Raw genomic sequence first — 112,121 nt, forward strand, 5'->3', positions numbered from 1 at the left:
GCAAGTGCAGTTGGAAATGTGCCAGGTTCACTATCCGCTCTCGTGATTGGTGTCCCGCTTCTCATCTGGGATTCTCCTTGGGCACCCATGTTGTTTCTCATCCTTTTAAGACTCTGCTCTTTTTTGCTTCTTGATGCTGTCATACAGAAAGTATTTAGCCCGCCAGTTCAAGTGCTCTTTGCCATCGCCTATTGGCTGAACCCTTGGCTTTTGTACGACAGTCTGCTCTACAACCCATCCTATCTCTGCTTCTTCGCAGCCTTACACTTGTGGTCAGCGTTTAAGCTCAGAGAGCATACATCGTTCATCTACAGCTTCCTGCATATTCTCGCCATCGGTGGCGCGATGCAGCTCCACTACTCATGGCCCATTCTTGCGGTCATTTCTTGCTACTTGCTATATCGAAGAATGGCGTATCCTTCTTGGTCTGGCGTTATTGCTGCTGGCGTGGTCATTCTTGCTTCGCTCATTCCTTACTGCCTAGAATACATCAGTAATGACAGTCTCAGCCGAGAAAGCGACCGCTACTTCGGTTATGGTGCCGTGCATGTCTACCCCGTCCTTAAAGCGATATTCTATTGGCTAAGGTATGGCTCTACGCTTTTTTCCAACCGCCTCATTACTGACGTCAGTTTTGACTGGATAACATCCATCAGTTGGTTACAACTGATTTTCCAGTACTGTTGGCAAGCCTTGCTATTCCTCGTAGGGACGATCACGGTTGTTCTCTCCGTCAAAGTAAATTTGAGGGCATGGAAAACCATAAAACCCGCGATCAAACGAGGCTCCCCCATCGCAGATAGCCAACAATGGGTACTGCTTTATGCTGGCGCAGCAGTATTGGCGATCGTGATCAGCGCTATGCTCTCACCGATTACTTTTTCTTATTGGCATTTGATTCTTACGTTTCCCTTTGCGTTGTTTCCACTGCTCGTTGCTGCTGAAGCGTGGCAAGACAGATTGCCTAACCGTTTTATCAAAGGGGTAGGATTTCTTAGCGTATTCTTCATTGTGATCAACCTTGTCGTGTCACATGACAGTGAGAAATATTCCTACAAGGTTGATTACGTTGATCAAGTCACCCATTTCCTCCAGGAGAAAGGGCTACGAGATGAACAATAAGTCTCATGCTAAAAGGCTCAATTTAGGATGCTTTGCTGTAAACTAGCCCAAGGTTTTCCAAACAAGGTTTTCGTGTGCGCCTTCTTTATACGCTTTTACTTTTCATCGCTGCCCCTTTTCTTCTTTTGGGCCTCTATCGCGCCAAAGATGGAAAGCCCCGTATTGGTAAGCGCTGGGTTGAGCATTTTGGACGAACACCCTCACTTCAAGGCCAGCGCCCGATTTGGATTCATGCCGTTTCCGTCGGTGAAGTGATTGCCGCAAAACCGATTATTCTGGCGCTTCGTAAGGCACACCCGAACGCTTCAATACTCGTCACCACGACAACGACGACAGGGGCTGCGATTGCGAGCAAGCTTGGCGATGGCGTGGAACACAGGTACATGCCGATCGACTTTTCCTTCGCCGTGAATGGCTTTTTAAAGCACGTAAAACCTCAAGCCATGTTTATCATGGAAACCGAGCTTTGGCCGAATACGTTAACGTCGGTAAAAAAAGCCGGAATTCCGATCTTCGTCATGAATGCACGCTTATCGGAGAAATCGATGCGCGGCTATCAGCGCGTACAACCGCTGTTCAACCTACTATCAAAAAATATCGACCACATTCTTTGCCAATTCCAAGATGATGCTGATCGTTTCGTTCAACTTGGCGTCAATTCACTGCGCGTTTCCGTATCAGGCTCTGTGAAGTTTGATTTACCTGAATTTGATGATTCGAGCGATGCCGTCGTCACGCTGAAGCAAGCTATTCAACAACGTCCTGTGTGGGTAGCTGCCAGTACACACCCCGGCGAAGATGAGATTTTACTCGACGCTCATCAAGCACTATTGGCGAAACAACCCGACGCAATGATGGTGCTGGTGCCTCGCCACCCTGAACGTTTCGGCGATGTCGCTGCGCTCATTGAGCAAAAAGGATTCTCACTGTCTCGTCGCAGCCAATCACAACCGATTGATGATAATACGCAGGTGTATTTGGGTGACACCATGGGCGAAATGATGACCTTACTTGCCACATCAACCGTGACGTTTATGGGGGGGAGCTTGATGGGTGATAAGCTTGGTGGTCACAACTTGCTGGAGCCCGCTTCTCTTGGGAAGCCTCAAATCACTGGCCCTAGCTACTTTAACTTTCAGGTGATTGGTGATCAGTTGATTGAGGCGGGCGCTTGTGAGGTGCATGAATCTCCCTCAGACATTGCCAATGCACTATTGGGTTTCATGAGCAACCCAGAGAAATGCCAACAAGCAGGAGAAGCCGCGCTCAATGTGGTGGAAAGAAACCGTGGTGCGGTCGCTAAAACACTTGAAGCAATAGCACCTTGGATTGATGCCTAAGCGGCGTCACTTGCTGGTTAAGGGGCAGCCTTGCGTTTAGGTGCCTTACTCTTGATGACCTTGTTCTTGATAGCCAAGCAACAACGCATCCCAATCTGATTCCAGCCACTGGATGTGTCGCTTGTTCAGCTCTTTTCGAAATGAGCGAAGCAAGCGGCTGAGATTAGAGGCTTTCCAGCTCTCTCCCTCTTTTTTACCACATTTATCGAAATCGATTAGCCAACACTTGCCTGTGGTATCAAGCAAAATATTGTGGATATTTAAGTCTGTGTGGCACACCCCAGCATCATGCAGTTTTCTCACCATGACGCCAATCCGGTGGTAATGGGAAGCGTCGAGCGGGGCTTCCATCAAAATATCGACCAAATCTTTTGCGTCATCGATTTTTTCCACCAGCAAGTCTGCTTGGTAGGTCAACCCATCCCGAATCGCTCGAGCAGCTATCGGACGCGGCACTGATATGCCCTTTTCACGCAAGTAAGTGAGTAGCTGAAACTCTTGCGCCGAGCGGGTGTTCCCCCAACCTATAAACGCGTAACTGTCACGAACCAATTTTCCAAACAAACCACCACGGCGATAATGTCGAAGCGCCGCTGGCAGCACTTCAGTTTGCACAAACCACGTCGTACCTCGCCCCGTTGCAGAGCCGATGATCGCGTCTTTCTGCTGCCAGAATTCAACGTCAAAGCATTGCGCAGGATCTTCACGTAACAATGACGCGTCAAACCAAATACGGGTGTTGTTATCGACTAACTGGTCCACACGGGCTCCTCAGAGGTGTCTTATCTTCTCAGTATCTCAAGCTTTACTGACAGTTGCATTTTACATTGCTGATCGGCAACTGCATAATTTCAACCATCAAAACCCTATAAGCATTCTCATGGCCTTATTTTCTGCCCCACCACAGTCTCTCTGTATTTTGCGCCTTTCAGCGATTGGCGATGTTTGCAATGCCATCGCTGCCGTTCAAGCCATTCGCCAGCAATGGCCAGACACAAAGCTGACGTGGATAGCAGGCAAAGCCGAGGCTGCCCTTCTCACGCCGCTGTTACCGGACGTCACCGTCATCGCCTTTGATAAGAAACAAGGTTTCAAAGGGATGCAAGCGGTATGGAAAGCACTGAAAGGCCAACGCTTCGATGCGCTGCTTCATATGCAAAGCGCCATCAGAGCGAGCATGTTGTCTGTCGGGATCAAGGCTAAGTACACGCTGGGGTTTGATAAGACCCGAGCCAGTGATTTGCAGCTGTGGTTTACCAATGTGAAAGTGCCATCACCAGCATCTCCTCATGTGCTAGACGGCTTCATGGCATTCACCGAAACCTTGGGTTTAAAGCCGCAAGTGCCGACATGGACACTGCCACTATCTGAAAAAGACGTCGTCTGGGCAAGAGATCAGTTATCCACGAAGCCGACTTTGGTGGTTGCGCCTGCTGCGAGCAAAGCCTTTAAAAACTGGACCGCAGAAGGTTACGCGGGCGTGATTGAGCATGCTCTCGACAAAGGGTTCAATGTCATCTTAGCGGGCGGCCCTGGCAAGATTGAAGTGGCACTCGGCCAAGCCATAGAAAATCACCTTACCCGCCCTATCACCAATTTGATTGGCAAAACAACGCTTCTACAGTTGCTAGCACTTGAGCAGCAAGCCGATTTGGTTTTAGCGCCCGATAGCGGCCCAGCACACCTTGCCAATGCAGTGAACACACCCGTCATTGGTTTATATGCGCACCACAATCCGGCGCGAACTGGCCCTTACAACTGGCGGCACTATGTCGTGAGCGCATATGCGGAAGCAATTGAAGCAGAAACAGGCAAGTCTGCTGATGAGGTGTCTTGGCGTACGCGCGTGAAAGACGATACGGCCATGCAAAGAATAACCATTGATGAGGTGATCTCGCGTTTTGATGAAGTCATCCAAAAAGAGGAAATCGGCTCATGAGCCAGAATCAAACTCGCGCCTCGATCAGCGCAATCATCATTACCAAAAACGAAGAACAGATCCTGCCAGAGTGTTTAGCATCACTTGATTGGGTCGATGAAATCATCGTGGTGGATTCTGGCAGCACAGACAATACCGTCGCCATCGCCGAGCAAGCGGGTGCGAAAGTCTTCGTGAATGCTGAATGGCCAGGCTTTGGTAAACAAAAACAACTGGCGCAAAGCCATGCAACCAAAGATTGGGTGCTTGCGATTGATGCAGATGAAGTCATCACTGATGCGTTGAAAACCAGCATTCTGGCGGTATTAGAAAACCCGCCAGAGAAAACCCTGTTTGTGCTCCGTCGAACTACATGGGTATTTGGGCGCTTTCTTAAGCACTCAGGTTGGTACGATAAAATCATTCGCTTCTACCCTCGTGAATTCACCGGCTACAACGATGCCTTGGTTCACGAGAAAATCATCGAGCCAGAAGGAAGCCAGAAGCAAACCTTGAGCGGCGACATGCTCCACTACTCATACCGCGACTTGCACCAATACCTCGTGAAGTCCGCGTTCTATGCAAAGTCATGGGCAGATGGCCGTCAAGCCAGAGGGAAAAAAAGCAGTATCGGGCAAGGTGTCACTCACGCGATTGGCTGCTTTTTGAAAATGTATCTCTTAAAACGTGGCTTTCTCGATGGCAAACAAGGCTTCTTGATTGCCGTACTTTCGGCGCACTCGACGTTCGTGAAATACGCTGATCTTTGGATCAGAGAAAACGACAGCCGCGCACAATAATCCTCAAACTACACGCTGAAGAAACGCTAAGGCATCTGGCAAAATAGTATCAACATCGATTCTCGACATGTCCGCCGCCACATCTTTGTCTTCGTCTGTCTGCGGTGCAAAGGCAATGTGGCGCCCCGTACTGTTGATGGGTTGCCATCTCAACGGCGTCGCGCTGCGTTTTGCGGGGAAAAAACCGATCGTCGGCACATCGACTGTCGCCGCGATATGCAATGGCCCTGTTGACCCAGCAATGAAAGCATTCGCACAGGCAATTGAACGCGTAAAATCTTGCAAGCCGTCGTTCTTGTCATAAATCACCGACGGCACACCATTTTTCGCCAATAGTGCTTTCAGCTCTGCCGCTTTTTCCTCTTCGCCCGGCCCGGCCGTTAACACCACGTCCATTGCAATCTGCTTAACGATACCAGACACCAGCCCCGTATATTGCTGAAGCGACAAGTTATTCGCCGAACCACCGCTGCCTGCATGCACAAATAGCCAAGGTTTTTCTGAGTCGAGCAAAAGTGAGGTCGTCAGCTTTTGGCGCTGATTTTGAAGCGTATCAGTGTCAAAGACTAAATAGGGAGTGGTGGGTTCAACGACTTTAGTACCTTGTTTTTTCAAGAAAGCACGCACTAAGTCGAGGTTATATTCATACTCAGGTTTAGCTGATTGAGAGCGACGCTGCTTAATACGATGGTTATATAGCAGTTGAGAAATTTTCGTTGCTGGCGCTAAACGAAACGGAATACCTGCTTTCCAGACTAAACCCGCATTGTAACTGTCTGAAAATAAGCAAATTGACGCGTCAAACTGTTGCGCCTTAATCTCGGCAATCAGTGCTTTCTTGCTTAACTTATCCGCATTTTTCCCACAATCTACTAACACCTTATCAATCGATGGACACAACGCCGCAAGAGCTTTGGTGTATGGCGGCACCAACGCCGTAATTTCAGCATTGGGCTGAGATTGCTTCAACATGGCAAAAGCAGGCCACGCCAACATGAAATCACCGATTTTATCGTTGCGAATGACAAGGATTTTTTTCATTTTGTGTCCTAGTTTACGGTTCTTAGTCCCGATCATACCGAATAGTACTGATTAAGCCATAGCGAGGTAGTAGGCTAGAGGTCTGAACCTTACTTTCGATGCGCGTGCGTATTAAGTTCGCCAAAAAACCATGATATTTTGGTAGCATGTCGCCAGTTTAAAAGATGGCAGGAATAATCAGTGAGCAAGAAAGCCCTGACTCGGGTTATATACCCAGGCACTTTTGATCCAATCACCAACGGCCACACCGAAATCGTTAGCCGTGCCGCATCCATGTTTGATGAAGTCATCGTGGGTATTGCAGCCAGCCCAAGCAAAAAACCCTTGTTCGAGCTTGAAGCACGCGTCGCCTTCGCCAAAGAGGTAACAAAACACCTCGACAACGTTTCTGTTGTGGGCTTCTCTGGCCTGCTTGTCGACTTCGCAAAACAGTATCAAGCGAACATTTTGGTGCGTGGTCTGCGCGCAGTGTCAGATTTTGAATACGAATTCCAACTCGCCAACATGAACAGACGTTTAATGCCTGAGTTAGAAAGCGTTTTCCTCACGCCTTCGGAAGAGAATTCGTTTATCTCTTCCACATTGGTGAAAGAAGTTGCCTTACACGGTGGCGACACCAGCGGCTTTGTCCATCCATCGGTGCTAGAGGCCATGAAAACGGCGCTCAAGAAGCCAGAGTAAGCGATGAACACAAAAAAGCCCGCTCTCACTGCGGGCTTTTTCATATTCAATTCTCTGTGCTGTCAGGTTAACTCTGACAGTCTGGGCAAAATACCGTATTTCGTTGCCCTATCTTCACGCTCTCAAGCTCAGTGCCGCATGCAGGACAAGGTTTTCCTTGGTTACCATACACTTGAAGCTCTTGCGCAAAATAGCCTGGCTTACCATCAGCCTGCTTGAAGTCTTTTAGCGTGGTACCGCCTTGCTCAATCGCTGTCGCCAACACAGATTTAATGTCAGCCACAAAGCGATTCGCGTCCTCTAGGCTTAACTGGCCCGCTTGGCGCTTAGGGTGAATGCGGGACATAAACAGTGATTCATTGGCATAAATATTACCCACTCCCACCACTACCGCGTTATCCATGATGAACTGTTTGATTGGCGTGCGCTTGTTGCGGCTTCGCTCAAACAAATATTCGCCAGTAAAATCATCCGTTAACGGTTCAGGCCCCAACTTGCCCAATACAGGATGGTCTAAACCATCATTGGGTTGCCATAACCACGCACCAAAGCGACGTGGATCGTTATAGCGGATCATCTCGCCCGAACTTAAATGCAGATCAACATGATCGTGCTTAGCGGGTGGCGATCCTTCAGGAATCACACGTAAGCTGCCAGACATTCCCAAGTGCACCAAGGCATACCCAACATCGGTTTCAAGGATCAGGTATTTCGCGCGACGCTTCACCCCCCGAATCACCTGACCTTCCATATCGTGTAATTCTTCTGGTACTAGCCAGCGTAATTTGGGCTGTCGCACCTCGATTTTGGTAACGGTTTGACCTTTCGCATGGGGTTTAATGCCCATACGACTCACTTCGACTTCAGGTAATTCTGGCATGATCCATTGAACTAGTTGGAAAGTGGGAACAAGTAGTTTGGCTCAACCGACACCGCAAGCCAACGCTTTTCCCAATTTTGGATGAGCCAAAACTGAGGCAATTCATAATATGTCAGGCGATAAGGTTCAAGTTCATTGCCCAAATCCACCACCAAGGTCGATGGGGAAGTAAGACCGGGTTTAAGCTGCTCATACATCTCGGCGCTGATTTCAGTGCCAGAGAGGTTAAGCCAGCGATTCGCTAATTCTGTGGCTGACACGTCTAAAGGGCGATCTGTTTGCCACGGCAAACCTTGAGTAAGCGTAAATTGGGGAAATCGGAGCGCCTTAATGGCAGCACTTTCTGGCACCAAGGCAATCACACCATCAGGGAGCACTTGAGCGGCTTCTTGTGATGCGTTGTTTTCGGCGAGCTTTGCGCGGATGTAGTCCGGCAAATGCATCATCGCGATGAACACCAAGGTGCCAATGATAAGAATGTTGTTAAAGGTACGGCGGGAGACTCTTCCCATTTGCTTCATCCAAACTCATGCCATGAATCAATATTAGCAGTGTATAGCTGGAACTTACTGATTTACAGATATAAAAAAACCCAGCCTAAGCCGGGTTTTTATCGAAGTCGAAAATCAATTACTTGATTTTAGCTTCTTTGTACATAACGTGTTGACGAACAACTGGATCAAATTTCTTGATCTCGAACTTGCCCGGCATGTTACGTTTGTTTTTGTCAGTAGTGTAGAAGTGGCCTGTACCAGCAGATGATACTAGACGGATCTTCTCACGAATGCCTTTAGCCATTCTTTAAATCCTCTTAAACGTTCTCACCACGGGCGCGGATGTCTGTAAGAACAGCATCAATGCCTTTCTTGTCGATGATACGCATACCTTTAGGGGTAAGACGCAGTTTAACGAAGCGGTTTTCGCTTTCTACCCAGAAACGATGAGTTTGCAGGTTCGGCAGAAAACGACGCTTGGTGGCGTTACGTGCGTGAGAACGGTTGTTACCCGTTACAGGACGCTTGCCAGTTACTTGGCATACTCGTGACATGAATGTCTCTCCAAATCGTTTCAGCTCGATATCAACCTTGTCCACCAGTCCTGCAAAAACAAGGTCTAGCTCTAGGTCAAGGCTATCAAAGGTGGCGCATTATACTAACTGTATTTGCATTGCTCAAGTCCCGAGCAGATCCTTTTGTCATTTTTTGATCGTTTTTTAGCAGCTTTTCCGTGAAAAGCTTATATCCAGCCGCGTTCAGCGAAGGAGACAACTTCTCCATCGCCAATCACCATGTGATCGAGCAACCGAATATCGACTAACGACAACGCATCTGCAATCCGCGATGTGATATGACGGTCAGCAGGGCTTGGTTCAGCAATACCAGATGGGTGATTATGAGCCAAAATCACTGCGTTTGCATGCACTTCCAGCGCCCGTCTTACAACTTCTCTTGGATAGACCCCTGCAGCATTGATGGTGCCTTCAAAAAGAATCTCATCTTTGATGGGGCGATTTTGATTATCTAAGTACAAGACAAGAAAGGCTTCTCGCGGTCTATCACGTAGTTTTGCCGAGAGATATCTCGCCGTATGAGAGGGGCTAGCCAGCGCATCTTCGCGGGTCATAATTTCATGCAAATGCCGCTTACTCAGCTCTAAAACCGCCTGCAATTGTGCGTATTTTGCCGATCCCAATCCTTTTCTTTGACTAAATTGCGCTAAATTCGACTGCATTAAGCCGCGCAACGAACCAAAATCATCGAGAAGATAACCCGCAAGCTCGATGGCATTCATTCCAGAAACACCCGTACGTAGGAATATGGCTAAGAGCTCCGCATCGGATAAAGACTCAGGCCCCTTCGCCAACAATTTCTCTCGAGGACGACTTTCTTCAGGTAAACATTTCAGCGACAAAAGGACATTCCTCACAGGCAAAACCGCCAGAATCGACACTCCAGATAGGCGCATCAAGACCTGCACCACAAGAATGCGAACCACCTAGTTAAGCCTGTCACTGAGCGGCTTCGTGATTACATTTCCCTTAGGAATACCTCCCCTTTCACAATCATCACCGCCCAACAGGTGATTAATGCCCATTTATGATATCTTTCAAACCATTCACCCATTGGCTTACTTGGTTATGGCTCAAAAAATTACGCAATCTTTATCCGGAAAGCGCATTGTCTTGGGAATTGGCGGCGGGATTGCTGCTTATAAATGTGCAGATCTCACTCGTCGACTGATTGAACGTGGTGCTGATGTACGCGTTGTCATGACAAATGCAGCAAAAGAATTCATCACCCCGCTAACGATGCAAGCCGTCTCAGGGCACCCTGTTTCTGACAGTTTGCTCGACCCTGCAGCAGAAGCGTCGATGGGCCACATCGAAATCGCCAAATGGGCAGACTTGATATTGCTCGCCCCTGCTACCGCAGATTTGATTGCACGAGTGGCGGCCGGCATGGGGAATGACCTGCTTACCACCGTTTGCTTAGCCACGGATGCACCTGTTGCCATCGCGCCAGCGATGAACCAGCAAATGTACCGCGCCGTCGCCACGCAAGAAAACCTCACCACGCTAACGCGACGTAATCACCCTATCTGGGGGCCGGCGAGCGGCGAACAAGCCTGTGGTGATATCGGCATGGGAAGAATGCTTGAGCCTCTTCAGTTGGTCGCATTGATTGAAGACCACTTCGCAGAAGGTGACCTCGTGGGTTCATCATTTTTGATCACCGCAGGCCCAACACGCGAAGCCATTGACCCCGTTCGCTACCTGACGAATCACAGTTCAGGAAAAATGGGGTACGCCATCGCAGAAGCGGCGGCAAAGCGCGGCGCAAACGTCACGCTCGTGAGCGGCCCAGTGAACCTTCCAACGCCAGCCAACGTGACACGTGTTGATGTGCAAAGTGCAGAAGACATGCATGCCGCTGTCCAACATCACGCTGGCAAGCACCAAATTTTCATTGCATGCGCCGCAGTGGCGGATTTCAAACCCGCGAGCGCTGCAAACCAAAAGATGAAGAAGCAAGACGGTCACGACGAGATGACCCTCACTCTAGTCAAGAACCCCGATATTGTTGCCGCCGTCGCAGCCATGAAAGATAACCGACCATTCACCGTCGGTTTCGCAGCAGAAACACAAGATGTAGAGCAATATGCTCGCGGTAAGCTTGAGAAGAAGAACCTAGATCTGATTTGTGCAAACGATGTGTCACAACAAGGGCAAGGCTTCAACAGCGACCAAAATGCGCTGCACCTCTATTGGCCAAATGGCGACAAAGCGCTGCCGTTGGCAAACAAATCCGATATCGGCCATCAGTTAGTCAGTGAAATTGTGTCGCTGTTTAACAGCGACAAATAAAAAACCAGTGGAACCCCGTTATGAAAAAAATTGATCTAAAAATTCTCGACCCACGTGTAGGCAACGAATTCCCACTTCCCGCGTATGCGACAGAAGGGTCAGCAGGGTTGGATTTACGCGCTTGTCTGGACGCACCACTGACACTGGAACCGGGCCAAACACAACTGATCCCAACAGGCCTTGCGATTCATATTTCAGATCCAACCATTGCAGCAACCATCTTGCCGCGTTCAGGTCTTGGTCATAAGCACGGTGTGGTATTGGGTAACCTTGTTGGCTTGATCGATTCCGATTACCAAGGGCAATTAATGGTCTCTTGCTGGAACCGTGGACAAGACACTTTTATTATTGAACCAGGCGAGCGCATTGCACAGATGGTCTTCGTGCCGGTTATCCAAGCAGAATTCAACCTTGTTGAAGATTTTGATGCTACTGAACGTGGTGCCGGAGGTTTTGGGCACTCAGGTACGAAATAGTAGTGTTAACTTGGTGAAAAACCACAAAAACGCCACCGATCCGTGGCGTTTTTTATGCGTCATTCACGCTTTTGTTATTTGTGATAGGCAAGGCCTCGGCGAAGGTGCATTATTCTTTTAATACAGTGTGTACGTCGTTAAGATACCCGCTCCACAGCCGAGATTTGGGTCAAAGACCCTCATAACAACAAAGGAACCATCTATTCATGGCTGGCCAAAAAAAGCAGAACCGCCGCGAAGAAATTCTTCAGGCTCTGGCTCAAATGCTGGAGTCCAACCAAGGCAGTCAACGCATAACTACCGCCAAGCTTGCAGCACAGGTTGGTGTGTCAGAGGCGGCACTTTATCGCCATTTTCCAAGTAAAGCGCGCATGTTTGAGGGATTGATTGAGTTTATTGAAGAATCACTCATCACCCGAATCAACCGTATTTTAAACGAAGAAAAAGACACGCTTACACGTCTGCGTCTTATTCTTCAGCTGCTTTTGGTATTTGGTGAACGTAACCCTGGCCTGACACGCATCATGACAGGACATGCGTTGATGTTTGAACAAGACAGATTGCAAGGTCGTATCAACCAGTTGTTCGAAAAGATTGAAAGCCAACTTCGCCAAGTGTTAAGAGAGCGTCGTTTACGTGAAGGGAAAGGTTTCCCTGTTGATGAGTCCATTTTGGCGGCACAACTGCTAGGCCAAGTGGAAGGCAGCTTGAACCGTTTCGTGCGTTCAAGTTTCAAATATCCGCCAACCGCGGATTTTGACCAATACTGGCAACTCCTTAGCGCGCAGCTTGATTGATCTGTCGCGAAAAGCATTAAAAAAGGCTGCATCATGCAGCCTTTTTCGTTTTTTGGTATTAATAACCCTGACGGCTCAACGCCCGATAGAGACGTTAGATACCATATTCCGCACGGTATGCTTTCACGGCGTCTAAGTGTTCCGGGTTACCACCTTGCTCTTCAAGGTAGGTCACCAAATCACCCAAGCTCACAATCGACACCACTTTGCAGCCAAAGTCGCGTTCAACTTCTTGAATCGCTGACAGTTCACCTTTGCCGCGCTCTTGACGGTCAATCGCCACCAATACGCCAGCCAAATCTGCACCATTGGCCTGAATGATTTCCATGGATTCACGAATCGCCGTGCCCGCCGTGATCACATCGTCAACCAGCATCACACGCCCTTCTAGCGCGCTACCAACCAGGTTGCCGCCTTCACCGTGGGTTTTCGCTTCTTTACGGTTGAAGCAATATGGCGTATCGATTTCATGGTGTTCAGCCAAAGCCACTGCGGTGGTGGTGGCGATTGGAATACCTTTGTATGCAGGGCCAAACAACAGATCGTAGTCAATCTTCGCATCCACTAACGCTTCTGCGTAGAAACGGCCAAGACGCGCCAAATCCCGACCTGTATTAAATAGGCCAGCATTAAAGAAGTAAGGGCTCTTGCGGCCAGACTTCAAAGTGAACTCACCGAACTTCAAAACGTGTTTTTCCAATGCGAACTCGATGAATTGACGCTGATAGGCTTTCATTTTTTCTCCTGTCGATCTGAATGGGTGTTTAACCCGTCTTTCCATGAGGCGATCTGCCGCCTCCTCAAATTTTGCTTAAAAAAAAGCGGCTCCAATAGAAGCCGCTCTTTCATCAATCAATTAACGATGCTTTCTGAATCGCGATGATATCTTCAATGCCTTTATTGGCCAGAGACAACATGGCGTTCAATTCGTCAGCGGTGAATGGTTCACCTTCTGCGGTGCCTTGTACTTCAATCATGCGGCCATCTTCCAGCATGACAACATTCATATCAGTCTCAGCCGCAGAGTCTTCAACGTATTCAAGGTCGCAAATTGGCGTGCCTTCGAAGATACCGACAGAAACAGCAGCAACGTGACCCTTCATAGGGTTCGCTTTCAGTTTGCCTTCAGCAACCAGTTTGTTCAGCGCATCCGCCATTGCAACGCTTGCACCCGAAATAGAGGCTGTGCGTGTGCCACCGTCCGCTTGAATAACGTCACAGTCGACCGTGATGGTGAAATCGCCCAGTTGATCGAGGTTTACCGCTGCACGAAGGCTGCGCGCAATAAGACGTTGGATTTCCATGGTACGACCGCCTTGCTTACCGTTCGCCGCTTCACGACGGTTACGGGTGTGGGTCGCACGTGGCAGCATGCCGTATTCAGCAGTGATCCAGCCTTGGCCTTTCCCTTTAAGAAAACGTGGCACGCCTTCTTCAACGGTCGCGGTACAGATGACTTTCGTGTCGCCAAACTCCACCAAAACAGAGCCTTCCGCATGAGCGGTAAAATGACGTGTCATGGTTACTGGACGAATTTGACCAACTTCTCTTCCGCTAGGACGCATAGGGTTCCACCTGTATTAAACTGCTGAATTTCGTTAACCCGCGATTATAGCGATTTCAGTCAAGCCACGCTAACACAAACCACAGATGAATGGTTTTTTCTCATCTCATGCGCCATGTGGCTGACACCTTGCCAAGCAACTGCGTATAATCACATCAACATTGATAAAAGAGTGAACTTCGATGATCCACAGTATGACTGCCTACGCCCGTCGGGAAATTAAGGGCACATGGGGCTCCGCCGTTTGGGAAATCCGTTCGGTGAACCAACGCTACCTCGAAACCTATATCCGTATGCCAGAGCAGTTCCGTGGCCTAGAACCTATCGTTCGCGAACGCTTTCGTCAGCGCCTAGCGCGCGGCAAAGTCGAATGTAACCTGCGCTTTGAAGCCAACGCTTCCGCCAATACTGAGCTGAAGATTAATGAAGCGCTCGCAAAGCAGGTGATTCATGCGGCGAAGTGGATCAAAGAGATGTCTGGCGAAGGCAACATTGGTCCATTCCAAGTGCTGCAATGGCCGGGCGTGATGGAAGCACCAGAACAAGACATGGATCTGGTGAACAAAGCGTTGCTAGAAGGGTTTGACGAAACGGTTAACGATTTCATCGCCGCACGTGCAAGCGAAGGCGACAACATGAAAGCGCTTATCGAGCAGCGTCTTGACGCCATCGATGCGGAAGTCGTGAAAGTACGCGCCAAGATGCCAGAGATCCTCAATTGGCAGCGCGAGCGTCTGATCACCAAGCTGGAAGATGCGAAAGTCGAACTCGACGCAAACCGCGTAGAGCAAGAAATCATCCTATTGGCACAAAAATCAGATGTGGCAGAAGAACTTGATCGTTTGGATTCACACGTATCTGAAACGAAGAAAATCCTGAAAAAAGGCGGCGCATGTGGTCGTCGCTTGGATTTCATGATGCAAGAGTTCAACCGCGAATCGAACACCCTCGCGTCTAAATCAATCAGCACTGACATCACCGCATCAGGCGTTGAATTGAAAGTGCTTATCGAGCAAATGCGCGAACAGATCCAGAATATCGAGTAATTCTTACCATTATTCTCAGAGCCCAGCCACCGCGCTGGGCTTTTTTCTTTTAAGATCAGTCTTATCAATTTGCGTTATCCTAAGATCAATCACGGTTGAATTTCGCGCATCACCCATGTTGAAAAAGTCGCTTATTGGCAATTTGCCAAATGATAACGTCAGCAATGAAAAGCACCGACATTCATACCGCGATAGACATAAAAGGAAAATTCAAATTTTGCGCAGTCCGTGGTAATCTGCGCGCCCTTTAACCTCACAGTGATTTAAACCATGAGCCAAGGTACGCTTTATATCGTTTCAGCGCCCAGCGGAGCCGGCAAATCAAGCCTGATTTCGGCCCTGTTAAAAGACAACCCTCGTTACGACGTGAAAGTGTCTGTTTCTCACACCACCCGTGCAACACGCCCGGGCGAAGAGAACGGCATTCACTACCACTTCGTCTCTGTTGATGAATTTAAAGCGTTGATCGAGCAAGATGCGTTTTTGGAACATGCTGAAGTCTTCGGTAATTTCTACGGCACATCACGCCTGTGGATTGAAGAGATGCTGGCAAAAGGTGTCGACATTTTCTTGGATATTGACTGGCAAGGTGCACAGCAAATTCGCCAACAAATGCCGAAAGCGAAAAGTATCTTCATTTTGCCACCGAGCAAAGAAGAGCTTGAGCGCCGCCTGAATGCACGTGGCCAAGACGCTGATGAGGTCATCGCGAAACGCATGGAAGAAGCGCGTTCTGAAATCTCACACTATAACGAGTACGATTACGTGATTGTGAATGATGATTTCGACGTTGCTTTGATGGACATGAAGGCCATTCTCCGCGCTGAGCGAATGAAGCAAGACAAGCAAGCTAGCAAATATCACGACATGCTCGACAGATTGCTGGCACAATAAATACCAACGCTACCAAAGATGCTTGTTGTTTAGCACTAAGCGCTTTTGTATAATTTTCGGTCATCTTGATTTTTTTACTTATTGGAGTTCTTCATGGCACGCGTAACCGTTCAAGACGCTGTTGAAAAAATTGGCAACCGTTTCGACCTAGTATTGGTAGCAGCTCGCCGCGCACGCCAAATGCAAACTGGTGGTAAAGACGCACTGGTTCAGGAAGAGAACGATAAGCAAACCGTTATCGCTCTGCGCGAGATCGAGGAAGGCTTGATCACGAAAGACGTTCTAGATGCACGTGAGCGTCAAGAGCAGCAAGAGCAAGAAGCGGCTGAAATGGCTGCAGTAAGCACGATTTCAGGCTCACTTCGCTAATCTAACTTCAGGGAAACAGGCCGTTTGTATCTCTTTGATAGCCTGAAAGAAGTCGCCGCACAATACTTGCCGGAGTCGCACCTAGAGGCACTCCGGCAAGCGTATTTGGTGGCGCGTGATGCCCACGAAGGGCAAAGCCGCTCCAGTGGCGAACCTTACATTATTCACCCCATTGCCGTAGCACGTATTCTTGCGGAGATGCGTCTCGACCACGAAACCTTAATGGCAGCTTTGCTCCATGACGTGATCGAAGACACTGAAGTCACCAAAGAAGACCTACAGCAACGATTCGGTGATAACGTCGCCGACCTCGTCGATGGCGTGTCTAAACTCGACAAACTCAAGTTTCGCGATCGTAAAGAAGCGCAGGCGGAAAACTTCCGTAAAATGATCATGGCCATGGCCCGTGACATTCGCGTCATCTTGATCAAATTGGCAGACCGTACGCACAACATGCGCACGCTCGGGGCACTTCGTCCTGATAAACGTCGCCGTATTGCCCGTGAAACCCTAGAGATATTCTCTCCTTTGGCGCACCGCCTTGGTATCCACAACATCAAAGTTGAGCTTGAAGAGCTTGGCTTCGAAGCCTTGTACCCAACCCGCTATCGCGTGTTGAAGGAAGTGGTGATTCAAGCGCGCGGTAACCGCAAAGAGATGATCCAAAAAATCCATGCAGAAATCGAAGGCCGTCTTGAAGACGCAGGCATTCGCGCCTCTGTACTGGGCCGTGAGAAGAACCTCTACTCCATCTACAACAAGATGAAGAACAAAGAGCAGCGCTTCCACACCATCATGGATTTATACGCATTCCGCGTCATTGTTGATGATTTAGATACCTGCTACCGCGTGCTGGGACAGATGCACAATCTGTACAAGCCACGTCCGGGTCGCATGAAAGATTACATCGCCGTGCCGAAAGCCAACGGCTACCAATCGCTGCATACGTCAATGATTGGTCCGCACGGTGTCCCTGTCGAAGTACAAATTCGTACCGAAGACATGGATCAAATGGCAGACAAAGGTGTTGCTGCACACTGGGCTTATAAAGACGGTGCTGAACGCGTTCAAGGCGGCACAACAGCACAAGTGCGGGCACAACGTTGGATGCAAAGCCTGCTTGAGCTTCAGCAAAGTGCGGGCAGCTCATTCGAATTCATCGAAAACGTCAAATCTGACTTGTTCCCAGATGAACTCTTTGTCTTCACGCCAAAAGGTCGCATCGTTGAATTGCCTGTCGGCGCAACCGCCGTCGACTTCGCGTATGCCGTGCATACGGATGTCGGTAACTCGTGCGTCGGCGCGCGTGTTAACCGCAATTCCTACCCGCTCAGCCAACCGCTGAAAAACGGTCAAGCGATCGAGATCATTACCGCACCGGGCGCACGTCCAAACGCGGCATGGTTAAACTATGTCGTGACATCACGCGCACGCACCAAAATTCGCCAGGTGCTAAAAACCAAGCGTCGTGAAGAATCTGTCATTCTTGGCCGTCGATTGCTTAACCATGCGCTAGGCGATACCAACATTCAGGATGTCGATACCGCGAACATCGACAAAGTGCTCAAAGACCTCAAGCTAGACGAGTCAGAAGACTTGTTGGCAGCGATTGGTTTGGGCGAACTGATGAGTGTGGTGATCGCGAAACGCCTACTTGGTGACGCTGACAGCCTTGAGCAACAAGGTGGCTGTCTGCCGATTCGCGGTGCTGATGGCATATTGCTGACGTACGCGAATTGTTGTCGTCCAATTCCTGGGGATCCTGTCATTGCACACGTCAGTCCGGGTAAAGGTCTGGTTATTCACCGTGAAGAATGTGCCAACATCCGTGGTTACCGTCAGGAGCCGGATAAGTACATGGCGGTAGAATGGGGCGATGATATCGACCAAGAATTTGCGACCGGCCTGCGTGTTGACATGCTCAACCACCAAGGTGCGTTGGCAGACTTAACCAACACCATTGCTGCTACCGGCTCAAACATTCAAGGTTTGACCACGGAAGAGCGCGATGGCCGTTTGTATACCATCTACGTCAAGCTCACCACCAAAGACCGCATTCACCTTGCGAACATCATGCGTCGTATTCGTGTCATGCCAAATGTGGTGAAAGTCAGCCGTCAGAAAAACTGATTGCTGTCTCGACTGAAAACATTCAAACGCCCGCTTTTTGCGGGCGTTTTTTATCCTTTATATCGTGCGTCCATAAGGGCGAGAAAGAGAACAACCATGACTCCAGAACGTTTTGCGCGCATTCATGAAGTACTGGCAACACGTCAGCCAGATCTGACCGTGTGCATGGAAGAAGTCCATAAGCCGAATAACATTTCCGCCATTATCCGCACCGCCGACGCCGTTGGCGTACACCAAGTCCATGCGGTTTGGCCTCGTAACAGCAAAATGCGCACCTTAGGCGGCACCTCCGCAGGGGCACGCAACTGGGTAGATGTCGTCACCCATGACAACACGCCTGATGCCTTCGCACAGTTAAAAGCACAAGGCATGCAAATACTGGTGACCAACTTGTCTGAACGTGCTGTGGATTTCCGTGAGATTGATTACACCAAACCGACGGCCATCGTATTGGGGCAAGAGAAGACAGGCATCAGCCAGCAAGCGCTTGAAATGGCAGATCAAGACATCATCATTCCCATGGTAGGTATGGTACAGTCACTCAATGTATCCGTTGCCAGTGCCCTGATTTTGTACGAAGCGCAGCGTCAGCGCCAAAACGCAGGCATGTACCAGCGCACACGTACGTTGATCCCACAGGCAGAGGTTGACCGCATCTTGTTTGAGCGTGGTCATCCTGTGTTAGCGAAAGTCGCCAAGCGAAAAGGTTTACCTTATCCCGTGCTGGATGAAGAAGGGCAAATCGCCGCAGACGATGCGTGGTGGGCACAAATGCAGGCAGCTCGATAACCCTTATTCTGGAGAGATAAGCAAACATGCGCGCGTCAATGTTGGATGCCGTTCCCCTCACCTCACTAACCGGTGTGGGTGGCAAAATGGCAGAAAAGCTGGAGAAAATCGGTTTATTCACCGTGCAGGATTTGCTGTTCCATCTCCCCTATCGCTATGAAGATCGCACCCGCATTTGGCCAATCATGAGCCTGATGCCGGGGCAGCACGGCACGGTTGAAGGTGAAATCGTTAGTAATAACACCACCTTTGGCCGCCGTCGCATGCTGACAGTGAAACTCACTGACGGCAACGGTTCATTGACGCTTCGCTTCTTCAACTTCAACGCGGCAATGAAAAACAGCCTTGAGGTTGGCAAGCGCGTTAAAGCCTATGGCGAAATTAAACGTGGTCAAGGTGGGTTGGAAGTCATCCACCCCGAATACAAGGTTTTTTCAGAGCCGACAGAATTAAGCCTTGAAGAAACCCTCACGCCGGTTTATCCAACCACAGAAGGCCTTCGCCAGCTCACACTGAGAAATTTGACCGACCAAGCCCTTGAGTTACTCGAAAGCACCGCCGTGCAAGAGTTGCTGCCTGAAGGCCTTTATGACCGTCAAATCACACTCAAAGATGCACTCAAAGCACTGCACCGCCCGACACCCGATGTTTCTCTCGCGGATTTAGATGAGGGTAAACACCCTGCGCAGAAGCGCCTGATCCTCGAAGAGTTGCTGGCACAAAACCTCTCCATGCTGGCCGTTCGCAGCAAGCTGCAGCAAGACCCAACCTTTTCGCTACCACCTTCAACGGATTTAGTGCCAAAGCTGCTTGCCTCATTGCCCTTCACGCCCACCGGTGCGCAATCCCGAGTGGTTGCAGATATTGAACGCGACATGGGGCTCAGCAAGCCCATGATGCGTTTAGTGCAAGGGGATGTCGGTTCAGGGAAAACCTTAGTCGCCGCTCTCGCAGCACTCCAGGTGATTGAACAAGGTTACCAAGTGGCGCTCATGGCGCCGACGGAACTGCTTGCGGAACAACACGCCATCAACTTCGCCCAATGGCTAGAACCGCTAGGCATTTCTGTTGGTTGGCTTGCCGGCAAGCTGACCGGAAAAGCGAAAGAAGCAGAGCTTGAAAAAATCGCCAGCGGCGACGCAAAAATGGTGGTGGGTACCCATGCTCTGTTCCAAAAGCATGTCGAATTTGAAAACCTCGCACTGGTCATCATTGATGAGCAGCACCGCTTTGGTGTCCACCAGCGCCTAGAGCTTCGCGAGAAAGGGATGAAGCAAGGCATTCACCCGCATCAACTCATCATGACTGCAACGCCCATCCCACGCACACTTGCAATGACGGCTTATGCGGATCTTGATACCTCGGTGATCGATGAATTGCCACCGGGTCGAACACCGATCCAAACCGTCGCGGTGCCGGACACGCGCCGCATTGATATCGTCAACCGTGTGCACGCAGCTTGTATCGAAGAAGGGCGACAAGCCTACTGGGTGTGTACCTTGATTGATGAGTCTGAAGTGCTGGAAGCCCAAGCCGCGGCAGAAACTGCTGACGACCTTGCGCGCGCGCTGCCCGATTTAAAGATCGGTTTGGTGCATGGCCGAATGAAAGCGGCAGAAAAACAAGCCGTGATGAAAGCCTTTAAAGACGGTGAACTTCATCTTCTTGTCGCCACCACGGTGATTGAAGTGGGCGTTGATGTGCCCAATTCCAGCTTAATGATCATCGAAAACCCCGAGCGCTTAGGCTTGGCGCAATTGCACCAGCTTCGTGGTCGTGTTGGTCGAGGTTCCGTAGCAAGTCACTGTGTGCTGCTCTATCACGCGCCCCTTTCTAAAACGGCCACTCAACGTTTGGGCGTGCTTCGCGAAAGCAGCGATGGCTTTGTGATTGCACAGCGTGATTTAGAAATTCGCGGTCCAGGTGAGCTTTTAGGCACCAAGCAAACCGGCATGGCGGAGTTTAAAATTGCGGATTTGGTCAGAGACCAAGGGCTGATACCCGAAGTGCAAAAGCTCGCACTGTATTTGCATCAGAATTACCCAGAGAACAGCAAGGCAATCATCACGCGTTGGTTAGGGAACAAAGATAAGTACAGTAATGCGTAATGTCAGTCGGCGAGTTCACGAGATAAGAGAGAAAGCCTCTAGAATCTAGATATCTCGTCTCTCACGAACTGATCATTCCTCATCCCAATGCTGCATAACCAGCGCCATCACCTCTGATTTGCTGTACCCCACTTCGCGCGCATCGGTCATCAACGCGCGCAGTGCGGGTTCGATAAAACCAAAGCGATCTTCCATTCGCGCGTGCAAGCCATCGCGCTTCACAAGCATGCCAACACCGCGTTTTCTTTCTAGCCAGCCTTGCTTTTCCATCAACTGATAACAGCGAGAAATAGTCATGGGGTTAATGTTCAGTTCTGCCGCTAACTTCCTGACAGAGAGAAGCTTATCGCCCGGTTTCAGAACGCCACCCACGATCTGCCTCTGAATCTGAGTCATCAGTTGGCGGAACTTTGGAGAGGGGTCTTGAGGGTCGATAATTATCTTCATTTTTCATCCCTGCTGTATCGGCGATTTATTACAGTAATAGCAGATGACTCACAAATGAGACAGAAAACAGAGAAGAAATGTGTGACGAAGCAATAAAGAAAAATGGCGCAGGAAACCTCGTTTCTCTGCGCCATTTTCAGTGCGAATGTTTATGCCTGAAGCAATCAGCGTCTTCGATGATTCTTCCCAAGATGTTGCCCTTGATTGCGGGCGTGTTTACCCGCCACAGGCAAAACGATTTGCGCGCGTAAACCACCACCTGAGCGCGGGGTTAAATGCAACAAACCTTTGTGCTGTTCCACAATACGTTTCACGATGGCAAGGCCAAGCCCTGTCCCTTCGCTACCGCGCGCGGTATCACCACGGGTAAAAGGTTGCAGGACCGTTTCAATCTGATCAGGAGCAATACCGGGGCCATTGTCCTCCACCGCAATCCATTGATGACGACGATCTGCCGTGCTGCCGGTGCTGATTTTCACCCAGCCACCGCCGTAGCGCACTGCGTTCACCACCAAATTGGTCACTGCACGACGAATCGCCACTTCGTTGGCATCAAGGCGTCCAATTAGCTCACCTTTCTCGACATCCAGCTCATGCCCTGTCGCACCATCAGCCACTGAAACATCATCAGCCAGTGCATTCAGATCAATCGCAGCCATGTCTTGCAGTTGCACCGAACGCAGGTAATCCATGAACTGATTAATGATTTCATTACACTCTTCCGTGTCTTTAATCATGCTATCAGCAAGGTAACTGTCTTCGGGGGACATCATTTCTGTCGCCAGACGAATGCGCGTTAAAGGTGTACGCAAATCATGACTCACGCCCGCCATCAGCAACGCACGGTCTTCTTCCAGCTTGCGGATACCTTCGCTCATTTGGTTGAAAGCCCGCGTAACAGCACGAATATCGGACGCACCGCGTTCAGGTAATGGCGTGGGGAACTGCCCTTGGCCAACATCCTTTGCAGCTTTTTCCAACATGGCGAGTGGACGGTTTTGGACTTTGATGAATACCCAGCCGCCACCGATCATCATTAACGCGATGACCATGGAATAGAAAAACAGCGGTTGGAAATCATCTTGATGCAGTTCAGAAAGCGGGATCCGCATAACATAGCCGGGGAAGGCTTTGCTTGATAACCAAAGCACATAGCTCTTGTTGTCTAAGCTAATGCGCGCTTCTGTGGGCGCATTGAGCTTTTCTGACATGTCCTCACTGATGAGATCAACCGTTGCTGCTTCTTGGAATTCCAATAGCATCTCAGGTTCAGATTCATCATGCAGCGTCACACCAAGCTTCGCTAATAGCTGACGTCGCAGCAATTCATCCATGTGGTAGATTTCGCCGTCCGCAAGGGTCACGTCGTCTTCAAGCATCACTGAAATTTCGTGAGCGAGGATCTTATTGAACTGCTTAATGCTGGGCAGCAACGCATAGTTAAGAATGGTGAGATAAGAGAAGATCTGGCTGGCAATCAGAAGGCCAGCCAGTACCACGAGCGTACGGGCAAAGTTGCTACGTGGAGAGAAACGCATGGATTACGCTTCCCCGTCAGGCACAAACACATAACCCAGACCCCAAACGGTCTGAATGTAACGTGGTTTGCTTGGATCTTCTTCAATCATGCGGCGAAGACGCGAGATTTGAACGTCAATAGAACGCTCCATCGCAGAATATTCACGACCACGCGCCATGTTCATCAGTTTGTCGCGCGACATAGGTTCACGAGAGTTAGTGACCAAGGCTTTGAGCACCGCAAACTCACCAGACGTCAGGGTCAACGGTTCATCGTTACGGAACATTTCACGCGTACCCAAGTTCAGCTTAAATTGGCCAAACTCAACAATCTTTTCTTCGCTTGAAGGAGCACCCGGCGCTTCGATGGTTTGACGACGTAGCACGGCACGAATACGCGCAAGTAACTCACGAGGGTTAAACGGTTTCGGCAGATAATCATCCGCGCCCACTTCCAAACCCACGATACGATCGATTTCATCGCCTTTCGCCGTCAGCATCAAAATCGGCAGTTGGTTGTTCGCTTGACGCAAACGGCGGCAAATCGACAAGCCGTCTTCGCCTGGTAGCATTAAATCCAATACCATCAGATGGAAGTTCTCACGGGATAATAAGCGATCCATTTGCTCTGCATTGGCCACACTGCGAACCTGAAAACCTTGCTCGGACAAGTAACGCTCAAGCAAAGCGCGCAGACGCATATCATCATCAACAACTAGGATTTTATAATTCTCTTGCATGACGTACCTTTCTTATCTGACGGTAGTGTTATAGCCAAATGATGTTGTGGACTGAGTGCCACTCACAGTGGATATATCATCGATTGTAACGTCTGACACTTCTATGAAACATCAGTGCGACGCAGTGAGAGGATAAAAACTGTTACTAGGTGTAACTATTGAAGGCTTTTATACTCCGCACCTGTCGCTTTACCAACACTTTTAACCTTTATACCCAAGGAACCTGCATATTCAGGATTATTGGGCATCAGTCCGCCCCGTCAAATAGCCGAGATATTCAAGAAAATCAAAACCGAATGTCATTAGGGGGAGCACGAACCCAGTAAATGCCTCCAAGCCTTCAACTTCGCGGGGTTTGGGTATATAAAAGGCTCTCATCGGAAAGGCAAACAACGCGCTCGGACAACGTAATGAAAAAAACCGACCTGGTCACCCGAGAAGGTTATAACAAACTCAAACAAGAGCTGGATTATCTTTGGAAGGAACGCCGTCCAGAGATCACCAAAATCGTCTCGTGGGCAGCAAGCCTTGGGGACCGTTCAGAGAACGCAGATTACACCTACAATAAACGCATTCTGCGTGAAATTGACCGTCGCGTTCGCTACTTACGCAAACGCTTGGAAATCCTCCGCGTCGTCGATTACAACCCGCAGCAAGACGGAAAAGTCTTCTTTGGCGCATGGGTCGACATTGAAAATGACGACGGTGGCACCCTCACATTCCGTATTGTCGGCCCAGATGAAATCTATGGCCGCAAAGACTACATCTCCATTGATAGCCCCATGGCACGCGCATTGATTAAAAAAGAAGTCGATGACGAAGCCATTGTGACGACCCCTGAAGGACCGAAGGTCTGGTACGTCAACGCCATTCGCTATCAACAAGACGAACTCTAATACTGCCGTTCGCGGCGGTGACTCTCAAAGGAACACAATGACCACTCCAATTTATCAACAGATTGCCAGTGAGCTTAACGTACGTGATGCGCAAGTTATCGCAGCCGTCACCTTGCTTGATGATGGCAACACCGTGCCTTTCATCGCCCGTTACCGTAAAGAAGTCACCAATGGCCTTGATGACACCCAATTACGCAATCTGGAATCTCGCCTTGGGTATTTGCGCGAATTGGAAGATCGTCGCCAAGTCATCTTGAAATCCATTGATGAGCAAGGAAAGCTGACCGAGGGTCTGAAAAAAGACATCCTCGACGCTGACACCAAAAACCGCCTTGAAGACCTGTACTTACCGTACAAGCAAAAGCGTCGCACCAAAGGACAAATTGCCATTGAAGCGGGCATTGAGCCATTAGCACTTTCGCTCTGGCAACATCCTGAGCAAGACCCAGAATCAGAAGCGACGCGCTACTTGAATGCAGACGCTGGGTTTACGGATACCAAAGCCGTATTGGACGGCGCACGCGCCATCTTGATGGAGCAGTTCGCTGAAGATGCCGCCCTGCTAGATAAGATTCGCCGCCATTTAAACCAACATGCTGAAATTCAAGCGCGTGTCATCGCAGGCAAAGAAAACGAAGGCGCGAAGTTTAAAGATTACTTTGAACACGATGAGCTATTGACCAAAGTGCCGTCTCACCGCGCGCTGGCCATGTTCCGTGGTCGTAATGAAGGCATTCTCCAACTGTCATTAAATGCTGACCCACAGCAAGATGAGAAATCGACGGGCTCTTACTGCGAAAACATCATCAGCGACCACTTCGGCGTGACCTTAGGTTCTGCACCTGCCGATCGTTGGCGTAAACAAGTGGTGAGCTTTGCATGGCGCATAAAGATTTTGATGCACATGGAAACCGAACTGATGGGCAACCTGCGCGAACTAGCAGAGAATGACGCCATCAAGGTGTTCGCCGACAACCTAAAAGACTTGCTCATGGCAGCGCCTGCCGGCCCTCGCTGCACCTTGGGTATTGACCCGGGCTTACGCACCGGCTGTAAAGTGGCCGTGGTTGATAACACAGGTAAGTTACTCGACACCGCCACGATTTACCCCACTCCACCACAAAACAAGATTGCTGAATCTGCCCGTGTAGTGATGGCACTGGTGAAAAAGCACAACGTGGATTTGATTGCGATCGGCAACGGCACAGCTTCACGTGAAACCGATGCGTTTGTGGCAGGCATGTTGAAAGACGCGGGCGAGAAAATTCAAACCGTGATGGTGAGTGAAGCTGGCGCATCAGTGTACTCGGCATCTGAGCTTGCGGCAGCAGAATTCCCGGGGCTAGACGTTTCACTGCGCGGAGCGGTGTCGATTGCACGTCGTTTGCAAGATCCTCTGGCCGAGCTCGTCAAAATCGATCCGAAATCTATCGGTGTGGGCCAATACCAACACGACGTCAGCCAAAGCCAATTGGCAAAACGCTTGGATGCTGTGGTCGAAGACTGTGTGAACGCCGTCGGTGTCGACGTGAACAGCGCTTCTGCCGCCCTGCTCACCCGCGTTGCGGGCCTTTCAACCACCATGGCTGCCAACATCGTGGCATTCCGTGATGAAAATGGCCGCTTTGGTGAGCGTAAAACCCTCCTGAAAGTGCCACGTTTGGGGCCTAAAGCCTACGAACAGTGCGCAGGCTTCTTGCGCGTCATGAACGGGAAAAACCCGCTGGATAGCTCATCGGTGCACCCTGAAGCCTACCCTGTGGTAAAACGCATTGCGGACAACACAGGCAAAGCTGTCGATGCCATGATCGGTAATCACGATTTCTTGCGCAGCGTGAAAGCCTCCGATTACGCTGATGAGACTTTCGGTATTCCTACCGTGACGGACATCCTCGTAGAACTGGCGAAACCCGGACGCGACCCTCGCCCTGAGTTTAAAACCGCGACGTTTGCCGAAGGCGTCAACGAAGTCAAAGACCTTATCCCAGGCATGGTGCTGGAAGGCTCAATCACCAACGTGACCGCCTTTGGCGCGTTTGTCGATATCGGTGTTCACCAAGACGGCCTTGTTCATATTTCAGCGTTGTCAGACAAATTCATCTCCGACCCGCGTGAAGTCGTAAAAGCGGGCGACGTGGTGAAAGTGAAGGTCATGGAAGTGGATATCGCGCGCAAGCGCATTGCACTGTCCATGCGTTTAAACGACGAGCCAGGCGCAGACAACAAACCAGCGAGCCGCGGCAATGCAAACCGCGACACGCGCTCAGCAAGTCCTCAAGCGCGCAGCCAGCCGAATCGTTCGTCATCAAACAACAACCAAGGTGGGCACGCATCAGCCTTTGGTGGTGCGTTTGCAGATGCCTTTGCGAAAGCAAAACGCAAGTAAGCGAACATACAGAGTCATCACACACTAAAACAGCGCCTCTGGGCGCTGTTTTCTTTTGTTCATATGTTGAGTGCCGTTCTCGCGGGAGACAAGATGGTTAAATCACGATAAGCACTTCAGAAGGAATGTTCGCCACGGTGGCTTGTGAGTAACGCATGGCTACGACTGCGCCAGTCCGTTGTGAGGCCTTTAACTCATCGATTTTATCGAGAATTTCTTTCGGCAGTTTTATCTGCATGGAATAGCCGTTTTCATTCTTCGGCGTATAAGACTCGGGCGACAGCAGGGAGGACAGTTGGCTTAACGAATCGTGCGCACCAAAATGACCACCATTAAACTGACTGACATTTTGCTTTAAATCGGTGTAATCCGGGTGCTCAGATGGATCCCAAGAGGGTTTGCGGAGTTGTTTTTCTTCTTGATTGACGGGTTTTTCGTGTTCGGTCGCGTTGGGCTGCTTGGCTGGGGCAATTTTTTCACGCACACGATTGTCCCGCGCAACTTGCTCCGTTGGCGGGTTTACTGACGGTACGACAGCAGGGATGCTGACGTTAGCGGGCGAAATATTCATGCCAATGTTATCTCCCAACATCGACCGAAGGCAGTCGCCTTAAGGCATACCGCGGGAAATGACCCGCGAATGCTCGAGCTATATCTCTACAGCGAAATTACACCAATATCGCTAAGATGCCGCCTATCGTACCGATGGCAGATAAAACCTGCCCAGCGGTGTATGCGTCATCGTCGTTACTTTTCACTTCGTCAGGGTGGTCCATACCCAATGCCCCATAAGTGAAAGCCTCAACATCTGTCGATGTTGGTGTTTTGCCTTCGGCTTCCGTTGTTTTGTTGACAGTCTTCACGTCCGATACCTGATTGGCGACTTGCGCATAAGACTGTTTAGCACCCTCAGCTTGATTCTGCTCACCCGCCTTAACCTCTTGGTTAACTGGCGTTGGGCGTGCATACATCTGTTGAGAATAGCCAACGTTACCTACATTCATTATGGTCTCTCCTGATGCCATAGCAAGTGACACGAATAAAGTATCGGCAGATTCAGTTTAAAATTTAGCCGCAATTCACTTTATTTTGATCACTTTTTCTTATCTGGATGGCAAACACTGTCCGCAGAAAGAGAGTAATTCTTCAGAAAAGTGTTCAGGATCAGAGATAAACGGCGCATGTGACGCGTTGGCAAAAATTTGCCGCTGCGACTGCGGGGCTAAAACATCCAGCTCTTGTGCCACTCTTACTGGCACCAAGCCATCTAACCGACCGTACATCCGCAACCAAGGCACTGAAATATCATGCAATTGTGGCCTCAAATCTGCTTCAGCAAGAATATCGAGCCCAGCTTTTAGTGCCTCAGGTTGAGGCGACGGATGCGAAAGCACCGCCTTTTTTAGCCACTTGATATCTTGTCTAGCAGTGGGGCTCCCCATTGCCTGCAACGCCATAAATCGTTCAACCGTGGATGAAAAATCATCTTCCAGTTGCGCCGAAAACGCTGACAGTACCTGAGGTTTAATCCCTCTCCATCCATGTTCTGCAGCAAATCGAGGTGAACTAGCAACCGTCACCAAACCTTGCACTCGCTCTGGTGCGAGAAGCGCGGCTTGTGTGGCAACCATGCCCCCTAAAGACCAACCAACCCAAATCGCGTGCTGCGGTGAATTATTAAGCAAGCACTGTGCCATTTCCTTTAATGAAAACGCATCGGTGGGTTGACTATGTCCATAACCGGGAAGATCGACACAATGAACGCGGTAGCGATCAGTTAAACGAGGGAGCAGCTGCTGCCAAACAGCACTGTTCATTCCCCATCCATGAATGAGAATCAGGTCGGAACCCTGGCCTTCCGTGTGCCAGTAAAGCGAAGTTGTCATTTACACTGCCTAAACGTGTTGCTGGACCAAAACATCCTTTATGTTGCGCTCTATCTTACGCGCTCTGCCATTGAGGTGTCAGCTTTGTCATCACAGGTTGGAGCAGCGCCAATATCCGTGGTGTGAAACCTGTTCGCAGAGTTTCCCTACCTCGCCACGTTGCATGCAATGTGGCCTTTCAACGCCCTACACCATGGAAACCTGCGGTCGTTGCCTCAACACGCCACCCGCGTGGGACAACCTTGTGTGCCTCGGTGATTACACCTTTCCTTACGACACACTCCTGCACAAATTTAAGTACCAAGGCCATTATTGGCTGGCTCCCCCCTTGGCACGCCTGCTTGCAGAAAGTATCGATGAGCCCGCACCGTGTTTGATACCCGTGCCCATGCATTGGCGACGACGCTGGGTTCGCGGATTTAATCACAGCACCGTGCTCGCCAATGCGCTGGCATCACAGCTAGAGCGCCCATGTTTGGATAACGCGTTAGTGCGCACACGTGCCACGCAACAACAGCAAGGTCTCAGCCGAAAAGCGCGACTTTCTAACCTGAAAGATGCGTTTACCGTGCGCGGCAATGTGCCGTCTCACGTGGCATTGGTTGATGATGTTGTTACCACGGGGGCAACGTTGACGGAATTGTGCCGAGTGTTAAGAGCACATGGCGTGACAAAAATAGATATCTACGCCCTATGCCGCACACCAACAGATGGAAAACAGAAGAAATAATTACCCGCATCCATAGAGGGGTGATAGTCATGAAAAGAAAGAGTAAACTGTCTAAAACAAACTGGGCTATTCAGGTAAGAAGTCGTGTCTAATATTTTAATTTCAGAAAATGCACAAAGCCATTTCGTTAAGTTGCTAGAACAGCAACCGGAAGGCACCAATATCCGCGTATTCGTGGTTAATCCAGGCACACAAAACGCAGAGTGCGGCGTGTCTTACTGCCCACAAGACGCCATTGAAGAAAGCGACACAGAGCTAACCTTTAACGGTTTCCTTGCGTACGTTGACGAACTAAGCCTGCCTTTCTTGGAAGATGCAGAGATTGATTTCGTTACCGACAAAATGGGCTCTCAGCTAACGCTAAAAGCACCGAACGCGAAAATGCGTAAAGTGTCTGACGACGCGTCGCTTCTTGAGCGTGTTGAGTACGTGATTCAAACACAAGTGAACCCGCAGCTAGCAGGTCACGGCGGTCACATCAACCTTATCGAAATCACGGAAGACGGCGCGGCTGTTATTCAATTCGGTGGTGGTTGTAACGGCTGTTCAATGGTTGATGTCACGCTAAAAGATGGCATCGAAAAACAGCTTCTTGAAGAGTTTAGCGGTGAATTGACTGCGGTTCGCGATGTCACCGAACACTCTGCGGGCGATCATTCTTACTACTAAGTTCGTAAGAAATATCACCGTCAAAAAAAGCTCCCGAGGGAGCTTTTTTAATGTCTGCAGTTTCTGCTTATTGCGCATGGCTATCGCGCTGGAGCAATTGCGTTAACGCTAGTGCGCAGGAGAAAGAAACACATCGCGTCGCCATTGATAAACAAACACAACACCTAGAGTGATCCCGCGCAGCGCCATGAAGCCCAACATAGCCGCCCAAAGCGCATGGTTACCAAAACCACTAAGCAGCCACCAAATCACAAAAAAGCCCGCCATAGAAACAAACATGGTGTTGCGCATTTCTCGGCCTCGCGTCGCGCCAATGAACACGCCATCGAGCAAGAAACACCACATAGAGACAAGCGGCATAGCGATGAGCCATGGCAAGTAAATGTAGGCCTGCTCGCGCACCACAGGAATGTCTGAGATCACCCCGACAATGCCCTGTCCACCCATCAAAAACGCAAGTGTGATAAACAGAGAAATCACAAAACTCCACAGGGTCGTCGCGGACAGCGTGGCCAACAACTCCTCCCGGTCTTTCGCCCCAATGGCCTTCCCAACCATGGCTTCCATGGCGTAAGCAAACCCATCCATGGCAAATGACACTAGCATCAAGAAATTCATCAGCACCGCATTGGCGGCCACCACATCGTCACCCAGCGTTGCGCCCTGGAACGTCATAAAGGTGAACGCGAGCTGCAAACATAAGCTGCGGAGAAAGATATCGCGATTTAGCTTGAGCAAGCGCCCCATACCTACGGACGATTTTTTCCATTGAGCCCAGGGTGACGGCAAAGCCGCTGACACCCAGACTTTCGCGACAAAGAACAAACCCAGCGCCATGCCTGTGTAATCCGCTATCACGCTCGCAGCGGCAGCGCCTTGCACTTTCCAGTCAAGAACCACCACGAAGAGCAGATCGAGCAAGATATTGACCAGATTGACGATGATAACCAGCATCATTGGCTTTTTGGCATTTTGCGCGCCAAGTAGCCACCCCATGATCACCAAGTTGGTCAATGCCGCAGGCGCACTCCAAATACGAATCGAAAAGTACTCATCTGCATAGCGTTTAACCTGCTCGCTGGCATCACTGAAATGGAATACCATGTCGGACACCCAAGGATGAATCGCCACAATGACTGCCGCTAACAACCAGGCAAGAGTCACCCCTTGCAAAAACACATTGGCAAGGCCGGCATTGTCTTTGCCGCCCCATGCTTGCGCCGTTAACCCTGTGGTTGCCATGCGCAAAAAGCCCAGCAACCAGAAGGTCACGGCAATCATGGTACTGCCCACAGCAACACCGCCAAGGTACCAAGCATGATCGAGGTGCCCAATCACTGCCGCATCCACCAGCCCCAATAAAGGCACGGTGATATTGGACAGCACCATAGGCAGTGCTAAAGAGAAAACGCGCACGTGCAGCGCTTTTTGTTGGAGTGCTGAGAACATAATTCGCATGCAGGAAGAAATCGATGGGTCAGTGTAGCAAAGTTGCCTAAAACATAAGCGTCAAAAACACGGTATTCCCTTGATGAAATTCATCATTTCCCTCTCGGACGAAGCCGTTTTTCTCCAACGCCTTAATGGAGGGAAGATTATCCGCTTCCGCCCCGCCAGACAGAGAAGACACAACGCCCGAAGCACAACACCACGAGACCAAACCTGCAATCATTTCGCTCGCCATACCTTTGCCTTGGAAGGCTTCCGCCACTACATAACCTAAGCGCAATGCATAGCACGCTTGGCGCTCACGAAGTGCATCGACCTCGACATACAGCAAAAAGAACCCGACTAATGCATCGTCATCCGACGAACGTATCGCAATGAATTGGCTCTCTTCTAACGTTTGTTCAAGCCATTGCAACGCGCTTTCAGCATCAGACACAGCTTGAAGGTCAGGCGGCAGATGACGCTTAACATCCGAGGTGAGTATGGCGGCGAGTTGCGCAGACATCGCGGTTTTCGCATGTGGCAGCGCGTTGGAAGACAACGCCGCGGCTGTTAACCGCGGCGTTTGAAAAGACACGTTTGGAAAGGTCATGTGGCCTCAGCAAGCGGGAAAACTTACCCTCATGCTACCGCATACCACGCATGGTCAGCCAATAGCGCCACGAATAAACCAAAGATGTGCCAAATAGAATATTTGAAGGTTTGCCAAGCGAGGCCTTTTTTATCGGCGAACTTCAATCGCCACGCATACCATGCAAATCCAAGATTGAGTGCGAGGCTACCCACCAAGTAAATAACGCCATTCATGCCTGCGAGATACGGCAACAATCCAACCACCACCAGCAAAAGGGTGTAGAGCAAAATCATGGTTTTGGTGAATTCAACACCGTGCGTCACCGGCAACATGGGAACGCCTGCTTTCGCATAGTCTTTTTGGCGATGGATCGCGAGCGCCCAAAAGTGCGGTGGCGTCCAAGTAAAAATTAACATCACAAGCAGCAAGGCATGCGGGTCAAGCTGGCCTGTCACAGCGACCCAACCTAATAGCGGAGGCATGGCGCCTGCTAGTCCACCGATAACGATGTTTTGCGGCGTGGCGTGCTTTAGCCAAACCGTGTACACCAAGGCATAGCCGATTAAGCTGGCGAAGGTGAGCCAAGCCACCAAGGCATTCAATGCCCAAAGCGCCCCAAATCCGCCCCCCATCAAGATGCAGCCAAAGCCCAATGCTTGTCGAGTAGACACGCGACCTTTCGCGACAGGGCGATGGATGGTGCGCTGCATCTGCTGATCAATACGCTGGTCAATCACGTGATTGAACACTGCAGCGGCGGCAGATTGCATGCCTATCCCAAGCAGACCAAGGATCACAGCTTTGGCTGGCGGTAAACCCGGCACCGCCAAGCACATGCCCACCATGGCGGTGAGCAGCAACATGGCAACGACTTTAGGTTTGGTTAGTTCAAGATAATCTCGCCACAGAGCAGGCTCTGCTGCGACCGACACATTTCCCGCTAACGGTGACATCGACACTTTAGCCATGACTCAACCTCCCTGATTCTCTCAAAGACGTTCGCGCCGCCGAGGTTTGACGCGCGAAAACACCCAGCGTGGTTTTCACCACCACCAGTAAAAGCAGCAGCCCGCACACGTTGTGCGCAACCGCCACGGACAATGGCAACAACGCGACCACATTGGTCACACCCAAGGAAATTTGCAGTAACAGTGCCGCGACCAAGCTGATTGATGCCATTGCACCCAACGGGCGACGAACAGCGAATGCCAGAAGCAGCACAAGCACAGAGACCACCATCGCGCCGATGCGATGCGTGGCATGAATGGTGACGCGTTGATCGAAGTTCAACACGCCATATTGGTAAGTATCATTGGTCGGGCTGATAGGATGGAACGCCGATACGTCGTAGTTCCCAGCCCAATCGGCTTCACAGACAGGCAATTGCGTGCAGACGACAGCTGCATAATTGGCGGATGTCCACCCGCCCAAGGCGATTTGTAAACCCACAGCAACCAATGCGGACACCGCGAGCAGTTTCAGCTTCCCGCCAATACGATGCTGCGCTGGCGAAGCAGGTTCATCATCAATATTCACCTTAACGTCTTGCTGCTCCGCACCCACGATTGCTTCGTCGCCCGTTTCGGCACTTACGTTGGCAGCAGAATGAACGCGTCGACGCTCAAACAGACACAGTAGGAACAAGAGTGTCACCGTGGTAAAGCCACCCAATAGGTGTCCCATCACCACGATTGGCATCAGGTTCATGGTGACAGTCCACATACCCAGTGCAGCTTGAAAACAAATCACCGCCAACAAAATACTCGGCAGCGTTTTGTCTCTCGACGGTTTCCGCCACGCGAGAAACGCAATCAGCGCAACGAGCAGCCCAAGGGTGCCCGCCACATAACGGTGAATCATTTCATTCCATGCTTTTTGCACTTCGACGGGCGCATCGGGGAAAGCTTGTACCGCCTTTGCTATGTGCTCGGCAGACTGAGGGACAGTAAGAAAGCCATAGCACCCCGGCCAATCTGGGCAGCCGAGCCCAGCTTCTGTCAAACGCGTAAATGCGCCGAGCGCGACCACAATCAGCGCAAGAAACAGTGAGCCATAAAGCAGGAAGAGATACCCTTTGTCCTGATCCTGATGTGTCGATTTCACCATCATGCTCACCCCACTTTTGACATTTTCATCAGCTTGCGAAGATCAGAGAGCAAGCCTTTGCTTTGGGTGATTTGCGCATCTTTTCCTTCAGGAATGGGGTACGCCAGAATCAGGTTATTCAGAGGATCAACGAGATAAATTGCATCGTCACCGTAAGGCAACGCAGCCATGGTTTTCTGTTGCTGTGCGTCCATCGGTTGTTGGCGCAGCGCGATATTTTCATTGTCAGATGGCGTATCAGAAACCAACACAATGCTCGACACACGCTCACGTTCACGTCCAATCGCGACAGGGATTTGTGTTAATTGAAACAAGGCGGTTTCACACAAGGCATCGCAATCCGACGGCAAGGTATACACCAGTCGCCATTGTCCGTTTTCTTCCAACCAATCGGTTTTCACCGCTTCTGCCAACAATTCGCCCTTGTTGGTGACCCCACGGCTATACCAATCAAATTCCAGTACCAGCTTTGCTGCAACGACAGGCAGAATGAAGATAGCTGTTACCAGTATGAGTGCTTTTTTCCCTTTCATACGCGTCCCTTCCTCCACCAAATTAGAAAGCCAACCCACACCACCAGCGCCAACCCGAACCATTGCATCGCATACGCATAGTGCTTTTCCGGTTTCATGACGACAGGCTCCCAAACGGGGATAACGTTCCATGTTGTTTCTAATTGTTCGCCCGCGTCATTTACAACGGAAGCAGCGCGAACGACCCATGGATAAAAAGACTCTCCGGTTTTCGCGTTGATGGCGTTCATATCAACCGACTGCACCCGCCAAGGCCAAGAAACCAATTCTGATGCGTTACCTAACACCACGCGCTCGGACGGTAAATCAAGGATGCCGCGAACGTGAAATGCGCCTTGTACGTCCGGTAGCGTGGGCAACACATCGCGTGTAGCTGGCGCGGGAACCCAACCGAGTTCAACCAACAGCCATTTTTCGTCGTTATCTTGGGTTGCCTTAAAAGGCATCATCCAGCGATACCCGACGCGACCCAAATGTGTTTGGTTATCCAACAGCACGCTCTTTGATGCATCAAACTGCCCTAACACATCAATACGGTAGCCTTTTCCTTCTTTCGGTAAGTCGGACAAACGAAGAAGGGTATGTTGTTGGCGGACATCCAACTGGGTGAGCAATGCTTCTTTTTCCGTCGCACGTGACACTTGCCACATCCCCAGCTTGACCAATAAGACCGTCATCGCCAAAGTAAAGAGTAGGAATCCAAACCGCCGAAACGGTCGTAACCTTGCACTCGGCGCTAATTCACGTTCTGGGTCTTGGTCACTCAATGAGTCACCTTCTTGACCCGCTGGAGGCAATATGCTGCTCAAAGGGATCCTCGTCTGCCTGCTCATCTTTATCGTGTTCAACTTGTTCCGCGCGTTGCCCATTCTTATTAAAGGCAATTCAGATGTTCCGATGTCGCGCTACCTTGGCAGACGTGTTCTGTTTTCAGTCATTGCCTTCGTGATTCTGTTGATTGCCATGGCGACTGGCTTGATTGAACCGAACAGTCGCCCTTACTGAAATCACGATGAATCTTCGCTACAAGATGTAGACGAAGACAAACAGACATAGCCAAACCACGTCCACGAAGTGCCAATACCAAGCGCCTGCTTGAAACGCAAAATGTTGCTTCGGCGACATGTGCCCTTTCAGCACGCGCAGCCAAACAATAAACAGAATGACCGAGCCCAAGAACACATGCATGCCGTGGAAGCCCGTCAATAAGAAGAAGGTGTTGCCGTAGATACCGGAATCAAGGCGCAGGTTAAGCTCTTCATAGGCGTGAATATATTCCTCGCCTTGCAAGAACAAGAAAATCCACCCGAGTAAAACCGTCACACCCAGAAATTGCACAATGCGTTGACGCTTGCCCTCTTCCATCGCCACATGCGCAAAGTGAAGTGTTACAGAAGACGCAAGTAGGATAACGGTGTTAATTAGCGGCAACCCCCACGCACCCATGGCCGTGGTTTCCGTGCCGTCTGGCGTTTTCACCAAAGGCCAACCTGGAATGAAGTCGGGCCATAACACTTCCGCCGTCATGGCATTGTTGCTCGCCCCACCTAGCCAAGGCACAGCAATGAATCGGGCATAGAACAATGCGCCAAAGAAAGCCGCAAAGAACATCACTTCCGAGAAAATAAACCAGCTCATGCCTTGTCGAAATGAGCGATCCATTTGGCTCGAATACATGCCGCCCATGGATTCATGGATCACGTCTTTAAACCAACCAGTCAGCATGAACAAAATCAGCCCTGTCCCTGCTAACAATATCCAAGGTCCGTTACCACCAAACAAATCGGCTACGGTTGAACCGGCCCCCATGGCAATGAGGAACAACGCAACGGCACCGACAATGGGCCATTTGCTTTGGGCTGGAACATAGTAGCTTTCATACCCCTCAGGGGCATCCGTATCGGTATGCGATGTTGCCATAATGACCTCGCTGAAATTATTGGGTAACGGGCTCGGTTTTGGCGCTAAACAAGGTGTAAGCCAGCGTCAGTGTGTTGATGTCGTCTGGAATGGCCGGGTCGACATAAAACACCAGAGGCAGCTCAGCGTCTTTGCCCGCCGCCAATGGTTGGCGGTTAAAACAAAAGCATTCAATTTTATTCAGGTATTGCGCAGCCAAACCCGGTGAAACCGACGGCACTGCCTGCCCAATAGAATCTGTAAGCGTGTTGTTCGTGGCGCGATACGCAATGGTACGCGTCTCGCCAGGGTGCACCGAAATGCGCTTCATCTCAGGCACAAAATCCCAGCCAAGGCCGGGATTGATGTACGCCACAAACTCAACAGTCACCGTGCGCGAAAAATCCACTTGGTTACTTTCTTGTGCCGCGACATCGTCAGTTTTTCCGTTGATGCCTGTGATATCGCAAAACACGTCATAAAGCGGCACGAGCGCAAAAGCAAAACCGAACATCAGTACCGCCATGCCTGCCAACTTAATGGCAGAACGGCTGGTGTTTTTGTTATCTGGCTCGTTGCTCTCGCGCATTCAGTGCCCTCAATCGATTTTCGGTGGCGTTGAGAAGGTGTGATAAGGCGCTGGTGAAGGAATTTCCCACTCCAACCCTTCAGCACCTTCCCACGGTTTCGCCGGTGCTGGATCACCACCACGTGCACATTTCACAAGCACGGCGAGGAAAATCAGCTGCGATGCACCAAACAGGAAGGCACCAATACTCACGATGGCATTGATGTCTGCAAACTGCAGTGCGTAATCAGGAATCCGACGCGGCATACCTGCCAAGCCAAGGAAGTGCATTGGGAAGAACAAAATGTTCACCGAAATCAGCGAGCACCAGAAGTGCCATGACGCCAATTTGGTGTCATACATGTGTCCCGTCCATTTCGGTAGCCAGTAATACGCCGCCGCCATGATGGAGAAGATGGCACCTGTCACGAGGACGTAATGGAAGTGCGCCACCACGAAATAGGTATCGTGATACTGGAAGTCAGCCGGTGTTATCGCCAGCATTAGGCCGGAGAAACCACCAATCGTGAACAAGACAATAAAGGCGAGCGAGAAGAGCATAGGGGTCTCGAAGGTCAGCGATCCTCGCCACATTGTCGCCACCCAGTTAAACACCTTCACCCCCGTGGGCACGGAGATCAGCATGGTGCAGTACATAAAGAAGAGTTCGGCGAAGACCGGCATCCCCGTGGTGAACATGTGGTGAGCCCAAACCACAAAGCTCAAGCCTGCAATCGATGCCGTCGCGTAAACCATCGAAGAATATCCAAAGAGTTTCTTACGCGAAAAGGCAGGCACGATGGCAGAGATGATACCGAAGCTCGGCAAAATCATGATGTACACTTCAGGGTGACCAAAGAACCAGAAAATATGCTGGAACATCACGGGGTCGCCGCCGCCTGCCGCATCAAAGAAGGACGTGCCAAAGTACTTGTCCGTCAGCACCATGGTCACCGCTCCCGCCAACACGGGCATGACCGCAATCAGCAAGAACGCAGTGATGAACCAAGTCCACACGAACAAGGGCATTTTCATGTACGTCATGCCTGGTGCGCGCAAGTTCATGATGGTCACGATCACGTTAATCGCACCCATGATGGAGCTGATACCCATGATGTGAATAGCAAACACGAACAACGCCGTGCTATCAGGTGAGTAGGTCGTTGACAGCGGTGCGTAGAAGGTCCAGCCAAAGTTAGGGCCACCACCTTCCATGAACAAAGACATTAACAGCATGAAGAACGCAAAAGGGAGAATCCAAAAGCTCCAGTTATTCATGCGCGGCAACGCCATGTCTGGCGCACCTATCATCAATGGCACCATCCAGTTGGCGAGTCCGGTAAAGGCAGGCATTACTGCCCCAAATACCATGATCAGGCCATGCACGGTCGTCATCTGGTTAAAGAAGTTTGGTTCGACGAGTTGCAAGCCCGGCTGGAAAAGCTCAGCGCGGATGACCAAGGCCATCGCACCACCCACAAGGAACATGGTGAAACTAAACACCAAGTACATGGTGCCGATGTCTTTATGGTTGGTGGTTAACAGCCAACGCATCACCCCTTTGGGCTTATGATCATGGTCGTGGTCATCGTGGCCAACTTGATCGGGCGTCATATCTGTCATTGGAGTTTCTCCTTAAAGATCATCGCCATTGAGGACAGCGTTTACCTGAGCAGCCTGAATGGCATCACCCGTGTTATTACCCCACGCATTCCTTTCATATGTGACTACCGCAGCCAGTTCTTTCAAACCTAACTGAGGCCCAAACGCCTGCATCGCCGTGCCGTCTTGGCCGTGAATAACCACGCTGAGGTGATCAACGATACGGTCAGGATTGGTAGCAATGTCTGTTTGCGCCAAGGCAGGGAACACACCAGGCAGACCAAGGCCGTTGATTTGGTGGCACGCTGCGCATCGCGAGTTGTACACCTCTTCGCCGAGGGCCATCAGCTCATCCATGTTCATGTTCATGTCGAGAAGTTTTTTCTCCTCTTCACGCACTTTGGCTTGTGCGGCGGCCGTCTCAAGCACCCAAGCATCAAACTCTTCAACAGGCTTAGCGATGACCACAATCGGCATAAAGCCATGGTCTTTACCGCAAAGCTCAGCACATTGACCGCGATAGATACCGGGTTTGTCGATTTTGGTCCACGCCTCGTTGATGAAGCCTGGGTTCGCATCTTTCTTCACCGCGAAATCAGGCACCCACCACGAGTGGATAACGTCTTCTGACGTGATCAAGAAACGCACTTTCTTGCCAATCGGCAGAACCAGCGGTCGATCGACTTCAAGCAAGTAGTTATCACGTTTCGCTTGTTCGCCATTGATCTGCGCAGCAGAGGACGCCAGCAATGAGAAAAATTCAACGTCTTGATCGAAGTAGCGGTAATGCCACTTCCACTGAGAGCCTGTGACCTGCACCGTGATTTCAGGTTCGGACACATCTTCCATGGCTAGCAGTACGCGCGTCGCGGGCACGGCCATACCAATCAGGATGAGAAACGGGATTAAGGTCCAAAGGATTTCCACCTTGGTGCTCTCATGAAAATTAGCAGCAACAGCGCCTTTGGACTTTCGGTGATGGATGATAGACCAGAACATCACACCAAATACCACCACACCGATGGCAACACAGATGTAAAGGATGGTCATGTGCAAGTCATAGACCTGCGCACTGATGTCCGTCACACCCTTGGTGAGATTCAAAGAAGACGGTTCTTCTGACGCGAGAGCGGCAAAAGACGGGAAAAGTGCGAGCGTGGACAGAAGTTGGCGAGTCGTCACCTGATTCCTCCTCAAAATCACTACGCATTACAGTGAGTCAATGGAAGCAATAAATGGACAAATAAGAATTAACAGTTTGTTTACATCTAAAACTAGGAGAGGAATGCGGAAAGAACAAAAAATGCGCAACATTATGGGGCGAAACTTGATGCCAAGCACGAAATTACTAGATGAAGACATCTGTTTCATTCACGACTTTTTTTGCGTGTTTCTCCGGACAATGAACAGAAAGCGGGATCAGGTATGCCCGTCAATTTACGAAGGAATTTCGACGATGTTGCTGCTAAAACGCAGATAATAATTGTGTTATGAAACGTAAGAGAAGGCTTTTTAGCAACGCGCAAAGCGCGTTAACCGAATAAAAAAGAGGCGACTTCATGCAATTTGCACGAAGTCGCCTTTTTAAGACTTTTTAAGACACAGCGCGAGGCTTACATCCAGTCGCTATTGCGGATCACGCCAACAGCAATGCCTTCAATGGTGAGGTTTTGATGCGCGAGATCCACAACGATAGGCGCAAACTCTTCATTTTCAGCATGCAAAAGCACTTGATTGCCTTTGCGTTCCAAACGCTTAACCGTCACATCGTCTTCAACACGCGCGACAACCACTTGGCCATTACGCACATCTTGGGTTTTATGCACTGCGAGTAAATCGCCATCCATAATACCGATGTCTTTCATGCTCATGCCGTTAACGCGCAGCAAAAAATCTGCACTCGGTTTAAACAAACTTGGGTCAACGTGATAATGACTTTCAACGTGCTCTTGCGCCAAGATAGGCTCACCGGCTGCCACACGACCAATCAAAGGCAACCCTTCGTCGTCATTGGCGGGTTCATTGCCCACCAACAGGCGGATACCACGTGACGCACCAGGTACGATTTCCAGCACGCCTTTACGCGCCAGCGCTTTCAAATGTTCTTCAGCGGCATTCGCTGAACGGAATCCCAGCTCCTTCGCGATTTCAGCGCGAGTTGGTGGCATCCCAGTATCGTCGATTTTGCCTTTGATAAGATCAAAGACTTGCTGCTGTCTAGCGGTTAACGGCTTCATAATCAGACCTGTCTTTTTATACAGTTAACTGGAAGTATATCCAGTGTTTAGCCACTTGAAAAGGCGCATTTAGCACCAATCTCTATACAGAGGCCTTTTCAGATCACATTTTTTCTTTTTACATTTGCCATACATATTATTCCCAAGGCTGACAAATTCGTGCGAATTACTGCCATTTCGCTGCAAGTTCGTCGACGTTTTCTGCTATCCTTCGGGCGCACAACGACTAAGAGGCTGCGATCAGATGTCTGCTTGCCAATCCATGTATCAGAAAATACTGAATTTACCGCTGTCGGCGCTGGTGAAAACAATCAGCATTCCGTCAGACCCGATCAACCAACTGGGTATCGATCTCAATCGCCCAGTGGTTTACGTATTGCCGTTCCATTCACATACCGATTTGCTCACCCTACGCACCAGCTGTTTACAGCAAGGGTTGCCTGATCCACTGGAGCCTTTAGAGCTCGGCGGAAAAAGCCTGCAACGCTATGTGTTTGTGTCACAAGGCAAGCGTATGTTCGACTCTAGCGATCCGGTTCCTCAGGAATCCATCGCGCTGTTTACCGAGCTGCTTGAATTGCACAAACGCGATTCAGAGCTGGATATCCAATTGATTCCAGCGTCAGTGGTATGGGACCGCAACCCAGGTAACGAAAATCGCCCAGCAGCTGCACCGCTAAAAGCCATGAATGGTTTGCAGAAGTTTTATACCGTGTTGACGCTAGGACGTGACAGCATGGTGCGCTTAAGCAGCGCGGTTTCTCTGCGCTACATGGCAGACAAACACGGCACAGACACCAGCATCGCGAACAAACTTGCTCGCGTTGCGAAAATCCATTTCTCTCGTCAAAAAATGGCCGCGTCAGGCCCTGGCTTGCCCAATCGCCAAGCCCTGTTTAAACGCCTTCTTGCGTCTAAAGCCATTGCAAAAGTCGTTGAGGAAGAAGCAGAGACTCGTGACGTCGCGGTAGAAAAAGTGCGTAAAGAAGCCATCGACATGATGGAAGAGATTGCTGCAGACTTTTCACCCAGCATGATCCGCTACGCCGATAACCTGCTGACCTGGCTTTGGAACAAGCTGTATCAAGGCATTAATATCAATAATGCTGAGCGCGTTCGTAAGCTGGCACAAGACGGTCATGAGATTGTTTACGTGCCGTGTCACCGTTCTCACATGGACTACGTGCTGCTTTCCTACACCTTGTATAAAGAAGGCTTGGTGCCACCGCACATCGCGGCAGGCGTAAACCTTAACTTCTTCCCCGCAGGCCCGATTTTCCGCCGTGGTGGTGCCTTCTTCTTGCGCCGCACCTTCAAAGGCGATCGCCTGTACTCCACTGTATTCCGCGAATACTTGGCTGAGCTTTTCTCGAAAGGCTACTCCGTTGAGTACTTCTCTGAAGGTGGCCGTTCACGTACAGGTCGTTTGTTACCGGCGAAAACGGGCATGCTAGCCATGACCATTCAAGCCATGCTTCGTGGCCTGAAACGCCCAGTGACCCTTGTACCGGTTTACATCGGTTACGAACACGTCATGGAAGTGAGCACCTACGCGAAAGAGCTGCAAGGCAAGCGTAAGCAAAAAGAAAACTTCGGTCAGGTGCTGGGTATCGTGCGCAAACTGCGTAACTACGGTAAAGGCTACGTGAACTTTGGGGAGCCGATTCAGGTTAACCAATTCTTGAATGACAAAGTGCCGAGCTGGCATGACGCCATCAACCCGATAGAGCCGCAACGCCCACAATGGTTGAACCCTGTGGTGAACGAACTGGCCGATCGCATGATGACCAAAATCAACGATGCCGCAGCCGCCAACGCACTCACCCTGTGTGCGACCGCTCTGCTTTCTTCTCGCCAACGCGCATTAAGCCGTGAAGCGCTAGAAGAACAATTGACGATTTACCTCGATTTGCTTCGTCAAGTACCGTATTCACCAACCAGTACAGTGCCTGAAGAGAGCGCTGAAGAATTGGTTGAGCATGCCTTGAGCTTGAACAAGTTCGTGGTAGAGAAAGATTCACTCGGTGAAGTGATTTCTCTCGACCGTCAGCAAGCCATCTTGATGACCTACTACCGCAACAACATCGTGCATTTGTTAGCGATTCCATCATTGATTGCACAATTGTTGGTGTTCAAACCAAGCGTGAGTCGAGACGATCTGCATTCGTCCATTCGTCAGTTGTATCCGATGCTAAAAGCGGAACTCTTTATGAGCTTCGATGACGAATCACTTACGCAGTATGTCGATACCATGATTGAGGAAATGTCTCGCCAGCAACTGATCACGGTTGAAGGTGAGATGCTGCACCGCAAATCTGCCAAGCTGAACCAGTTGCAGTTGTTGGGTCGCACCATTGCAGAAACCCTGCAACGCTACGCAATCACTCTAACGCTGTTCAGCCACGAAGCGGACATGTCAAAGGACGACCTGGAAATGCAAAGCCAGATGATGGCACAGCGTCTAAGTCGCCTGCACGGTATCAACGCCCCTGAGTTCTTCGACAAAGGTGTGTTTGCAACCTTGATGGCAACACTGCGCGAGCAGGGTTACCTTAATGACGATTGCCATGCACTGACGAGCCGTGTTGAGTCGCTGCGAGAAAATGTGTTTGGCCTGATTTCGCCAGAAGTGCAGCTGACCATTCAAGCTATCTTGGATCAGCCTTCAGAAGACGCTTCTCAAGGCTAACGCCGACGGTCACTATTGCCGACACTCGGTTCGTGACCCAACAAAAAGCCCTCGTTTCTCAACGAGGGCTTTTTTGTCTGAGTCGATAGATATCCACTCGCGCACGGGTGTTGGAATCACACGGGCTTTGGGATAAACCGACCTGCGTATTATTTCATCAATACGCTAATGGCGATGCCAACAAAGACCAACATGCCGAAGTAATTGTTATTCAAGAATGCTTTGAAGCATGCATCCCTGTCGCGCGCTTTCGCTAGCCACTGCTGATAAACAAACAGCGCAGATGCACCCAGCAAGAAAGAGTAGTAAAGCGTCGAAAGCTCACTCAAGAAGCCTACCAGCACCAGCAACAGAACCGTCACTAACTGCAACACGCCAATCGCGGCTTTGTCATAGCGACCAAATAAAATGGCTGACGATTTAATGCCGATTTTTACGTCATCATCGCGATCGACCATGGCATATAAGGTGTCATAGGCAACCGTCCATGCCACATTGGCAAGAAACAGCATCCACGCAACAGGTGGCAGTTCGCCAGCTTGTGCGGCATAGGCCATAGGAATGGCCCAGCTAAACGCCATGCCCAACACCAACTGTGGCATGTGGGTATAACGCTTCATGAAAGGGTAAACGGAGGCAAGGAGCAAGGCCACAACCGATAACTGAATGGTTAGCGCATCAAGCGTAAGCACCAGCAAGAATGCGCCAAGGACAAGGAAGGCGAACAGCGCCAACGCTTCTTTCGCGGTCACAAGCCCTGAGGGGAGTGGACGGGCTTTGGTGCGTTTCACATGGCCATCGAGGTTGCGGTCAGCAAAATCGTTAATCACACACCCTGCGGCGCGCATCATGACGACGCCAAGGACGAACACCACCAACACTTTTGGGTCTGGCATGCCATCAGCGGCAAGAAACAATGCCCACATGGTTGGCCATAGCAACAACAAGCTGCCAATCGGCCTGTCCATGCGCGTGAGTTGCCAAAACGCCCGAGCTTTGGCTGCATCCATTTAGCCTTCCTCCTGATAAATCGGCGCGTGAGGGAGAAAGAGCTCTGAAACCAACATCGGCTTGTTGTTCACCCACAGGCGGGAACGACGTGCCAACAAGGCTTCTCCTTTCACGATCACCGTCGCGACTTCTATCGCATCTCGTCGCGCGTTTGCTTGCGTAAAAACACGTTGCCCCAAAGGCACCGCACCTAACTGCGCAATATCTTCTTCTTTTTCTGTCAGCGTGGACATGGGCACTAACGTGCGCGCACACAGCCACGGCGTATCATCACCGGAAAGGACAACTTCGCGAACCAAGCAGCCTTCATGGCCCAACAGTTCACGTTCACTGCTTGTCAGCGTCTCCACATCACATTGGTGCAAACCCAACACTTCAACGTCTAACGTTGCACAGCACGCCTTTAATCGCTCTGTCATTGAATGCGCTTCAAGCAGCCATTCACCCTTGCGTGTTGTTTCCAGTTGCTGCCAATCCGGGGCCTCCCAATTCGCACCCATCAGGGCTGACACGTGTAATTGTTTGAAATCTGACATGTTATCCTGAGCCAAAGAGCAAAAAAACCACAAAAATTTCGCCGAATCGGCCAATAATGTTTAGTATTAATAATGCGCTATTGTACACAGCTGTGCCCTGTCACGCGCAGCTAAACTACCATAAGAGATTCATTAAATCTGGGGTTTGGCAAAAACCATGAAAAAAAACATAACGGCTATTTTCACCTTATTGGTATCACTGTTCTTGTCCTCCCCTTCTATGGCTGAAGGCGAAGAGAATGCAGCTAAATTCAGCTACTTCACGCTCGAACCAGAAATCACCACTAACTTTATTACGGATGGACGCAAGCTTGGGTTTATCAATGTGCGCGTCGATCTGATGGTCGATGATCCAGCATTGATTCAAGAACTCGAATATCACCAGCCGCTGATCCGCGACACCATTATCGAGGTACTCAGCCAAGAGAGTGAAGTGCGCGTCAAATCGCTGTCTGGACGAGAAGCCATTCGAAAAAACTGCTTCGAGAAAGTGAACGCCATTCTCCTTGCGGAAACCAACCAAAAAATACTGGCTGACTTACTGTTTACTAAGTACCTCTACCAGTAAACAAGCAGACACAAAAAAGGCGTACTCAGTACGCCTTTTTCATTGGTTTTGAGAGTGTGCTAGCTAAGTCTGAACTCGCCCCCTCCCCACCTCATTCGCGCCAATTACGCATTGACCACCGCTTGAGTGTCCGCCGTTTTCGCTTGTGCGATATAGCGTGCTACCTGCGCTTGTTGCTCTTCGTTGAGATACAGCCCCAACTTGGTGCGACGCCACAGCAAATCTTCTGCTTCAACGACATATTCCGCCGTCATCAAGTAATCCACTTCGCGCTGCGTTAGGCCTTCACCAAACGCGGTACCCAACGCTTCTTGCGTGTCATCTTCAGACAACCACACCCAAACGCGGTTGCCGTAGGTCGTGGCTAAACGGTGACACGTGAAGCTGTCCATCCACAGAAAACGGTTCGCCAGTTTTTCTTCCACGTCGCTGAACGAGGTGATCTCTTCGCCGCCCGGTAGCACTTGTTCTGCCGTCCAGTCCGCCCCCATGTCAGGGAAGAAAGGTTTCATCATGTTCATCGCCGCTTGCGCCAGCTTACGATACGTCGTCAGCTTGCCACCAAACACAGAAAGAATTGGCGCTACGCCGCCGTTTTCGTCCAACTCTAACGTGTAATCACGAGTCACCGCCTGAGGCGAGTCTGACTCGTCTTCACACAGCGGGCGCACACCACTGTAGGTCCACACAACGTCTTCAGACGCCAGCTGCTTTTTGAAATGCTGGTTATACACGTCCAGCAGATAAGCGATTTCGCCGTCATCGATGGCAACCTCTCGCGGATCGCCCAAGTATTCCACGTCAGTGGTACCGATGATCGAGAAGCGGTCGAGATAAGGGAGCACAAACACAATGCGGCCATCTTCATTTTGAAGAATGTAAGATTGCGGTTCGTTGTGAACTCGTGGCACCACAATATGGCTGCCTTTCACCAATCGAATACCGCGCGGAGATGTTAATGACGTACTTTCATCATAAAACTGCTTCACCCAAGGGCCCGCGGCATTGACCAACACTTTAGCGGTGCGCGTGAAACGCTCATCCGTTGTGCTATCAACGACCTCTACATGCCATAAGCCATCTTTGCGCTCAACGCGCTCAACCTTACAACGGTTACGCACTTCTGCACCGCGCTCTTGCGCGTCCATGGCATTCAAAATGACTAAGCGAGCATCGTCCACCCAACAATCCGAGTATTCGAAGCCTTTGGTGATTTCAGGTTTCAACACAGACTGCTCTTTGAATGAAATGCCTTTGCTGGCAGGAAGGCTCGTGCGCTTGCCCAAGTTATCGTAAAGGAAAAGCCCGGCGCGGATCATCCATGCAGGGCGAAGGTGAGGACGATGGGGCAAACGAAAGCGCATTGGCCAAGCAAGGTAAGGGGCTTTTTTCAACAGCACTTCACGCTCAGCGAGTGCTTCACTCACTAAACGAAACTCGTAATGTTCGAGGTAGCGCAATCCGCCGTGGATCAGCTTAGAGCTTGCAGAAGACGTCGCAGACGCAAAATCTGCCGCTTCGTAAAGCCCAACACTCAACCCTCGGCCAGCGGCATCAGCCGCGATGCCTGCGCCATTGATACCACCGCCAACGACGATAATATCCAATACTTTGTCTGTCATGTTCCCTTCACCTTTCTTTTACATGCGCGATCGCTGTGCTTCAATCGCGCACGTTCATGCGCTTCATCCTCATGAACATGTCGAACCAAATGCTCATTCGAATATTCAATGTTCGTTTACGAGCATTTTAGCGCAGAGAATTCATCTGTCCAGTTAACATTCGATCAAAATGCACACAAAATTTGGACATAAAAAAACCGCCTGACGGCGGCGGCTTTTTTAAACAGAAGGGTTATCGAACAATTTCGACTTGCGTATCAGCATGTTGGAGATGTGTTCGAATTGAATCAGGCAGGTCTGCGTTAGTAAACAGCATGTCGATTTGACCGAGAGTGCCCACGTTCACCATGGCACTTCGACCGAACTTTGTGTGGTCGACAGCGAGCATGACTGAGCGGCTGTTTTCCATGATGGCTTGCTTCACACGCACTTCGTGATAATCGAAATCAAGCAAACCACCGTCTAAATCGATACCACTGATCCCCACGATGCCGAAATCGAGGCGGAACTGAGAAATGAAATCCAGCGTCGCTTCACCCATGATGCCGCCATCGCGATTACGCACTTCGCCTCCTGCCATGATGATACGAAAATCTTCTTTCGCCATCAGAATACTCGCGGCATTAAGGTTGTTGGTCACTATGCGGAGATCTTGGTGATTGAGCAACGCGCGCGCCACCGCTTCGGGCGTCGTGCCGATGTCGATAAACAAGGTCGCGCCATCTGGGATATGCGCAACCAACGCTTGAGCCAGCTTATCTTTGGCTTCTTGCTGCATCACTTTGCGTGCGTTGTACGCCGTGTTCACGGAACTGGAAGGTATGGTCGCACCGCCATGCTGGCGACGGATTTTATTCTCATCAGCCAGTTCGTTTAAATCACGACGAATGGTTTGTGGACTCACATCGAAATGGGCAACCAGATCATCGGTACTCACATAGCCTTGGCTACGCACGAGATCGAGAATTTCCTGATGTCGTTGGGTCTGTTTCACAGCATCCTCTGCGCTCAAAAGAAAAATGTCCCGCTAATCGGGACATTCAAGTTTACGTGCCTGCCGCATGAAAGCCAATCTGGCGGGCATCAACGGTGATCTTACATCACACTACAGCGGCATTTATGACGGATTCTTCGCAGATCGAGAGAGCTTGGCATCCAAGACCCCAATCAAACAGCCAGAGAGTAATCCGAACAAATGCGCCATGTTCGCTATCGCCATGCCGAACGGTTCAAAGAAACCGACCACCAGCCACAGCAGCATAAAGCCGACGTAGGCTGGTTCGATAGAGAGGCCACGTGACGGTGCAAAATGCCCCACCATCCATACGTAACCCAGCATGGCGTATACCACACCGGACATGCCGCCAAAGTTCGGACCATCAAAGGCATACTGCCCTAGCCCTGAGAACAAGGCGGTAAGCAAGAAAAGCTGCAACAGCTTGGCGCTGCCACTGTGTTTTTCAATACGACCACCCAGTACCCACCACCAAAGCAGGTTGAAAATGATATGGGTTGCGGAGAAATGCAGAAACGCATGGGTAAACAAACGCCACAACTGCCACTGCTCATCACCCGACGCAGGGAAATGCATGACCGAGAAAACGTCATCGCCAAACCCTAGAAACAACGCGGCATAAATGACGACACACGCAACCATGACAGACATGGTAACTGGGCCTGAGCTGTCTTTAAGGGTTTTGATGAAGCCTTGTCGCGGGTAATAAAAACGGGCGGTGCGGGTTTCTGCCATGTCCCATGACGCAGATTGGTACTTTCGCGCAGTCGGGTTGTGAAGAAAAGTCTGCAGTTCTGCCTCTACTTCAACTTGGTGCTCTGCTTCTTTGAGCCACAAGCCAAACGAACCTTCACCTTCGGGCATCATTTGGACTTCAATGCCCCGTGAAGACATGTAATCGATAAACGCCTGCCCTGCTCGAGGGTTTGATATCGCAATCAGACGGATCATAGCGCCTCTTTTTCTGAGTGATCACGGCGGTATGGCATCCAGCCATACACGTCGCTATTGATTGAAGCGACTGACACCTGACTCCACAGGGAGATCTTGTCGATGCCACGCTTCGAAGCCACCATCCACGCTGTAAACTTCTTCAAAGCCTTGATTAATCAGGTACTGAGCTGCACCTTGGCTGCTCACGCCGTGATAGCACATGACCAATACCGGTTGTTCATAGTCGACTTCTTGTGTGAATTGCACAATAGAATCGTTGGTAAGGTGAAAGGCGCCCTGTGGATGAGATAGCTGAAATGACTGAGGATCCCGAATATCAACAATCACTGCAGCCTGATCATTCTGCTGAACCTTCTCCCATGCATCCGTAACGGAGATATGCGCAAATTGTTCCATGAGTTATTCCATTCCTTTCATCATAATCGCTCTTTGCAACGACGGAAACACATCCGAATATTGCAGGTATTCCAACATTCTACCTGACTTTATATGAAATCATGCCATAGAGAAGTCAGGGTCTTTGTATACTTTTTGTTCACCTGTGGAAAAATCTGTGGATTGCGTTGATAAAGTAGGATCTCGCATTTGGATCCACAAGATGTAGTGTTGATCGTAACAAAGCTGTGGACAACTGATCTCGCGCCTGTGATACCAAGGGTTTATCAGGCACAAAAAAACCGGCATCAGCCGGTTTTTAACGATCTTCGCACTGCAAGTAAGCACGGCGATATACACGTAACGCCTTCAAGACAGGGACGATCAGAAGACGTCGCCCACTGCTTCTTTCAATTTACGCATCGCATTCTTTTCTAATTGGCGAATACGCTCAGCAGATACGTCATAGTGATCTGCCAATTCTTGCAAGGTCGCTTTGTTGTCGTCCAACCAGCGAGAACGAATGATATGCTGGCTTCGCTCGTCTAACCCTGACATCGCATTCGCGAGTCTGTGATTAGCGTGGCTTTCCCAGTTTTCTGATTCGAGATTGATGGCAACGTCTGAGCTTTTGTCTTCTAAATAGAAAACAGGGGCGGATGGCCCTTCGCGCTCGTCGTCATCATTACCTGCGTCAAAGCCAGGGTCCTGCGCAGCCAGACGGGATTCCATCTCGCGCACTTCCGCGGCATCAACACCAAGCTGCTCAGCGACCATGTTAACTTCATCTGCGTTAAACCAACCGAGGCGTTTTTTCGCCTTACGCAAGTTGAAGAACAGTTTACGCTGCGCTTTTGTGGTCGCGACTTTCACGATACGCCAGTTACGCAATACGTATTCGTGAATTTCAGCTTTGATCCAATGCACGGCGAAAGACACCAGACGAACACCCACTTCTGGGTTGAAGCGTTTTACCGCCTTCATCAATCCGATGTTACCTTCTTGCACGAGATCAGACACAGGTAGTCCGTAACCGGAATAACCACGGGCGATATGAACAACAAATCGCAGGTGAGACAGGATCAGGCTTTTCGCCGCATCCAGATCTTCCTCGTAGTGAAGACGTTCTGCAAGCGCGCGCTCTTCATCAGCAGACAGCATTGGATGGCTGTTTACCTGCTGCAGATAGCTGTCTAGGCTATCCCTTGAGATCGGGGCTATTGCATACGACTCTGTTGTCATTTTCACCTCTTTTCGAATGTATCGAACATATGTGAACCAATTCTGGCTCCTGCCATACTCTACTTAAGATCAAAAAAACTGCAACCCTAAGCATGGTTACCTAGATAATGTGACCATGATTGTTTACGGGGGTTCAGTTAATTATACAGGTTCGATCTCGCGTAAATGTTTACCTGCTGCAAGACGTGCAGCAAGCAGTCCTATTAAGCCCGTTATCATCAGTAGTATCAGACCTTCGTCAATCCGAAGCCCGGAAAGACGGAAACCGCTACTGTATAACGTCGCTAATTTCGCCACTGCCGTGTCTAAAAGTAGACCGTTAATTAAGGTCACGATCCACGCCACGATAGCGCCTGCCAACCCCAGCCATACGCCTGTATAAAGGTACGGTCTTTGGATATAGCTGTCGGTGGCACCCACCAACTTCAATACTTGTATTTCTGCCTTTTGGTTTAAGACCTGCAAACGCAAGGTGTTACCAATGATCAGAAACACAGCCATCAACATCAAACCGGAGAACACCACGGTAAGCGTCAGCACCAACGATTCAATCGCAGACAATCGTTGCAACCAATCACTGTCTAAACGCACTTCTTCAACCGCAGATTCTGCACGCAGTTTCGCGGCCAATGCAGTGGCCGACGCAGCATCATCATTGGCTGGTGTCACCACAATCACCGCAGGAAGCGGATTGTCATCCAACAAGCTAATGGCTTCATCAAACCCTTGGATTTGTCTCAGTTGAGTAAGACCTTGCTCGGGCGAAATAAATTCCGTCCCTCCAATCTCTTGCCACTGTGACAATTCATCGTAGAGCGTTTCAGCCACCGCATCTGACGCCCCCTGATTGACGTAAACCGTCAACTGGTTGGGTACTTGCCACTCTTCCGTTACAGCAACCACGTTCTTTGCCAACATAAACAAGGTTGCAGGCAAAGCTAACGAGAAAGCCAACGCCAGTACCGTGAGTGCATTACCTAGCGGCTTTGCTAATAAGTCACGTAACGCCTGACCACCTTGTTGTTTGTGCAAGGTCATGAAATTAGCCATGGCGCGGTACCTCCGACAGGTGGCCACGATTCAAATCAAAACGGCGCATGTCATAACTGTTCAGCAGTGAGGTGTCATGGGTTGCCATCAACACGGTGACACCTACCTGGTTAAATTGACGGAATAAATCCATGATCTGCGCTGATAACGCAGCATCAAGGTTACCCGTTGGTTCATCCGCAATCAGCACTTGCGGGCGATTGACCACCGCACGCGCAATCCCGACACGTTGTTGCTCTCCGCCCGAAAGCTGGATAGGCAAACACGCGGATTTATCCAGAAGACCCACTTTATCCAATGCCGCGGACACCCGTTTCTTGATGTCCGATTCATTGGCTTGTTCAATGCGCAGCGGCAATGCCACGTTGTCGAACACACTGCGGTCCATCAAGAGTTTATGGTCTTGAAAAATCACCCCAATGTGACGACGCAGAAAAGGAATCTCTTTGCGATCAATTCTGGAGATATCGTGACCATTGAACAGGATTTGCCCGTCGCTTGGTCGTTCAATCGCACAGAGCAACTTCAGCAAGGTGCTTTTACCGGCACCAGAGTGACCAGTCAAAAACGCCATGTCGCCTTTCGGCAAGTGAAAGCTCACTTTCTGTAACGCTTGCTGCCCACCACGGTAGGCCTTGCTTACCTGCTGAAACCGGATCACGCTGATCAATCCTCCTGACTGAATAGTGCTTCGATAAAGTCTTCTGCAACGAACGGTCGTAAATCATCAATCCCTTCACCCACACCGATGTATCGAAGTGGAATATTGAACTGATCGGCAACTGCGAAGATAACGCCACCTTTTGCTGTACCATCAAGCTTGGTCAGGGTGATACCTGAAAGCGGCGCAATGTCGTTGAACAAACGCGCTTGGCTGATGGCGTTCTGCCCTGTACCCGCATCAATGGTCAGCATGATTTCATGCGGCGCATTCGGGTCGAGCTTTTTCATCACGCGAACAATTTTGCGCAGTTCTTCCATCAAGTGTGACTTGTTCTGCAAGCGTCCTGCGGTATCTGCAATCACCACATCCACGTTACGCGCTTTTGCCGCCTCAATAGCATCATAGATAACAGATGCACTGTCTGCGCCAGTATGTTGAGCAATAACAGGAACGTTGTTGCGTTCACCCCAAACTTGAAGCTGTTCAACTGCCGCGGCACGGAATGTGTCACCCGCAGCCAACATCACAGATTTACCTTGCTGTTGGAATTGCTTCGCCAGTTTACCAATGGTGGTGGTTTTACCCACACCATTCACACCAACCATCAGAATAACAAACGGGCCATTCTCGCACTTGGCTTCAAGTGGCTTTTCAACTTTGCTTAAAATCTCGGCCATTTCCTGCTTGAGCAGGCCATAGAGTGCTTCACCGTCTTTCAATTCACGGCGGCTTGCTTTATCTGTCAGGCTATCGATGATTTTGGTGGTGGTATCCATGCCAACGTCTGCGATCAGAAGTTGTTCTTCTAACTCTTCAAACAGTTCATCATCAATTTTCTTGCCGCTGAATAAACCAAAGAACCCTGCACCGATATTCAGCTTGGTCTTCTGAAGACCACGCTTCAAACGTGCAAAAAAGCCTTCTTTCTTTGGCTTTTCTTGTTCTGCGTTCGCTTTCGCTTCTTCTTCAGCCAGCGCTTGCGCGTCAGCTTCTGCTTGCGCTTGGGCTTCCGCTTTCAAGCGTGCTTCTTCCGCCGCTTGCGCTTGGGCCTCTGCTTCCGCTTTCAAGCGTGCTTCTTCGGCGGCTTGCGCTTGCGCCTCTGCTTCCGCTTTCAGGCGAGCTTCTTCCGCTGCTTGCGCTTGAGCCTCTGCGTCCGCTTTCAAGCGTGCTTCTTCGGCTGCTTGCGCTTGGGCCTCGGCTTCCGCTTTCAGGCGTGCTTCTTCCGCCGCTTGGGCTTGCGCCTCTGCTTCCGCTTTCAGACGTGCTTCTTCGGCTGCTTGCGCTTGGGCCTCGGCTTCCGCTTTCAAGCGTGCTTCTTCCGCTGCTTGCGCTTGGGCCTCTGCTTCCGCTTTCAGGCGTGCTTCTTCGGCTGCTTGCGCTTGGGCCTCGGCTTCCGCTTTCAGGCGTGCTTCTTCCGCCGCTTGGGCTTGCGCCTCTGCTTCCGCTTTCAGACGTGCTTCTTCGGCGGCTTGCGCTTGGGCCTCGGCTTCCGCTTTCAGGCGTGCTTCTTCCGCCGCTTGGGCTTGCGCCTCTGCTTCCGCTTTCAGACGTGCTTCTTCGGCGGCTTGCGCTTGGGCCTCGGCTTCCGCCTTCAAACGCGCTTCTTCCGCCGCTTGTGCTTGGGCCTCTGCTTCCGCTTTCAGGCGCGCTTCTTCGGCCGCTTGGGCTTGAGCCTCTGCTTCCGCTTTCAAGCGTGCTTCTTCGGCTGCTTCAGCGTCAGCTTGTGCTTTTGCTTCTGCCTCGGCATGAAGACGTGCCTCTTCTTCAGCACGTGCTTGGGCTTCTGCCTGTTGCTGTTCTTCTTGGTCATCTTTCTTGCGGCCGAAACCCAGCCAGGACATAAATCCGCGTTTCTTTTTTTCTGCCATTGGCAAATCCTAAAGCATGATTGGTACAATCGGCGCGATAACAGCGAGCTGATCAAAAACTGTGAACACTGCGCCTATGAATGCAGTGTGGTAACGAAACACAAACCATTCCTTGCAGCGTAACAAACTCGGCGAAAGTGACCGAAGTCCTTACGTCGTTGACGCGCTAAATAAGGGGAATGCAGAATCGTTACCGAACCGACATATACTAACACCTTCTTGGCGGTCAAAAAATCTATGGTAAGACGTAACCCAAAAAACCCTGCGACACGCAACACGAGCAGGGGCAACAATCCATCTGCATCAACAGGTGGCGGATCCGGTTTTGTCCGTATCATCAGTGGCAAATGGCGTGGCCGTAAGCTTCCCGTGAAAAACGTCGAAGGCCTGCGCCCAACCACTGACCGCGTTAAAGAAACCGTCTTTAACTGGTTGGCGGCCGATCTCTATCAAGCAAAATGCTTAGATGTGTTTGCAGGCAGCGGTGGTTTGGGCCTTGAAGCCTTGTCTCGCCAAGCAGAGCATGTCACCCTGCTGGAACTTGATAAAGGTGCTGCTGATCAAATTAAAATGAATATCAATACGTTGAACGCCGACAATGCCACGGTAGTCAATACTGATGCCTTGAGCTATTTGTCACAGGCAGGGCAGGCTTTTGATGTGGTGTTTATCGATCCGCCGTTTCGCAAAGATTTGCTGTCAGACGTCATCACACGTTTGGAACAAAATGGCTGGCTCAGCCCTAACGCCATGATTTACATCGAGGCGGAAAAAGAATTGGGCGCGATTGATGTACCCCTGCATTGGGACATGATTAAGGAAAAACATGCCGGACAAGTCAGCTTCCGGTTGTATCAGAGAGAGGAAGTATGAACGCACTCATCTTATTAGCAAAAGCCGCCATCGGCTTTGTTTGGCTCGTATTGTTCACCAATATTGTCTACCCATTCCCCGGCGTTGCCGCGATGGCACTTTACATCATGACCGCATTCTTATTCTGTATGCACGGTCTTCAAATGCTGATTTTCATCGGTGCGTTTGGCGACAAAGTGAACATGACGCGTTGGGAAAAGTGGTCAATTCTCTTTTTCGGGATTTTCGCACTGCTCGGTATTCGCCAAAAATACATGATTGGTAAGTAAGTACTAACCTTCATTTTTCATCCGTATTTTCCTGATGTCAAAAAGGCCTCGTTCGAGGCCTTTTCTATTTCAGAAGTGTATTAATACATTCACTCAGTGCTGACAGACTCGCGCTGCGTTCACCAACAAGGTGCCAGACTGCTCAATGATTTTCTTGCGTCGATGGAGAAACACCAAAACTTCACTGAACAGCAAATCTTGCTGGCTACACGTATGAAATCTTGCTGTCGCACCCCACTGCTCTGTCACCCATTGGGTAAGGTCAAGCTCTGACATTGGTGCAGTGCTGAGGTGGTTTAGGATTTGGTGAACATGAACAGAAGATGACATTTTCGCTCCACACGTTGTCTGACGGTCTGGTCTCTACACGCATGGAATCACATTTATTCACTGAATAAGTTGATGTGGCACAAGCTCAATCAGGTTTCACCTCGAGGTGTATTACACTGCCAGCACACTTCAAAACTCCCGCCGTTCTCTTCTTGGCAATGTGAACAATGCCAGACCGTTTCACTTTGCTCCTCATAGGCTTCAAGTGCTTGGCGCGCTTTGTCTTCTTGCAGGGCATCCACCCACAGCGTCACCGCCACAATATCAGGTGGAAGCTCACCAGCAGCACTGGATAGCGACTCCCCTTTGAGCATCACTTCAATGCCTTGCGATCCCAACATGCCTTTTAAGCTGTGTGCTTCTAACGCGTTGGCGGCGCTATAAACCTGAACCCATGACATAAACACACTTCCTTACAGCGAAAGCACGGAGGCTGTGATCAGCCCTTGCGCACAAAAATAGGTCGTCATAACAAGAAGAACAGACGCTTTAAATGGCCCTTTGAATCGCTCAAATGCCAAGATGGTATCGGACATCATAAACAACAACGCACCGCCAAAGGCATAGGCCGCAGGCTGTGTACCCGCATTCATCCAAAACTCACCCGCTCCCCATGCCATTTGCGCGATAACGGCAATGTAAATACCCACAGGGATGAGCAATGCGCCAAGGTTTGGCAGCAGCAATAAGAAAACAATGACGCTGGCAGCCCCAATCAAAGAAGGTAACCACCACACCATCGACCCTTCAAAGCTTTGCCAGAACGCGACGCTGTAGATGATATGCGCCACGAGAAAGCTCAACAAACCGGGAATGAAGCGGTCTTTTGGCAGCATTAAAAACACATCGCCAAACAGTGAAAACAGCAAGCCTGCCAAGATCAGATAGGTATACCCGTTTGGCTCTCCGCCAAAAACGGCAATAAGCATCATCAACGCGATCGTTAATGGCTTAAAAAGATAAAATTGCCAGCGCGGTCCTTTATAGGCGGCATTGATATGCAGCACCCCTGAACAACAAACGGCCAACCAACTCAGCATGTTTTCATTCCCTTAAAATCAAGCCAACCAAGTCTAGAGATGACATAAAGAAAGTCCACCGTACACCTCTCAGAAAGCGAACAACACATCAAAAGCCAAAATCAGCCCCACATTGAGGGACAGCTCATACCCTTTAGGATCCGCGCCTTGCTCTACCCAAGTCCCCCCACGGGAAGCACGAGATTTCAACTCTATTAGGCATCAGACAATAAAAAAGCAGGCTCCTTTAACGGGCCTGCTTTCGTTTGTTTGTATTCATTAGGATGGAACGCGACTAACTGCCGACAATGTGTCGCCAGTTTTCGATATAGAACCATACCGCGCCCGCTGTGACGGCGAAAATGAGGAAAAAAGCCATTCGCCAAATCATTCGATTACTGCGAGGCTGCAATTCTTTTTCGCACTGCTTGCAGGCAGAAACAAACCCACGCATGTCATCCACTTCGTAGCCATCTTCATGCACAGCTTTATTTCGGACGGTTGCAACAAACCTAAGTTTCGCAATCACGTCATGGGGTAAGCGCTCTTGGCAGCTCGATACCAGCTCATGAAGCCCACGGCCTTGAGCGTGGTAATGCTCCTTGAGCAGCCGTTCTAAACGACGACTATTTCTCACTACGACAGCAATATCATCCATGCTGACCTCCTTGGGCGTCGGGTCTCATACCCTTTATACCTTCATTTCATTAGCTTACGTCAATTCGACGGAAATGAGAAAATCCTTTAACTTCGTTTACATTCACTGCAACGACTGACTATATGAGTGCGATTGATCACGAAACCAATTGCACTAAGGTTTGCACGGGTAGAGTCTGAAGTAGACTCATGCTCGACTTCTTCAGGCCGGAACAGGAGAACACCGTGCCAATTTCTTTGATTTTACTCTTAGTTGCGTTGGCCGTGATTTCGACAGTGTATTTTTTCCTGTCGTTTCAAAAACACTCTCTCGGCAAAGGCGCAGAAGAGCGCGCCATTGATATCCGCATCTTAGACAAACAGTCTGTTGCGCTGCCTTCTCCAGAGCAGCACGAAGATCCAGAAGAGTATTGGATCTACGTTCAGCCTTTGGCTGGCGGCCCTAAGCGCGAATTCCAAGTGGGCGTTCATTACTACCATGCACTTCAGCCGGGTGATTGCGGCACATTGACCTACAAAGGGTTACAGTTCCTGCATTTCGCAAAGCTACAACGCGTCGATTAATGCCACACGGCAACATCACCCTAAAACGCGGAGACGAAGGTTTCCGCGTTTTTATTTTAGCGCCGCCACAGGCCGTTTTGCCTTATGGCACCAGCCATGCCGTCCACCGCGATGACGAGAGCACGCGGCTTGTCCAATAGGACAACACAAACACCACTAACGTCACTAATGGAATGGTCAGCCATGCCATATCAAACGTGCCACCCCATTCACGAATAGGCCACAAGAAAATCGGATGAATGAGATAAATCCCCAAAGATTGACGGCTTAATGCGACGAGACGTTGCTGACGCTTTGGTGAAATCCGTTCAGCCCAATGTTTACAAAGGCCAAATACCATGGCTGCGATCAGCACGGTGTTGATGGTTTTATAAGAGAACCACCCCGCGCTGGTGTATCTACCTTGCAATGCACTCTGGCTAAGCGCCGTGTATTCCGTGGCGACGAGCGCGAGAAGCCCAGTAAAGAGCAGCCCTTTGATTGGAATATCATTTCGATGAAGCGCCAATCCCAGCAGCAAATACCCGCCATAAAGCAGTAAATCTTCCACTATCCCTAAATTCAAACCCGCTAAGCGAAACGTACAAAGCGCAATCCACACCCCAAGCAAGGTATTAAAGTAACGCGGGTCTTGGTGCTGAGCCGCAGGCCTAAGCAAGGGAATAACGACATACAGCGGCAGAAAATAGTAGAAAAAGCCGAGGTGATAATAGGTTTCTTGCTGCGGAAACGCCGTTAGTCGCGCGATCGTTTCAGTCCAATTGACACCGTCTAACGAAACCGCCGCCAGCAGCCCATAAAACAAGGACCAAATAAGAAAGGGCACAAACACCTTCATGACCCGACGACGGACAAAGTATGACGCTGAAAATGGCCGAGTGTCCGATAGCATTAATGCACCTGTGATCATGATAAATACAGGCACAGCCCATCGACTTGCGCCGTTGATCAACACCGCGGATACCCAATCAGAATCAGGGATCTGCCCTAACAAGTGACGATAGGGGCCAAGGACATGAATGGCGATCACAGCAACGGCAGCCACAACACGAAGTAGCTCAACATAGAAGATTTTTTTCTGCATCTCTCTACTCTACCGCGAGTCTCCTTTCGTTACCTCTTCCTCCCACAAAAATACTGTCATTTTTTAAGCAAATTACGCTTGCCCCAATCGCTTTTTGATAAGAAATCCATGCCGTGGCATTTTTCCTGTTTTATCGATAGATATGTCAGAAAGATACCGACCAGATACCGAGACCTAGCGAATAAACGTGGGCTGTGACTTCTACTCAACTGGTTGAGTAAATAAACGAGAAGCGGCATAAAAATAGTCAAACAGTCGGCCTATGCCGGCTGTTTTCTTTTATTGATTGCCAACTCTATGGCACAAACGCAGGGCAGAAATGACGACACATGATATGCTAAATAAAAACCCCGACGGGATTAGACATGGTAATTGAACACCCTTTTTTATTTACTCGCGAATCTGAGCTTACAGACGCCATGGAAGCGTCTATTGGGCCATTTTGGGCATCGCGTCAGCAGGGACAGTTCATAGGTAAAGACGGACTGCGCTTGCAGTGGTGCGCTTTTACATCGCCTGAGCACACCAAAGCCATTGTTGTGGTAAACGGCCGAATTGAGTGCACAGAAAAATACCAAGAAGTTTTCTACGACCTGTTTCAACAGGGGTATGACGTTTACAGCTACGATCACCGCGGCCAAGGTATCAGCCACCGTTTGGTGACAGGCAGCGATATCGGACATGTTGTTGAGTTCAACGACTACGTGGACGACCTCGAAGCCTTCATTGATAACGTGGTGACGCAAAAAGTCCACCAGCAGCGCATGATTTTGGCGCATTCCATGGGAGGCGCGATCGCCACCTTGTATGCAGCGCGTAAACCTGCGGCCATTGATGCCATGGCGCTGAGTGCCCCTATGCTTGGGATAAACCTTTCGCCCTTGCTACGTGCAACCGCAAAGCCTCTGTGCCGTGTGCTTTCTCAGTTGCAGCACCCTGCAGGGTTTGCACCCGGTCAGGTGCCGTACTGGGCAAAACCGTTCAAACATAACCTGCTCACGCAGTCTGAAGCGCGTTATCAGTGGTTCAGAGAGCTGTATGAAGAAAACGAGACAGTGCAAGTCGGCGGCCCAAGTGCGCAGTGGATTTGGCAAAGCATGACCTCTTGCGAGCATGCGGTGAGCCTTGCGAAAGACATCGACATGCCTATTTTGATGATGCAGGCCGCCCGCGATGAAATCGTGTGTAACGAGACCATGTTCCGTTTCTACCGCGACAGACAAGCGTCAGGTCAGCCGATTCAATTCCAAATCGTGCCAGAGTCACGTCACGAGCTGCTGTTTGAACGTGATGAGATCCGCGACAAAGCACTGACGTATGTACTGACCTTCTTCCGCGCGCAACAGCCCGATCAAGAAACCGCGCCTCTTGAGCAAACGGCCTAACAGTGTTGCCGCAAACCACCGCACGATATGACGGTTATTTCGACTAAACAGGAAAAAATAACCGTCACTTTGATCCCTTTTCTTTATCTCCACCTTGGATACACTGGTTAGGTTAAGAACATCTTCTCTCCTACCGAGGTTTCCATGTACAAAATCGTTGCGTCTGACCTTGACGGCACACTGCTGACACCCGACCACAAAATCGCCCCTTATACTCGCGACGTCCTTCAACGTCTTCACAACAAAGGCGAACACTTTGTTTTTGCGACTGGTCGTCACCACATTGATGTTGCCAGCATCCGCAAGAACGTGGGCATCCCAGCCTTCATGATCACCTCAAACGGCGCACGCGTGCATGACGCTGACGACAACCTCGTATTCAGCCGTAATGTAGACCCAGAGTTGGTTGCTGAACTGATCAAGATGGTGAAAGACGACGAAACCGTCACCATTCACATCTACCGTGAAAACGACTGGTTGCTAAACCGTGTTGATGAAGATCTGGCTAAATACCACAAAGAATCAGGCTTCAGCTTCACTGAGTTCGACCCAGAAAACCCGCCGTTAGAAGACATTGCGAAGGTTTTCTTTATTCGTCACGACCATGACTATCTAACGAATTACGAAAAAACCTTCACAGAGAAATTTGGCGACCAAGTTAGCGTCGCGTTCTCGACGCCATTCTGCTTAGAAGTTATGGCAGCGGGCGTATCGAAAGGTGAAGCATTGAAAGCTGTTGCAGAGCTGAAAGGCTTTAGCTTGGATGAATGCATCGCATTCGGTGACGGCATGAACGACGTTGAGATGCTCAGTGCGGCGAAGAAAGGTTTGATCATGGAAACCGCGCACCCACGCGTAAAAGCAACATTACCAGACAACGAAGTTATCGGCAGTCATGCAGATGAAGCCGTTGCACGCTACTTAGAGAAACACCTGCTGAACGTGGAATAAGGCCCGCGTAAGCGCCGCGCAATTTGACGATGGAACACGCGACGCAATCAGCAAACAAAAAGAGCGTGATTAAAAGGCAGCCATTCCCCCGCTGCCTTTTTCTTTGCCCGCCCATTTCTTGCGTCGATAGCGACAACCTCAGCGGAACAACTCAACGCCCTTTGCTTTCAGACATGGCGATGATTTCATGCCATTGCGATTCCGTCAGCGGCATAATACTCAGGCGGTTGCCGCGCTTTACCAAGGGCATCTCTTCCAACGCAGGGTTCGCTTTGATTCGCGCCAGCGACACATAATTGAGGTGTTGGCGGTAAGCGACATCTACCATGATCCAGCGCGGATTATCCGGTGCGCTTTTCGGGTCGAAGTAGTGGCTTTCAGGATCAAACTGAAAATGATCGGGATACGCCTCTTTCACCACTTCCGCAATACCAACGACGCCCACATCCTTACAGGAGGAGTGGTAAATAAACGCCTGATCGCCCACTTTCATGCCATCACGCATCATGTTTCGCGCCTGATAATTGCGCACACCTTCCCAGCAAGAGACCTTTTGCTGTTTTAAGGTGTCTATAGAAAAAGTGTCAGGCTCGGTTTTTAGTAGCCAGTACGCCATAATTTCCCCGTAAACGATCCATTGATTAATCGGTGACTCACGGTTTTAACCCGTAACGAAAACAAAGAGAAGAGGAATCTCCCTTGTTGACCCAATATCGACAACGTCTCCACCTGCTCGGCAGCCTATCTGTGATCAGCTTGCTGTCAGCCTGTAGTTTATCGCCTTCTGAACCTGTTGAACTGGGTAATTCCGACCAGCTCGAGCAAGCTGCACAAACCGCGCCTTCCCATGTCGCCGCCACGCCACAGCGCTTTATGTTGCGCGGCAATGTCACGCTAGGCCACGAAGTCAGCGCCATTTCCCCTTGTGGCAGCAAAAACCAATATTGGCTTGAACTGGACGCGAACCTCGCACAAAAAGGCACCATGATGACGCCAAGTCCTTACGCCAGTATTTATGGTGAAGTGATTGGTGAATTTGTTCAACCCGCCTCTGACGGCTTTGCTGCCGACTACCCTGCAGTATTTAAAGTCAGCCAGCTAAATCTAATTTCTGCTGAAATAGATGGCTGTAAGCAAACACGAAACAACACCGTCGCCGCTGGCAATGAGCCGTCATGGTCAGTGTCTATTGATGGCAATACACTCAATTTTAACCCACTTGGCGGCACGCCTGAGCGCTTCACCTTGTCAGATCGCACTATCACACCCACCTCGCGCACCTACACCGCAAATGGCGCGACCTTGACGCTGAACGCCAACATCTGTAACGACACCATGAGCGACAGCTTGTATGGCTGGACAGCCACCTTTGATAAAAACGGGAAAGTCTTCAAGGGCTGCGCAACCTTGTCTGCCGATGACCCAACACAAACGTGGGTCGGCGATTATCAAGGCATAACGCGTCTGGGTAGCATCGCGCTCAGCACCACCCTCACGTTAAACGCCGATCATTCAGCAAAAACCACCTACCAAGAAGCGGGCGAATCCCCCATTGAGGAAACCGGGGTTTGGCAGCAAGTGAATGATCGCGAAGTCCATGTCATGATGACACGTCATCAAGGACGTTTTTTGGTCAGCGAACGCGTATTTACCCGCAACGGTTTTTCACTGCACACCGACAGCGAAGTGGTAAGCGGCCGAAAATACAGCCTTGGCAAAGAAGGGCTGAGCCTTTCTCTGATGGTTGGCAATCATGCTGAAGCCCGCGATGCATCGGTTAAAAATGGAATTAACGGCTCAGCGACACCCAATTCGAAGGTAGATGCAGCGTTAAAAGCCTATTTGGGCGATGCACTCGATAAAATCGAACCCACAAGGTATCGCTGGCTGACACAAGATCTGAACCAAGATGGACAAGACGAATTGCTCGTGATGACCGATTGGTGTGGCAGTGGCGGGTGTACTTTACTGGTGTTCGCCAACAACAAGGGGGACTGGCAGTTCAACAGCCGTGTCACGCTGGTGCACTTGCCATTTCAAATGAGCAATGTCACCAGCCAAGGTTGGCACAACCTGATCATGCCGGTGGGCGGCGGTGGCGCGAAACCTGCAACCCATGTGCTCGAATTTAACGGTCAACGCTACCCTGGCAATCCATCGACCGCCCCCGAGGTCAGCAAGCCAGACAGCGCCGACACCTACTTGTTTGCCGACGGTATTTACCCTGCACGAGAAGGCGTAACATTACAATAAACGCGCAACGATGCCGCCAATAACCCAGTGTTGATGGCGGCATATTCACATGAAACATGAGCCTGACTGAGGAACACATGGCGCCATCAACACATTCACCACAAACAAAACCCGCACCGTGTTCTGGTTGTGGCTTTCACTACAACTGCCTGTGTGACGCAGTGCCAAGACTCGACAGCCAAGTGCGTATTGATCTATTAATGCACGAAACAGAAACCGAACGCGCCACCAACACAGGGCAATTGCTTGAAGCCTGCTTGCCCCATTGTCGCCGCCATGTTTGGCAACGGAAAGATCCCCCGATCGAATTGCTGACCTTGCTGGCCGATCCTGCCGCAGAACCTGTATTGGTTTTTTTAAGCGACGATGCCGTGCCACTCGAGCAGATCACAACGCGTCGCCGCTCTAAACCAGAAGCCAAGCCCATCCACTTCATCATTTTGGACGCGACATGGCAGCAGGCGAAGAAAATGCGCAATAAGAGCCCGTGGCTGCAAGACATTCCCACCGTGGTCCTACCCTCAGGTTTGGTGACGGAATACAGCTTACGACGCAACCAGCCCGAGGGTGCGCTATGTACCTGCGAAGTCGGTATTGTTTTGATGAAGGCGATGGGTGAAGAAGAAAATGCAGAGAAAGTAGACCAATACTTTCATCACTTTATGGACACGTTTGACGCCGACAGACAACACAAATCCGTGCGGTAGTCAGTGGTCTGACGCTTGCCTTTGTGCTGGTCTGACCTTAATGTTAGAAGATGGTGTCTGCAAAAGGGAAATGCACACATGGGCGTGGTATCAATGGCAAGTATGGTTCCTGTTGAACAGCAAATCTCGGCGTTAGAAACGCAGTTTGCAACCTTGTTTGAGCACAGTAACGTCAATCCTGATGTGGCGTATGAAGATCGTATTCATGATCTCAATAAGCTGCAAAAAGCACTCAAACAACACTACAAAGCACTCGTTGACGCCCTGTCTCAAGACTATGGCCACCGCAGCGACACAGACACGCTGATTGCAGATATCCTGCCGTGCTTTCAAATGCTGCGCTACACCAAGCGCAAGCTCAAACGCTGGATGCGCCCTTCTTCTCGCTCAACGGGCTTATTGCTCACACCAGCCTCCGTGAAAGTTCACTACCAACCGCTGGGGGTGGTGGGCATTGTTGTACCGTGGAATTTTCCGGTGACACTCAGCATTATTCCGCTGATGACAGCCATTGCCGCGGGTAACCGCGTGATGCTCAAACTCAGCGAATTCACACCCAACACCAATCTCGTCATCAAAGCCATGCTCGGCGATGCATTCCCGGCGGAACAAGTGAGCGTGATTGATGGAGAAGCGGCCGTTGCCAGTGCCTTCTGTAAACTGCCGTTCGATCACCTGCTCTTTACCGGCTCAACGGAAGTGGGCAAAAAAGTCATGGAGGCCGCGTCAGCAAACCTTACCCCTGTCACCCTAGAACTCGGCGGTAAATCGCCAGTGATTGTCGCACCAGACATCGACCCCGCCCTTGCTGCAGACCGCATGCTATTTGGTAAAAACCTCAATGCTGGGCAAATCTGCGTCGCACCAGACTTCGTGTTTGTTCCCGAAGACTCGCTCGAACCTTTTGTCGAAGCGTTGCGCGCAAAGTGGCAAGCGGCCTACCCCAAAGGCATTAACAGCAAAGACAGAACCGCCATCATTAACGACCGCCAGTTCTCTCGCCTTGAGTCTTTAATTGATACCTCAAGGGAAAGCGGCGCAACCGTCATCCATCTTGCGGAACCTGCCATCGACCGTGGCACGCGAAAAATGGCACTGCACCTTGTCATTAACCCACCAGCAGACAGTGCCGTGATGCAGCAAGAAATCTTCGGCCCAATTTTGCCGATCATCACCTACAAAGATGTGCACGACGTGGTTAGCACCTTGCACCGCCAACCGCGCCCGCTCGCGCTGTATGTAATGACGTTCGATAAAGATTTTCAGCAACACGTTATCAAACACACCCACTCAGGCTCACTGGCCATCAATGACACCGTGGTGCATGTGGCTGTGGACGATGCGCCCTTCGGTGGCGTTGGCGCATCAGGCATGGGCAGCTATTACGGCATCGAAGGGTTTCGTACGTTCAGCCATGCCAAAACCGTCTTCACGCGTGGGAAAATCAATCCGGGCAAACTGCTCACGCCACCGTATGGCAAGTGGTGGCAGAAACTGATGTTGAAGACTTTTTTACGCTAGTCAGACACGAAAAAGGCGCTATCCGCGCCTTTTTGCTCTCTCTTTATGGGTATCCCAAAAACGCGTTTACTTCACGCCATGCCCCACGGCGGCAGACCACACTTGATACCACTGTTCTCTTGTCAGTCTAATATCGCGTGCGTTAACCAAAGGACGAATGTTCTCAATCTTGCCAGAGCCGGTAATGATTTGCGGCTGACTTGGCAGGGTCAGTACCCATGCATAAATAAGCTCAGCCAGCGAAGACACGCCAACGTCTTCCATTAAACCGCTTAAGTCCTGCGTCAGCCTTTGGGTCACGACATCCGTCTTATCAAACAAACGTCCGCCGCCCAAGCAAGACCAAATCATAGGACGAATGCGGTGCTGATAGCATTGGTCGAGCAAGCCATTGTCCAGCGCGCTGGTTTCAAACGGCGAAAACTCAATTTGGTTCGTGACGAGCGGTACATCTAAGGTACTTTGTAGCAAAGAAAACTGCGCGGTATTGAAGTTCGACACACCAAACTGCTTCACTTTTCCCTGTGCTTTTAGCGTATTGAATGCATCGTTTACGGCATCAACATCCATCAAATAATCAGGGCGATGTAGCAACAAGGTATCAACGTAATCGGTGCCGAGCGCCTTCAATGAGTGATCGACTGACGCTAGGATAGTCGCTTTGCTCGAGTCATAGTGGTTCACTGACGTCGCATCAAGTGGGTTGTCACCCACGCCACGAATACCGCACTTGGTGATGATATTGATGTTCTCTCGAAGGTTTGGAGAGAGGGACAATGCTTGCCCAAATGCCGTTTCGCTGCGATACACATAGGCGTGGTCGAAATCTTTCACGTCGATCTCGACAAGCTGCTCGATAAATCGATTTAGCGCTTGGGTAGAATACCCCCACGCGTTAGTACGCCAAAAACCCGCAATAATCGATGCGTTATCATCTTTCGTGTTTGCACTCATTGAACCGTTCCCTAAACTTGCACAAGTCTCGAGAGATTAACGATTTCCTGACTATGCGCAACAAAAGCACAGCATTGCGTGCGTTACATCCCTCATAAACGCAAAAAGCCATGACATGTCATGGCTTTATAAAATGCTTCACTGGGTACGCCAAAGCGCTTAAACGTGCTGACCCGCCACCCAGCCAGAGCTCCACGCCCATTGGAAGTTATAGCCCCCTAACCAGCCCGATACATCCATCACTTCACCGACAAAATACAGGCCAGCAATATTTTTGACCTCCATGGTTTTCGATGATAGCTCGTCAGTGTCTACGCCGCCCAACGTCACTTCCGCGGTGCGGTAGCCTTCTGTGCCATTCGGTGCGATGTTCCAAGCATGGAAGTAGTCTGACAACGATTGAATGTCTTTCGGGTTGAGCTGTTTAAGTGGTTTGTCTTCAATATCTCCACGCGTAATCAAGGCTTCAATCAAACGCTTTGGCAGCAGGCGAGACAAACTGTTCTTCAAGCTTTGTGCCGGGTGTTTGTCACGCATGGCGTTGAGCGTGTCAGCCAAATCCAGATCAGGTAACAGGTTTACGGCGACTTTTTCGCCTGGGTTCCAATATGAGCTGATTTGCAATACCACAGGGCCAGACAAGCCTCGGTGAGTGAAAAGCAGGTTTTCTTTAAAGGTGACGCCACTGTCAGAGGTGATCACTACAGGAATCGCGATACCAGATAAATCAGAAAATGCCGCTTTATCTTTGTCGTGCAGCGTGAAAGGCACCAGACCTGCGGTGGTTGGGATACGTTTCAGGCCAAACTGCTCTGCGATGTGGTAACCAAACGGGGTCGCTCCGAGCTTAGGCATCGACAAGCCTCCCGTCGCCACCACCAGCGATTGGCATGCAATCGTGTCGGTATCTAACTTCAACGTGAAGCCATCGTCTGTTTTTTCGATGTCATGAACATCACAACGGTAGCGTTGCTCTACATTCGGAAGATCGCATTCTTTAAGCAGCATTTCGACGATGTCTTTCGCCGAATCGATGCAGAACAGCTGACCATGCTCGCGCTCTTCCCATGCGATGCCGTGTTCGTTCACCATGGAGAAGAAGTCCCATTGGCTGTATTGCGCCAATGCAGATTTTGCGAAGTGCGGATTGCGACAAACAAAGTTGGCCGAGGTGACATCATAGTTAGTGAAGTTACAGCGACCGCCCCCTGAGATCAGGATTTTGCGTCCCGGCTTTTTGCCGTTATCGACCACCAATACGGAGCGACCACGCTTTCCAGCCTGCGCAGCACACATAAGGCCCGCAGCACCTGCACCAATGATCACGACATCAACTTGCTTCATTTTTACGCTCTTCGCTTTGCATACCAAAGGTGGGGAATGCCACCGCTTGCTGCTTATAAATAGGGCGGCATTGTAGCCGCCCTGTTCGCATTGAGCCAGACCCAGATAAGCACCTTATGGTTGACTTGGTCTTGCCTACCTCTGGTCTACCCCTGGCCTAGTCTTGGTTTGGCGTCGCATTCAATTGCTCAGGCAATGGAATGTTTGCCTCTGCCATATCACCGTTGTCGAAGCTCAATGTGCGCGTCGGGAACGCGAAATCAGCGCCATGTCCATGAACAATCTCTACAATCTTGAGCATCACGTCTTGCTTCACTTCGTGGTATCTCGCCCAATTCACGGTTTTGGTGAAGGTATAGATAAAGAAGTTCAGCGACGAACCTGCAAAGGCATCGAAGTTCACCATCAGTGTTGTACGCTGTTCGATGTCCGGATGGGTTTCGAGCATTTTCTTCACGTCAGCAACCACCACCGCCATTTTGTCTGCGTCTTTGTAGCGCAGGCCAAACGTTTCATTGATGCGGCGATGCTGCATACGAGACGGATTTTGCACCACGATGCTGCTGAACACGGAGTTCGGTACATAGATAGGTCGGCTTTCAAAGGAGCGGATCATGGTCATGCGCATACCAATACGTTCCACCGTACCTTCAATGTTTCTGTCCGGCGAACTGATCCAATCACCCACGCTAAATGGGCGATCGAAGTAAATCATCAAACCACCGAAGAAGTTCGACAAGAGATCTTTGGCCGCCAAACCGACGATTAAGCCCCCTACGCCACCAAAGGTCAGTAAGCCTGTCAGGCTAATACCAAACTCTTGCAGCGCCGTCAGCACGCCGATAACGGCGAGCAATAAGCGGAAGATGTGCCCCATGGCAGACACTGTGGTTTGGTCACGGGTTTCGGACGTCATCAGGTAGGCTTCAACCTTGTTGACCAACCGCAGCAAAATCCAGAGCACTACGCCAAAGAGCATGACGCGACGAGAAACAGCAAACCAATTTGCGCTGGCTTTACTCGTCACTTCCAGCAGGCTATCGATGGCATAGCTCGACGGCCACAACCAAATCAGCACACTGATCGGCACACTCACCGATTGCAACACAATGGTGTCCCACTCCGTTTTCGTGGTTTTCGAAACCGACACCAATTTGCCAAACACCACCTTCCACACCAGCCAAGAAAATGCCGCCGCGGCGAGTAGAAGTGCAATATGTTCTAACCAGTTCCAGTTAAGGCCTTCAGAACTGGTTCGCCACCATGCCAAGAAGTGATCCACAGAAATCTCCATTACATCAGATAGGTATATCTAGGTTGCTCTTAGAATGGGAGGGTAACAAAAAAAACGCTAACCTCGGTCAGCGTTTTTTTAAGACATGCGTGAAGTAACCGTTATAAACCAGCGAACGCCACAAAAAAGAGTGAAATAACCAAAGCGAGTACAAGGGCGGTCGAAAGGATAAACAGGTGTCGGACTTTATTGCACTTGGCAATAAACGCGTCGTCGTGATGATGGAGGTATTCTTGGCTTCGAATGTAGTGATAAAGCCGCTTCTGCCGGCTAATGTCGCCTTGCGAAGAGAAGAAGTTATTGTTGCCGCGGTGCATTTGCTGGTAGAGCAACGGATTGGCTTCGCGCATCATGCCGAGCAGCGCGCGCAGTGAACTGAAATAGCGCAGAATGTTTGCCAGTGTCACGAAAAAAATCGCAATAATTAATGCGTCTCCGCTCATGGTGTCATCTCCCATCATAAACTTCAGCGGGAGCCCAAGGCGAAGACGCTAGCGATCAGGTCTTAAGCCGCTGGGCTATCCATCACAGAAGTGGATTCTTGTTTGGCCATTTCTGCCAAATCTTTATCAATGAAGAACAGGGCTTTTCCGTCTTCCCCTACGAGTTCAATCTTGTCCAAGATCCCTTTGAAGAGTTTCTCTTCTTCATGTTGCTCTGCGACATACCACTGCAGGAAATTGAATGTTGAGTAATCCTGCGATGTGAATGCCACATGCGCCAAATGATTAATCCTTTGTGTGATCAGTTGTTCGTGTTGGTAGGTTTCACGGAACACTTCACCTAACGACTCAAACTGATGGCGCGGCGCTTCAATCGTGCCCAAAATCGGCAATGCGCCCGTCTCGCTTACGTACGTAAATAGACGTTGCATATGCTCCATTTCTTCTACGGCATGCTTGCGCAAAAACTGAGCTGCACCTTCGAAACCTTTGTCTTCACACCAGGCGCTCATTTGTAAGTATAGATTTGATGAAAAAAACTCCAAATTAATCTGTGCATTGAGCTGGTCGATCATCGGTTTTGCTAACATGCTATGGTTCCCTGTTTTCAATCTAATATATCCAAACAACCTGAAGATGCTCGATGTTAGAAGTCTGAATATTCTCAATTCTTCGAGGCAAATTCTTGTAGTGATGATTATTCTCCCTGCCTGATGGTCACTTTTCAACCCCATTAATGTTGGAGGAGTATAAACTTCCGTTATGCGCTTCAGCAGTGAGATCTACACGACAGTCTTGCCGCCGAGACAGTGCTAATTTCTGATCAGGTTTCAATGTTTTCCCACCCCAAAAAGGGGCTGACTTTAGGAGTGAGGCCATGGGCTATAAACACATTTTGGTTGCCGTCGATCTCTCTGCCGACAGTGAAGTGTTGGTGCAAAAAGGTGCTGCATTGGCTGCACCGCTCGGGGCAAAGCTGTCCTTGATTCATATCGACGTAAACTACGCTCAGCTCTACACCGGCCTGATTGATATCAACATGGTTGAAGTGCGCCATCGCATGGCGGAAGAAGCGCAAGCACAGCTGAATGTGCTCGCCAAACAATCGGGTATTCCCGTCACCCACACGTTTGTGGGCAGTGGCGATTTGGCGGATGAGATCACCGAATCGATTTCTAACTTCGGCATCGATTTGGTGATTTGCGGACACCATCAAGATTTCTGGAGCACCTTGATTTCCTCCGCTAAGCAGCTCATTAATCGCACCCCTGTCGATATGCTCATGGTGCCGCTGCCAAGCTAAGTCTTCACCAAGACGCGGTTCACTCGCGCCTTCCTTGCTGCTCATCCGTCCAGACTGACGTTACCGACACGTTGCCGTGATATACAGTACAATAGCGGCAACTTTCACGGACATGAGCACATTATGGGATACCTTTCGTTCATCACCCTTCTCTGGGCATTTTCGTTTAGTCTAATTGGCGTTTACCTCGCCGGGCAGGTTGATGGTTACTTTTCAGTGGTCAGTCGCGTTGCGCTCGCCGCCTTAGTGTTTCTCCCTTTCTTGCGATTAAAGGGCATTCCAAAAACCTTGATGCTTAAACTGATGGTGATTGGTGCGATCCAACTGGGCTTGATGTACTGCTTCTACTACCAATCTTTCCTCTACCTCTCTGTGCCTGAGGTGCTGCTGTTCACCGTGTTCACACCGGTTTATGTCACCCTGACTTACGACATCATGCATCGCCGTTTTTCACCGTGGTACTTGATGACCGCCCTACTGGCGGTGATCGGGGCAATTGTGATTAAGTTTGCCTCAGTGAACCCGAACTTTATGCTGGGCTTCTTGGTCGTTCAGGGCGCAAACCTCTGCTTCGCGATCGGTCAGGTGAGTTACAAAGTCGTGATGGAAAGATCGCAGGTCGATGTACCGCAACACACAATTTTCGGCCTGTTTTATCTCGGCGCTCTCTGCATCGCGGTGCCAGCATTTTTGCTGTTGGGCAACCCAGAGAAATTACCGACAGAAACCCACCAGTGGCTCATTCTGGCGTACCTCGGCACGGTGGCTTCAGGGTTGGGGTATTTCCTTTGGAACAAAGGCGCAACCATGGTGAACGCTGGCGCGCTCGCGGTGATGAACAATGTGCTCGTGCCTGCTGGCATCGTGGTGAACGTGTTGATTTGGAACCGCGATGCGGATTTAGTGACCTTATCAATTGGTGGCGCGGTGATTTTGCTTTCGCTGTGGATCAATGAAACCTGGGTGAAGAAAAAGATCATGGCAACCTCTGCGGCGTAACGCCCGCAGATCACCGATCTGAAGACATAAAAAAACACCGCCAATTGGCGGTGTTTTTCAATTCAAAGAGGGACGCGAATCAAAGAAACGCAAACGCATCTGCAAACAAATGGTCACGTTCTGCGCCGCGTTCATTACAGAACATTTCACGCGCTGCACCAGCCATTTCAAAACGCCCTGCAATGTAAACGTCGTAAGCTGACAATGACACGAAATCCGTCATCACGGCTTCCAACACATTGCCGACCTTGCCGTTCCACCCTTCCGGTGCGTTCTCAACGACAGGAATGTAGTTCAGTTGACTGTTTTTCAACGCCAGTGCTTCCATTTCATCATTGGAGTAAAGCTGGCTTAGGTCACGACCGCCCCAGTAAAGGAAAATGGGCTGCGAGAAGTTTTGGCTCAGACAGTGATCAACCATGCTGCGCACGTAAGAAAAGCCTGTGCCGCCCGCAATCAAAATCAGCGGACGTTGGCGCTCTTCACGCAACCATGCATCACCATGCGGCGCTTCAATCAAAAAAGAATCGTCGCCTTTCTCTAGCGTGGCTTTCGCCGCGGTGACCACGTCGAGCGCGTAAGCATTTTCTTCTGCTGCACCGATGTGCAATTCAAGCTCATGGCCGTTTTGACGGCATGGGCTGCTCGCAATCGAGAATGGGCGCTTGTCTTTTTCACCCAGCACTGCCAACAGGTATTGTCCGGCTTTGTAGCTCACCGGCGCTGCTGGCTTCAATAAAATTCGATACGTGTTATTGGTCAGTGACGACACTGACGTAACTTCACATTTAATAGTCATCGCTTTCCTCAAAACTAACCACCAGATCACTGCATGGTATGGCTTGGCAGGCAAATATCCAGCCTTGTTGTTTCTCTTGCTCTGTGAGCATGGGCTCAAGGTGATAATTCACTTCACCTTCTTGCAAACGGCATAAGCAACTTGCACAAGCACCGATCTGACAACGGTTAGGAAATGGTACACCAGCGTCGAGCGCACCTTGTAATAATGTCTTGTTTTCAGGCACCTCAAAGTGGGTACCAGCGGGCAACAGGTGTACCACAAACATGCCTTAAATACCCAACTTGCCCCAGATTTCATCAACCTTTGCGACGATTTCCGGATCTTTTGAAATTGGTGTCCCCCACTCTCGCGTGGATTCTCCCGGCCATTTATTGGTGGCATCTAATCCCATTTTAGACCCGACCTTGCTAGGCAGCGACGAATTCTCAAGGACGTCATCAGGCGTGTTGTCGACCATCAGGGTATCACGGGATGGATCCATTCGGGTGGTAATCGCCCAAATCACATCGTTCCAATCACGAATATCCACATCATCATGATCAAACACCATCACGAAATGAATGTCTGCAACCTGTTCAAATTCAGACCAAATCCCTTTCATAATGCGTGGCCCATCGCCGAGTGCGGATTTGTTGATGGTCACCAGCGCCATGCGATTTGCCGCCGCTTCCGCGGGTAGATGAAAATCAACAATCTCAGGGAATGCCGCTTTCAGAGCGCGAACACTGGCTTCAACATCTTCCGCATCAGGCTCGATGTCAGACACGTGTGCAGAATTGGCCAACTCAGCATCCCATTTGATGGTGGCATCTAGCCCCATTTTGGAGCCAAGCCCCACCACCGGAGACGCAAAATCGAGGGAATCGATGGGCGTATTCTCAATCATCACGGTATCGCGCTTTGGATCCATACGGGTCGTCATCGCGTTGACCACACTGCCCCAATCACGGGTGTTCACGTCTTCATCCACCACAATCACGTACTTGGTGTACATAAACTGACGAAGGAAAGACCACACACCCATCATCACGCGCTTGGCATGCCCTGGGTATTGCTTCTTCATGCTCACGACCGCCATGCGGTATGAGCACCCTTCAGGGGGCAGATAAAAATCCACAATCTCGGGGAACTGCTTTTGAAGAATCGGCACAAACACTTCATTAAGCGCGACGCCCAATACCGCTGGCTCATCCGGTGGGCGGCCTGTATAGGTACTGTGATAGATAGGTTTCTCACGCATGGTGATGTGCGTGATGGTGAACACGTGGTGGCTTTCCACTTCGTTGTAGTAGCCCGTGTGATCGCCATAAGGGCCTTCATCTGCGTACTCGGTTGGGTCAATGTACCCTTCCATCACGATTTCCGCACTTGCTGGCACGTCGAGTGAATTGCTGATGCTTTTCACCACTTCGGTCTTACTACCGCGCAGTAAGCCCGCAAAGGCGTATTCAGACAAGGTATCCGGCACAGGTGTGACCGCGCCAAGAATGGTGGCAGGGTCTGCACCAAACGCGACTGAAACAGGGAAAGGTTCGCCCGGGTGGGTTTCCATCCAATCACGTAAATCTAGCGCACCGCCGCGGTGAGCCAGCCATCGCATGATGACTTTGTTCTTGGCGATCTTTTGTTGGCGATAAATACCGAGGTTTTGGCGTTTCTTGTTCGGCCCTTTGGTGACGGTTAACCCCCACGTCAGCAGCGGTGCGACATCATCCGGCCAGCAACTCATCACGGGGATTTTGTCGAGATCAACGTCATCGCCGGTCCACACAATGTCCTGACACGCGGCTTTACGCAGCTTTTTGGCCGGCATGTTCAGCACTTGTCGAAACACGGGCAATTTATCGAGCGCGTCTTTGAAGCCTTTCGGTGGTTCAGGCTCTTTCAGGTAAGCCAAGAGCTTTCCGACTTCACGAAGCTCTTTCACTTCGTCCCGTCCCATGCCCATTGCAACGCGCTTCGGCGTCCCAAACAAATTGGCAAGAACAGGTATGTCGTACCCAATGGGATTTTCAAACAGCAATGCAGGGCCACCAGCGCGCAGCACGCGGTCGGCAATTTCTGTCATTTCCTGATCAGGACTCACAGGCTGTGCAATGCGTTTTAGCTCACCGACAGATTCCAAATAGTCGATGAACTTACGTAAGTCAGTAAATTTCATAACCTTCCCGGGCGGGGTGTGATGGATTGATTATAACGAGATGACCAAGGCGTATCAGTGTCCAATATACTGAAATACGCACATTTTGGATTACTCCTTGGCGAGGTCGATGCCTTTTTCAATGTTTCTGTGCGTGACACCCGACGTTGTTTCTAACGCCTCCTCAAGCCACGGTGTATGCCCTTTTTTGGCCACCATTAACGCGACAGCTTTGCCTCGCTGTCTGTCACTTATCTGTTTCAGCAAGAAGGCTTTCACCTCATCCGGCAAGGGCTTTAAGCCAGCCAATTGACGGGTAGCGACATTACGAAGCAACGGGTTCACACTGGCCGCTATCATCTGGGTAATCTTGGCTTGGGTCATGGGCGGCATATTCAGGTGCTGAAGCTCGGTCAAGCTATGTGCATCCGTCCGGCGTCGCCATAACAATTCATACAATGCCGGATTGCCGCTTTTGCGCGCCAATGCGCCAAGCACAGCATTGTCAGGGATCCACACGATGTTTTTGTCGTTGAGATAGAGCGCGACAAGCTTGTCGACATTTTCTGACGTCATCCGCGCAATCATGTCCACCAAGGCATCGCGTCGCAATGGGTAATCGGACGAGGTGAATGATAGCCACTTCGACAGCATCAATTGGTTGTAGCCAAGCAACCGACGCACTTCGTCTTGCAGCAATTTTACTTCCCAGTGGTTCAGTACCCAGCGCGCTTCACCCGCATAGTTAAATGCAGGAATAGTGACCCAATAGCCATCACCCTGGCTTTTTAACAAATACTGCGGCTGTTGATGACTGATTTTGACAAGAAACTTCTCCCGTTCAGGTGTCATGCTGTCAAAGCTGGCTGCGCGTCGAGCCAGAACCATCAAGGCTTCTTCTCGGATAAGTAGAGGGACAGTGGCGAGGTAGGTGTCGAGCTTATCAAATTCATTCGCATCAAAGATGCGCGTTGCTTCCATCACTGACTGAACGGCTTTGGGGCTTGCCATGGAATCAGACACATCGCAGGGAGAAACCACGATCGCGCGCGTTGCACTTGAAAGTAAGCACAAAGCGAAGGCGAACAGTATTGCGAAGAAACGTTTCATCCCAGAATCCTGTATCAACACATCCCAATATGTTGATTATCTCGTTGCTTAGCTCAATTCTGAGGATGAATCTCACTTTTGGCAACTGATAAGGTTGTTAGCAAATATGTTTAAGATGCAAAAAAGCACCGCTAAGCGGTGCTTTTCTTCTTAAAACAAGGCGTCGTTATGATTTTTGACGGCGCATTGCTTCAAAGAATTCATCGTTGGTTTTGGTCATGGCCAACTTATCAATGAGGAATTCCATGCCTTCGATTTCGCCCATAGGGTGAACAATCTTACGCAGGATCCACATTTTCTGTAGCTCGTCTGCTTTAGTAAGCAGTTCTTCACGACGCGTACCAGAGCGAGTGAAGTCGATAGCTGGGAAGACACGCTTCTCTGCAATCTTACGAGATAGGTGCAGTTCCATGTTACCTGTACCTTTAAATTCTTCGTAGATTACTTCATCCATCTTCGAGCCAGTATCAACCAACGCCGTTGCGATGATGGTCAAGCTACCACCTTCTTCAACGTTACGTGCAGCACCGAAGAAACGCTTAGGACGGTGCAGTGCGTTCGCATCCACACCACCGGTCAGTACTTTGCCTGAGCTTGGTACCACGGTGTTGTATGCACGTGCCAGACGCGTAATGGAATCCAGAAGGATAACCACATCTTTCTTGTGTTCAACAAGGCGTTTTGCTTTTTCGATAACCATTTCCGCAACTTGTACGTGACGGCTTGCTGGTTCATCGAACGTTGATGCAATCACTTCACCTTTAACAAGGCGCTGCATCTCGGTCACTTCTTCTGGACGTTCGTCGATAAGAAGTACCATCAGCTCACACTCAGGGTGGTTGTAAGCAATGCTCTGCGCGATGTTTTGCAGCAACATGGTTTTACCGGCTTTCGGTGGGGCAACGATCAGACCACGTTGACCCTTACCGATTGGCGATGCCAAATCCAGCACACGTGCTGTGATATCTTCGGTAGAACCGTTACCACGCTCCATCACCATACGCTCGTTGGCGTGCAGTGGCGTCAGGTTTTCAAACAGGATCTTGTTACGGGCATTGTCAGGTTTGTCGTGGTTAACTTCGTTCACTTTCAAAAGTGCGAAGTAACGCTCGCCGTCTTTAGGCGGACGGATTTTACCTGAAATGGTGTCACCGGTACGTAGGTTGAAACGGCGAATTTGGCTTGGCGATACGTAAATATCGTCAGGACCCGCAAGGTAAGAGCTGTCTGCGCTACGCAGGAAGCCAAAACCGTCCTGAAGAATTTCCAGCACGCCGTTTCCAAAAATATCTTCGCCGCCTTTCGCATGTTGCTTCAAAATCGCAAAGATAATGTCTTGTTTACGGAGGCGGGCGAGATTCTCAAGGCCCATAGTCTTTTCGCCTAAGGCGACCAGCTCAGATACGGCCTGATTCTTCAGTTCGGTAAGATTCATAGTGGTAGGTGTCTTGTCAGTCAAAGTTGAGGTCTGATTTAATTAGAGTGTATGTGATCACGGGTGTGAACGAGAAATGAACAGATGAACAATTTACGTGCAATAAATTAGCACCAGAATAGTAAACTGTCTAGCAGATGGAAGAATTAAGCCGCGTCCAGGGTGGTACACGGCTTCTATGTCACATTACAGGTTTGCGTCTAGGAACTCTTTCAATTGAGTTTTAGACAGAGCGCCAACCTTAGTTGCTGCAACGCCGCCGTCTTTAAACAGCAGCAAAGTCGGGATACCACGGATACCGAATTTAGGTGGTGTACCCGCATTCTGATCGATATTCAGTTTACCGATAGTGACTTTCCCTTCGTATTCTTCTGAGATCTCATCAAGAATCGGGGCGATCATTTTACAAGGACCACACCATTCAGCCCAGAAATCTACTAGCACAGGGCCAGCTGCTTTAATAACGTCAGCCTCGAAGCTGTCGTCAGTCAGCTGCAAAATCTTGTCGCTCATCTTCCACTCCAATGATTGCTTTTTGTCACTGGCGATATACCAACCAGTAAATCATCACACTATTTGAATGTATTCACTATCGTATTGCAAGCCTAAGCTGATATTCTATGCGGATGAAAATGACGCATCTCACAGAGCAGAAATTTGCCGACTTCGGTCTACACGCCGATGTTATCAAAGGTTTGGAAGAAAAAGGGTTTCATAATTGTACCCCTATCCAAGCCTTGGCATTGCCGGTCCTGCTCACCGGCCAAGACATTGCAGGACAGGCCCAAACGGGTACAGGTAAGACACTGGCATTCCTGACTGCTACTTTCCATCACTTGCTAACGACTGAGGCACCTGCCGATCGTAAGAAGAATTGCCCACGCGCTATTATCATGGCACCTACGCGTGAACTTGCGATTCAGATCTACAACGACGCTGCCCCACTGCTAGCCTCAACCTCGCTAACCGCAGGCCTTGCCTACGGCGGCGAAGCGTACGACAAACAAAAAGAAGTGCTGGAAAACGGCGTTGATATCCTTATCGGCACCTGTGGTCGCATCATCGACTTCTACAAACAGCGCGTTTTTGACCTAAGTGCCATCCAAGCCGTTGTGCTTGATGAAGCCGACCGCATGTTCGACCTTGGCTTTATTAAAGACATCCGCTTCTTGTTCCGTCGCATGCCTGCACCTGCAGATCGTCTGAACATGCTGTTCTCTGCAACGCTGTCTTACCGCGTTCAAGAGCTGGCGTTTGAACACATGACAAACCCAGAACACGTTGAAGTGGAACCTGACCAAAAAACGGGTCACCGCATCAAAGAAGAACTGTTCTACCCGTCAAACAACGACAAAATGCGTCTGCTTCAAACCCTCATCGAAGAAGAGTGGCCAGAGCGTGCGATCATTTTCGCAAACACCAAACACCGTTGTGAAGACATCTGGGGTCACTTGGCAGCTGATGAACACCGTGTAGGTCTGTTGACGGGTGATGTGCCTCAGAAAAAACGCGTCAAAATTCTGGAAGAGTTCACCAAAGGCAACGTTGATATTCTTGTGGCAACCGATGTTGCGGCCCGTGGCCTTCACATCCCTCAAGTAACACACGTCTTCAACTACGACCTACCTGACGACTGTGAAGATTACGTGCACCGCATCGGCCGTACTGGTCGCGCGGGCGCAAGTGGCTCGTCAATTAGCTTTGCGTGTGAAGAGTACGCCATCAATCTGCCTGCAATCGAAGAATACATCGATCACGCGATCCCTGTATCCGAATACGATGAAAGCGCATTGATGACCGAACTGCCTGCAGCGATTAAGGTGCATCGCCCACGTCAGGTGAACGGCCGTCGCAACACCAATGGCAAGTCTGGCTCACAGCCACGCAGCCGTGGTCGTCGTCGCCCGCAACAAGCTAACAAAGCGTAATTCGCTCAGGGGTAACACAGCATGGAAAACGCGCGTTCGCCCCTGTACGCTGCTATCGACCTTGGCTCCAACAGTTTCCATATGTTGGTGGTTCGAGAAGTTGAAGGCAGCGTACAAACGCTGGCAAAAATAAAACGCAAAGTCCGCCTCGCGGCAGGGTTAGATAGCCAACTTCATCTTAGCGAAGAAGCCATGCAGCGCGGCTGGGATTGCTTGTCCCTGTTTGCCGAACGCCTGCAGGACATCGACACCAACAATATTCGCATCGTCGCGACCGCGGCCCTTCGCAGTGCCAAAAACGCCGACACCTTCATTGCAAAAGCCAATCGCATTCTAGGTCACCCGATCACCGTCATTAAAGGTGAAGAGGAAGCTCGCACCATTTATCACGGCGTCGCGCATACCTCTGGCGGCAAAGGAAAACGTCTGGTTGTCGATATCGGCGGTGCAAGCACCGAACTGATCATTGGTGAAGGCTTTGATGCCGCTGCGCTCACCAGCCTCGATATGGGCTGTGTGACTTGGCTTGAGCAGCACTTCAAAGACCGCTCTCTTACAGATTCGAGCTTCAAACACGCCATTGAAGGGGCAAAGCAAGTACTTCAACCGATCGTCGCGCGTTATCGTGAATTGGGATGGGATGTCTGTGTTGGCGCAAGCGGCACGGTACAAGCCTTACAAGAAATCATGATTGCGCAAGGCATGGATGAGGTGATCACCCTCGCCAAACTGCACAGGTTGCGTCAACAAGCCATTGGCTGCCACCAGCTTGAAGAACTGGATATTGATGGCCTCACGCTTGAACGCGCGTTGGTTTTCCCAAGTGGTTTGTCGATACTTATTGCCATTTTTGAAGCGCTAGACATTGAGTCAATGACGCTGGCTGGCGGCGCACTGCGCGAAGGCTTGGTCTACGGCATGATGGACAGCATGCGCAAGCAAGACATTCGAAAGCGTACCATTGAAAGCATACAGTCGCGTTACCAACTCGACACCGAGCACGCTCAACACGTTGCCGAGACCGCAGAAAAGCTGCTCGCACAGTGCGGGGAAGAATGGGTGTCCGAGCCTATCGCCAGAGACATGCTGATCACCGCCGCCCAGCTTCATGAGCTCGGGATGAGCATTGGCTTTAAGCAAGACGGCGAACACGCGGCGTATCTCATCAAGCATTTGGATTTGCCCGGTTTCACCCGCGCACAAAAACAATTGCTGGCTGAAACGCTGCGTCATTATCGCGAACAACTGCATGGCGTAAGTGCTCAAAACGCACTGTCCACCATCAGCGCAAATCGCCTCCTTCGTCTCCTTCGCTTGGCCGTTATTCTCTGCCATCGTCGAGACCAATCTGCGATTCCAGACTTCACGCTGACCGCGTCTGCAAAAGTATTAGCCCTTTCTCTGCCAGCCAATTGGCTTGAAGAAAACCCGTTAATGTCCGCAGAGCTTGCACTGGAAGCGCAGCGCCAATGCGATCATAACTGGCCGCTCACCGTGTCTTAAGAGCTTAATTCACAAAATGCGCAGACAAAAAAGCACGGCCATAGCCGTGCTTTTTCTTACATATTGCGAACCATTAAAGCGTAATCACGAACTGCGCGGAAACACCAACTTGGTTTTCTTCTTCACCATAGTAAGCGCCTAAATCAAAACCAAATGCACCGAATGGTTTAAAGCCGATACCTGCCGTGATGGTATCACTCGCATAGTCGGTCATACTTGCGCTATAGCCTGCACGCAATTGTGCCCAATCCCAAGCATTCAGCTCTACACCTACACGAGCAAATTGTGTTTCATGTTCTACTTCGCGGAAAAAGCGAGTTTTCGAAATATCGTAGTCCGCCGCAATGGTAACAACACCATTACTGTAAGCCGCACCGACTGTGTATTTTGGCTCAACCAAAAACGTCGCTTTTGAGCCGTAGCTTTGATTGGTTTCTAACTCTTGTGCAAAGATGTTTTTAGCCGTGAAGCCCAAAGTAATAGCGTCAGTCGGCAAATAGCTCACACCGAAGTCAGCATTGAATACCGTTTTCTTTTGATATTCAGAACCCAAGTCAAACTCGTCTTCTTCAAACCCACTGACGGTATTTTTATAATTCACCGCAACAACGTGTTGTGCCTTTGGCGTGACACCAACAGACAAGCGTTGACCATCAAACGGTAACTCAACCGCACGAGCCAACGTGATACCCGCATCAACCGTGCCACCAATCATCCCTTGAACAGTCGATGACATGTTGTCTGGGTTTGGTTGGCCTTCTAGATCACTTTCTACAACGTCAGAAAGCGCGATTGTCGCAACATTTGCCTGAACAAAAACATTCATGCTCAGGTGCTTATTTGGAATAGCAGCAGCTAAACCAATGCTGGTATCGACATTGAGCTTTCCGTTATCAATGGCTCTCAACGCCTGTTTCCATTCATCCTGAAGAGCAAGGTCATCAGGCATGCTTTCTAGCGCTTCATCAACCTCCTGAAAATGGTCGATTTTATTGTATAAGTCATCCCCATCATGGACCCCCGCGCCCAAGGATAGCAAAAGTCCAAAATCATCAGACCCAGAGTAATTCACCGCCTGCGCAGGGTTATGGAATGGCGCCATCAAATAAGACGACGAAGCGACTCCCGTGCCCCCCATCGCCAAAGAACGAGAATCAGACACACCGAATGCAACTGCAGGTAATGAGGTGATAGTCAGGCCAATCGCCAAAGTTAAACGCGTTTTCTTCATTTTCTTATCTTGAAACCATAATCAAATACAACATTTTATTCTTTAAACAAGAACAAGGGGAGATTATATGAATTTTTATACACAGCAATTTTCACCACACTACTAACGAGCGCTAATTGGCCAAAATCGGGCTGAGTTTTATTCACAAGCCACGGGAATATATGCATTTAGTGAACGAATATCACTAAATTTCGTCATTCATTAATTTTCCTCACCATCTCTATTATCCATAAAAATATGCATTTACTTATAATTTAATCAAAACGATAATCCGCCACATAAAACACAAATAACAACATTTTATAAAAGAGGCGTTATGGTAACTATTCCAAAAAAGCAGGCTGCACTTGCGCTTGCTATCTCTTCCGCACTTGCTTTATCAGCGTGTGGTGGTGATGATGACAGTGGCACATCAGGCGGCGGTAACATTGGTGGCGGCAGCGGTGGCGGTACCGTTCAGCCTGGTGGTGTGATAATTACTGCAATGGATGGTTACCTAAAAAATGCGCTTCTGTGTGCGGATGACAACGGCAACGGCATTTGTGAAGCCAGTGAAATAATTAAAGATACTGACGGTAAAGTTCTGCTAACCGATGAAGACGGCCACATTGATGCCAAAATCAGCCAAGCAGATGAAAAACGTCTTGAAACTTCAGCTCGCCTGATTGCAACAGTCCAGTCTCTAGATGCCGATTCAGAAGTCATTACTGAAGACATGGACTTACCCGGTCAGGCAATGAAAGCCGTCACTCTTCGTGCGCCTGCAGGTTCTGAAATTGCCAGCCCAATTACAGACTTGGTTGTATCTAAGATGCAATCAACAGAGACGACTGAAGGCCTTTCAAAAGAGGACGCAGAGAAAGCTGTCGCTAAATCACTTGGTGGTTTAAACGTAGATGGCGAAGTGTCCACAGAGATTCTGTACAGCAACTACATCGAAGATAAAAAATCAGATGATGTGGCTAGCAAAGCGCTTGCAGAAAAAATCCACAAAACTGCGCAAATCTTGACTGAAACCAAAGCGACCGCTTCATCGGAAGAAGCATTCGACAAACACTTAGATGCTGTTGTTTCAGCAACTGTGGAGACCGTTGATAACATCGCAAAAGATCCTGCCGTTGATATCAACGATCCAACCCTAAAACCGTCATTACCAGTGACCGATGAGTCTGTTGGTGAAATGGTTACCAACTACGCGGTTCAGTTCAACGCAGCCAAAGTTGAAGAACTGGCAGGCCAAGTTGAGACTCTAAAAGATGTTTACGGCGACGTGGACATGTGGGGAGACGACAAGACTATTGTTGTTGAAACTGCAGCACTAGTGACTGACAAAGACGCAACTGCAGATAAAGCCAACACAATTTCTATCGCTAACAAAACAGCCCTTCGTGACGCGAACCTTGCTGTAACACTAGCTAGCGACACGCTGACTATTTCTCGTGTGAATCCTGAAGCACATGTTGCAAAAGGCACCTACAAGATTCAACTGGCTACCAACGACCTGAACAGCAATGGCGATGTGGCTTCAGAGCAAGTGATCGCAACGACCACGCTTGATCTGACTGTGGATAGCTTCAACTACGCGCCGACACTGAACCAAGACATTGCCGATGCTGTAGCGAAAGACGTTAAAGCAGTAGAGCTTGAACAACATGCCGCTGTAAATGCATCGTTTGACGTTGCTGAACTGTTTTCTGACAAGAACGGGGACGTACTGAAGTTCAGCGCTAAATCTACTATTCCTGGTATTGAGGCCTCTGTTAACGGGACGACCGTTTTCCTTTCTGGTGCACCAGCTATTGCGTCGGCAGATGGCAAACTTGTCGTATCAGCGAGCGACGGTGTGAACAAGCCAATTGAGTACTCATTCCCTTTCTCACCAGTAACACCTGTAATCGCCAATGAACTGCGCGACCTGTTGGTTGGGGAAAACAAAACTTGGTACCGTTGGAATGGTGAAAGTGAGGAAATCACAACACCTGAAGGCAATGCCACTTGGCGTAACTACGCAAACTGCATGGCAATAAAGTTTGTCGAAGGTGAAAACAAGAACTCAGGTATTACTCTGCTTGCTGAAGGTGAACAATGCCCTTCAGAGTCAAGCACCTTCAAGCAAGATGGCACATGGGAAGCCAATGCAGAAGGTTACCTAATTTGGACAATCCCAGGCGAAGGTGACGCTACTCTAATTGGCTTTGTGAAACCTCACGGAAATGATGAACGTCAACCACGTATCACCGTATTTGAACGAGAAAAACTCGTTGAAGTTACAAAAGCGAGTAACGGCAAAGCAGCACTGACAGCTTCAACCTTGGAAAGCGGTTTTACTCTGTTTAAAGGTCAAGTGTCTGCAAATAACTACTGGAATGACAGTGATGGTTCAGTTTGGCTAGGCAAGGACGTTTCTATTTCTGCCACTTCTCGCCACGGTCAATTCACCACAAACGAAACACAAGACCACATTGATGTTGATCTATTCTTCGACAACATGAGTTGTGAAGAGCTAGGTTTCAAAGCCGACCCAAACAACACTCAATTCAATGGCTATGTTCCTGCAGACCTGCGTGCAGACTACTTCCGCTTAATCGGTGAAGGTACGAACGGCCAATGGTTTGACTATGGCGTTGAAGAAGGTATGAAACAACCGTACGCTTTCCAAAGCACTGACAGTGACGGCACCAAATACTGTGCAGTAAATCTAGATGTAAGCAAAGACTACGAACATTCAACTAGCTTCAAATCAGGTCAAGCGCTGACTATCTATGTCTCAGATAAAGCTAACACGGGTGATGAAGAGTTCATCATTAACACCTTTATCGACCGCGATTTTTCTATCCAACCTAAAGAAGACCTGATTATTTCTGAAACGGGTATCTTCTTTGTTGATGGCAATTCAGTGAGCAATGTTTACCGTGCTGAGAAAGGTGGTAAAACCGTATTCCTAGAACAAGGAATGGAATTGCAAAACGGTAAATGGAGTGACTGGTCTCCGTTTGGTGACTCTCAACTAATTACTCAATACGTAGCAGCAAATGGCCACCACGCTTACCAGCTGTTTAATGAGGGTGGTGATAACAACTCTGATGAGTCTTTCACCATCTGGTCTGATGCAGTGAATACTATGCACGGCAAAGACACTGGCAGTGACGACGTTTGGGATCAAAAGATCTTCTTCTCACTAGAAGAAGCACAAGCTGCTGTAGAAGCGGTACTGAACTCAGAAATCAGCTTTATTGGCTCGGTTTGGAAAGAAACCTTTATCACTGAGGACTCTGAAAGCTCGGATTACGCTGTATTCACTTACCAAAATAATGGCGTGTCTGTTACCGAGTACAAGAATAACGTAGCTGGTAAAGCAAAACTGTACCCTTATAATCCTGCTGATACCGACCTACCATGTCGCGATGATGTGTCGCATACCTGTACATTTGAACAATTAAACAAGAGCTACGAGTTCTTTGATGGCGAATCGTTCACTACTTGGGTGAAATGGGAGTGGGATCCTATTACCAACCCAAACAAAATGTGGCGTCACAAAGGCGAACACGAATCTGAGTGGGTACGTCTGAAGTAACTTCAGTATCCAGCGAGTAAAAAAGGCGACCAATCGGTCGCCTTTCTTCTTTCTAAACACTTAGCTTTAAAAGCTCCAAAGCAACTGAACACCGGCACTGTAGTGCATGGTGTCGCCTTCAGGGACAACCGCGCTGTAGCGTTTATCGTCAACCGTGATCACGACACTGTCGCTCTCGTTACGGTTTTCATAGGTTGCGGTGACAAAGCCACCGATGCTGACACCCGGATAAATACGGTATGACACACCTGCTTCCATCGAGCCACGGTAGCCTGTTTCATAGAATGTTTGGTCTTCCAAACCCGCGGCCGTGTTGGTGGTGTAGCTCCACACCGGCACACCGACAATCGCACGGAACTGATATTGCCAAGGGCTAGCGTTGTGCAGTGTGCCCGTGTCGTAAACAATGCCCATGTCTAAGAAAATATCTGTTGAGGTCTCTTCCCACGTATTGGTGAAGAACTCATGTTGACCTTCAGGTAACTCACGAAAACTTTCTTTGCCATAGCGTTTGTGGGTTTGGTAGCTAAATGCTGGACCTGCAACAACACGCCATTCTGGTGTCATCTTGTAGTGCAGTAGCGCATTGGTAGACGCGCGAAGGTATTGATATTTGTTGGTTTGCATCAGCCCAGCAGCATCGTGCCACTCTTCTTCTGCACTACCCGGTGAAAACGTTGCGAGGGCTTCTAACGAGAAATCGAATTTCTCATTCACATAGTACAAACCGCCCGTATTAATCACTGGGCTCATGACAGTGACTGAGGATTCGATGTTTGGGTACTTTTCATCATAAGTAACGTGCTCGAAGCCACCACGAAAATACGAATACCCACCTTTTGCTTCTTTCTCTGCAGCAAGTACCTGCGGAGCAAAACCACTCACCATTGCGAACGCCACTGCTGACGCTAAAACCGCCTTTTTCATTGTTGTATATTCCAACTATCTTATTGTTTATAAACACATTTAACTCGAGTTTCATTATACAAATTCAGACAGTCTTTAGTTTTGCAGGCATAAAAAAAGCACGCAAATTGCGTGCTTTTCCTGCCAAACGCTCAATTAGCCAGCAATGCCACTATGACGCAGCAATGCATCAGGTGATGGCTCGCGGCCTCGGAAACGTTTGAACAGCTCCATTGGCTCTTCACTGCCGCCACGCTCTAGGATGTTTTCGAGGAAAGACGCGCCCGTTTCGGTGTTGAAGATGCCCTCTTCTTCGAAGCGACTAAACGCGTCAGAAGATAACACCTCGGCCCACAAGTAGCTGTAGTAGCCCGCACTATACCCCCCAGCGAAGATATGGCTGAAAGCATGAGGGAAACGGCTCCACTCTGGCGATTTCATCACGGCCACTCGGCGCTTAATGTCCGCCAATGTTTCCAGCACTTTCGCCCCTTCTTCTGGGTCGTAAGTGGTGTATAGCGTGAAATCAAACAGCGCAAACTCTAGCTGACGCAACAAGCCCATGGCTGATTGGAAGTTTTTCGCGGCCAACATTTTATCGAGCATGTCTTTTGGCAGCGGTTCGCCAGTCTCGTAATGACCTGAAATGAACGCCAGCGCGTCTTCTTCCCAACACCAGTTCTCAAGGAACTGACTTGGTAGCTCAACCGCATCCCACGGTACGCCGTTGATGCCAGACACGGAGGATTCATCCACTTGCGTCAGCATGTGGTGAATGCCGTGGCCAAACTCGTGGAACAAGGTCACCACTTCATCATGGGTGAACAAGGCTGGCTTATCGCCAATCGGTTTGTTGAAATTGCAGGTCAGGTAAGCCACTGGGGTTTGTAGCTCGCCCGATTGCGTAACACGACGAACGCGACATTCATCCATCCATGCGCCACCGCGTTTGTGTTCACGGGCGTACAAATCCAGATAGAAGCTGCCGCGCAAAGTGCCTTTGGCATCGAAGATGTCGCAGAAAGAGACGGATTCATGCCAAACATCCACACCCTCACGACGCTTCACGTCCATGCCAAACACGCGTTTCAGCACTTCAAAAAGGCCTGCAACGACTTTTTGTTCTGGGAAGTAAGGGCGAAGCTCTTCGTCTGAAATGCTGTATTGGTGCTGCTTCAGTTTTTCTGAGTAGTACGCCACATCCCAAGGTTCAAGGGCTTCAACACCGAAGTTGTCTTTCGCGAATTGCGTTAATGCTTGGAAATCTTGCTCACCTTGCGGGCGCGCTTTGTCGACCAATTCATTCAGGAAGGTTAAGACCTGATCCGTTGAGCTCGCCATTTTGGTCGCCAGCGACAATTCGCTATAGCTTGCAAAACCCAGTAGGCGGGCAATCTCGTGAGAAAGCAGCAATGTTTCGCTGATAAGGTCAGTGTTATCCCACTTGCCTGCATTGGGGCCGCGATCTGATGCTCGAGTGCCATACGCTTGGAACAACTCAGCACGCAATTCGCGGTTATCGCAGTAAGTCATTACTGGCAGATAAGAAGGAATATCGAGGGTGAGTAAGTAACCGTCGAGTTCTTTCGCTTCAGCCTGCGCTTTTGCAGCCGCAATGGCAGAATCGGGCATGCCCGCAAGCTCATTTTCATCGGTAATGTGCTTATTCCACCCCATGGTGGCATCCAAGACATTGTTGGAGAAATTTGAAGAAAGCTCTGAAAGGCGCTTGCTGATCTCACCGAATCGGTGCTGCTCTTTTTGGCCTAACGCGATGCCTGAAAGCTCAAAGTCGCGCAACGCATCGGTAATGGTTTTCTGTTGAGCAAGGGTCAGAGAAGCAAAGTCGTCGCGCCCTTTGATCGCTTTGTAAGCATCATAAAGGGGTTTATGTTGACCTACCCATGTCGAGTAGTCAGACAGCAATGGTAAGCAGGCTTCATACGCTTCGCGCAGCGCTTTGCTATTGGCGACCGCGTTCAGGTGGCCAATCGGCGACCACACGCGGCTCAAACGATCGTCACTCTCTGCGAGCGGCACGCAAATGTTATCCCAACTTGGATCGGTGTTGTTTTCCAGCACCGCTTCAACAGCAGCACGGCAATCGGCAAGTACCTGCTCAACCGCAGGTTGCACATGCTCTGGTTTGATATCAGAAAATGGCGGTAAATCTGTAAACGACAATAGCGGGTTGGTCATTGCGGGTTCCTTTCTCTCTCAGATATGTCTTATTTATGGCGGTAAATAGGTGGGTTTTCAATGCTCATGCTGCATCCAATCACGCAATAAGCGATAATACTGGCTACTTTTTTCGTTTTCATCGGGTCATACCATGCTCAGTTATCGCCACAGCTTCCATGCTGGCAACCACGCTGATGTTGTTAAACACATCGTTCAAAGCCTGATCATTGAATCACTTAAGCAAAAAGATAAGGCTTTTGTTTACCACGATACGCACAGTGGTGCGGGACGTTATGATCTGTCAGATGACCACGCTGAGAAAACCGGCGAATACAAACAAGGCATTGGCCAGATATGGCAATGCGACGACGCACCGAGCGCATTAGCACCCTATTTAGATACCATTCGCAGCCTGAATGATGGCGATGAACTTCGCTACTACCCAGGCTCGCCGAAGGTAGGCAGAACATTGCTACGCGACCAAGACCGCGCAATGTTCACAGAACTTCACCCAACGGATTTCCCACTGCTTCTTCAAGAATTTCGTGGCGACCGCCAGGTGAAAATGTTCAAAGAAGATGGCTACGCACGTCTGAAAGCCAGCCTTCCTCCCAAAGAGCGTCGCGGCGTGGTGTTGATTGACCCGCCTTATGAGCTCAAACACGAATACCAAGATGTCGTTGATGCCATTGGTGAGAGTGTTGAGCGTTGGGCGACTGGCACTTATGCGATTTGGTATCCAGTGGTGTATCGTAAAAATATTGACCTGATCACTCGCGGTCTAGAAAGACTAGGCATTCGCAAGATTCTTCAAATTGAATTGGGGGTTGCACCCGATTCCGAAGAGCGCGGCATGACGGCATCCGGCATGATTGTGATTAACCCGCCTTGGACGCTTGAAACGCAGATGAAAGAAATTCTACCGTGGTTGCAAAGTAAAATTGCGCCCACGACAGGCCATCACTTTGTAGAATGGGTGGTACCTGAGTAATAAACAGCCCCTTTCGGGTCTGATAGTATTGGGAAATATTGGATTACCGCTTTCAATGCGGAAATAAGAAAAATCACATGGAGAATAAAATGGCCAAGCATTTTGATTACATCTGTATCGGTGGTGGTAGTGGTGGTATTGCATCGGCTAACCGAGCAGCAATGTATGGTGCAAAGGTAGCAATTGTTGAAGCGCGCCACTTGGGCGGAACCTGCGTAAACGTGGGTTGTGTACCAAAGAAAGTGATGTGGCACGGCGCTCAAGTTGCTGAAGCGATCAAACTGTATGGCCCTGACTATGGTTTCGATACCACGGTCAACAAGTTCGACTGGGCAAAACTGGTCGAGAACCGTGAAGCCTACATTGGCCGCATTCATACCTCTTACGAAAACGTATTGGGTAAAAACAACATCGAAGTCATCAATGGCTTTGCCAAATTTGTTGATGCGAAAACCGTCGAAGTGAACGGCGAGCACTACACTGCCGACAACATTTTGATTGCAGTCGGCGGCGAGCCAACCATTCCGAACGTACCAGGCGCTGAGCATGGTATCGATTCAAACGGTTTCTTTGAACTCACTGAGCAGCCAAAACGCGTTGCCGTTGTCGGTGCGGGTTACATCGCGGTTGAAATCGCCGGTGTTCTGAATGCGTTAGGCACTGAAACGCACCTGTTCGTGCGTAAAGAATCGCCGCTTCGTACCTTTGATCCAATGATTATCGATACCTTGGTGGAAGTGATGGAAGCAGAAGGCCCTCGCCTTCACACACATTCAACGCCAAAAGAAGTCGTGAAAGAGACGGATGGCTCTGTGACACTGCATTTTGAAAACGGCACGTCACATAACACTGATGTGTTGATCTGGGCGATTGGTCGTAACCCAACCACCAGCAAAATCAACTTGGAAGCGACTGGCGTTGAAACCAATGATCGCGGCTACATCAAAGTCGATGAATTCCAGAACACGAACGTGGCTGGCATCTACTGTGTGGGCGACATCATGGAAGGTGGCGTTGAGCTAACCCCAGTAGCAGTCAAAGCGGGTCGTCAGCTTTCTGAGCGTCTGTTTAATGGCAAAACCAACGCCAAAATGGATTACACGCTGATCCCAACCGTGGTCTTCAGCCACCCACCTATCGGCACCATTGGTTTGACTGAGCAAGAAGCGAAAGCGCAATACGGCGAAGAGAACGTCAAAGTGTACGGCTCTGGCTTCACAGCCATGTACACCGCGGTGACACAACACCGTCAACCTTGCCGCATGAAACTTATCTGCGCCGGTGAAGAAGAAACGGTTGTTGGCCTTCACGGCATCGGCTTTGCGGTTGATGAGATGATCCAAGGCTTTGGCGTTGCCATGAAGATGGGCGCAACCAAAGCGGATTTCGACAGCGTTGTGGCTATCCACCCAACAGGCTCCGAAGAATTTGTCACGATGCGCTAAGCATTGATTTAAGAATTAAAAAGCGGCCAATAGGCCGCTTTTTTGTTTATCGCCACACCGTTATCGTTACTCGCAAAGCACATTCACTTCTGAAGATTGAGATAGCGGCATGGGCACCATGATGACAAGATCATAGGCCTCGCCACTTGCAACCCAATAAGGCAGCCGATTCGGCACTGCACTTCGCGCTTCGGGGTCGGCAATCAGCTTTTTTAACGAAGCAGCAGAAACCACTCTAAAGCCGTTTTCTGTGCAGGTTGCTTGTGCCTCAGCAAAGGACGCGCGTAACCACATTTCTTCATTACGGGAATAATGCCGTTCACCGTTTTTCGGTTTGGGCACTTGCACACCCGCAACCGCTCTGAATTTACGATTACGTTTTACTTTCTTGGGTTTGGCGGTGGTTTTGGCTGGCGCAGCTGTCATTGCATCAAGTTCAGGCATCACGTCATTACGCTGAGCGTTCATCATTGGCTCTGAGACCGCGTCTGCCGAGGCAACTAATGCGACTGGAGCAGCAAGGGGAGTTGCTTCAACCATGGCTGTCTCAGCCACAGCGACGTCAACAACGGGTGATGATGTAGAAGGCGCTTGCGCAATCATTTCTATCACAGGCGCAGGGGTCAGTCGCTCTTCGCCGCTTGTAGACACTTCACGAACAAAGGCAGCCTTCATGGTTGGTTGCTTTCGCATGCCGTCTCGCACTTTCATTGCGGTACTGAATTGCTCAAATGGCCCAGCAAGACAGCGGTAGGTTTCCCCTTCCTTACGAAGCATGACCTGATTGGCGAGCACTGATTTGGCGAGTTGACCTGAAAACCAGGCATCTGGCAGGTCGTTTACGATCCCACACTGAACCCAAAACTGACCTTGTTCGGACACTGGGTCTTTTCCCCATAAGCCATCACCAATGGGGCATGTTTCATCAACCACATTCCACGTACCTATGCGCTCAGGCGAACACGCACTCTCCGCCGAAGAAGCAGGTACATTGAGAACTACCGATAAAATCAAAGCGCTAACAATACGAATGCTCGAAGCGATCATGATCCCTCACAGACTGGAAATAGATGATTAAACTTTTATGAGCGGAGATCGTTAGCTTAGTTCGGATTTACGCGAACCGATAAATTTGATGCTTAAAACGATAAAAAAAGGTAACTAACGTTACCTTTTTTATGCAGATTTGGCGGAGGTTAACCTTTGTATATTTTTGGGTTAAACACATCCCGTAACCAGTCACCCAATAGGTTGATAACCAGAACGAGAACAACCAACACGATGCCCGGGAACGCAGTGATCCACCATGAACCGGAGAAAATATACGTAAAGCCAATACTGATCAGTGAACCCAAGGAAGGTTTATCCACCGGCATACCTAGCCCAAGGAAAGACAACGCAGCCTCAGACATGATGGCATTCGCAACTTGTACCGTCGAGATCACCAAAATTGGCGACAAGCAATTTGGCAGAATGTGTCTGAACATAATGCGCGGCGCTTTAAAGCCCATCACCTGCGCCGCTTCAACATATTCCTTTTTCTTTTCAGCCAGCACAGAGGCGCGAATTGTTCGCGCGTACTGAGGCCATTCAGCAACACCGATGATCACCACCAGCATCAAAATGGCATACTCGCTATAAAAGTCACTGCCAAAGCTCGCTTTAAAGATCGCTGACACAATGATGGCGACCATCATGGTAGAGAACGACAATTGTACGTCAGCGATACGCATTAGTAGGCTGTCGATACGTCCGCCGAAATACCCTGCACTCAAGCCAATCACAATGCCCAGAAGCAACTGTAAGGCGACAGCACCAAGGCCAATGACTAATGAGATACGCAGGCCATACAAAATGGTTGAGAGGATATCTCGCCCTTGGTTGTCCGTCCCCAATAGGAAGCGCTCATCCCCCCACTCCATCCACTGAGGAGGAAGCTCAGAGTCCATGATATCAATCACAGACAAATCGTACGGGTCCGACGGTGACAAAAGCGGCGCTAGCACAGCGGCCAGAACAAAAGATACAAAGACCGCAAAGCTGAACATGGCGACTTTGTCGCGCTTAAAGTAGTAGAAAAAATCCGATGCTAAAAACTGCTGCCAGCGAGAAGGCGCTTTTGATGTCATCTGTTCCATGATTATGCCCCCTTGCCTGTCAGATTAACCGTTGGGTTAATCAAGCCGTAAATCAAATCAACAATCGTATTGGTGACCACAAACAGCAAGCCCACAAAAATGACGTAAGCCGTGATAAGCGGTGTATCCACTCGGTTGATTGCCTCTAAGAACAAAAAGCCGGTGCCCGGCCACTGGAAGACCGTTTCCGTCAAAATGGTGTAGGCCACCATGGTACCTATCTGAACGCCCCCCACAGTGACTAAGGGAAGCATGGTGTTCTTCAGTGCATGACGATACTGCACGGTTTTTTCAGGCATGCCTTTAGCACGAGCAAACTTCACGTATTCCGTGCTCAATGCTTCTAGCATTTCAGAACGCACGAGACGGATGAACAACGGCAGCATGATAGAGGACAGTGCAATACTAGGCAGTACAAGGTGTGACAAGCCGTCGAGCGTAAAGAAGCCAGATTCCCAACCTAGAATGTTGACGGTATCTCCCCGTCCAAACGACGGAAACCACCCGAGCTCTATGGAGAAAACATACATCAGCATAATGGCGGTCAAGAACACCGGGACAGAGATGCCAATACTGCTGCCCGCCATGATAATTTTGGTAAACACACTGTTGGGGTGAATGGCGGAGTACACACCCAAAGGAATAGAACACACGATAATGATGATGGTCGCGCCAATCACGAGCTCAAGTGTCGCCACCAGCTTATCCAGAATCACATCAACGGCTGGACGTTTGAAGAAGTAGGACGTCCCCAAGTCACCTTGCAATGCATTACCCACAAATCGCGCGTATTTCTGATGGAATGGGTCGTTTAACCCAAGCTCATCACGCAGTGCTTGTCTTTCAGACTCAGAAACCGATTGCCCAACCATTTCACGCAACGGATCGCCAAGATTATCCTGAATGGCAAACGCCACTAGGCTGATCACAAACATCACTATCACGGCCTGAAACAGACGCTTGACGAGAAACGTAAACACTTCTTGCCCCTTACCTTTCCTTGAAGACTTTTACTTTTTACTTCTTTCAATTGGCTTCATTTCCAAGTGAAAGAAAACGGCCCTTTCTATCCATTGGTTCTACAAGATAGAAAGAATGGCCGTTTAGTGTTTAAACACGCCAGTTAAAGAGACGTCCTCAACTGACGTAATACGTGGTTACTTCACCACTAGGTCGCCGAAGTAAGGGAAGTTCATTCCGTTTACAATTGGACCGATTTCTACGTTGTTCTTGGCTGCCCATGAAGGATCTTGCCAATGCAGAGGAAGGAACGCCGCTTCGTTATAAAGCGTTTCTTCAACTTGCTTAAGCATCGCATTTCGCTTGGTCAAGTCCGTTTCTTTGTTCGCCGCATTGACCAGCTTATCCACTTCGCCATTGCTGTAATGACCACAGTTGTACTGACCTTTACCAGTGTCAGCGTTGCGGGTCATGGCAAGGAACTCAGTGAAGTTTGCAGAATCTTCTGTGTCTGGGTGCCAACCGATCATCAGCATGTCAGCCGCACACTTATCAAACTCAGGCCAGTATTGCGCTTTTGGCATGGTTTTCAGATCGACTTTGATACCGATTTTCGACAGCATCGCCGCCGTTGCTTGCGCGATTTTGTCATCATTCACGTAACGGTTGTTCGGCGCCATCATGGTCAGCTTGAAGCCATCCTCGTAGCCTGCATCTTTCATCAGTTGCTTGGCTTTGTTGAGGTCGTAACGTGGCTTGAGGCTCTCGTTGTAGCCCGCGTAGCCTGGAGGACTTTGCTGTGCTGATGCAGTCGCTGCGCCCTTCATAACCTTCTTCGCGATGCCTTCGTTATTGACCGCGTAAACAATCGCCTGACGAACTCGCACATCTTTCAAAGCAGGGTTGCTGTTTTGGTTCATTTGGAACGTGATGATGCGCGTACCCGGCATGGTGTAAAGATCAACGTCTTTCGCTTTCTGAATACGCTTGTAATCGTTTGGAGAAACCGGCGCGATCATATCGACATCGCCCGACAGCAACGCAGCAACACGGGTTGCATCTTCTTTAATTGGCACCAGCGTTAACTTATCAACGTTACCACCAGACGCGTTATCCCAGTAATCAGCAAAGCGCTCAAACTCTACTTTTACGCCTTGCTCACGCTCTTTGACAATGAAAGGTCCAGTACCTGAAAGGTTGGCTGATGCAAAAGAGTTACCGTGCTTAACAAGCTCTGCTTTGTCTTTCCCTTCTGCGGTTTTGCCAGAGTAGAACTTGCTGTCCATAGGGAAGATGTACGTCGCCACGTTTTCAATCAGTGGGTACGTGCCGTCTGTTTTGATTTCAACCGTGTAATCATCAACTTTCGTCAAGGACACGAGCGGCTCAAAAATGCCTTTAAAGTCAGGAGATGACTTTAGGCGATTGAACGTCCACACCACATCATCTGCGGTCAGTGCGTTTCCTGAGTGGAATTTCACACCCTTGCGAAGGTTGAAACGCATGGTTTCGTTATCAACACGCTCCCATGATTCAGCGAGACGAGGTTCAAATTCCATTGATTGGTTAAAACGAACCAACGGATCAAAAACCATGTGAGACAACTGAAGGGTACCGCCAGAGAGTTGCTCATGCGGGTCAAGTGAGACCGGATCGGCATCGTAAGCAACCGTAATGTCTGCGGCTGATGCAGCAAAGCTTAAACCTGCTGCCATCATCGCAAGGGCGATTTTACTCTTGAAGGTTTTCATTGCATGACTCCTTATGCAGGGAAGCGAGTTCCCTTTCTGTTGTGTAGTGCTCATTCATATGGCCAGTGGGCACAACGAATCCTTTCCACTGGCGATTAAGGTGTGTTTCTTAACTTACAGCAGCACTCATGCCTTTGAACTCTGGCATTAGCGATATCAACTGCTTGCTATATTCGTGCTGTGGCGACTCAAACAAGGCTTCGGTTTGTGCCACTTCCAACAAGGTGCCCTTCTTCATCACCCCAATGCGATCGCACATCTGACGGATCACGGGCAAGTCATGGCTAATAAACAGCATGGTGAGATTGAGCTCTTGTTGCAGATCTTTTAGTAGGTTGAGTATTTGCGCTTGAACGGACACATCCAGTGCAGAGGTAGGCTCATCGCAGATCAGCAGTCGCGGCCTTGTAGCAAGTGCGCGCGCAATGGAAATACGTTGGCGCTGCCCACCTGAGAATTCATGAGGGTACTTAATGCCACTGGCACGGCCCAAACCTACGTGATCCAAGAGATCGCCCACGATTTGCTTCACTTGCCTGTCGTTCTCAGCCAATTTGTGGAAACGAATCGGCTCAGCAATGATGTCTTGCACTTTCATGCGAGGGTTCATCGATGAGTACGGATTTTGAAAAACCATCTGCATCTGGCGTCGCATCGGGCGACGTTGGGCTTCACTTTTCAGCCCAGTGAGGTCGATGCCTTCAAACCAGACTTTTCCCGAGTTCGGCGGATAAAGCCCGGCGATAACTCGCGCAATGGTTGATTTGCCTGAGCCGGATTCTCCCACCAAGCCAAACGTTTCACCTTCTTGGATATCAAAGCTGACATCGTTCGACGCTTGGACATATTCCCGTCGATTTTCGAAGAAAGAATCTTTGGTGATGAAGCGCAGGTTGACGTTCTCTACACGCAGCAGTGAGCCCGTGTAATCGCGCTCGTCTTGGCTTTGACCAAGCCAATGGGTTTTCACATCAAGCGGCTTCATTTCCACGGCTTCTTCGATGTAGCTCACCAGTGGAAATCTATCGAGCTTGATATCCGATCGCGGTACAGCAGAAATCAAACTTCTGCTGTAAGGGTGCTCGGGCGTGTTTAGCACTTTGGATGTTTCGCCAAACTCCACCAAGTCACCACGGTACATTACTGCAATTTTGTCTGTGACGTTAGAAACCACGCCCATGTCATGCGTAACGAGCATGCAGCCGACGTTTTTCTCAATGCACAGGGTGCGAATAAGGTTGAGGATCTGATCTTGAATGGACACATCCAGCGCCGTTGTCGGCTCATCGGCAATGATAAGCTCCGGCTCACCCGCCAACGCAATAGCAATGACGACACGCTGGCGCATACCGCCAGAAAACTGATGAGGATATTGCTTAACACGCACATGTGGTTCAGGAATGCCCACTTGATCCAGCAAAGATACTGCACGTTCCTTGGCTTCTTGTTCAGAAACACCCAGGTTGACGGTAATGGTCTCAACAAGCTGTTGTTCCACCGTAAACAAGGGGTTCAACGAGGTCATCGGATCTTGAAAGATAAATCCAATGCGAGACCCACGATAATGCCGCATTTTTTCGGGTGAAAGCCCGGAGATCTTTTCTCCATCTAAAAACACCTCGCCACTTGCCACATGCCCCGGAGGGCTCAGCAGGTCAATCACAGCGTTTCCAACGGTAGATTTACCCGCCCCAGATTCACCCACGACACCCACAATCTCCCCACGCTCAATAGAGAAAGAAAGGTTTTTAACCGCGGCAAAGACGCCGTGACGAGATGGATACTCAATTCGAAGGTTTTTTACTTCAAGCAATGCCATTGACCAGACCCTTGATACTGCACAAACCCGTGCCTGTCTGAACACAATCCCTGTTTACATCAATAAAACAAGACCAAATTAACGACCTACAATCTGTCAAATGTTTCACGAAAAAGCAACAAACCAACACTTATTGCCATAGCAACCGTTCATTATCGAATAAATATTCATCAACAATACATTTAACAGCATCGAAAAATATGAGAAGCCCCTCCTATCCCGCGATAAGAATGCACAAATTGATGCACATGGCTGACGGGTACATAACAAGAAAGGCTGTCTAATTATTCAAAGTAAATTAGAAGATAAGTAAGAAAAAGGTAGGGAAACACCGTCAATCAAGGTGCTTATTTGATGAGAACTGTGAGGATACGCAGTCAAACAAGGGACGAATTCAGCAATAAAGCCCATCCCACAATGCGATTTTAAACAGAACGGCCAAGATAAAGAGGCGCACTTTCGAGGAAAACACAGCGTCGAACCGACTCAAACGCTTTTCTAAACCGCAGATACGAAAAAGCCCGCTCTATTGAGCGGGCTTAATCTGAATGTGGTCGGTGAAGAGGGATTCGAACCCCCGACCCTCTGGTCCCAAACCAGATGCGCTACCAAACTGCGCTATTCACCGAGTGGGGTGGCTAACGGGACTTGAACCCGCGACAACTGGAATCACAATCCAGGACTCTACCAACTGAGCTATAGCCACCACATTATTTTTTTGCCAATTTCTTGCTGTATCCGGATTGGCGCACCCGACAGGATTCGAACCTGCGACCTTTGGCTCCGGAGGCCAACGCTCTATCCAGCTGAGCTACGGGCGCTTGTCCCTGTCGGCGGAGTCGCATATTACGGATATCGCTACTTGCCGTCTAGCACTTTTTTTAATTTTTTTTCTGAATGCTCTCTTTTTGTTCAAACAGAATAAAAACCGTGCGAGTGGGCATAATCATAACGGTTTAACGCAACAATCTAAAGCGCTATAATCACTTAATGTTTACACGGAGTTAACCTAATCACGGTATCACTTCGTAGTTAGACAAAGTCACATATACTCAAAATGTCGACCTTGGTATCCGAATATTGCCCTTTCAGTGTGATATAACGAACCAACAGCATAAAAAACGCTCGGATTTATCGGAGCCACAATGAAATTGGGAGTGAAACAGTGAGCGCAAAGGGAATTTTTTTACGTCGTTTAGCAGTGTCTGCTGTCACCGCATTGTCTCTTGTTAGTGCAGTTCACGCTGCTGACATGTCTGAAGAAGCCATTGCAGAACGTATCGCACCTGTTGGTTCTGTCTATCTCGAAGGCGAAGCCCCTGTAGAAACAGCCGCTGTACCTTCTGGCCCACGTGCAGGTGACGCCGTGTACAACACCTATTGTATGGCATGTCACTCTACCGGAGCCGCTGGCGCACCAAAAGCAGGTGATGCAGCAGCTTGGGAGCCGCGTATTGCTCAAGGCAAAGACACGTTAGTGAGCCATGCAATTAATGGCTTTAACGGCATGCCTGCAAAAGGCACATGTATGGATTGTTCTGACGACGAAATCGTCGCGGCGATTGACCACATGCTGTCTCTATAAATCAGGCAACGCCAAGAGAAAAGCGGCCTACAAGGCCGTTTTTTGTTTTCAAGCTATCGAGTCTGGAAGCAACCGCACTGACAGCACACCGTTAATCAAACACAATATTGGGGTGTTCTATTTTGAAACCTCAACATGACTGAATTTGAAAAAATGTCCCAAGGGCTCGCTTTTAATGGCGATGACGACGGGATCAGTGCCATTCGTGCCAATGCCTTTGTTCACCTCCAAGCCCTCAATGCCCAGCGCAGTGATAACATAGCCGATATCGCCCAAAAACTCTTTGGCCACTTTGATCCAGAATCCATGGTCATGACGCCCTTTCAGTGCGAGTTTGGCAAAAATATCCACATCGGCCACCAAACGTTTCTCAATATGGGGGTAGTGATGCTGGATGGTGCGCCTATTACCCTCGGCAATAACGTATTAGTGGGACCAAACTGCCAGTTTTATACAGCAGGACATCCACTCGATTACCGCCGCCGACGCCAATGGGAAACCTTCTGCAAGCCTATTGTGGTTGAAAACGATGTATGGATTGGTGGGAATGTCGTGGTCTGCCAAGGTGTCACCATTGGCGCTCGCTCGGTGATTGCCGCGAATTCCGTCGTCACACAGGATGTGCCGCCCGATAGCTTAGTGGGTGGCACTCCCGCGAAGGTGATTCGGAAAATCCATGAGAATGGCGATACAGACGCACTGGAGACAGCCTAACCCACCTTGGTTTGAGACTCACAGTGTCAAACATGGCCTCATTAAAGAAAAAGCCAGCATTCGCTGGCTTTTCGTTAATCCTTTTTAAGCATGGCTCGGAGGTTGGCAATGGCCGCTGACCCTTTGGCCATTCGCTCTTCTTGTGTTTGAGGCTTTTTCTTTTCTTCCCATTCAACATCATCGTAAGGAAGTTCCTCAAGGAAACGACTCGGCATCGGTTTAATCAACTCGCCATATTGGCGACGTTCTTTACACAAGGTGAAGGTCATTTCTTTCTGGGCGCGTGTGATGCCCACATAAGCAAGGCGACGCTCTTCCTCAACGTTATCTTCATCAATGCTCGATTGGTGCGGCAACAAGCCCTCTTCCATGCCAATCAAAAACACGTAAGGAAACTCGAGGCCTTTCGAAGCGTGTAAGGTCATCAACTGCACCTGATCGGCATCATCGTTGTCTTCACCGCGCTCCATCATGTCACGCAAGGTGAGTCGCTGTACCACTTCACGCAGCGTTTTCGGCTCGTTGTCGTAGTTGTCCCCTTCCAGATCGGCAACAATCCAGCTGTAGAGGTCTGAGACGTTTTTCATCTGCATTTCAGCGGCTTTCGGGCTGGATGCGGTCTCATAAAGCCAATCTTCATAATGTGAATCACGCACCAGCGAGCGAACCGCTTCAACGGCGTTACCACGCTCAAACTCGTCAGACATTTCGACAATCCAGCGCGTGAAGCGTTGAAGCGACTCCAATCCACGCCCAGTAAGGTGCTGTTGAAGCCCCATTTCAAAACTGGCCGCAAACAGGCTCTTTCCTCGCATGTTCGCGTACGTTCCCAGCTTTTCAAGCGTGACAGGGCCAATTTCACGACGCGGTGTGTTTACGATACGCAGGAAGGCATTGTCGTCATCTTGGTTCGTTAACAAACGCAGGTACGCCATGATGTCTTTGATTTCTGCGCGCGCAAAGAACGAGGTTCCCCCTGAGATTTTGTAAGGAATGCGGTTTTGCATCAGGGCTTTTTCAAACAAGCGAGACTGATGATTTCCGCGATACAAAATCGCATAGTCTTTGTAATCAGAACGATGCATATAGCGGTGTGCAATGATTTCCCCCACCACACGCTCGGCTTCGTGATCTTCGTTGTTGGCTTTAAGTACCTTCAACATTTCGCCGTCAGGCAGCGCTGAGAACAGGGTTTTCTCAAACACGTGTGGGTTGTTGGCAATCAGGATATTGGCCGATCGCAAAATACGGCTGGTTGAGCGATAGTTTTGCTCAAGCTTGATGACTTTGAGGCTCGGGAAATCCTGATTCAGCATCAAGAGGTTTTTCGGCTGTGCGCCACGCCAGCTATAAATAGACTGGTCATCATCCCCTACCACGGTAAAGCGGGCGCGCTCACCCACCAGCATTTTCACCAGCTGATATTGGCTGGTGTTGGTATCTTGATACTCATCCACCAGTAAGTAGCGAATTTTGCTTTGCCAGCGCTCGCGCACATCCTGATTGGTTTTCAGCAAGATTACAGGCATCAAGATAAGGTCATCAAAATCCAGTGCGTTGTAAGCCTTCATTTGCTTTTGATACAGGGTATAGCAATGAGCAAAAAGCGTATCTTGCTCACCCATAGCAGATGCTGCCGCCTGAGTCGGCGTCAGCATGTCATTCTTCCAATTGGAGATCTTGTGCAGAAGCTGCTTGAGTAGATCTTTATCGCCTTCTAACTCATCTTCTGTTAGCTCTTTGAGCAGCGCCATTTGGTCTTGATCATCAAACAGCGAAAAGCCCGCTTTTAGCCCTAGCGTTTTATATTCACGACGGATGATGTTGAGACCAAGGGTATGAAACGTTGAAACGGTTAAGCCGCGCGATTCTTGTTTGCCAAGGGTTTGGCCAACACGTTCTTTCATCTCACGTGCTGCTTTATTGGTGAAGGTCACCGCAGCGACATGACGCGCCTTGTAACCACACTCCTGAACCAAGTAGGCGATTTTATTGGTAATAACGCGGGTTTTACCCGAGCCAGCGCCCGCCAAGACTAGGCACGGTCCAGACACATGGTGGACGGCGTCATTTTGGGCTGGGTTCAGTTTCATGTGGTTCCTCTGTTTATCGTCAGCGATGAGTCGCACTCACATTGTAAAAGGAATGCTGGCTTACTTCATCATTCTGTCAGGTTTCATTCATATTCATGGGCATTCATTGCTCACTTAACCTTGCAGAGTGTTTTAAATCTAATACAATGAATGAACGTTCATTCATTGAGAGCGTACATCATGTCCGACAAAAAAACGCAGATCCTAGAAGCCACCGAGCGTTTACTGGCAAAACACGGCTTTGACCGCCTCTCTATGCAGATGGTCGCCAAAGAAGCTGGCGTTGCGGCAGGCACGATTTATCGGTACTTCTCGGATAAGAACGATTTGTTGAGCCAACTTCGCAATCATGTCATTGGAAAATGCGCCGAAAATATATTGCACGGTTTTACCAACGACATGTCTATGAAACAGCAGTTTGTCACCCTTTGGCGTAATGCCTGGCAAATCACCATTGATCGTGACGACAATGCAATCAACCGTGAGCAGTTTGATAGCTTGCCCTATCAAAACGGTACAGAACAAAAAATGGCGGAAAGGGAGGTTTTTGCTCCCATACATCAGTTTTTCGAAACCGGTATCGCCAATGGAATATTCAAACCACTCTCAACTGACGTGCTTTCTGGCATAGGCCTTGAACCGGCCATCTGTTTAGCTCGCAAACAGGAAAGGGGTGTTATAAACCTTGACGCTTCAGCGCTCGATGATGCTATCAACGCGTGCTGGGATGCTATATGCCTTCATAAAGAATCGGAGAAATCTAAATGAAGAAATCGTTTGTTGTCATGTTGGTCGTGGCACTTGTACTTTTCGGTACAGTTATCGGCTTTAACATGTTTAAACAACAAAAAATTGCCGAATACATGGCAAACATGCCCGAGCCCGAATTCCCTGTGACAGTGACAGAAATGTCATCGATTGAGTGGATCCCTACCATTGAAGCCATCGGCTTTATCGAACCAAACCAAGGTGTCACGCTAACCACCCAAGTTAACGGCGTGATCGACCACATTAACTTCGTTTCTGGTCAAGCCGTGAAGCAAGGTGACGTGCTGTTGGCGTTGGATTCAAAAGTTGAAGCGGCAAACCTGAAGAGTACTCAAGCGCGTCTGCCTGCCGCGAAAGCCAAGTACAAGCGCTACCAAGGCCTGTTCCGTAAGGGTTCTATTTCGAAAGAGGCATTGGATGAAGCTGAAGCGAACTACCGCTCTTTACAAGCTGACGTAGAAAGCCTGAATGCTTCGATTGAGCGCCGCACCATTGATGCGCCGTTTGATGGCGTGGTGGGTCTTCGTAATGTGTTCTTAGGTGAATACCTGCAGCCAGGCACAGAAATTGTGCGCTTAGAAGACACCTCTATCATGCGTCTTCGCTTCACTGTGCCACAAACAGACATTGCGAAAATCAAGCTAGGCCAAAAGATTAACATTGCTGTCGATGCATACCCTGATACGCCTTTCACCGGCAAAATCAGTGCCATAGAACCTGCTGTTAACTTCCAAAGTGGTTTGATCCAAGTGCAGGCTGATATCCCTAACAACCACGGTCAACTGCGTTCAGGTATGTTTGCGCGCGCAAATATCATTCTGCCAACGATTGAAGATCAAATTGTTGTCGACCAAACCGCTATCAACTTCACGCTGTATGGCGAAAACGTGTATGTCCTTCGTGAAGAAGACGGCGTGACACGTGCGTACCAACAAGTGGTAAAAGTCGGTGAGCGTAAAGGCCATATCGCACACGTGCTTGATGGTCTAAACGCGGGCGACAAGGTGGTGACATCGGGTCAAGTTCGCTTGAGTAATGGTGCGAAAGTACGTGTTGTTGAAAACGATGCGCTGACACCACCTGAACAGCTACCACAACTGTAATGAGGTCCTGATGAAATTTACGGATATTTTCATAAGGCGTCCGGTTCTGGCCATCTCGATCAGCTTTTTGATCGCACTGCTTGGCCTGCAATCGATGTTCAAGATGCAGGTTCGGGAATACCCGGACATGACCAATACCGTTGTTACCATCGCCACCAGTTATTACGGTGCAAGTGCTGACTTGATCCAAGGCTTCATTACGACGCCACTGGAACAAGCCGTTGCACAGGCTGACAACATTGACTTTATGACGTCTGAATCGGTGCTGGGTACCTCCACCGTGACGGTTTACATGAAGCTGAACACCGACCCAAATGCTGCATTGGCAGACATTTTGGCGAAGGTGAACTCTGTTCGCGCACAGTTACCCGGTGAATCTGAAGACCCTTCTGTCACCATGTCGACGGGCTCAACAACCGCGGTAATGTACATCGGCTTTACGTCTGACACTCTCGATTCAAGTCAAATCACCGACTACCTTGAGCGTGTAACTAAGCCTCAGCTGTTCACCGTAAACGGTGTAGCGAAAATCGACCTTTACGGCGGTTTGAAATACGCGCTACGCGTATGGCTAGATCCGGCGAAAATGGCGGCGTTCAACCTGACCGCGACGGAAGTGATGGGCGTACTTAACGCCAACAACTACCAGTCTGCTACCGGCCAGTCGATCGGTACTTACATGGTGTATAACGGCTCTGCCGATACCCAAGTATCCAACACCGACGAGCTTAGCCGTTTGGTTGTCGCCACGCAGGAAGGTCAGGTCATTCGTCTTGGCGATATCGCGAAGGTCTCGCTAGAGAAGAGTCACGATATCTACCGTGCTACCGCGAATGGCTCAGAAGCTGTTGTCGCCGCGATCAACGCCGCACCAACGGCAAACCCAATCAACATCGCTGCGGATGTCACTGCCAAGCTGCCAGAGCTTGAACGTAACATGCCTAGCACCATCAAGATGAATGTCTTGTATGACTCCACCGTTGCGATCAACGAATCGATTCATGAGGTTGTGAAAACCATCATTGAAGCGGCACTGATCGTATTGGTGGTGATCACCTTGTTCTTAGGTTCATTCCGCGCGGTGCTTATCCCTATCATCACTATCCCACTGTCTTTGATTGGTGTGGCGATGATGATGGAGCTGTTTGGCTTCTCGTTAAACTTGATGACACTGCTTGCCATGGTATTGGCCATCGGTCTGGTGGTGGATGACGCCATCGTTGTCCTAGAGAACGTCGACCGTCATATCAAACTCGGTGAGTCGCCGTTCCGTGCTGCCATCATTGGTACCCGTGAAATCGCCGTGCCTGTTATCTCGATGACACTGACACTGGCGGCGGTATACGCACCTATCGCATTGATGGGGGGGATCACAGGCTCGTTGTTCAAAGAGTTTGCACTGACGCTTGCTGGTGCCGTCTTTGTCTCGGGCATCATTGCACTGACCTTGTCGCCAATGATGTGTTCGAAAATGCTTAAGGCCAACGAAAAGCCGAGCAAATTCGAAGCCAAGGTACATAGCTTCCTTGATCGTATGACAGAAGGCTATGCACGCATGTTGGGCGGCATCATGAAGATTCGTCCTGTCATCATCTCTTTCGCGGTGATCGTGTTTGTCAGTCTGCCAATCATGTTCTCCTTTATCCCGAGTGAGCTTGCGCCACCGGAAGATAAAGGGGTGATGGTAATGATGGGTACTGCACCATCAACGGCAAACTTGGATTACATCGAAAACACCATGGCTGAAGTGAATGCAAAATTGGCTGCACAGCCAGAAGTTGCGTTTGCACAGGTGTTCTCAGGTGTGCCTAAGTCAAACCAAGCCTTCGGTATTGCCTCTTTGGTACCGTGGAGTGAGCGTGAAGCCAGCCAAGCTGACGTGGTTAAACGCATGACTGACGAAGTGAAGGATGTACCAGGTATGGCAGTAACAGCATTCCAGATGCCAGAACTACCGGGTGCATCTTCAGGTCTTCCGATTCAATTCGTTATCACCACGCCAAGTAACTTCGAAAGCTTATTCCAAGTTGCGGCAGATGTGCTTGCTGACGTGAAAAGTAACTCTATGTTTGTGTACTCAGACATGGACCTGAACTTCGATTCTGCGACGATGAAAATCAACATCGACAAAGACAAAGCAGGCGCTTATGGCATCACAATGCAAGACATCGGCATCACGCTAGGCACCATGATGGCGGACGGTTATGTTAACCGTATCGACTTAGATGGCCGCTCCTACGAGGTGATCCCACAAGTTGAGCGTAAGTACCGTTTGAACCCTGAATCTATTAAGGGTTACTACGTACGTTCAGCCAGTGGTGAAGCCGTGCCTCTGGGCTCACTGGTAACCATTGACGTTGTTGCAGAGCCTCGTGCATTGCCACACTTCAACCAGCTAAACTCTGCGACCATCGGTGCAGTTGCTGCGCCTGGCGTTGCAATGGGTGATGCGATCAACTGGTTTGAAGGCATTGCTGCCGAGAAACTGCCACGCGGCTACCAACATGACTACCTCGGTGAAGCACGTCAGTTCGTCACAGAAGGCAGTGCGCTATTTGGCACCTTCTTGCTGGCATTGGCTGTTATCTACCTTGTACTCGCGATTCAGTTCGAATCATTGCGCGACCCGCTCGTTATTCTGGTCTCCGTACCGTTGGCGATCTGTGGTGCCTTGATTGCTCTGGCGTGGGGTGCCGCGTCAATGAACATCTACTCTCAGGTCGGTTTGATTACTCTGATTGGTTTGATCACCAAACACGGTATTCTTATCTGTGAAGTGGCAAAAGAAGAGCAACTTCATAACGGCATGAGCAAGATGGAAGCGGTGATGGAAGCGGCAAAAGTGCGTCTTCGCCCAATCCTGATGACTACAGCTGCGATGATCGCGGGTCTTATCCCGTTGATGTACGCAACCGGTGCAGGTGCTGCTCAGCGCTTTAGTATTGGTATTGTTATCGTTGCGGGTCTGGCAATCGGTACGCTATTTACCTTGTTCGTTCTTCCCGTTATTTATACTTACCTTGCAAGCCGCCACGAGCCGCTGCCTGTGTTCGTAGAAGATGACGAATTAGAAGCAATGAGATTGGCAGAAGAAGCTGAAAAAGCCGCTTCGCACTAAGTCTCTATTTGCACGAGAAGGCCTCCATTGTGAGGCCTTTTTTATTTTGCTCCGTAGTGGAGAAGAGAAAAGAGTTTTTCGACAACAATCCGAGGATTGCTTAGAATAGCGTCATCATAATAAGGAGTAGCGCATGTTCGACCCTAAGAAACTAGAGCAAGTCGTTAAGCAGATTCAGGAGTCTATGCCAAAGCCTGTGAAAGATCTGGGCAATGACGTAGAGCAGAAGGTTCGTGAAGTGATCCAATCACAACTAGCAAAATTGGATGTTGTTAGTCGTGAAGAGTTTGATGTTCAAACGCAAGTTCTGCTTCGTACTCGCCAAAAGCTGAGTGAAATGGAACAAAAGCTTGCAGAGTTCGAACAGAAGCTGAACGAAAAATCTGACGCTTAATCATCGCGAGCCTACACAAAGGCTGCATGCAAAAAAACAGCATTAAAAAACCCGGCTTTCGCCGGGTTTTTCATCGTCAGTACGGAATTAGTCACCAACAGCAATGCGCTTCATGTCAGTCATGTAGCCACGTAGCTCTTGACCAATCCACTCTACTGGGTGATTGCGCAGTGCATCATTCACCGCAATCAAGGTTGCGTTGTCAGCATCGTTGCCTACGTCGCCAAGACCTTTACCGATAACGTCAGTACCTACACCTGGCATGAACTTCTCACGCAATAGTGGTGTCGCAACGTTCGCGAACAGGTAGTTACCGTATTCAGCGGTGTCAGAGATAACCACGTTCATTTCATACAGACGCTTACGCGCAACGGTATTTGCAATCAATGGAAGCTCATGCAGTGACTCGTAGTATGCAGACTCTTCAATGATGCCAGATGCAGTCATTGCTTCAAAAGCAAGCTCAACACCCGCACGAACCATTGCAACCATCAAGATACCGTTGTCGAAGTACTCTTGCTCAGAAATCTTAACGTCTGAATCTGGGTATTGTTCGAATGCAGTTTGTGCTGTCTCTTCACGCCAACCCAGTAGGTTTGCGTCGTCATTCGCCCAGTCTGCCATCATGGTTGATGAGAAGTGGCCAGAGATAATGTCGTCCATGTGCTTGTTGTAAAGTGGACGCATCAGATCTTTCAGATCTTCTGACAATTCAAACGCTTTGATCTTCGCAGGGTTAGACAGACGATCCATCATGTGCGTGATGCCACCGAACTTCAGTGCTTCGGTGATCGTTTCCCAACCGAACTGAAGCAGTTTACCTGCGTAGCTTGGGTCAATGCCGTCAGCAACCATCTTCTCGTAACATACGATAGAGCCCGCTTGAAGCATGCCACATAGAATGGTTTGCTCGCCCATCAGGTCAGATTTAACTTCAGCAACAAAAGACGACTCAAGAACACCTGCGCGGTGACCACCAGTTGCAGCAGCCCACGCTTTCGCGATTTCGTGACCTTCACCTTGTGGATCGTTCTCTGGGTGAACGGCCATTAGCGTTGGAACACCGAACCCACGCTTGTACTCTTCGCGTACTTCAGTACCTGGGCACTTAGGTGCAACCATCACGACAGTGATGTCTTTACGAATTTCCATGCCTTCTTCAACGATGTTGAAGCCGTGTGAGTAACCTAGCGCAGCACCTTCTTTCATCAAAGGCATGACTGCGCTAACAACGCTGGTGTGTTGCTTGTCAGGTGTTAGGTTTACCACCAAGTCCGCTTGTGGGATCAGGTTTTCGTAGTTATCAACGTTAAAGCCGTTTTCTTTGGCATTCTTGTAAGATTGACGCTGTTCGTCGATAGCCGCTTGGCGAAGTGCATAAGACACGTCTAGGCCAGAGTCACGCATGTTTAGGCCTTGGTTTAGACCTTGCGCACCACAACCAACGATAACCACTTTCTTACCTTTTAGGTAATCCGCTTCATTGGCAAACTCCGCTTTGTCCATAAAACGGCAAACACCCAGCTGAGCAAGTTGCTCGCGTAGGTTCAAGGTATTGAAATAGTTAGACATGTCGAATACTCCGTAAGAAAAATCTGTCCTTGAGCGATGTGGGTGCGACACGCAGGCACATCGAATTGGATTCATAATAGATCAGGCAGTAAATTGCTTAAAGTGATATATTCACAACATGTAATTGCAATTTATGCAACATAAGAGAACGACAATGGACGTCAAGCATCTCCAATTCTTTATTCACCTATGCGATAGCAAAAACTTCTCAAAAACCGCCGCAGCGATGCACATCAGCCCGTCTGCGTTAAGTCGCCAAATACAAAAGCTCGAGCAAGAAGCTAATCAGCAACTTTTCCTTAGGGACAACCGCAGCGTAGTGCTGACCCCTGCAGGGAAAAAGCTATTGCCAATTGCGATGAGAATATTATCTGAATGGCAACAATACCAAAGCCAAGCGGATGCATCTGAGAACGAACTACGCGGTGAACTTCGCCTGTTTTGCTCTGTAACAGCAAGTTATAGCCACCTGCCCGAACTGCTCTCAGAGTTTCGAATTCGTCACCCATTCATCGAACTCAAGCTCTCTACGGGCGATCCTGCACAAGCGATAGACAAAGTACTCGTTGACGAAGCTGATATCGCCATTTCCGCAAGACCAGAGCAGCTGCCCGCTAAAGTTGCATTTAAAGCCATCAGTGATGTACCTCTGTCAGTGATTGCCCCCGCAGGCGTGAGCAGCTTTGCCGAGGCATTGCAGAAGGAAACACCGGACTGGCACGCTATACCATTCATCGTTCCAGAAGCCGGTACAGCGAGAGAGAGAGCCAACACCTGGTTCAGGCAAATGAAGATAAAGCCAAATATCTACGCACAAGTCTCAGGCCATGAGGCCATCGTAAGCATGGTTGCACTAGGATGCGGAGTCGGTATTGCACCAGATGTCGTGATCAACAACAGTCCAGTACGAGAGAAAATTGAAAAGCTGCGCCTAGTGCCGATCAAACCCTTTGAGCTTGGCGTATGTAGCCTTCACTCCCAGCTTGATAATGCGTTAGTAAGGGCGTTATGGGATATCGCTGAAGAGAAAAACATTGCGAATTAAACGAAAATCAGATTCGTCTCATGCTTGATTCAGAAAGATTTTGTCAGTAACAAGATACGGCGTCTATCCTCCACTCATCTTTACTAACAGGCAGAGTCAGCATGTCTTTTATTGAAAGAGTTGGAAAAGCGCTTGAACCGCTAATGCTCGCTATGGGCTTAATAAGCCCTCTGGCAACACTCCCGCAAATATATAAACTCTATTTCTCTCACAGTGAAAGTGCCGAAGGTTTATCGCTAGTAACATGGCTGCTTTACACATTCATTGCGTCGCTCTGGACCATATATGGTTTGTATCACAAGAACCCGACGATTTGGGTTGGCAATGGGCTGGGGTTCATCATGTATGTTGCGATGGTCATAGGGATTATCGCTCATGCAGGCATGACGTTTTAACCTGCATACCTCTACATCTCTTATGAAGCGAAAACCCACAGACGATAAAAAGCCCCGCTATTGCTAGCGAGGCTTCTTAATAAATGGCGGAGCGGACGGGACTCGAACCCGCGACCCCCGGCGTGACAGGCCGGTATTCTAACCAACTGAACTACCGCTCCACACGGTGATAAACAGTCTCCTGTTCATCCGATACATGTCGTTCAATACACATATCTAAATTGGAAGCCTGGCGATGTCCTACTCTCACATGGGGAAGCCCCACACTACCATCGGCGCTGTTACGTTTCACTACTGAGTTCGGCATGGAGTCAGGT

General features: G+C 49.7%; 107 protein-coding genes, 4 tRNA genes and 1 rRNA gene (1 of these 112 cut by a window edge). 44 read left to right on the forward strand and 68 right to left on the reverse strand.

Annotation, left to right across the window (positions count from 1 at the left end):
* Both EQP46_RS14060 and waaA read left to right on the forward strand, forming a co-directional pair.
* A protein-coding gene (locus tag EQP46_RS14060; protein WP_129494264.1) for a 3-deoxy-D-manno-octulosonic acid transferase crosses the window boundary here: on the forward strand, positions 1-1,122 show its 3' portion. 174 nt of this gene lie to the left of the window's left edge; only the last 1,122 of its 1,296 coding nucleotides appear in the window; the start codon falls outside the window, past its left edge; the stop codon is at positions 1,120-1,122.
* 74 nt (positions 1,123-1,196) lie between these two features.
* Positions 1,197-2,462: a lipid IV(A) 3-deoxy-D-manno-octulosonic acid transferase gene (gene waaA / locus EQP46_RS14065; RefSeq protein WP_129494265.1), complete on the forward strand. Its 1,266-nt coding sequence runs from the start codon at positions 1,197-1,199 to the stop codon at positions 2,460-2,462.
* A gap of 45 nt (positions 2,463-2,507) precedes the next feature.
* On the opposite strand, the gene EQP46_RS14070 is transcribed toward waaA, so the two are convergent.
* The gene (locus tag EQP46_RS14070) at positions 2,508-3,224 is read right to left on the reverse strand and encodes a 3-deoxy-D-manno-octulosonic acid kinase (RefSeq protein WP_129494266.1); all 717 of its coding nucleotides are present in this window, start codon (positions 3,222-3,224) and stop codon (positions 2,508-2,510) included.
* A gap of 118 nt (positions 3,225-3,342) precedes the next feature.
* Between EQP46_RS14070 and EQP46_RS14075 the strand changes: the two genes are divergently transcribed.
* Together EQP46_RS14075 and EQP46_RS14080 are read left to right on the forward strand one after the other, a co-directional pair.
* The gene (locus tag EQP46_RS14075; protein WP_129494267.1) at positions 3,343-4,401 is read left to right on the forward strand and encodes a glycosyltransferase family 9 protein; all 1,059 of its coding nucleotides are present in this window, start codon (positions 3,343-3,345) and stop codon (positions 4,399-4,401) included.
* Positions 4,398-5,180: a glycosyltransferase family 2 protein gene (locus tag EQP46_RS14080; RefSeq protein WP_129494268.1), complete on the forward strand. Its 783-nt coding sequence runs from the start codon at positions 4,398-4,400 to the stop codon at positions 5,178-5,180. The genes EQP46_RS14075 and EQP46_RS14080 overlap by 4 nt, the downstream gene beginning before the upstream one ends.
* 3 nt (positions 5,181-5,183) lie before the next feature.
* Here EQP46_RS14080 and EQP46_RS14085 read toward each other — a convergent pair whose 3' ends face one another.
* Positions 5,184-6,221 carry a glycosyltransferase family 9 protein gene (locus EQP46_RS14085; protein WP_129494269.1) on the reverse strand — a complete coding sequence of 346 codons (1,038 nt, stop codon included), beginning with the start codon at positions 6,219-6,221 and terminating at the stop codon, positions 5,184-5,186.
* Between the two features lie 180 nt (positions 6,222-6,401).
* On the opposite strand from EQP46_RS14085, the gene coaD reads away from it, so the two are divergent.
* The gene (gene coaD, locus EQP46_RS14090) at positions 6,402-6,902 is read left to right on the forward strand and encodes a pantetheine-phosphate adenylyltransferase (protein WP_129494270.1); all 501 of its coding nucleotides are present in this window, start codon (positions 6,402-6,404) and stop codon (positions 6,900-6,902) included.
* A gap of 67 nt (positions 6,903-6,969) precedes the next feature.
* Here coaD and mutM read toward each other — a convergent pair whose 3' ends face one another.
* The 5 genes from mutM to radC all read right to left on the reverse strand — a co-directional run bounded on the left by mutM (position 6,970) and on the right by radC (position 9,693).
* On the reverse strand, positions 6,970-7,782 hold the full coding sequence (gene mutM, locus EQP46_RS14095) for a bifunctional DNA-formamidopyrimidine glycosylase/DNA-(apurinic or apyrimidinic site) lyase (protein ID WP_129494271.1): 813 nt from the start codon (positions 7,780-7,782) through the stop codon (positions 6,970-6,972).
* Between the two features lie 11 nt (positions 7,783-7,793).
* Positions 7,794-8,294 (reverse strand): hypothetical protein, encoded by a 501-nt coding sequence (locus EQP46_RS14100; RefSeq protein ID WP_129494272.1) that lies wholly within the window; start codon positions 8,292-8,294, stop codon positions 7,794-7,796.
* 118 nt (positions 8,295-8,412) lie between these two features.
* Positions 8,413-8,580: a 50S ribosomal protein L33 gene (gene rpmG, locus EQP46_RS14105; protein ID WP_002535344.1), complete on the reverse strand. Its 168-nt coding sequence runs from the start codon at positions 8,578-8,580 to the stop codon at positions 8,413-8,415.
* 13 nt (positions 8,581-8,593) lie between these two features.
* Positions 8,594-8,830, reverse strand: a complete 237-nt coding sequence (rpmB, locus tag EQP46_RS14110) for a 50S ribosomal protein L28 (protein WP_016961892.1) — start codon at positions 8,828-8,830, stop codon at positions 8,594-8,596.
* Positions 8,831-9,018: 188 nt separating this feature from the next.
* Positions 9,019-9,693: a RadC family protein gene (radC, locus tag EQP46_RS14115; protein WP_129494360.1), complete on the reverse strand. Its 675-nt coding sequence runs from the start codon at positions 9,691-9,693 to the stop codon at positions 9,019-9,021.
* Between the two features lie 226 nt (positions 9,694-9,919).
* Here radC and coaBC point away from each other — a divergent pair, with 226 nt between their 5' ends.
* The 3 genes from coaBC to slmA all read left to right on the forward strand — a co-directional run bounded on the left by coaBC (position 9,920) and on the right by slmA (position 12,419).
* A complete protein-coding gene (coaBC, locus tag EQP46_RS14120; RefSeq protein WP_129494361.1) occupies positions 9,920-11,146 on the forward strand; it encodes a bifunctional phosphopantothenoylcysteine decarboxylase/phosphopantothenate--cysteine ligase CoaBC in 1,227 nt (408 codons plus the stop codon).
* Positions 11,147-11,166: 20 nt separating this feature from the next.
* A complete protein-coding gene (dut, locus tag EQP46_RS14125) occupies positions 11,167-11,622 on the forward strand; it encodes a dUTP diphosphatase (RefSeq protein ID WP_129494273.1) in 456 nt (151 codons plus the stop codon).
* Positions 11,623-11,828: 206 nt separating this feature from the next.
* Positions 11,829-12,419 (forward strand): nucleoid occlusion factor SlmA, encoded by a 591-nt coding sequence (gene slmA, locus EQP46_RS14130; protein WP_129494274.1) that lies wholly within the window; start codon positions 11,829-11,831, stop codon positions 12,417-12,419.
* A 94-nt stretch (positions 12,420-12,513) separates the two neighbouring features.
* On the opposite strand, the gene pyrE is transcribed toward slmA, so the two are convergent.
* On the reverse strand, positions 12,514-13,155 hold the full coding sequence (gene pyrE, locus EQP46_RS14135; RefSeq protein WP_129494275.1) for an orotate phosphoribosyltransferase: 642 nt from the start codon (positions 13,153-13,155) through the stop codon (positions 12,514-12,516).
* A gap of 112 nt (positions 13,156-13,267) precedes the next feature.
* Positions 13,268-13,984, reverse strand: coding sequence for a ribonuclease PH (rph, locus tag EQP46_RS14140; RefSeq protein WP_129494276.1), 717 nt, complete (start codon positions 13,982-13,984; stop codon positions 13,268-13,270).
* A 181-nt stretch (positions 13,985-14,165) separates the two neighbouring features.
* Between rph and EQP46_RS14145 the strand changes: the two genes are divergently transcribed.
* The 6 genes from EQP46_RS14145 (at position 14,166) to recG (ending at position 21,319) form a co-directional block, all read left to right on the forward strand.
* The gene (locus tag EQP46_RS14145; protein ID WP_129494277.1) at positions 14,166-15,029 is read left to right on the forward strand and encodes a YicC/YloC family endoribonuclease; all 864 of its coding nucleotides are present in this window, start codon (positions 14,166-14,168) and stop codon (positions 15,027-15,029) included.
* 270 nt (positions 15,030-15,299) lie between these two features.
* The gene (gene gmk, locus EQP46_RS14150; protein WP_129494278.1) at positions 15,300-15,923 is read left to right on the forward strand and encodes a guanylate kinase; all 624 of its coding nucleotides are present in this window, start codon (positions 15,300-15,302) and stop codon (positions 15,921-15,923) included.
* A 93-nt stretch (positions 15,924-16,016) separates the two neighbouring features.
* On the forward strand, positions 16,017-16,292 hold the full coding sequence (rpoZ, locus tag EQP46_RS14155) for a DNA-directed RNA polymerase subunit omega (protein ID WP_017009515.1): 276 nt from the start codon (positions 16,017-16,019) through the stop codon (positions 16,290-16,292).
* A 24-nt stretch (positions 16,293-16,316) separates the two neighbouring features.
* The gene (gene spoT / locus EQP46_RS14160) at positions 16,317-18,422 is read left to right on the forward strand and encodes a bifunctional GTP diphosphokinase/guanosine-3',5'-bis pyrophosphate 3'-pyrophosphohydrolase (protein ID WP_129494279.1); all 2,106 of its coding nucleotides are present in this window, start codon (positions 16,317-16,319) and stop codon (positions 18,420-18,422) included.
* A 96-nt stretch (positions 18,423-18,518) separates the two neighbouring features.
* Positions 18,519-19,211 carry a tRNA (guanosine(18)-2'-O)-methyltransferase TrmH gene (gene trmH, locus EQP46_RS14165; RefSeq protein ID WP_017009513.1) on the forward strand — a complete coding sequence of 231 codons (693 nt, stop codon included), beginning with the start codon at positions 18,519-18,521 and terminating at the stop codon, positions 19,209-19,211.
* A 26-nt stretch (positions 19,212-19,237) separates the two neighbouring features.
* Complete coding sequence (gene recG / locus EQP46_RS14170) at positions 19,238-21,319, forward strand: ATP-dependent DNA helicase RecG (protein ID WP_129494280.1); 2,082 nt, start codon at positions 19,238-19,240, stop codon at positions 21,317-21,319.
* Between the two features lie 72 nt (positions 21,320-21,391).
* Here recG and EQP46_RS14175 read toward each other — a convergent pair whose 3' ends face one another.
* The 3 genes from EQP46_RS14175 to ompR all read right to left on the reverse strand — a co-directional run bounded on the left by EQP46_RS14175 (position 21,392) and on the right by ompR (position 24,024).
* Positions 21,392-21,766: a GntR family transcriptional regulator gene (locus EQP46_RS14175; protein ID WP_129494281.1), complete on the reverse strand. Its 375-nt coding sequence runs from the start codon at positions 21,764-21,766 to the stop codon at positions 21,392-21,394.
* Positions 21,767-21,930: 164 nt separating this feature from the next.
* Positions 21,931-23,304, reverse strand: a complete 1,374-nt coding sequence (envZ, locus tag EQP46_RS14180) for a two-component system sensor histidine kinase EnvZ (RefSeq protein ID WP_129494282.1) — start codon at positions 23,302-23,304, stop codon at positions 21,931-21,933.
* Positions 23,305-23,307: 3 nt separating this feature from the next.
* Positions 23,308-24,024, reverse strand: coding sequence for an osmolarity response regulator transcription factor OmpR (gene ompR / locus EQP46_RS14185; protein ID WP_017009509.1), 717 nt, complete (start codon positions 24,022-24,024; stop codon positions 23,308-23,310).
* Between the two features lie 410 nt (positions 24,025-24,434).
* Here ompR and greB point away from each other — a divergent pair, with 410 nt between their 5' ends.
* Together greB and EQP46_RS14200 are read left to right on the forward strand one after the other, a co-directional pair.
* Positions 24,435-24,920, forward strand: coding sequence for a transcription elongation factor GreB (greB, locus tag EQP46_RS14195; RefSeq protein ID WP_129494283.1), 486 nt, complete (start codon positions 24,435-24,437; stop codon positions 24,918-24,920).
* Between the two features lie 37 nt (positions 24,921-24,957).
* Positions 24,958-27,306: a Tex family protein gene (locus tag EQP46_RS14200; RefSeq protein WP_129494284.1), complete on the forward strand. Its 2,349-nt coding sequence runs from the start codon at positions 24,958-24,960 to the stop codon at positions 27,304-27,306.
* Between the two features lie 97 nt (positions 27,307-27,403).
* Here the strand turns inward: EQP46_RS14200 and EQP46_RS14205 are convergent, their stop codons facing one another.
* From EQP46_RS14205 to bioH, 3 genes are all read right to left on the reverse strand, one after another.
* A complete protein-coding gene (locus tag EQP46_RS14205; protein ID WP_129494285.1) occupies positions 27,404-27,898 on the reverse strand; it encodes an ATP-dependent Lon protease in 495 nt (164 codons plus the stop codon).
* Between the two features lie 76 nt (positions 27,899-27,974).
* Positions 27,975-28,310 carry a hypothetical protein gene (locus EQP46_RS14210; RefSeq protein ID WP_129494286.1) on the reverse strand — a complete coding sequence of 112 codons (336 nt, stop codon included), beginning with the start codon at positions 28,308-28,310 and terminating at the stop codon, positions 27,975-27,977.
* A 99-nt stretch (positions 28,311-28,409) separates the two neighbouring features.
* Positions 28,410-29,192: a pimeloyl-ACP methyl ester esterase BioH gene (gene bioH / locus EQP46_RS14215; RefSeq protein ID WP_129494287.1), complete on the reverse strand. Its 783-nt coding sequence runs from the start codon at positions 29,190-29,192 to the stop codon at positions 28,410-28,412.
* Between the two features lie 40 nt (positions 29,193-29,232).
* Between bioH and EQP46_RS14220 the strand changes: the two genes are divergently transcribed.
* Positions 29,233-29,922, forward strand: a complete 690-nt coding sequence (locus EQP46_RS14220) for a ComF family protein (RefSeq protein ID WP_240671738.1) — start codon at positions 29,233-29,235, stop codon at positions 29,920-29,922.
* A gap of 84 nt (positions 29,923-30,006) precedes the next feature.
* The gene (gene nfuA / locus EQP46_RS14225; RefSeq protein ID WP_129494289.1) at positions 30,007-30,591 is read left to right on the forward strand and encodes a Fe-S biogenesis protein NfuA; all 585 of its coding nucleotides are present in this window, start codon (positions 30,007-30,009) and stop codon (positions 30,589-30,591) included.
* A gap of 108 nt (positions 30,592-30,699) precedes the next feature.
* On the opposite strand, the gene dinF is transcribed toward nfuA, so the two are convergent.
* The 6 genes from dinF to EQP46_RS14255 are packed head-to-tail and all read right to left on the reverse strand — an operon-like array spanning position 30,700 to position 36,062.
* Positions 30,700-32,040, reverse strand: coding sequence for an MATE family efflux transporter DinF (gene dinF / locus EQP46_RS14230; RefSeq protein ID WP_167482770.1), 1,341 nt, complete (start codon positions 32,038-32,040; stop codon positions 30,700-30,702).
* A gap of 46 nt (positions 32,041-32,086) precedes the next feature.
* Entirely contained in the window at positions 32,087-32,632 is a 546-nt protein-coding gene (locus EQP46_RS14235; protein WP_129494291.1) for a GNAT family N-acetyltransferase, read from the reverse strand.
* A 29-nt stretch (positions 32,633-32,661) separates the two neighbouring features.
* On the reverse strand, positions 32,662-33,582 hold the full coding sequence (gene cyoE / locus EQP46_RS14240; protein ID WP_129494292.1) for a heme o synthase: 921 nt from the start codon (positions 33,580-33,582) through the stop codon (positions 32,662-32,664).
* Complete coding sequence (locus EQP46_RS14245; protein ID WP_129494293.1) at positions 33,575-34,723, reverse strand: COX15/CtaA family protein; 1,149 nt, start codon at positions 34,721-34,723, stop codon at positions 33,575-33,577. The genes cyoE and EQP46_RS14245 overlap by 8 nt, the downstream gene beginning before the upstream one ends.
* A gap of 2 nt (positions 34,724-34,725) precedes the next feature.
* Positions 34,726-35,253 carry a hypothetical protein gene (locus EQP46_RS14250; RefSeq protein ID WP_129494294.1) on the reverse strand — a complete coding sequence of 176 codons (528 nt, stop codon included), beginning with the start codon at positions 35,251-35,253 and terminating at the stop codon, positions 34,726-34,728.
* Positions 35,250-36,062, reverse strand: coding sequence for an SURF1 family protein (locus EQP46_RS14255; protein ID WP_276320903.1), 813 nt, complete (start codon positions 36,060-36,062; stop codon positions 35,250-35,252). Before EQP46_RS14255 ends, EQP46_RS14250 begins: the two co-directional genes overlap by 4 nt.
* Here EQP46_RS14255 and EQP46_RS14260 point away from each other — a divergent pair.
* Positions 36,052-36,258: a DUF2909 domain-containing protein gene (locus tag EQP46_RS14260; protein WP_017009495.1), complete on the forward strand. Its 207-nt coding sequence runs from the start codon at positions 36,052-36,054 to the stop codon at positions 36,256-36,258. The genes EQP46_RS14255 and EQP46_RS14260 overlap by 11 nt on opposite strands.
* 18 nt (positions 36,259-36,276) lie before the next feature.
* Here EQP46_RS14260 and EQP46_RS14265 read toward each other — a convergent pair whose 3' ends face one another.
* The 5 genes from EQP46_RS14265 to lexA form a co-directional block, all read right to left on the reverse strand.
* The gene (locus EQP46_RS14265) at positions 36,277-37,173 is read right to left on the reverse strand and encodes a cytochrome c oxidase subunit 3 (RefSeq protein WP_129494295.1); all 897 of its coding nucleotides are present in this window, start codon (positions 37,171-37,173) and stop codon (positions 36,277-36,279) included.
* Between the two features lie 16 nt (positions 37,174-37,189).
* Complete coding sequence (locus tag EQP46_RS14270) at positions 37,190-37,741, reverse strand: cytochrome c oxidase assembly protein (protein WP_129494296.1); 552 nt, start codon at positions 37,739-37,741, stop codon at positions 37,190-37,192.
* Positions 37,742-37,750: 9 nt separating this feature from the next.
* The gene (gene ctaD, locus EQP46_RS14275; protein WP_129494297.1) at positions 37,751-39,343 is read right to left on the reverse strand and encodes a cytochrome c oxidase subunit I; all 1,593 of its coding nucleotides are present in this window, start codon (positions 39,341-39,343) and stop codon (positions 37,751-37,753) included.
* A gap of 12 nt (positions 39,344-39,355) precedes the next feature.
* A complete protein-coding gene (gene coxB, locus EQP46_RS14280) occupies positions 39,356-40,504 on the reverse strand; it encodes a cytochrome c oxidase subunit II (RefSeq protein ID WP_129494298.1) in 1,149 nt (382 codons plus the stop codon).
* 431 nt (positions 40,505-40,935) lie between these two features.
* Positions 40,936-41,559 carry a transcriptional repressor LexA gene (gene lexA, locus EQP46_RS14285; protein WP_129494299.1) on the reverse strand — a complete coding sequence of 208 codons (624 nt, stop codon included), beginning with the start codon at positions 41,557-41,559 and terminating at the stop codon, positions 40,936-40,938.
* Between the two features lie 244 nt (positions 41,560-41,803).
* Here lexA and plsB point away from each other — a divergent pair, with 244 nt between their 5' ends.
* Complete coding sequence (gene plsB / locus EQP46_RS14290) at positions 41,804-44,248, forward strand: glycerol-3-phosphate 1-O-acyltransferase PlsB (protein ID WP_129494300.1); 2,445 nt, start codon at positions 41,804-41,806, stop codon at positions 44,246-44,248.
* Positions 44,249-44,397: 149 nt separating this feature from the next.
* On the opposite strand, the gene ubiA is transcribed toward plsB, so the two are convergent.
* On the reverse strand, positions 44,398-45,258 hold the full coding sequence (gene ubiA, locus EQP46_RS14295) for a 4-hydroxybenzoate octaprenyltransferase (RefSeq protein ID WP_129494301.1): 861 nt from the start codon (positions 45,256-45,258) through the stop codon (positions 44,398-44,400).
* The gene (locus EQP46_RS14300) at positions 45,259-45,795 is read right to left on the reverse strand and encodes a chorismate--pyruvate lyase family protein (protein ID WP_129494302.1); all 537 of its coding nucleotides are present in this window, start codon (positions 45,793-45,795) and stop codon (positions 45,259-45,261) included.
* A gap of 157 nt (positions 45,796-45,952) precedes the next feature.
* On the opposite strand from EQP46_RS14300, the gene EQP46_RS14305 reads away from it, so the two are divergent.
* On the forward strand, positions 45,953-46,363 hold the full coding sequence (locus EQP46_RS14305; protein ID WP_129494303.1) for a flagellar basal body-associated protein FliL: 411 nt from the start codon (positions 45,953-45,955) through the stop codon (positions 46,361-46,363).
* Positions 46,364-46,467: 104 nt separating this feature from the next.
* Here EQP46_RS14305 and glpD read toward each other — a convergent pair whose 3' ends face one another.
* The 8 genes from glpD to ftsY all read right to left on the reverse strand — a co-directional run bounded on the left by glpD (position 46,468) and on the right by ftsY (position 54,544).
* Positions 46,468-47,985, reverse strand: coding sequence for a glycerol-3-phosphate dehydrogenase (gene glpD / locus EQP46_RS14310; protein WP_129494304.1), 1,518 nt, complete (start codon positions 47,983-47,985; stop codon positions 46,468-46,470).
* 232 nt (positions 47,986-48,217) lie between these two features.
* Positions 48,218-48,979, reverse strand: coding sequence for a DeoR/GlpR family transcriptional regulator (locus EQP46_RS14315; RefSeq protein ID WP_129494305.1), 762 nt, complete (start codon positions 48,977-48,979; stop codon positions 48,218-48,220).
* Positions 48,980-49,102: 123 nt separating this feature from the next.
* Complete coding sequence (gene glpG, locus EQP46_RS14320) at positions 49,103-49,951, reverse strand: rhomboid family intramembrane serine protease GlpG (protein ID WP_129494306.1); 849 nt, start codon at positions 49,949-49,951, stop codon at positions 49,103-49,105.
* Between the two features lie 54 nt (positions 49,952-50,005).
* Positions 50,006-50,350 carry a thiosulfate sulfurtransferase GlpE gene (gene glpE / locus EQP46_RS14325; RefSeq protein WP_129494307.1) on the reverse strand — a complete coding sequence of 115 codons (345 nt, stop codon included), beginning with the start codon at positions 50,348-50,350 and terminating at the stop codon, positions 50,006-50,008.
* Positions 50,351-50,713: 363 nt separating this feature from the next.
* Positions 50,714-51,571: an RNA polymerase sigma factor RpoH gene (gene rpoH, locus EQP46_RS14330; RefSeq protein WP_129494308.1), complete on the reverse strand. Its 858-nt coding sequence runs from the start codon at positions 51,569-51,571 to the stop codon at positions 50,714-50,716.
* 141 nt (positions 51,572-51,712) lie between these two features.
* Positions 51,713-52,621 (reverse strand): permease-like cell division protein FtsX, encoded by a 909-nt coding sequence (ftsX, locus tag EQP46_RS14335; protein WP_129494309.1) that lies wholly within the window; start codon positions 52,619-52,621, stop codon positions 51,713-51,715.
* A complete protein-coding gene (gene ftsE, locus EQP46_RS14340) occupies positions 52,614-53,282 on the reverse strand; it encodes a cell division ATP-binding protein FtsE (RefSeq protein WP_129494310.1) in 669 nt (222 codons plus the stop codon). The genes ftsX and ftsE overlap by 8 nt, the downstream gene beginning before the upstream one ends.
* Before the next feature lie 5 nt (positions 53,283-53,287).
* Complete coding sequence (gene ftsY / locus EQP46_RS24640) at positions 53,288-54,544, reverse strand: signal recognition particle-docking protein FtsY (protein ID WP_476729640.1); 1,257 nt, start codon at positions 54,542-54,544, stop codon at positions 53,288-53,290.
* An 846-nt stretch (positions 54,545-55,390) separates the two neighbouring features.
* Between ftsY and rsmD the strand changes: the two genes are divergently transcribed.
* Entirely contained in the window at positions 55,391-56,026 is a 636-nt protein-coding gene (gene rsmD / locus EQP46_RS14350) for a 16S rRNA (guanine(966)-N(2))-methyltransferase RsmD (RefSeq protein ID WP_129494312.1), read from the forward strand.
* Complete coding sequence (locus EQP46_RS14355) at positions 56,023-56,295, forward strand: DUF1145 domain-containing protein (protein ID WP_129494313.1); 273 nt, start codon at positions 56,023-56,025, stop codon at positions 56,293-56,295. The genes rsmD and EQP46_RS14355 overlap by 4 nt, the downstream gene beginning before the upstream one ends.
* Before the next feature lie 93 nt (positions 56,296-56,388).
* Here EQP46_RS14355 and EQP46_RS14360 read toward each other — a convergent pair whose 3' ends face one another.
* The 4 genes from EQP46_RS14360 to EQP46_RS14375 all read right to left on the reverse strand — a co-directional run bounded on the left by EQP46_RS14360 (position 56,389) and on the right by EQP46_RS14375 (position 58,302).
* A complete protein-coding gene (locus tag EQP46_RS14360) occupies positions 56,389-56,625 on the reverse strand; it encodes a YecH family metal-binding protein (RefSeq protein WP_129494314.1) in 237 nt (78 codons plus the stop codon).
* An 89-nt stretch (positions 56,626-56,714) separates the two neighbouring features.
* Complete coding sequence (locus EQP46_RS14365; protein ID WP_129494315.1) at positions 56,715-57,026, reverse strand: putative signal transducing protein; 312 nt, start codon at positions 57,024-57,026, stop codon at positions 56,715-56,717.
* A gap of 12 nt (positions 57,027-57,038) precedes the next feature.
* Positions 57,039-57,665: a lysoplasmalogenase gene (locus EQP46_RS14370; RefSeq protein ID WP_129494316.1), complete on the reverse strand. Its 627-nt coding sequence runs from the start codon at positions 57,663-57,665 to the stop codon at positions 57,039-57,041.
* A 274-nt stretch (positions 57,666-57,939) separates the two neighbouring features.
* Positions 57,940-58,302, reverse strand: a complete 363-nt coding sequence (locus EQP46_RS14375; RefSeq protein WP_017009473.1) for a hypothetical protein — start codon at positions 58,300-58,302, stop codon at positions 57,940-57,942.
* Positions 58,303-58,526: 224 nt separating this feature from the next.
* On the opposite strand from EQP46_RS14375, the gene EQP46_RS14380 reads away from it, so the two are divergent.
* The gene (locus tag EQP46_RS14380; protein WP_167482771.1) at positions 58,527-58,865 is read left to right on the forward strand and encodes a DUF2500 domain-containing protein; all 339 of its coding nucleotides are present in this window, start codon (positions 58,527-58,529) and stop codon (positions 58,863-58,865) included.
* Positions 58,866-58,947: 82 nt separating this feature from the next.
* Here the strand turns inward: EQP46_RS14380 and EQP46_RS14385 are convergent, their stop codons facing one another.
* Positions 58,948-59,949, reverse strand: coding sequence for an acyltransferase (locus EQP46_RS14385; RefSeq protein ID WP_129494317.1), 1,002 nt, complete (start codon positions 59,947-59,949; stop codon positions 58,948-58,950).
* Positions 59,950-60,314: 365 nt separating this feature from the next.
* On the opposite strand from EQP46_RS14385, the gene EQP46_RS14390 reads away from it, so the two are divergent.
* Positions 60,315-61,334, forward strand: coding sequence for an alpha/beta fold hydrolase (locus tag EQP46_RS14390; RefSeq protein ID WP_129494318.1), 1,020 nt, complete (start codon positions 60,315-60,317; stop codon positions 61,332-61,334).
* Between the two features lie 144 nt (positions 61,335-61,478).
* On the forward strand, positions 61,479-62,285 hold the full coding sequence (locus EQP46_RS14395; RefSeq protein WP_129494319.1) for a Cof-type HAD-IIB family hydrolase: 807 nt from the start codon (positions 61,479-61,481) through the stop codon (positions 62,283-62,285).
* A gap of 151 nt (positions 62,286-62,436) precedes the next feature.
* On the opposite strand, the gene EQP46_RS14400 is transcribed toward EQP46_RS14395, so the two are convergent.
* Entirely contained in the window at positions 62,437-62,901 is a 465-nt protein-coding gene (locus tag EQP46_RS14400; RefSeq protein WP_129494320.1) for an EVE domain-containing protein, read from the reverse strand.
* An 83-nt stretch (positions 62,902-62,984) separates the two neighbouring features.
* Here EQP46_RS14400 and EQP46_RS14405 point away from each other — a divergent pair, with 83 nt between their 5' ends.
* The 3 genes from EQP46_RS14405 to EQP46_RS14415 all read left to right on the forward strand — a co-directional run bounded on the left by EQP46_RS14405 (position 62,985) and on the right by EQP46_RS14415 (position 66,766).
* Positions 62,985-64,538, forward strand: coding sequence for a hypothetical protein (locus EQP46_RS14405; RefSeq protein ID WP_129494321.1), 1,554 nt, complete (start codon positions 62,985-62,987; stop codon positions 64,536-64,538).
* Positions 64,539-64,615: 77 nt separating this feature from the next.
* Positions 64,616-65,245, forward strand: coding sequence for a tRNA-uridine aminocarboxypropyltransferase (locus EQP46_RS14410; RefSeq protein WP_129494322.1), 630 nt, complete (start codon positions 64,616-64,618; stop codon positions 65,243-65,245).
* Positions 65,246-65,323: 78 nt separating this feature from the next.
* A complete protein-coding gene (locus EQP46_RS14415; protein WP_129494323.1) occupies positions 65,324-66,766 on the forward strand; it encodes a coniferyl aldehyde dehydrogenase in 1,443 nt (480 codons plus the stop codon).
* A 66-nt stretch (positions 66,767-66,832) separates the two neighbouring features.
* On the opposite strand, the gene EQP46_RS14420 is transcribed toward EQP46_RS14415, so the two are convergent.
* The 5 genes from EQP46_RS14420 to ftnA all read right to left on the reverse strand — a co-directional run bounded on the left by EQP46_RS14420 (position 66,833) and on the right by ftnA (position 71,391).
* On the reverse strand, positions 66,833-67,720 hold the full coding sequence (locus tag EQP46_RS14420; protein WP_129494324.1) for an aldo/keto reductase: 888 nt from the start codon (positions 67,718-67,720) through the stop codon (positions 66,833-66,835).
* Between the two features lie 159 nt (positions 67,721-67,879).
* Complete coding sequence (locus tag EQP46_RS14425; RefSeq protein WP_102309258.1) at positions 67,880-69,064, reverse strand: BaiN/RdsA family NAD(P)/FAD-dependent oxidoreductase; 1,185 nt, start codon at positions 69,062-69,064, stop codon at positions 67,880-67,882.
* 157 nt (positions 69,065-69,221) lie between these two features.
* Entirely contained in the window at positions 69,222-70,346 is a 1,125-nt protein-coding gene (locus EQP46_RS14430) for a mechanosensitive ion channel family protein (RefSeq protein WP_129494325.1), read from the reverse strand.
* Between the two features lie 113 nt (positions 70,347-70,459).
* Positions 70,460-70,801 (reverse strand): universal stress protein UspB, encoded by a 342-nt coding sequence (gene uspB / locus EQP46_RS14435; RefSeq protein ID WP_129494326.1) that lies wholly within the window; start codon positions 70,799-70,801, stop codon positions 70,460-70,462.
* A gap of 62 nt (positions 70,802-70,863) precedes the next feature.
* The gene (gene ftnA / locus EQP46_RS14440) at positions 70,864-71,391 is read right to left on the reverse strand and encodes a non-heme ferritin (RefSeq protein ID WP_017009460.1); all 528 of its coding nucleotides are present in this window, start codon (positions 71,389-71,391) and stop codon (positions 70,864-70,866) included.
* A gap of 287 nt (positions 71,392-71,678) precedes the next feature.
* Between ftnA and EQP46_RS14445 the strand changes: the two genes are divergently transcribed.
* Both EQP46_RS14445 and EQP46_RS14450 read left to right on the forward strand, forming a co-directional pair.
* On the forward strand, positions 71,679-72,104 hold the full coding sequence (locus EQP46_RS14445) for a universal stress protein (RefSeq protein WP_129494327.1): 426 nt from the start codon (positions 71,679-71,681) through the stop codon (positions 72,102-72,104).
* Positions 72,105-72,227: 123 nt separating this feature from the next.
* A complete protein-coding gene (locus EQP46_RS14450) occupies positions 72,228-73,103 on the forward strand; it encodes a carboxylate/amino acid/amine transporter (protein ID WP_129494328.1) in 876 nt (291 codons plus the stop codon).
* A 79-nt stretch (positions 73,104-73,182) separates the two neighbouring features.
* Here EQP46_RS14450 and fre read toward each other — a convergent pair whose 3' ends face one another.
* The 6 genes from fre to trxA all read right to left on the reverse strand — a co-directional run bounded on the left by fre (position 73,183) and on the right by trxA (position 79,103).
* Positions 73,183-73,902 carry an NAD(P)H-flavin reductase gene (fre, locus tag EQP46_RS14455; RefSeq protein ID WP_102317662.1) on the reverse strand — a complete coding sequence of 240 codons (720 nt, stop codon included), beginning with the start codon at positions 73,900-73,902 and terminating at the stop codon, positions 73,183-73,185.
* Positions 73,892-74,170, reverse strand: a complete 279-nt coding sequence (locus EQP46_RS14460; protein ID WP_129494329.1) for a 2Fe-2S iron-sulfur cluster-binding protein — start codon at positions 74,168-74,170, stop codon at positions 73,892-73,894. Before EQP46_RS14460 ends, fre begins: the two co-directional genes overlap by 11 nt.
* 3 nt (positions 74,171-74,173) lie before the next feature.
* Complete coding sequence (gene ubiD, locus EQP46_RS14465; RefSeq protein ID WP_129494330.1) at positions 74,174-76,066, reverse strand: 4-hydroxy-3-polyprenylbenzoate decarboxylase; 1,893 nt, start codon at positions 76,064-76,066, stop codon at positions 74,174-74,176.
* A gap of 90 nt (positions 76,067-76,156) precedes the next feature.
* A complete protein-coding gene (locus EQP46_RS14470; RefSeq protein ID WP_240671740.1) occupies positions 76,157-77,155 on the reverse strand; it encodes a hypothetical protein in 999 nt (332 codons plus the stop codon).
* A gap of 166 nt (positions 77,156-77,321) precedes the next feature.
* A complete protein-coding gene (rho, locus tag EQP46_RS14475; protein ID WP_129494331.1) occupies positions 77,322-78,590 on the reverse strand; it encodes a transcription termination factor Rho in 1,269 nt (422 codons plus the stop codon).
* Between the two features lie 186 nt (positions 78,591-78,776).
* On the reverse strand, positions 78,777-79,103 hold the full coding sequence (gene trxA, locus EQP46_RS14480; RefSeq protein WP_129494332.1) for a thioredoxin TrxA: 327 nt from the start codon (positions 79,101-79,103) through the stop codon (positions 78,777-78,779).
* A gap of 113 nt (positions 79,104-79,216) precedes the next feature.
* Between trxA and rhlB the strand changes: the two genes are divergently transcribed.
* Complete coding sequence (rhlB, locus tag EQP46_RS14485) at positions 79,217-80,518, forward strand: ATP-dependent RNA helicase RhlB (protein WP_129494333.1); 1,302 nt, start codon at positions 79,217-79,219, stop codon at positions 80,516-80,518.
* A gap of 21 nt (positions 80,519-80,539) precedes the next feature.
* Complete coding sequence (gene gppA, locus EQP46_RS14490; RefSeq protein WP_129494334.1) at positions 80,540-82,021, forward strand: guanosine-5'-triphosphate,3'-diphosphate diphosphatase; 1,482 nt, start codon at positions 80,540-80,542, stop codon at positions 82,019-82,021.
* 73 nt (positions 82,022-82,094) lie between these two features.
* Here the strand turns inward: gppA and traF are convergent, their stop codons facing one another.
* Positions 82,095-83,252 (reverse strand): conjugal transfer protein TraF, encoded by a 1,158-nt coding sequence (gene traF, locus EQP46_RS14495; RefSeq protein ID WP_129494335.1) that lies wholly within the window; start codon positions 83,250-83,252, stop codon positions 82,095-82,097.
* 316 nt (positions 83,253-83,568) lie between these two features.
* Between traF and EQP46_RS14500 the strand changes: the two genes are divergently transcribed.
* Positions 83,569-86,826 (forward strand): hypothetical protein, encoded by a 3,258-nt coding sequence (locus EQP46_RS14500; protein ID WP_129494336.1) that lies wholly within the window; start codon positions 83,569-83,571, stop codon positions 86,824-86,826.
* Positions 86,827-86,892: 66 nt separating this feature from the next.
* On the opposite strand, the gene EQP46_RS14505 is transcribed toward EQP46_RS14500, so the two are convergent.
* Positions 86,893-87,753: a hypothetical protein gene (locus tag EQP46_RS14505; RefSeq protein WP_129494337.1), complete on the reverse strand. Its 861-nt coding sequence runs from the start codon at positions 87,751-87,753 to the stop codon at positions 86,893-86,895.
* Positions 87,754-87,888: 135 nt separating this feature from the next.
* A complete protein-coding gene (prlC, locus tag EQP46_RS14510) occupies positions 87,889-89,931 on the reverse strand; it encodes an oligopeptidase A (RefSeq protein WP_129494338.1) in 2,043 nt (680 codons plus the stop codon).
* A 133-nt stretch (positions 89,932-90,064) separates the two neighbouring features.
* On the opposite strand from prlC, the gene EQP46_RS14515 reads away from it, so the two are divergent.
* Positions 90,065-90,904 carry a 23S rRNA (adenine(2030)-N(6))-methyltransferase RlmJ gene (locus EQP46_RS14515; protein WP_129494339.1) on the forward strand — a complete coding sequence of 280 codons (840 nt, stop codon included), beginning with the start codon at positions 90,065-90,067 and terminating at the stop codon, positions 90,902-90,904.
* A gap of 89 nt (positions 90,905-90,993) precedes the next feature.
* Positions 90,994-92,349, forward strand: a complete 1,356-nt coding sequence (gorA, locus tag EQP46_RS14520; RefSeq protein WP_129494340.1) for a glutathione-disulfide reductase — start codon at positions 90,994-90,996, stop codon at positions 92,347-92,349.
* A 66-nt stretch (positions 92,350-92,415) separates the two neighbouring features.
* On the opposite strand, the gene EQP46_RS14525 is transcribed toward gorA, so the two are convergent.
* The 8 genes from EQP46_RS14525 to EQP46_RS14560 all read right to left on the reverse strand — a co-directional run bounded on the left by EQP46_RS14525 (position 92,416) and on the right by EQP46_RS14560 (position 99,838).
* On the reverse strand, positions 92,416-93,396 hold the full coding sequence (locus tag EQP46_RS14525) for an SPOR domain-containing protein (RefSeq protein ID WP_129494341.1): 981 nt from the start codon (positions 93,394-93,396) through the stop codon (positions 92,416-92,418).
* 149 nt (positions 93,397-93,545) lie between these two features.
* A complete protein-coding gene (locus EQP46_RS14530) occupies positions 93,546-94,487 on the reverse strand; it encodes an ABC transporter permease (protein ID WP_129494342.1) in 942 nt (313 codons plus the stop codon).
* Between the two features lie 2 nt (positions 94,488-94,489).
* A complete protein-coding gene (locus EQP46_RS14535) occupies positions 94,490-95,467 on the reverse strand; it encodes an ABC transporter permease (RefSeq protein WP_129494343.1) in 978 nt (325 codons plus the stop codon).
* A gap of 177 nt (positions 95,468-95,644) precedes the next feature.
* On the reverse strand, positions 95,645-97,198 hold the full coding sequence (locus EQP46_RS14540; protein WP_129494344.1) for an ABC transporter substrate-binding protein: 1,554 nt from the start codon (positions 97,196-97,198) through the stop codon (positions 95,645-95,647).
* 109 nt (positions 97,199-97,307) lie between these two features.
* Positions 97,308-99,017: a dipeptide ABC transporter ATP-binding protein gene (locus tag EQP46_RS14545; RefSeq protein WP_129494345.1), complete on the reverse strand. Its 1,710-nt coding sequence runs from the start codon at positions 99,015-99,017 to the stop codon at positions 97,308-97,310.
* A gap of 551 nt (positions 99,018-99,568) precedes the next feature.
* Positions 99,569-99,645, reverse strand: a tRNA-Pro gene (locus EQP46_RS14550).
* Between the two features lie 2 nt (positions 99,646-99,647).
* Positions 99,648-99,723, reverse strand: a tRNA-His gene (locus EQP46_RS14555).
* 38 nt (positions 99,724-99,761) lie between these two features.
* Positions 99,762-99,838 (reverse strand) — tRNA-Arg (locus EQP46_RS14560).
* Positions 99,839-100,182: 344 nt separating this feature from the next.
* Between EQP46_RS14560 and EQP46_RS14565 the strand changes: the two genes are divergently transcribed.
* On the forward strand, positions 100,183-100,602 hold the full coding sequence (locus EQP46_RS14565; protein WP_102317675.1) for a c-type cytochrome: 420 nt from the start codon (positions 100,183-100,185) through the stop codon (positions 100,600-100,602).
* Positions 100,603-100,737: 135 nt separating this feature from the next.
* Positions 100,738-101,316, forward strand: a complete 579-nt coding sequence (locus EQP46_RS14570) for a sugar O-acetyltransferase (RefSeq protein ID WP_129494346.1) — start codon at positions 100,738-100,740, stop codon at positions 101,314-101,316.
* 74 nt (positions 101,317-101,390) lie between these two features.
* Here EQP46_RS14570 and rep read toward each other — a convergent pair whose 3' ends face one another.
* A complete protein-coding gene (gene rep, locus EQP46_RS14575) occupies positions 101,391-103,409 on the reverse strand; it encodes a DNA helicase Rep (RefSeq protein ID WP_129494347.1) in 2,019 nt (672 codons plus the stop codon).
* A 180-nt stretch (positions 103,410-103,589) separates the two neighbouring features.
* On the opposite strand from rep, the gene EQP46_RS14580 reads away from it, so the two are divergent.
* The 4 genes from EQP46_RS14580 (at position 103,590) to ubiK (ending at position 108,792) form a co-directional block, all read left to right on the forward strand.
* Positions 103,590-104,177, forward strand: a complete 588-nt coding sequence (locus EQP46_RS14580) for a TetR/AcrR family transcriptional regulator (protein WP_192545514.1) — start codon at positions 103,590-103,592, stop codon at positions 104,175-104,177.
* Positions 104,174-105,280, forward strand: coding sequence for an efflux RND transporter periplasmic adaptor subunit (locus EQP46_RS14585; RefSeq protein ID WP_129494348.1), 1,107 nt, complete (start codon positions 104,174-104,176; stop codon positions 105,278-105,280). The genes EQP46_RS14580 and EQP46_RS14585 overlap by 4 nt, the downstream gene beginning before the upstream one ends.
* A 10-nt stretch (positions 105,281-105,290) precedes the next feature.
* Positions 105,291-108,398 carry a multidrug efflux RND transporter permease subunit gene (locus tag EQP46_RS14590; protein WP_129494349.1) on the forward strand — a complete coding sequence of 1,036 codons (3,108 nt, stop codon included), beginning with the start codon at positions 105,291-105,293 and terminating at the stop codon, positions 108,396-108,398.
* A gap of 133 nt (positions 108,399-108,531) precedes the next feature.
* The gene (ubiK, locus tag EQP46_RS14595) at positions 108,532-108,792 is read left to right on the forward strand and encodes a ubiquinone biosynthesis accessory factor UbiK (protein ID WP_017010496.1); all 261 of its coding nucleotides are present in this window, start codon (positions 108,532-108,534) and stop codon (positions 108,790-108,792) included.
* 87 nt (positions 108,793-108,879) lie between these two features.
* On the opposite strand, the gene ilvC is transcribed toward ubiK, so the two are convergent.
* Positions 108,880-110,364, reverse strand: coding sequence for a ketol-acid reductoisomerase (ilvC, locus tag EQP46_RS14600; RefSeq protein ID WP_129494350.1), 1,485 nt, complete (start codon positions 110,362-110,364; stop codon positions 108,880-108,882).
* Positions 110,365-110,518: 154 nt separating this feature from the next.
* Between ilvC and ilvY the strand changes: the two genes are divergently transcribed.
* Together ilvY and EQP46_RS14610 are read left to right on the forward strand one after the other, a co-directional pair.
* Positions 110,519-111,409, forward strand: coding sequence for an HTH-type transcriptional activator IlvY (gene ilvY, locus EQP46_RS14605; RefSeq protein WP_129494351.1), 891 nt, complete (start codon positions 110,519-110,521; stop codon positions 111,407-111,409).
* Positions 111,410-111,510: 101 nt separating this feature from the next.
* Positions 111,511-111,804, forward strand: a complete 294-nt coding sequence (locus EQP46_RS14610; protein WP_129494352.1) for a SemiSWEET transporter — start codon at positions 111,511-111,513, stop codon at positions 111,802-111,804.
* An 84-nt stretch (positions 111,805-111,888) separates the two neighbouring features.
* Here the strand turns inward: EQP46_RS14610 and EQP46_RS14615 are convergent.
* A tRNA-Asp gene (locus tag EQP46_RS14615) sits at positions 111,889-111,965 on the reverse strand.
* A gap of 66 nt (positions 111,966-112,031) precedes the next feature.
* Positions 112,032-112,121: ribosomal RNA gene (rrf, locus tag EQP46_RS24655) — 5S ribosomal RNA — on the reverse strand; the annotation flags it as partial.

Source organism: Enterovibrio baiacu, from assembly GCF_004120195.1.
GTDB classification, from domain to species: domain Bacteria; phylum Pseudomonadota; class Gammaproteobacteria; order Enterobacterales; family Vibrionaceae; genus Enterovibrio; species Enterovibrio baiacui.

What these genes read in the sequence shown, in the direction of transcription:
- EQP46_RS14075 (WP_129494267.1), top strand. Translation starts at nt 3,343, where the DNA reads ATGGCCTTATTTTCTGCCCCACCACAGTCTCTCTGTATTTTGCGCCTT.
- EQP46_RS14080 (WP_129494268.1), top strand. Translation starts at nt 4,398, where the DNA reads ATGAGCCAGAATCAAACTCGCGCCTCGATCAGCGCAATCATCATTACC.
- EQP46_RS14085 (WP_129494269.1), bottom strand. Translation starts at nt 6,221, where the DNA reads ATGAAAAAAATCCTTGTCATTCGCAACGATAAAATCGGTGATTTCATG.
- mutM (WP_129494271.1), bottom strand. Translation starts at nt 7,782, where the DNA reads ATGCCAGAATTACCTGAAGTCGAAGTGAGTCGTATGGGCATTAAACCC.
- EQP46_RS14100 (WP_129494272.1), bottom strand. Translation starts at nt 8,294, where the DNA reads ATGGGAAGAGTCTCCCGCCGTACCTTTAACAACATTCTTATCATTGGC.
- rpmG (WP_002535344.1), bottom strand. Translation starts at nt 8,580, where the DNA reads ATGGCTAAAGGCATTCGTGAGAAGATCCGTCTAGTATCATCTGCTGGT.
- rpmB (WP_016961892.1), bottom strand. Translation starts at nt 8,830, where the DNA reads ATGTCACGAGTATGCCAAGTAACTGGCAAGCGTCCTGTAACGGGTAAC.
- coaBC (WP_129494361.1), top strand. Translation starts at nt 9,920, where the DNA reads ATGGCTCAAAAAATTACGCAATCTTTATCCGGAAAGCGCATTGTCTTG.
- dut (WP_129494273.1), top strand. Translation starts at nt 11,167, where the DNA reads ATGAAAAAAATTGATCTAAAAATTCTCGACCCACGTGTAGGCAACGAA.
- slmA (WP_129494274.1), top strand. Translation starts at nt 11,829, where the DNA reads ATGGCTGGCCAAAAAAAGCAGAACCGCCGCGAAGAAATTCTTCAGGCT.
- pyrE (WP_129494275.1), bottom strand. Translation starts at nt 13,155, where the DNA reads ATGAAAGCCTATCAGCGTCAATTCATCGAGTTCGCATTGGAAAAACAC.
- rph (WP_129494276.1), bottom strand. Translation starts at nt 13,984, where the DNA reads ATGCGTCCTAGCGGAAGAGAAGTTGGTCAAATTCGTCCAGTAACCATG.
- EQP46_RS14145 (WP_129494277.1), top strand. Translation starts at nt 14,166, where the DNA reads ATGATCCACAGTATGACTGCCTACGCCCGTCGGGAAATTAAGGGCACA.
- gmk (WP_129494278.1), top strand. Translation starts at nt 15,300, where the DNA reads ATGAGCCAAGGTACGCTTTATATCGTTTCAGCGCCCAGCGGAGCCGGC.
- rpoZ (WP_017009515.1), top strand. Translation starts at nt 16,017, where the DNA reads ATGGCACGCGTAACCGTTCAAGACGCTGTTGAAAAAATTGGCAACCGT.
- trmH (WP_017009513.1), top strand. Translation starts at nt 18,519, where the DNA reads ATGACTCCAGAACGTTTTGCGCGCATTCATGAAGTACTGGCAACACGT.
- recG (WP_129494280.1), top strand. Translation starts at nt 19,238, where the DNA reads ATGCGCGCGTCAATGTTGGATGCCGTTCCCCTCACCTCACTAACCGGT.
- EQP46_RS14175 (WP_129494281.1), bottom strand. Translation starts at nt 21,766, where the DNA reads ATGAAGATAATTATCGACCCTCAAGACCCCTCTCCAAAGTTCCGCCAA.
- envZ (WP_129494282.1), bottom strand. Translation starts at nt 23,304, where the DNA reads ATGCGTTTCTCTCCACGTAGCAACTTTGCCCGTACGCTCGTGGTACTG.
- ompR (WP_017009509.1), bottom strand. Translation starts at nt 24,024, where the DNA reads ATGCAAGAGAATTATAAAATCCTAGTTGTTGATGATGATATGCGTCTG.
- greB (WP_129494283.1), top strand. Translation starts at nt 24,435, where the DNA reads ATGAAAAAAACCGACCTGGTCACCCGAGAAGGTTATAACAAACTCAAA.
- EQP46_RS14200 (WP_129494284.1), top strand. Translation starts at nt 24,958, where the DNA reads ATGACCACTCCAATTTATCAACAGATTGCCAGTGAGCTTAACGTACGT.
- EQP46_RS14205 (WP_129494285.1), bottom strand. Translation starts at nt 27,898, where the DNA reads ATGTTGGGAGATAACATTGGCATGAATATTTCGCCCGCTAACGTCAGC.
- EQP46_RS14210 (WP_129494286.1), bottom strand. Translation starts at nt 28,310, where the DNA reads ATGAATGTAGGTAACGTTGGCTATTCTCAACAGATGTATGCACGCCCA.
- bioH (WP_129494287.1), bottom strand. Translation starts at nt 29,192, where the DNA reads ATGACAACTTCGCTTTACTGGCACACGGAAGGCCAGGGTTCCGACCTG.
- EQP46_RS14220 (WP_240671738.1), top strand. Translation starts at nt 29,233, where the DNA reads ATGTTGCGCTCTATCTTACGCGCTCTGCCATTGAGGTGTCAGCTTTGT.
- dinF (WP_167482770.1), bottom strand. Translation starts at nt 32,040, where the DNA reads ATGTTCTCAGCACTCCAACAAAAAGCGCTGCACGTGCGCGTTTTCTCT.
- EQP46_RS14235 (WP_129494291.1), bottom strand. Translation starts at nt 32,632, where the DNA reads ATGACCTTTCCAAACGTGTCTTTTCAAACGCCGCGGTTAACAGCCGCG.
- cyoE (WP_129494292.1), bottom strand. Translation starts at nt 33,582, where the DNA reads ATGGCTAAAGTGTCGATGTCACCGTTAGCGGGAAATGTGTCGGTCGCA.
- EQP46_RS14245 (WP_129494293.1), bottom strand. Translation starts at nt 34,723, where the DNA reads ATGATGGTGAAATCGACACATCAGGATCAGGACAAAGGGTATCTCTTC.
- EQP46_RS14250 (WP_129494294.1), bottom strand. Translation starts at nt 35,253, where the DNA reads ATGAAAGGGAAAAAAGCACTCATACTGGTAACAGCTATCTTCATTCTG.
- EQP46_RS14260 (WP_017009495.1), top strand. Translation starts at nt 36,052, where the DNA reads ATGCTGCTCAAAGGGATCCTCGTCTGCCTGCTCATCTTTATCGTGTTC.
- EQP46_RS14265 (WP_129494295.1), bottom strand. Translation starts at nt 37,173, where the DNA reads ATGGCAACATCGCATACCGATACGGATGCCCCTGAGGGGTATGAAAGC.
- EQP46_RS14270 (WP_129494296.1), bottom strand. Translation starts at nt 37,741, where the DNA reads ATGCGCGAGAGCAACGAGCCAGATAACAAAAACACCAGCCGTTCTGCC.
- ctaD (WP_129494297.1), bottom strand. Translation starts at nt 39,343, where the DNA reads ATGACAGATATGACGCCCGATCAAGTTGGCCACGATGACCACGACCAT.
- lexA (WP_129494299.1), bottom strand. Translation starts at nt 41,559, where the DNA reads ATGAAGCCGTTAACCGCTAGACAGCAGCAAGTCTTTGATCTTATCAAA.
- plsB (WP_129494300.1), top strand. Translation starts at nt 41,804, where the DNA reads ATGTCTGCTTGCCAATCCATGTATCAGAAAATACTGAATTTACCGCTG.
- ubiA (WP_129494301.1), bottom strand. Translation starts at nt 45,258, where the DNA reads ATGGATGCAGCCAAAGCTCGGGCGTTTTGGCAACTCACGCGCATGGAC.
- EQP46_RS14300 (WP_129494302.1), bottom strand. Translation starts at nt 45,795, where the DNA reads ATGTCAGATTTCAAACAATTACACGTGTCAGCCCTGATGGGTGCGAAT.
- EQP46_RS14305 (WP_129494303.1), top strand. Translation starts at nt 45,953, where the DNA reads ATGAAAAAAAACATAACGGCTATTTTCACCTTATTGGTATCACTGTTC.
- glpD (WP_129494304.1), bottom strand. Translation starts at nt 47,985, where the DNA reads ATGACAGACAAAGTATTGGATATTATCGTCGTTGGCGGTGGTATCAAT.
- glpG (WP_129494306.1), bottom strand. Translation starts at nt 49,951, where the DNA reads ATGATCCGTCTGATTGCGATATCAAACCCTCGAGCAGGGCAGGCGTTT.
- glpE (WP_129494307.1), bottom strand. Translation starts at nt 50,350, where the DNA reads ATGGAACAATTTGCGCATATCTCCGTTACGGATGCATGGGAGAAGGTT.
- rpoH (WP_129494308.1), bottom strand. Translation starts at nt 51,571, where the DNA reads ATGACAACAGAGTCGTATGCAATAGCCCCGATCTCAAGGGATAGCCTA.
- ftsX (WP_129494309.1), bottom strand. Translation starts at nt 52,621, where the DNA reads ATGGCTAATTTCATGACCTTGCACAAACAACAAGGTGGTCAGGCGTTA.
- rsmD (WP_129494312.1), top strand. Translation starts at nt 55,391, where the DNA reads ATGGTAAGACGTAACCCAAAAAACCCTGCGACACGCAACACGAGCAGG.
- EQP46_RS14355 (WP_129494313.1), top strand. Translation starts at nt 56,023, where the DNA reads ATGAACGCACTCATCTTATTAGCAAAAGCCGCCATCGGCTTTGTTTGG.
- EQP46_RS14360 (WP_129494314.1), bottom strand. Translation starts at nt 56,625, where the DNA reads ATGTCATCTTCTGTTCATGTTCACCAAATCCTAAACCACCTCAGCACT.
- EQP46_RS14365 (WP_129494315.1), bottom strand. Translation starts at nt 57,026, where the DNA reads ATGTCATGGGTTCAGGTTTATAGCGCCGCCAACGCGTTAGAAGCACAC.
- EQP46_RS14370 (WP_129494316.1), bottom strand. Translation starts at nt 57,665, where the DNA reads ATGCTGAGTTGGTTGGCCGTTTGTTGTTCAGGGGTGCTGCATATCAAT.
- EQP46_RS14375 (WP_017009473.1), bottom strand. Translation starts at nt 58,302, where the DNA reads ATGGATGATATTGCTGTCGTAGTGAGAAATAGTCGTCGTTTAGAACGG.
- EQP46_RS14385 (WP_129494317.1), bottom strand. Translation starts at nt 59,949, where the DNA reads ATGCAGAAAAAAATCTTCTATGTTGAGCTACTTCGTGTTGTGGCTGCC.
- EQP46_RS14390 (WP_129494318.1), top strand. Translation starts at nt 60,315, where the DNA reads ATGGTAATTGAACACCCTTTTTTATTTACTCGCGAATCTGAGCTTACA.
- EQP46_RS14395 (WP_129494319.1), top strand. Translation starts at nt 61,479, where the DNA reads ATGTACAAAATCGTTGCGTCTGACCTTGACGGCACACTGCTGACACCC.
- EQP46_RS14400 (WP_129494320.1), bottom strand. Translation starts at nt 62,901, where the DNA reads ATGGCGTACTGGCTACTAAAAACCGAGCCTGACACTTTTTCTATAGAC.
- EQP46_RS14410 (WP_129494322.1), top strand. Translation starts at nt 64,616, where the DNA reads ATGGCGCCATCAACACATTCACCACAAACAAAACCCGCACCGTGTTCT.
- EQP46_RS14415 (WP_129494323.1), top strand. Translation starts at nt 65,324, where the DNA reads ATGGGCGTGGTATCAATGGCAAGTATGGTTCCTGTTGAACAGCAAATC.
- EQP46_RS14420 (WP_129494324.1), bottom strand. Translation starts at nt 67,720, where the DNA reads ATGAGTGCAAACACGAAAGATGATAACGCATCGATTATTGCGGGTTTT.
- EQP46_RS14425 (WP_102309258.1), bottom strand. Translation starts at nt 69,064, where the DNA reads ATGAAGCAAGTTGATGTCGTGATCATTGGTGCAGGTGCTGCGGGCCTT.
- uspB (WP_129494326.1), bottom strand. Translation starts at nt 70,801, where the DNA reads ATGAGCGGAGACGCATTAATTATTGCGATTTTTTTCGTGACACTGGCA.
- ftnA (WP_017009460.1), bottom strand. Translation starts at nt 71,391, where the DNA reads ATGTTAGCAAAACCGATGATCGACCAGCTCAATGCACAGATTAATTTG.
- EQP46_RS14445 (WP_129494327.1), top strand. Translation starts at nt 71,679, where the DNA reads ATGGGCTATAAACACATTTTGGTTGCCGTCGATCTCTCTGCCGACAGT.
- EQP46_RS14450 (WP_129494328.1), top strand. Translation starts at nt 72,228, where the DNA reads ATGGGATACCTTTCGTTCATCACCCTTCTCTGGGCATTTTCGTTTAGT.
- fre (WP_102317662.1), bottom strand. Translation starts at nt 73,902, where the DNA reads ATGACTATTAAATGTGAAGTTACGTCAGTGTCGTCACTGACCAATAAC.
- EQP46_RS14460 (WP_129494329.1), bottom strand. Translation starts at nt 74,170, where the DNA reads ATGTTTGTGGTACACCTGTTGCCCGCTGGTACCCACTTTGAGGTGCCT.
- ubiD (WP_129494330.1), bottom strand. Translation starts at nt 76,066, where the DNA reads ATGAAATTTACTGACTTACGTAAGTTCATCGACTATTTGGAATCTGTC.
- EQP46_RS14470 (WP_240671740.1), bottom strand. Translation starts at nt 77,155, where the DNA reads ATGAAACGTTTCTTCGCAATACTGTTCGCCTTCGCTTTGTGCTTACTT.
- rho (WP_129494331.1), bottom strand. Translation starts at nt 78,590, where the DNA reads ATGAATCTTACCGAACTGAAGAATCAGGCCGTATCTGAGCTGGTCGCC.
- trxA (WP_129494332.1), bottom strand. Translation starts at nt 79,103, where the DNA reads ATGAGCGACAAGATTTTGCAGCTGACTGACGACAGCTTCGAGGCTGAC.
- rhlB (WP_129494333.1), top strand. Translation starts at nt 79,217, where the DNA reads ATGAAAATGACGCATCTCACAGAGCAGAAATTTGCCGACTTCGGTCTA.
- gppA (WP_129494334.1), top strand. Translation starts at nt 80,540, where the DNA reads ATGGAAAACGCGCGTTCGCCCCTGTACGCTGCTATCGACCTTGGCTCC.
- traF (WP_129494335.1), bottom strand. Translation starts at nt 83,252, where the DNA reads ATGAAGAAAACGCGTTTAACTTTGGCGATTGGCCTGACTATCACCTCA.
- EQP46_RS14500 (WP_129494336.1), top strand. Translation starts at nt 83,569, where the DNA reads ATGGTAACTATTCCAAAAAAGCAGGCTGCACTTGCGCTTGCTATCTCT.
- EQP46_RS14505 (WP_129494337.1), bottom strand. Translation starts at nt 87,753, where the DNA reads ATGAAAAAGGCGGTTTTAGCGTCAGCAGTGGCGTTCGCAATGGTGAGT.
- prlC (WP_129494338.1), bottom strand. Translation starts at nt 89,931, where the DNA reads ATGACCAACCCGCTATTGTCGTTTACAGATTTACCGCCATTTTCTGAT.
- EQP46_RS14515 (WP_129494339.1), top strand. Translation starts at nt 90,065, where the DNA reads ATGCTCAGTTATCGCCACAGCTTCCATGCTGGCAACCACGCTGATGTT.
- gorA (WP_129494340.1), top strand. Translation starts at nt 90,994, where the DNA reads ATGGCCAAGCATTTTGATTACATCTGTATCGGTGGTGGTAGTGGTGGT.
- EQP46_RS14525 (WP_129494341.1), bottom strand. Translation starts at nt 93,396, where the DNA reads ATGATCGCTTCGAGCATTCGTATTGTTAGCGCTTTGATTTTATCGGTA.
- EQP46_RS14530 (WP_129494342.1), bottom strand. Translation starts at nt 94,487, where the DNA reads ATGGAACAGATGACATCAAAAGCGCCTTCTCGCTGGCAGCAGTTTTTA.
- EQP46_RS14540 (WP_129494344.1), bottom strand. Translation starts at nt 97,198, where the DNA reads ATGAAAACCTTCAAGAGTAAAATCGCCCTTGCGATGATGGCAGCAGGT.
- EQP46_RS14545 (WP_129494345.1), bottom strand. Translation starts at nt 99,017, where the DNA reads ATGGCATTGCTTGAAGTAAAAAACCTTCGAATTGAGTATCCATCTCGT.
- EQP46_RS14570 (WP_129494346.1), top strand. Translation starts at nt 100,738, where the DNA reads ATGACTGAATTTGAAAAAATGTCCCAAGGGCTCGCTTTTAATGGCGAT.
- rep (WP_129494347.1), bottom strand. Translation starts at nt 103,409, where the DNA reads ATGAAACTGAACCCAGCCCAAAATGACGCCGTCCACCATGTGTCTGGA.
- EQP46_RS14580 (WP_192545514.1), top strand. Translation starts at nt 103,590, where the DNA reads ATGTCCGACAAAAAAACGCAGATCCTAGAAGCCACCGAGCGTTTACTG.
- EQP46_RS14585 (WP_129494348.1), top strand. Translation starts at nt 104,174, where the DNA reads ATGAAGAAATCGTTTGTTGTCATGTTGGTCGTGGCACTTGTACTTTTC.
- EQP46_RS14590 (WP_129494349.1), top strand. Translation starts at nt 105,291, where the DNA reads ATGAAATTTACGGATATTTTCATAAGGCGTCCGGTTCTGGCCATCTCG.
- ubiK (WP_017010496.1), top strand. Translation starts at nt 108,532, where the DNA reads ATGTTCGACCCTAAGAAACTAGAGCAAGTCGTTAAGCAGATTCAGGAG.
- ilvC (WP_129494350.1), bottom strand. Translation starts at nt 110,364, where the DNA reads ATGTCTAACTATTTCAATACCTTGAACCTACGCGAGCAACTTGCTCAG.
- ilvY (WP_129494351.1), top strand. Translation starts at nt 110,519, where the DNA reads ATGGACGTCAAGCATCTCCAATTCTTTATTCACCTATGCGATAGCAAA.
- EQP46_RS14610 (WP_129494352.1), top strand. Translation starts at nt 111,511, where the DNA reads ATGTCTTTTATTGAAAGAGTTGGAAAAGCGCTTGAACCGCTAATGCTC.